Raw genomic sequence first — 115343 nt, forward strand, 5'->3', positions numbered from 1 at the left:
CTGCCGTTCGACTTGCATGTGTAAGGCATGCCGCCAGCGTTCAATCTGAGCCAGGATCAAACTCTTCAGTTCAAACCTGTTACTGTTTTTCGGTTGTCGCAGTTACCTGCTCGCAACCGGTCGCTCACTCAACGTACTGACGAATGATCTTTCCATCTTTCAATGAAAAAACCTTCCTTTCATTACTGTGTGAGACTTGATACTTTCGCTTCTCCGGCAGGCCCCCGAAGGACCCCACCGGCGCGTCGCGCATCAAGCGCCCACACTTATCGGCTGTTAATTTTTAAAGATCGATTCCGCATTCACTACCAAACCGGCACCGCGCTGTTGACATTCCAACTACCCGGCACCGCTTCGTTCTGCGTCGCTGCATCAGCAGCAGAGAAACGAGATTATGGAGAGCGAGCGACAGGTCGTCAACCCCCTTCGCGCAATATTTTTCAGAAAGTTGAGAGACACGAAAACAGACACCACCACAACGCCGTCAAATTAGTTAGCCATCCGATTTAATTGTGCGCTCACGAGGCAATCGTACTCGTGACGGCCAACCAGGCGATCAGCGGCCGCACCTCCTCGCTATCAAATCAGCCAAGGAGCCGCCTTACTATATAGAGCCACGACACACATCCCGCGCATCCCCGGAAGCGGCATCGAAAGAACTGGAAAACCGGCGCCGCCGCGAAAAACTCAAGTTTCCCTCACGTCAGCCGTCAACCAAGATATCCCGCAACTTAAATCGCCGCCGACCATGGACAATCCAGTCGAGGAACACGTCGAGGACGCCTCATCAGCAGCCCAAACACCAAGCCTGAATCCGGAAACAGTACCGGTAGGCACGCCTCTCGAATGGCCGATCGTCGACGCCGACGGCACGCTGCTGTTCGCCGGCGGCACCATCCTGGCGACCACGGACGAGCGCAAATTCCTGTTCGCGCACTTCCGTCCGCAGCGCGGCGACTTACTGGACGCGGCCACGCAATCGCCGCTGCAGACAGAGCCGCAAGCGGAACCCAACGGCGAACTGACGCTCAAGGACATGCATCTGGAAATCGGTGCATTGATCGGTGTACGCTCGCAGCCCGGCAGCGGCACGCCCATGCATCCGTGCCGCATCATCGGTTTCGCGCCGAATCATGCGCTCTTCGTCACTCCGCCGATGCACGAAGGCCGCATCTTCCCGCTCGGCATCGGTGAAAACATCGAAATCGTCGCGATCGCGAGCCACGCGGTGTTCCGTTTCGTCTGCACGATCGAAGCGATCTGCCGCACGCCGTTCGATTACGTCGTGCTGTCGAAGCCCGGCGTGATCCGCCGCCTGCGCGAACGCAAATCGATCCGCGTCCGCGCGCACCTCGCGGTGCGTTTCGGCATCGGCGAAACCGGCGAATCCTATGAAGGCCTCGGACTCGCGAAAGGCATCAGCGCGCTCGGCATGTCGCTGACTGCCTCATGGAGTCTCGGCGCCGTCGGCGACCGGTTGCGCGTTGCGTTTCGCCTGAAGTCGAAGGATCTCGACACGGAGATCGAAACCACGGCGGTGATCCGCAACGTGCAGAAAGGCAGCGGCCCCGGCGAGCCTGCGACGCACGGGCTCGAACTCGATCAACTCGATGCAGCCCAGCAGATGGCGATGAAAGTCTTCGTGTTCGACCGTCAGGACGATGTGGTGTATTGGTCGAACGGCCTGAAATAAGCGCTCGTCCGTGAGCGGCACCGCCCGCGCGCCGCTCAGCCCATCAGCATCAGTTCTTCCGGCGTCAGACGCCGCGCGCCCCAAGCATCGGCGAGCATTTCGCAGCGGCCCAGCCGGATCGCCTCGCGCTCGAAATCGACCAACACCACCTCGTCCGCATGCGGCGGCCGCGCCGGCATGTCACGCGTGCGGCCATCGGTCAGAATCCACAACCAGCGTTGCTGCCCGGGCTTGCGGCGCGCGCTGCGATCCAGCAGTTCGGATGCACGCTGAACGCCTGCCGTCAGCGGCGTGCCGCCTCCGCCGCCCACTGGGCTCAGCCACCGCTCGTTCCACCAGCGCGGCACGGCGGGGCCGAAACGCACGTCCGCAGCGGCGCCGCCGAAACAGACCAGCGCCGCCTCGGCACGCGCCGCGCTCGCGCGGTCGAACAGGGCGATCAGCAATCCCTTGGCGAGCGCGAGGCGCTGCCCGGCCAGCATGGAACCGGAGCAATCGAGTACGAAGCAGTGCAACACGCCGCCGCGCGGAGCCTCATGCGCGAAACGCAGATGCCCGGCGCGCAACGCGTCCTGGCGCTTCGCAGCGAATGTGTGCAGCCAGTCGATGCGTTTGCCCGGTTCGCCGCGCAAGCGCCCGCGCGTACCGGCTCCAGCGCCCGCGCCTTGCAACCATCGGAAACCGCTGCGCGAGTCAGCGGCGGCGCCCTTCCGATGGCTCAGCGTTTTTTTACGTTAAGTGGAATGACGCCCTTGACGTGCGTGGTCGCGGCCGGCTGGGGCGCGAGATAGCCCCAATCCGAATCGGCGGCAGCGGCGGCCGGCGGCGGCCCATTGCCTTCCGCGGATGCGGACCGGCTTTCGGAAGAAGCCGCACGTTCGGCGTCGCCCTCATGCAGGCCGCCTTCGGCCGGCGACTCGCGAACATGCCGCCGATGAGCCAACACCGCCTCAGCCACCCGATCGACATGCTCCGCCGTCACCGCGGCCGCCTGTTCGAGCGCCGCCAATGCACGCGCCGCGCGCAGCATCACGAGATCGGCGCGCAAACCATCCACGGCGGCCGCAATGCACAGCATGCTCACATGTGCATGCACGGCGTCATCGAATGCGAGTTGCGGCAGCGCTTCGCGCGCCACTCGAATCCGCTCGACATAAGCCGCCTGCTGCTGCGCATAGCCCGCACGAAAACCCTGCGGATCGAGATCGAACGCGAGCCGCGCCTTCACGATCGCCTGACGCACGCGCGGCTCGAAACAGTTCTGCAACTCGACCATCAAGCCGAAACGGTCGATCAATTGCGGCCGCAGTTCGCCCTCTTCAGGATTCATCGTGCCGATCAGCACGAAGCTCGCGTCGTGGCTGTGCGATACGCCATCGCGTTCAACGGTATTCACGCCGCTCGCGGCCGCGTCGAGCAAGGCATCGACGAGCGCGTCGGGCAACAGATTGACTTCATCCACATACAGCACACCGCGGTGCGCCTTCGCGAGCAGACCGGGCGAGAAGCGCACCGATCCGTCGCGTAACACGGTTTCGAGATCGAGCGTGCCGATCAGGCGATCTTCGCTCGCGCCGAGCGGCAGGTTCACCAGATGCCCTTCCGGCAACAACTCGGCCAGCGCGCGCGCCGCGGTCGACTTCGCGGTGCCACGCGGCCCGGTGACCAGCACGCCGCCCAATCCCGGATCGATGGCGGCCAGCAGCAGCGCCTGCTGCAACGGCGCCTGGCCGATCAGCGCGGCAAAAGGAAAAACAGGCCGCGCGGCGGTCGCACTCATCGTTGAATTCATGTTTGCATTCCTTCGATCTGCTGCTCGCTCGCAAGCAGATGCTGTTCGACTTGCGCGCGATAGTCGCCGGGCGCCTGCCACAAACCGCGCTGCATGGCTTCGAGCAGGCGCTCGCAGATCGAATGCAACGCGTGCGGGTTATGCCGCTGCAAGAACTCGCGGGTGTCCGCATCATTCAGATAGGCGTCGGTCACGAGCGCATATTGATGATCCGCGATCACGCGCGCCGTCGCATCGTAGCCGTACAGATAATCGACGGTCGCGGCGATTTCAGCCGCGCCCTTGTATCCATGACGCTTCACGCCATCGAGCCATTTCGGATTGACCACGCGCGAGCGGATCACGCGCGCGATCTCCTCGTGCAGCGTACGCACGCGCGGCGCGGCCGGATTGCTGTGGTCGGCGTGATACACGCTAGGCTGATCACCGGCCAGATGCCGCACCGCGGCGACCATGCCGCCCTGGAACTGGTAGTAATCGTTTGAATCGAGCAGGTCGTGCTCGCGGTTGTCCTGGTTCTGCAGCACCACGTCCATTGCGGCGAGACGCGCGCCGAACGCGTGGCGCGCTTCTTCGCCCGCGCTCTTTTGCGTGTACGCGTAGCCGCCCCACGCCTGATATGCGTTCGCGAGATCGGCGTCGGTCTGCCACTGCTGCGAGTCGATCATGTCCTGCAGGCCCGCGCCGTAGGCGCCGGGCCGCGCGCTGAACACGCGCCAGCCGGCGCGCTTGCGCGCTTCGGCGGCGTCCATGCCGCGCGCGATCAGCGCATCGCGTTCGCGCAACACGCGCGCGCGAATCGGATTCAGGTCCTCGGGTTCGTCGAGTTCGGCGACGGCTTGCACGGCGGCGTCGAATAAATGCATGACGTTGGCGAAGGCGTCGCGGAAGAATCCGGACACCCGCAAGGTGACGTCGATTCGCGGCCGGTCGAACGCCTCGATCGGCATGATTTCAAAATCGGTCACGCGATGGCTGCCCGGCGCCCACTTCGGCCGCACGCCGAGCAACGCGAGCGCCTGGGCGATATCGTCGCCACCGGTGCGCATGGTCGCGGTGCCCCAAACGGACAGACCGATAGCGCGCGGATAGTCGCCCTTCTCCTGCAAATGCCGTTCGATCAGTTGCTGGGCGGATTTCAAGCCGAGCGACCAGGCGGCTTGCGTGGGAACCGCGCGCGTGTCGACCGAATAGAAGTTGCGGCCGGTGGGCAGCACGTCGGGCCGGCCACGCGACGGCGAACCGCTCGGCCCGGGCGGCACGAAACGGCCTGCGAGGCCACGCTTTAGCTGAAGCATTTCCTGCGGACCGCAGGCGTCGAGCCGCGGCAGCACGTCGTTACGCAGACGCTCGATCACTTGCTCCGCTTGCGGCAAGCTCACTGCGAGCGGCAACGCCGTTGCTGATGCGTCCGTTCGATCGCCGCACACGCCACGCAATAACTCAGCCGCCAGCAATTCCAGCCGTTCACGCGTATCGCCGCAGTGCCGCCATGGCGCATCGCTCACGCATTGCAGCACCTCGGGACGCGGACCGTCCCACGCCGCCGACCAATCCACCGACAACGGGTCGAACAGATGATCCATCTGCAGATCACGCGCCAGCGCATCGATCAGTCCGGCCTTGCCGCCTTGCCCATCGCCGATCGGAAAACGCCCTAGCGCCAGCAACGTATCGCGCCGCTGCACGCCAGCAGGCGATTGCCCGAACGTATGCAAGCCATCGCGAATCTGCGCTTCCTTCAACTCGCACAGCCACGCGTCGACGCGCGTGAGCAGCGCGTCTTCATCGTCCTGTCCGTTCGGCGCCGCGAGACTCAGTTCCTCATGCAGCTTATGTTCGACGATGGTCGCCAGAATCGTGCGCCGCAATAGTTTCGAGCGGCGCGGGTCGACCATCAGCGCTTCATAGTATTCGTCGACCTGACGCTCCAGATCCTGCAAAGGTCCGTAACTTTCGGCACGCGTGAGCGGCGGCATCAGATGATCGATGATGACAGCCTGCGCGCGCCGCTTGGCCTGGCTGCCCTCGCCCGGATCGTTGACGATGAACGGATACAGATGCGGCATCGGCCCGAGAATCAGATCGGGCCAGCACGTATCGCTCAACGCGACGCTCTTGCCGGGCAGCCATTCCAGATTACCGTGCTTGCCGACATGCACGATTGCGTCGATGCCGAACTGGTGACGCAACCAGAAATAGAACGCCAGATACGCATGCGGCGGCACGAGTTCGGCGTCGTGATAGCTCGCGTAGTCGCCCTGCTCGCGCGAGCGCGACGGTTGAATGCCGACGAACACCTGTCCGCAACGCCAGCCCGCGATCATGAAGCGGCCGCGCCGCAGCGTCGGGTCCTGGTCTGGCGTGCCCCAGCGTGCGTTCAACGCGTTGCGTGCTTCAAGAGGTAATGCGTTGAAATACAGCAGATAGTCGTCGAGCGCGAGGCTTTGCAGCGCGGGGCGCAGATCGCGCACGACCGGATCGTTGGTCACGCCTTCGGTGAGCTTTTTCAGCAGCGCGTCGCCGTCCGTGGGCAAATCCGCGAGACGATAGCCTTCGTCGCGCAGCATCGACAGAATGCCGACTACCGAAGCCGGCGTATCGAGCCCCACGCCATTGCCGATGCGCCCTTCGCTCATCGGATAGTTGGCGAGGATCAGCGCGAGTTTCTTGTCCGCGTTGTCGAGTGAACGCAGACGGCACCAGCGCCGGCTCAATTCGGCGAGAAAACCTACCCGCTCGGCATCCGGCTGATAACGCACCACGTCGACCTGCGTGTGCGGACAACGGTACGCGAGTCCCTTGAAACTGATCGCACGCGTGATGATGCGGCCGTCCACTTCCGGCAGCGCGATATGCATGGCGATATCGCGCGAATTGAGACCGTGATTGTCCTTGACCCAATCCTCGCGATTGCCGCCGCTCAGGATCACCTGGAGCACCGGCGCGTCGCCGGCGAGCGCGAGCGGCTCGGGGTCGTCGATCGCGGACGCGGCGAACGCGGTCGTATTCAGCACCAGCGCCACCTCGTGCTGCGCGCACAGCGATTGCACGACATCGCGGCTCATCGCATCTTTCAGCGAGGTAATCGCGATCGGCAGCGGATTCAGACCTTGCGATTCGAGTGCGTCGATCAGCGCGTCGAACACCGCCGTGTTGGCGGCCTGCAGATGCGCCTTGTAGAACAGGATCGCCGCGACCGGCGCTCCCTGTTTCCAGCGCGACTGCCAGTCGGCCATGGTCGGCATATCGCGCTCGGGATGGTAGAGCGTTGCGGCGGGCAACGCGCGCGGCGGCGCAGGTTCGCGCCCCCAGCCGAAGGCGCGATGCGCAATACAACGCAGAAACGCCTCGGCATTTTGCGGGCCGCCTTCACGCAGATAGCGCCACAGTTGATGGCACAGATCCGCACTCGCGGTGCTGCGCGCGAGCAGGTTCGGATCTTCCTGCAGATCGCCGGAGAACATGGCGAGCGTCTGCTGCTTGCGCTCGGCGAGCGCCACTACCTGCTCGATGCCGTAAGGCCAATACGCCTCGCCGCCGAGGTGATCGACCACCACCACGCGTGCGTGCTGCAAGACGTCTTCGAGATAAAAATCCACCGACGCCGGTTGCCGCAAGTACGTGACGTTCGCGAGCCGCACGCTCGGGAAGCCTTCACCCAGGCGCGGAAACACACTCGCGAGCAGCGAAAGCGTGGTGTCGGCGGAGCTGAGCACCACGATATCCGCGGGCTGCTGATCGATCCGGATCACGCCTTGCGTGTCGTCGACGAAACCGCCCGGCGTGGTGCGCAGCAGATGCATATGCGCTTACGCCTGTTGCGTTTCGGCGCTCGACCGCACGCCGAGCGCCGCGTCGAACGCACGCTGCAACGCGGGCTGATCGAGGTCTTCACCGATCAGCACGAAGCGGCTCGGGCCGCTTTCGCCGGGTTGCCAGCGTCGATCGAAATAGCTGTCGAAGCGGCGCCCAACGCCTTGAATCACCAGACGCATCGCCGCGCCCGGCAGCGCCGCAAAACCTTTGACGCGATAGATCGTGTTGGTTTCGACCAGCTGTTGCAACGCGGCGATCACCGCCTCCCGCGACGACGCGTTCGCCTGCACGACCACCGAGTCGAATTCGTCGTGATGGTGGTCGGCGTCGTCGGCCGAACCGTGGTGATCGTGGCGCAAGTGGATCGTGTCTTCCGACGCCGCTTCGAGGCCGAGCAACGTATGCAGATCGAGCTGGCCCATGTGCGCGCGAACGATTTTCACTTGCGGCGGAATTTCTTCGCGGATCGAAACTTCAACCGCGCTTTGCTGCGCGTCGTCGAGCAAATCCGTTTTGTTCAGAATCACCAGATCGGCCGCCGACAACTGATCTTCGAACAATTCGTGCAACGGCGACTCGTGATCGAGATTCGGATCGGCCTTGCGTTGCGCATCCACGGCGACCGGATTGTCCGCAAACTGACCGCTTGCCGCGGCCGGGCCGTCCACCACGGTGACCACGGCATCCACGGTGAAACTGTTCTTGATCTGCGGCCAGTTGAACGCCTGCACCAGCGGCTTCGGCAACGCGAGGCCCGAGGTCTCGATCAACACGTGATCGATCTGCTCGCGGCGCTCCACGAGCTTTTCCATCACCGGGAAAAACTCTTCCTGCACGGTGCAGCACAGGCAGCCGTTCGCGAGTTCATACAGTTGGCCTTCGGTCTCGACACCGTTTTCATCGCAACCGATGCCGCAACCCTTGAGAATTTCCCCGTCAATGCCGAGCTCGCCGAATTCGTTGACGATCACCGCGATGCGCTTGCCGCCCGCATGCTGAAGAATATGCCGCAGCAGCGTGGTCTTGCCGCTGCCGAGAAAGCCCGTAACGATGGTGACGGGGATCTTGCGCATTTGAGTTTGCATCGTGAGTCCATCCGTAGGAGTTGCACGTTGCACGCCGGCGTGTTTTTCAGCTTATGCCGGGGCAAACGGAGCGCACGCCCGGTCAGCCACGACAATATCGAAACACGGGGACGAACGACGGCGTTGCCGCGACAACAGAAAACAGAAAGCGGGAGTGAGGTCATGAACGCAGCGCCGCATCCCCGCGGCGTTCGTCCTTCGTTATCTGGCCGGTATCCGGGCTGGCGAAAGCGCCGCTTCCCCTTCCCGGGCGAGTGATTTCTCGCCCAGTGGTGATATGCCGACGCGGCCTTGCGCGTGGACATCGAAGCCGGCTCCGCGGTGCCGATCGACTGCGTTTAATGCTGCAGTCAGCACCACATTTCGCTTACCGTTGCGGGGGCAGCACAGGTTGACCCGATCCATGGCAGGTGGGCACCCTGTTTCCCGTTTAACTGCGTGCGCACGAGCGCGCACACGAGCACCAAAGTGCGTGCGAGTGTAGGCCCGCAGCCGGGTGCCGTCAAGGAAACGCAAGCCGCAAGCGCTTATCGGGCGGGGCGCCATGTGCTATCGTATGCGCGCGTTTGGTGCCCGCACATGCATTCGCGTGTGCAGTTAAACGGGAAACAGGCAGCGCTCAGAGCGCCCAACCTGTGCTGTCCCCGCAACGGTAAGCGACCTGCGGCGCGATGTTGAATCGACTTGCGCCGCGCATGCGTTTTTTAAGCCACTGTCCGGCAATTCCAGCGAATGCGGACGGGAAGGCAAAGCGCGTGAGGCCGCCAGCCCGGATACCGGCCAGACGCGGAGGCGGCGAACCTCAGGGCATCATCGCGCCGCCGGCCGCCGGAATCCGCGAGGGACGGATGTGAAGGCGCTGAAGCACGACGCAGTGTGTCCGTGTAGGCGAGTTTCGTGTGAAATTCGCTACGAGCCACACATTGCGCCGTGCCTGAATCCGTAGCATTGCATGACCCCAAAGTCCGCCGCCTGGCGACCCTTCGCGTTTTACCCCTTCCCGCTTGTCACGACATGGCGCCCGCCATGCACGCCGCGATGACCCGCGCCTGGCTGATCGGCGCCGGCCCCGGCGACGTCGAACTCATGACCATCAAGGCCACCCGCGCATTGGCGCAAGCCGATGTCGTGCTGGTCGACGATCTAGTGAATCCCGAGGTGCTGCAATTCGCGCGCGCCGACGCGCTGGTCGTCTACGTGGGCAAACGCGGCGGTCATCCGTCCACACCGCAGGAAGGCATCGTCGCGCAGATGCTCGAACATGTGCGGGCCGGGCGTAGCGTCGCGCGTTTGAAAGGCGGCGATCCGTTCGTATTCGGCCGTGGCGGCGAAGAACAGCAGGCGCTGCACGCGGCGGGTATCGAGGTGGAAGTCATCAACGGCATCACGGCCGGGATTGCGGCGCCCGCGGCGATCGGGATTCCGGTCACGCATCGCGATCACGCGCAGGGTGTGGTGTTCGTCACAGGGCACGGCGCGGGCAGCGGCGAGCCGGACTGGGCCGCGCTCGTGGCCACGCGCATGACGCTCGTGATCTATATGGGCATGCGGCGGCTCAACGATATCGTCGGCGCGCTGCTCGCGGCCGGCATGAGCGCCGACACGCCGTGCGCGGCGATCGAATCGGCCACGCGCCCCGAGCAACGCCATGCGCTCGCGCGGCTCGGTGAATTCGCCGACACCGTCGCGCGTGCCGGACTCGGCTCGCCGGCGATCGTGGTGATCGGCGGGGTGGCGTCGCTCGCATTGGCGCGTGAGGCGGCGCATGCGGAACTCGCCGCGACACCGCGCACGGACGGAACGGATACGCGATGAAAACGCTGAGCGTCGGCATCGGCTGCCGTTTGCACAGCCGGGCTGAGCAGATCGAAGCCGCTGTGCGCGCCGCGCTCGGCGCGCATTCGTTCGACGAAATCCGTACCGTCGCCTCGCTCGATACCAAAGCCCGCGAAGCGGGCCTGCTCGAATTCTGCGCGCGGCATGCGCTGCCGCTGACATTCTTCAGCCTTGAACAGATCGCGGCGATGCCCGTCGCGGTGCCTTCGGCGGCAGCGCGCGAGCACCTCGGCGTGGACGGCGTCTGCGAGCCGTGCGCGCTGCTTGGCGCGGCGGCCGACGCCGGGGCCGGGCTCGGTGAATCTGTCATAGGCAATGCGCCGCGCGCCACCCTCCTCGTGCGCAAAACCGCTTATGCAGGCGTGACCGTGGCGATCGCCTCGACCACGGCTCACGCCGCTCATGCCGCTCACGCCAAACACTCAGACGACGACACACAGAAACAGGACCTGCCATGAAGACCGACCCCGAATCGCATCAACGCATGACCGAGCGCCGCCGCGAGGGCCACGAGAAAAAACAGGCCAACGCCACCGTCGAAAAAGGCCTGCTGATCGTCAACACCGGCACGGGCAAAGGCAAAACCACCGCTGCGTTCGGCATGGCCGTGCGTGTGCTCGGCCACGGCATGCGTCTCGGCGTCGTGCAGTTCATCAAAGGCGCGCTGCACACTTCTGAGCGCGACTTTCTCGGTGCGATCGCCAACTGCGATTTCGTCACGATGGGCGACGGCTACACCTGGAACACGCAGAACCGCGACGCCGACATCGCGACCGCGCGCAAAGGCTGGGACGAAGCGCGCCGCATGATCGAAAGCGGCGAGTACCAGATGGTGATCCTCGACGAGTTGAACACGGTGCTCAAGTACGAATACCTGCCGCTCGACGAAGTGCTGTCGGTAATCAACGCGCGCGCGCCGATGTTGCACGTGGTGGTGACCGGCCGTCACGCGCCGGATGCATTGATCGAAGCCGCCGACCTCGTCACCGAAATGCGCATCGTCAAGCATCCGTATCGCGAGCAAGGCGTGAAAGCGCAGCGCGGCGTGGAGTTCTGAGCGATGGCCGCGTGCCCCGCCCTGTTCATCAGCGCGCCCGCCTCGGGTCAAGGCAAGACCACGATCACGGCGGGTCTCGCGCGCTACCATCGGCGGCTGGGGCGACGCGTGCGCGTCTTCAAGACCGGACCAGACTTTCTCGACCCGATGATTCTGGCGCGCGCCAGCGGCGCGCCGGTCCTCTCGCTCGATCTATGGATGGTGGGCGAAGCCGCCTGCCGCACGCTGCTCGCGCAAGCGGCCGCCGAGGCCGACCTGATCCTGATCGAAGGCGTGATGGGTCTGTTCGACGGCACGCCGAGCAGCGCCGATCTCGCCACCACGTTCGGCGTGCCGGTGCTCGCGGTGATTTCGGCGAAGGCGATGGCGCAGACCTTCGGCGCGGTTGCTTTCGGTCTCGCGCGATTCCGGCCGCAGGTGCCGTTTTACGGCGTGCTCGCCAATCGCGTCGGCTCCGCGCGGCATGCGCAGATGCTCGAAGAAGCGTTGCCGCCGGAATTGCGCTGGTGCGGACACATCGCCGCCAGCGATGAAATGACGCTGCCCGATCGTCACCTCGGCTTGCATCAGGCAGACGAAATCGACGACCTCGACGCGCGCCTCGATCACGCCGCTGACACTTTAGGCCGCACCGCGCTCGGCGAATTACCACTGCCTGTCGAGTTCGGCGCGCCCACACCCGAGGTCCTGCCGCGCCTGCTGGACGGCAAGACGATTGCCATTGCGCGCGACGCCGCGTTCTCGTTCATCTATCCGGCCAACCTCGCGCTGTTGGAAGCACTCGGCGCGCAGCTCGCCTTCTTCTCGCCGCTCGCGGGCGAGGCACTGCCCGAACACGCCGACGCTTTGTATCTTCCAGGCGGCTATCCAGAACTGCACGCCGCCGTGCTTGCGAACAACACCCGCAGCGCCGCAAGCGTTCACGCGCACGCGGCTGCCGGCAAACCGCTCGTCGCCGAATGCGGCGGCATGCTCTATCTGCTAGACCAACTCACCGACACGCGCGGCGTGACCACGCCGATGCTCGGCCTGCTGCCCGGCCACGCGACCATGCAAACGCGCTTCACCGCGCTCGGCATGCAACAGATCGACAGCCTGCACGGGCCGATGACCGGCCACACGTTTCACTACTCGAAGCTGAACACTTCGCTCACGCCGCTGCGCTCGGCCACAAGGCCGCAGGGCGACGCACCCGGCGAGGCCATTTATCGCGCCGGCTCGATCGTGGCGACTTACATGCACGCTTATTGGCCCTCCAACCCGGCCTTCACGGCCGCCCTGTTCCATGGCGAAGCCTTTTAACGATTCCGAGCGCGACGCCGTCTACCGCGCGATTTACGAACGCCGCGACATGCGCCATTTCTTGCGCGATCCAGTCGATCCGGCCGTGTTGCAGCGCCTGCTCGACGCGGCGCATCACGCGCCGAGCGTCGGCTTCATGCAGCCGTGGCGGATCGCGCGGATCACCGATCCCGCGCTGCGCACGGCCTTGCACGACGCGGTGGAAAGCGAACGGCTCGCCACCGCCGATGCGCTCGGCAAACGCCGCGAAGAGTTCATGAAGCTGAAAGTGGAAGGCATGCTGGATTGCGGCGAACTGCTGGTGATGGCGCTGATGGACGGCCGCGAGCGCCACATCTTCGGCCGCCGCACCTTGCCGGAGATGGACCTCGCGTCGGTGGCGTGCGCGATCCAGAACATGTGGCTCGCCGCGCGCGCCGAAGGTCTCGGCATGGGCTGGGTGTCGCTGTTCGACGTCAATGCGGTTCGCCAACTGCTGCGCATGCCCGAGGGCTCGCGTCCCGTGGCGATTCTGTGTCTCGGCCACGTCGACCGGTTTTATAGCGAGCCGATGCTGGAAACCGAACGCTGGGCGAGCCGTGTGCCGCTCGCCGATTGCGTGTTCGAAAACCGCTGGCCGGAAGACAACGATGCGCCGGATTGATCTCGACGCGCGTTACGGCTGAAGCGGCTTCACCGACGTCACCGTCGGCACGCCGCCAGTTTCATCGGCGCGCAATTTCACGTGCCAATCTGGCGGCGCATCGAAGGGAAATCTGGCGAGCGCGCTTTTGACGAGCGCCGGCATGGCGTGCAGTGGGTCCGCGTCGCGATCGCTGCTCACCGCGCTGACTTTGTAGACTTCCTGTCCGCTCGCGCGCTCGAAAAACCGCAGCGTCAGCGCGTGCTGGTACGCGGGGCCGCCGAACAGCGAGAACGGCGCAGCGGGCCCGCGTCGGCAGTTGCCCGACGCGCAGCCGTTTTCATTGACGCCGATCGTCGCCGGCCGCGTGTCGTAGGCGACTGAGAGCAGATAACGCGCGCTTTCAGCCGTCGCCGCGACGAAGCCCTGCTTCGCCAACTCGTCCACCAACAGGCTCTCGAATTGCGGATGATCCGCGCCGGCTTCCTGCGACGGCATGCGCGCGATCGCGTAAGTCCGCTCGCCTTGCAGCGCGGCGGCCGCGTTCGTGGCGTCGGCGGTATGCACATCGGCGCTCAGGCCCGCGCAGCCGGTGAGACTCGCCGCGGCCAGGACGGCACAGATCAGGATCGCTTTCACCATCTTCTCGCTTGGATAAGGTGCTTAGTCATACATCATGGGAGCGGTGTGAAGGACGCGCCCGATTGTGCGTCTTCGAGCACCGGCAGGCAGATCGTGAATGCCGTGCCCTGGCCGGGTTCGCTGGCCACCTCGACATCGCCGCCATGGCGCGTGACGACCGTCTTGACGAAGGCCATGCCGAGCCCCGCGCCGCCCACTTCCGGCCGCTCGGTTTCGTGAAACCGCCGGAAGCGCTCGAACAGCCCCGCCTGCTGCTCTTTCGGAATGCCGTAGCCCTGATCGCGAATCGTGCACGACACACGCATCGCAGCGCCCGGCACGCCCTTCGGCGTGAGGCTCGCGAGGCTGCACACGATCCGCGTATCGGGCGGACTGTACTTGACCGCGTTGTTCAGAATGTTGACGAGCGCGCGCGTCATCAGCGAACGGTCGGCGCAGATCCAGTGGCCGTCGTCGGCAGCGCCTGTCTCCGTGTGCAGCGTGATGCGCTTGGCGTGTGCCTGCGGCCAGACTTCGTCGCTCGCGTCGATCAGCAACTCGGCGAGACTCACCGGTTCGAGCACGTAGGTTTGCGATTCGGCGCGCGCCAGTTGCACGAAGTCGTCGGCCAGCGTCAGCGCGCGCTGCGCGTAGCGTTCGATGCGCTCGAGCAAACCGCGCGCAAGCACCGGCTCGCGGCGGGCACGCTCGATCTCCACCAGCGCGAGAATCGACGCCTGCGGCGAACGCATGTCGTGCGAGAGGAGCCGCAGCGCGTCTTCGCGCTGACGCTCGGCCGCATGCAAGGCCGACACGTCGACGAGGCCCGCGATCCAGCCGGTGGTCTCGCCCTGCTCGTTGGTGCAGTTCGCGTAGCGCAGCAAATGGTCGCGCTCATGGGCGTCGCGCACTTCGACGCCGTGCGCCATCAGCGCGGCGAATTCGTGGCGCGTGGGATCGAGCGGCGCCGGCCAGTGCGTGCGGGCGAGCAGATTGTTTTCGGCATCCGACGCGGCATCGGTGTCGATCGTCTTCACGAGCGTCAGGCCGCCCAACACGGCCTGCATCGGACGGCCTTCAGGCAGCGGCGCGCCGAGACGCGCGAAATGCGCCTTGGCGGCATGGTTCGCGATCAGCACGACGCCGCGCACGTCGCTCACGAGGATCGGCTCGGGCATGCTGTCGAGGCTGTCCCACACGAAACGCTTCATGTCCTGCACGCGCTGCGCGGCCTGCGCCATCAGCGCCATGTGCTGCTCCAGCACGTCGCCCCCAAACTCGCGGCGGCGCTGCGGCGTTTCGGGCAGCAGATGAGGTTCGTCGGCAAGACGCTGCAGTTCTTCGCGCAGATAGGCCATCGTCATTTCGAGGCGCCGCCAGTTCCAGATCGGATAGACGGCCACGAGACCCACGATCGCCGGCACCGGCGACATCCAGAGCCGCGCGCCGTAGAGCAAGGCGGCGCTGCCGGCCGCCGCGAGCAGACACAATGCGCCGGTCAGCAGCAACGAACGGCGCGGCGACAACACCAGAAATCCGGCCAGCAACGCGGCAAGCGGCGCGAGCGACACCGCGAACAGAATCCACGGATAGACCGGCTCGATCTCACGGCCGGTGAGCAGCGTGTCGAGCACGTTCGCGTGAATGTACACGCCGGGCAGCGGGCCGAGTTTGCCGGCCACCGGCGTCGCGAAACGGTCGTACAAGCCGGACGCGGTCACGCCGATCAGCACGATGCGGCCGCGCAACTGGTCCGGCGCCACATCGCCGGCGAGCACGCGCGCGAAACTCAGCTTCGTGTAGTTCTGCGCGTTCGGACCGAATGGGATCAGGAAACGGCGTTCGCCGCCGTCGTCGGCTGCGGGGTCGGTTTCGGCTGCGGGCAAAGCGTGGCCGCGCTGTGAGCCGTTCAGATGGAGCGAGCCATGCTCCGCCGCCTGGGCAACCGGCACCATCAATTGCGGCCAGCGTGAATCGGCGTCGCCCTCGTAGCGCGCGACGCTGCGCACGATGCCGTCGCGGTCGACTTCGAGATTGATATGGCCGAGCCCCGCCGCCGCATGCGCGAGCGGCGCCACCGGCTCGACCACGACGCGGCGGCCGCTGTCATCGGGCGTGGTGAGCAAGATCGGCAGATAGGTCGGACTCAGCGCAATGGCGCGGGCGAGTTCGGCGTCTTGCGGATTGGCTTCGGTGAACAGCACGTCGTAGATGACCGCGGCGGGTTGCGCGCCGGCGATCTGTTCCAGCAGCTTCGCGTGAACACTGCGCGGCCATGGCCAGCGGCCGAGTTGCGCGATGCTCGCATTGTCGATTTCGATCACCACGATATCGCGCAGCAGAGGTTGCGCACGCAGGCTCAGCAAGCGGTCGTAGACCAGATGATCGACGCTCGCGCTCAGACGCCCGAGCGAACTGAGCAGAATCACCACGATGCCGAGACAGCCGATGCCCACCCATTCGATCAGGAAGCGGCGGCCGGCGCGCCGTCCGAGACGGGCGCGCGGATCGAGGCTCAGGCGCGTAGGTGTGGTCGGCAAAGGGTTGCTTGGTTCGAAACCAGGAAGCGGACTGACGCATGGCTCAGCCCCGTGAATCTACCAGCGTCAGCGCGCAAGCGTAAACGAGCGCACCGCACTGCTCTTTTCGTAGAAGCGGCCGTTCTCGAACTGCTCGGCGACGATCGTCCAGTAATAGACGCCGGCCGGCAGATCGCTCACGATCAGTTGACCGCCCGACAGATCGGTGCGGTCCACGAGCGGATGGCGCAGATCGGCCGTGCTCGCCAGCACGAAACGGAAGCGTGTCTCGACCGTGCCACGGCTGACGAACCAGCGGAATTCATAGTCGCGGCTGCCGGCCCGCTGCTGCGCCGACGCGGCCAAGCCGAACTGGCGGCGTTCGAACGCGTACACCTGCGGCAAGCCTTCGAGACCGTGGGCGTCGACCGCGGCGATGCGTACGAAATAGGTGCCGTCGGCCAGGTCGCCGAAATCCGCGTGCGGCTCGCTCACGCGCTGGTCGCGGATCAGGTCGAGCTGGTCGGCGTCGCGCGCGATCTGCACGCGGTAGGCCACCGCGCGGTCGGCCGGCACGAGGTCGAACGCAACCGTTTTGCCGTCCTGCAGCTTGGCCGGCTGCGTGAGCGCCGGCGCGGGCAGCAATTCGACCGGATCGCCGATTGTGCCGCCCGCCTGCGTCACACTGCCGAAGCGCGCCTTCACGAGTTGCGAGGAGGCCTGCAGCGGCGCGCCGGGTGGCGGCGCAAAAGCGCGACCGCCGAGCGCGGCAGGGTCGACGCCAACCGCGCCGTCCAGCACTTCCACCGCGGTGGTTCGGGCGTCGCCGTCGTAGGCGACCTTGAAGCGCGTGCCGCGCACGCCCGCCACAACGGACGGCGAGCGGATCTGGAAGCGGTCGTCCTTTTTGGTCGCGTGCGTGACCTGGCTTTCGACTTCGCCGCTGCGCAGTTCGAGCATGCGATCGCCGGCGCCGGTCAGTGTGGTGCGCCTCAACGTGCCGATATCCAGCAGGCCGTTCTGCCCTACCGTGACGTGCGAGCCGTCCGGCAATTCCAGCGTCACAAAACCGTCGTCGCCGGTGCGCACGCGGTCGCCTTCGCCGAGCGTCGTGCCTTCGGCGAGCGGCACGTAGGGGTTCTTGCCGAACGCGTGCTCGGCGGGCCCGCTGGTCGCGATCACGCGAGCGGATTCCTGTTCCTGTTTGAGCTTGTCGGCGGGCAGAAGCAACGCGATGCCGGCCGGCATGCGGCGCGGCGCCGGCACATGATTCAGGCGGCTCAGCACGGCCCAATCGCTCGGGTCGCGCATATAGCGGCCGGCGATCTCGTAGAGCGTATCGCCATCGTGGGTCAGATACGAGACATAGGCCGGGGCGGCGGCTTTCGCACGCGGCTTCGGCGAGCGCGGCGCTTGCGCGGACGCCGACACCGGCCCAAAACAGGTCATCGCGAGCAGGCCGGCGGCCGCGAGCCATGCGCCGCTGCGGCGGCCGCGCGAGACCAGGCTGCCGCGCGCCGCCCCAGCGACGGAAAGCGTCACGCCTCCCCCGCTTCAGGGCGTTCGCCGGCCGCCGCTGGCGGCGTGGCGGAATCGATTCGCTCCAGCCGGTAGCCATAGCCGTAAATCGGCGTCAGCCGATAGCCCTGCTCCGGGCGCAGGCCGAGCTTGCTGCGCAACATCGACACGTGGGTGTCCATGGTGCGCGACGGAATGTCGGTCGCCTGCTTCCAGATCACGTCCAGAATATGCGCGCGCGACAGCGGCCGGCTCAGATGCTGAAACAGCAGAAGCGCGAGTTCGAATTCCTTCTGCGTGACGGCGACCGTCGTGCCGCGCGCCACCACGTGCTTGGCGCCCAGATCGAATTCGAATTCGCCGAAGACTTCCTTCGCGGCGGCCGGCTTGAGATGGTATGCGCGGCGCAGCAGTGAACCGACGCGCGCCAGCAAGACCGCTGCGGACACCGGTTTGACGACGTAGTCGTCCGCGCCCGTGTTGAGAATCGACGTGATGTCGGTTTCGCGGCCGCGGCTCGTCATGAACAGAACCGGCAGACGCTCGGAGAGGCTTTCGCGCACCCAGCGCAGCACCTCTTCGCCCGACATGTCGGGCACGTTCCAGTCGAGCACCAGCAGATCGAACGTCTGGCGCCGCAACTGCCGCACCAGTTCGCGGCCCGCACCGTATGCGTGACAAATATGGCCCGCCGCCGACAGCGTTTGGCAAACCAGGTCGGCCTGAGCCGAATCGTCATCCAGGACAGCAATTCTCATAACACCCCGCAACGCGACATCATTCGTAACTGGTGGCCGGCTAGCCGGCAGATGACCGGGATGACGGCGTAAGCACCGACGATCCGGCTTCCAATTTCATCTTCCGCTGCACATTTTCGACTAGTGGTCCTTTGCCTTGCGCCCTGTTCAGGCCTTCCGCTGCCATCTCGATATTAGGACGCGTGATTCGCTTTATCGCGCGAGGTACGAGGGGAAGGCCATCATAATCGAAAAACGGCCGCTGTTTTCCGGATGCGATTAAGCCGCTATCCGGTCCGGCTATGCGACGTCATTTATTGGTATCGACCACTCGGGTGGTGGTTCGGGTCGGCTGGTCTCGCCTGCGCGGTGATTGGCCCCGTCCGCCGTTGTCTTTTCAGGCCGCGTTCTGCATTCAGCTCGCGGCGATTTGACAATTTGCGAGTCAGTATAGGAACAGTCTCAAAATAAATCGTTTAAAGATTGTCAAACCAAGGGGCTCGCGATCCGGACAAAAAAATGCGGCGTGGCCTCATTCAAAGGCCGGCGCCGCTCAAAACATCACACGCTCGCAAGGGGTCTAGCCGCACGAGTAAAGTGAAATTAGCCGGTCATAAAATCTAGCTCAAGATGAAAAAACTGCCTTTGTAACCGGCAGCGAGGTAGTTATTACGTCGGACGTAATTCGTGCGTAAGGGAGAGCTTGCGCCATATGCGCTGAAAATCGTATGAGTTGAAGCGTCGGCATTGGGAAATTTACATACGCAGCGATTTGTTACAGTCGATGCCGGTCGTCTGACGCTTACGGCAGCCTTCAATCAATTGGCCATCTGGCCGGCTTTGACTTTTCCGTAATCACGATCGGCATCAGGCGCCGCCATCCAGGCAGTGGCGTGCGGTCGCGACGCGTTCCAGCGTGACCTGCGCATTGCCCGTCGAAGCAAGGCCGAGCGCCTGCGCGGCGGCATACGATAAATCGATGATCCGGCCACGCACGAACGGTCCGCGATCGTTGATACGAACGATCACCGAGCGCGCGCCGTTGAGCACCGTTACCCGTACGCAGGTGCCGAGCGGAAAGGTGCGATGCGCCGCCGTGAGCGCGTGCATGTCGTAGCGCTCGCCGCTCGCGGTGCGGCGTCCTTGGAACGGCTTGCCGTACCACGTAGCCCTACCCGTTTGCCGGAAAGTGTTGCCGCAGGCGCAGGCGGGTATGGACGATGCGGCATCGTCGTTCCGCGATGGATCGGGCGGCGGCTCGTCGCTCGCGCTGTCCGCTGCGTGCGATATGCGCGATGCGCCGCGGTCACCGCGGTCGCCGGAGTTGCCGGCTTGCCCCGCGTGCTGTGCAGCACTGCGACCGAAGCGGTCGACGGCAACACTGCCGCTCAGCGAATCGCGACCGGCGTCCGGCTGCGCGCATCCGGCGAGCGCGAGCAGCGCGCCGAGCACCAGGACTGCCGACGCGCGCCGGCACGCCGCAAAGCAATGTGGAGAGGAAGTCATAGGCATCACGTCGCGCGGCGCACTGCCTGCCGCAGGCTGCGCGTCGCGTTCGAGTTCAAGGTCACTGCGGATGAGCGGCGAGGCCGCGAGCGCGCCGCGTTACTGGCGTTTCGGGAGGTATTTGAGCGGATCGACCGGTTTGCCGTCCGCGCGCACTTCGAAGCGCAACGACGCCTGGCCTTTGGCGTCCGCGCCCATTTCGGCGATCACCTCGCCTGCCTTGACGTCCGCGCCTTCCTTGACGAGCAGCGTGCGGTTGCTGCCGTACGCCGTCAGCAGGTGGGCGTCGTGCTTGATGATGATCAGCTTGCCGTACGCCGCGATGCGCCCGCCCGCGTAAACCACCCGGCCGCCCGCCGACGCCCGCACGGATTCGCCGACGCGCCCGCCTATCAAGATCCCCTTCGTCTTGCCCGACACGAACGGCGCGCTCACCTGACCGCTCACCGGCCATGCGAGTCGTGCCTTTGCGGACGCCGGCTCGCTCGGGCTATCCGCGAAGATGGCGCGCGCCTGTTCAAGCGAATTTGAAGGAGCGCCGGTTGCGGCCGGTGCGCCGGCCACCAGCGGCGGCGCGACGCGCAGCATCTGGTCGACGCGCAGGCCGTCGGTGGGTGCCAAGTGGTTCCACTGCGCGAGCGCCGAAGGCTCGCGACCGAACGCCTTGGCGACGCCGATCTGCGTATCGCCGGGATTGACGCGGTAGAAGCCCGCCGGGACTTGCGAAGCGGGCACCGGTGTCGGCGCATTCGAGAATGCGGTCGCGGGCGGCGGCGCCTGGTCGACATGGGTCGGACCTGCCCACGGCGCGGGCAACGCACAACTTGTCAACGACGCGGCCAGCAATAACGCGAACAGCACGGAAGAGCCCGATTTGGCAAAACGGGACGAACAGGTTTTCATCGGGGAGATCCGGGTCAATCGAACCGGGCCGGCGACCTGCGCCGGCCCGCATCGTCACATCGTCGGGCGATGCTTACGGCTTAGCGGGCGCTGCGTCGTCGTTCGACGGCGCGTCCTGCGCGCCGCTGGCAGCCGACGCCGCCTTATGGCGATGCGCGTGCTTGTGATGCTTCTTCTTATGGTGATGTTCCGCGGCCGGCGCCGAGGCTTCCTGCGTAGCCACGCCTGCTTGCGAAGATGCGGCGACCGGCGTGGATGCCTGGGCGAATGCGCCGATCGAGAACAGACCCGCGACGGTAACGGCGAAAATGTGCTTCTTCATGGACGGTTTTTCCTTAACGAACTGCGTTGACTGACCGCTTCACGGTCGCGTGTTCAACGAGTGTCAGGACAAAGCGTTGACGGCATCGCCGGGAACAGACCCTCCTTTGACGATTTGTCACGTTTGCGCTCATGGCGGCGTCAAATGTGGAGATATTTGAGCGCCCACGAACGGGCGCAACGTCGCGCGGCACGATGAGTGCGCCGGACGTTTCGAGATGGTTTGCTGGATTGCCGGTTCCTACCGGCCGCTTTCGATTTCCGGCATCGGCGCGAACAGCGCGTCGAGATCGTCGTCCGAGAACTTGGCGGCGCCGGCGGCGTCTTCGGAAAGAATGCTGTCGGCGAGCCCGGCCTTCTGCTCCTGCAACTCGACGATCTTTTCCTCGATGCTGCCCGCCGCGATCAGCTTGTAGACGAACACCGGTTTGTCCTGCCCCAGCCGATGCGCGCGATCGGTCGCCTGATTCTCGGCGGCCGGGTTCCACCACGGGTCGTAGTGGATCACCGTGTCGGCGGCGGTCAGGTTCAGTCCGACGCCGCCCGCCTTCAGGCTGATCAGGAACAGCGGCACCTCGCCCTTCTGAAAACGCTCGACCGGCGTGACGCGATCCGTCGTGTCGCCGGTGAGCATCACGTAGGGGATCCCGACCTCTTCGAGCGCTTGCGCGATCAGCGACAACATGCCGGTGAACTGCGAGAACAGCAGCACGCGGCGGCCTTCCTCAATCAGTTCCGGCAGCATCGACAGAAGCAGGTCGAGCTTGGCCGAGCGCATGGCGCGCGCGCCCTTCTCGATCTTGCCCGTCCTGTCGGATTTTTCGGGAACGTCACCCGCCTCGCCGGCCGCCTTGAGCGTTCTGACGAGTCGCGGATCGCAGCACACCTGGCGCAGCTTCAGCAAAGCATCGAGCACGATGATGTGACTGCGCGCAAGACCCTGCGCGCTGACAGCGGCGCGCACTTTCTCCTGCATCGCCGTGCGCACGGTTTCGTAGAGATCGCGCTGCGCGCCTTCCAGGTCCACCGAGCACAGGATCGTGGTCTTGGCCGGCAACTCCTTGGCGACCTCGTCCTTGCGACGGCGCAGCATGAACGGCCGGATGCGCCGGGCCAGCAAAGCGCGGCGCACGCCGTCGCCGTTCTTCTCGATGGGATTGCGCCAGCGCCTGGTGAAGTCTTTCTGGCTGCCGAGAAACCCGGGCAACAGAAAGTCGAACTGCGACCACAGCTCGCCGAGATGATTCTCCAGCGGCGTGCCCGTCAAACACAGCCGATGCCGCGCGCGCAGCCCGCGAATCGCCTGCGCGGCTTTGGTGGTGGCGTTCTTCACGTACTGCGCTTCGTCGAGAATCAGCAAGTGATACTCATGCTCGGCGAGCACCTTCTGATCACGCCACAGCAGCGCGTACGTGGTCAGAATCAGTTCGTGTTCGCCGATCTGCTCGAAGCGCTCCTTGCGCTGCGGACCGTTGAGAAGCAGCACTTTCAATTCGGGCGCGAAGCGGCGCGCTTCCTCGCGCCAGTTGTGCACGAGCGTGGTCGGCACGACGATCAGCGCCGGCCGTGTCAGACGCCCCGCTTCTTTTTCCGCAAGGATATGCGCGAGCGTCTGCACGGTCTTGCCCAGACCCATGTCGTCGGCGAGCACGCCGGCGAGGTTCTGCTCGCGCAGAAACTGCATCCAGTTCAGGCCCTGGTGCTGATAAGTCCGCAGTTCGGCCTTCAGGCCGCGCGGCACCCGGACTTCGCGCAGACCAGGCCCGGCTTGCAGGCGCTGCGCGAGTTGGCGGATCGAATCGTCGCCACGGAATTGCCAGCGGCCCGTGCCGTTCAGCGCTTCCAGGCGGCCGGCGTCGACGGATGCCACGCGCAGCGGCGCACCGTCCGCGAGCGAGCCGCCGAGTGCGTCGAACAGATCGACCAGCACGCGCACCACCGGCTTCAGTCGATCGGCGCGCAACCGCAGACGTTTGTTCTCCTCGGTCTTCAGCTCGATCGGTTCGCTGTCGGCGATGGCTTCGAGCGCGCCGCCCAGCCAGCGCCGGTCGCGCCGGAACAGGTCGGCGAGCAGCGGTTCGAGCCGCACGTTGCGCTCGCCGATGCGGATGCCCATCTCCAGATCGAACCAGCCGTCGCCGGCCTGATGCGCGGTGCCTTCGATCGCGTCGATCTCGATCACGTTGTAGCGGAACTCGGGCGCCATCGTCACACGCCAGCCTTTGCTCACCAGCTCCGGCACGGCGTCGTTGACGAACGCGGACCACGCCTCCGCATCGGGCAAGCCGAGCATGGTGTCGGGCAGCAGACGCGACGCGTAGACGCGGCTGGTCGGCACCTTCTGCAAACCGGTCTTGCGCAGTTCGAGCAGACGTTTTTTCTCGGCCTCGTAACGGCGGCGGATATGAATGACATCACCGCCCGGCATCGGCACGAGCGTCACGCTGCTGTCCACGTTGATGCTCACGCCGTCGTAATCGAAACTCACGCCGGCCAGTTCGACCGCTCCGGATTGACGCAGCCCGGCCTTGCTCGTCGAAGACGGCAGCGCGTGACTATTGAGCGAAAGCACCGGCACCGGCTCGACGTCGATCACGCGAATCGCGGACGCGTCTTGCGTGGGCGGCAGCGGCAACTCGGGCGCGATCTCGCGCAGCACCGAGGCGACGAGCGGTGCTTCGGCGAGCGAAATGGGCGGCATGGCCAGGTAATCTGGCAACTGCTGGAACGGCAGCGACGACTGGACGATGCCCGCTTCATTCGCGACGCCGTCCACATACCAGACCGGCTCGGTCGGCAGCACCATGCTGGCGCGCGGCTCGGTGCACAGCACGGGCCGGAGACGCTCGTCGGCGAGCGGCTCCCATTCGATCCGGCCGGGCCGCTCGGCGCCGCGCGACAGCGCGGCCGGTCCGGCCTCGCCGGGCGCGGGCTTGAAGTCGAAGAACAGCCGCCCCGTCGCGATCAGTTTCTGCAGCATCTCCGCGCCGCTCGTGCCGCGCAGAATGAACTGGCCGAAGTCTTCACGCGAGCGGCCGAGCCAGAGACCGCGCAGGATCGACAGGTCTTCGTCGGAGACGAACTTTGGCTGCTTGAGCAGCGCCGCTTCGACATTGCCCCAGGCTTCGTCGACCGCGACGACCGCCCCGGCGGCATCGCAGCGCGCGCGATACAGCACCACTTCGTGGCGCTTGTGAAAGCTGGACCAGTTCAGTTGATACGCGAGCGTTTGCGTGCGCGGGGCGCTCGCCTTCTGCGCGTCGGCATCCGCGGCCTCGGCACGGGCGCGAAAACGTTCGAGCCAGCTGACCAGTTCGGGCCGCACGCCTGACGGCTGCCCCATGTGCGCCATGTGTGCAATCCGCTTTGGCGGCAGATCGCCCGTGGTCTCACTGTCGTCCAGTTCGACCTGGGTGATGTGGTCCATCTCGTCGTGGTACTCGAGCTCGGCGAACAGCAGCGCGGCGACGTGCTTGCAGTTGCGGCCGACCGGACACGTGCAGTCGCCTTGCGCCCAAGGCGAACCGCCATCGGTACGGAACCGCACCCGCGTTTTGTAGGGTGTCGGCTGGGTGCCCTGCACGTCGCCGCTGAGCGTGGCGCCGTGCCATTTCACGTTGGCGACGGGCCCGACCGAGCGCGCCTTGGCGACGGTGTGGTCCCCGAGCCATTCTGCAATCCGTTCCCGATCAAAGAAAACTGACGACATCAGCGTCCAATCCTATTCAAGCCGGCTCGGGCAAGCGCGCGGACAGAATCAGCCCGACAGCGCGCGGATGGCGCCGGCCGGTGAAATCTGTGCAGCATCGGTTGCCTGTGGTAACCGGCCATTTTACGCGTTGGACGAAATTGGCTGTGTGCCCACCTCCACATCCACGCCCGCCGCCGCGAACACCTGAGCCAGTGCGGGCGCCGGTGCTTCATCCGTTACCAGCAGATCGACGGCGTCCGCGCCGAACGCGTGCACCAGCGCGCTGTGGCCGAATTTCGCGTGATCCGCCGCGACTACGCACCGTTCCGCCTGGGCGAAAGCCGCCTGCGAAAACGTCGCATCGGCGGGCAGCGCATCCATGAAACGGCCCTGCATGTCGATCGCGGTGACCGAGACGATCGCGTAGCGCACGTGAAACTGCCGCAGAAAAGCCAGCGCGCTGTCGCCGACCGCCGCGCAATCGTCCGGCCGCAACTCGCCGCCCGCGATGAAGACCCGGTTGCCATTGCGCGGTGCCAGCAAGCGCGCGACTTCGATGGAAGGGGTCACGACCGTCAGCCGCGAGCGGGCGGCGAGCGCCTGCGCAATATGCAGACAGGTCGTGCCGCCCTCCAGGATCAGCGAATCGCCGTCCCGCACCAGTTCGCCGATGCGCGCGCCGATTGCCCGCTTGCCCTCCTGGCTTGCCGTCATGCGTCGCTGGAACGGCGGCTCGTCGAGTCGCTCGGGCAGCATGATGCCGCCGTGAACCTTGATCAGCAGGCCGTCCGCGATGAGTGGTTTGATGTTGCGGCGGATGGTCTCGTCGGAGACGTCGAAACGGCCGGCGAGATCCGTGATCGTGCATGTGCGCTGCTCGCGGACGAGTCGCAGGATTTCGGCTTGGCGCTGGTTGGAAAACATGGCGATTGGGCGGTGATGGTTCAGTGGAGTCTAGCAAAAGACACAGTCAGGCGGGTTGGATAGCCACACGCTTCCAACCAAAACCACATATCCACGGCGATGCCGGCGCGGTCTGTTCTGCTGAAACGGGGCGTTGGTGAGATGGCTTGTTTCCAAAAGCACGAGCGCGTGACCGCTGCATGACGCCGCCGAAATCGCAACAGGGCTGCGTGTTCGTTGCGTTCCGTGTTTTTTTACGGCACTCTACACGCACTTTGTCCACGCATTTCAACACATGTCCACACTACCTCCCACTCACACGCGCGTCGTCATCGTCGGCGGCGGGATCATCGGCTGCTCGGTCGCCTACCATCTGACGAAGCTGGGCTGGACCGATGTGGTGCTGCTCGAACAGGGCCAATTGTCATGCGGCACGACCTGGCACGCGGCCGGGCTCGTCGGCCAGTTGCGCGCGCAGGAAAGCATGACGAAGCTGATCCGCTATTCGACCGCGCTCTATGCCGAACTCGAAGCCGATACCGGCCTCGCCACCGGCTGGAAGCAATGTGGCTCGCTCTCGGTGGCGCGCACGGCAGAGCGGATGACGCAACTCAAACGCACCGCCGCCGTCGCGCGCGCCTACGGCGTGGCCTGCGACGTGATCAGCCCGCGCGAAGCCGGCGAGCTGTGGCCGCTCATGCGCACCGACGACCTGCTCGGCGCGGTCTGGCTGCCCGGCGACGGCAAGGCGAATCCCACCGACCTGACCCAGGCTCTCGCCCGCGGCGCTCGCCAGCGCGGCGCGCGCATTGTCGAAAATACCCGCGTCACGGCGATCCACACCCGCACCGCGCACGACGGCAACGCGAACGGCGCGCGTGAAGTCAGCGGCCTCGCGTGGCGCAACAAGGACGGCGAGGAAGGCACGCTCGGCGCGGACATCGTCGTGAATTGCGCGGGCCAGTGGGCCAAGGCCGTCGGACGCTTGTGCGGCGTGACCGTGCCGCTGCATTCGGCCGAGCACTACTACATCGTCACGGAACGGATTGCCGGCGTGCATCCGGATCTGCCGGTGATGCGCGACCCGGACGGCTTCATCTATTTCAAGGAAGAAGTGGGCGGCCTCGTGATGGGCGGCTTCGAGCCGGATGCGAAACCGTGGGGCATGAACGGCATCCCCGAGAATTTCGAGTTTCAACTGCTGCCGGACGATTGGGATCAGTTCGAAATCCTGATGGAAAACGCGCTGCAGCGCGTGCCCGCTCTCGAAACCGCTCAGGTGAAGCAGTTCTATAACGGCCCCGAATCGTTCACGCCGGACAACAACTTCATGCTGGGCGAAGCGCCCGAACTGCGGCGCTTTTTCGTCGGCGCGGGTTTCAATTCGATGGGCATCGCGTCGGCGGGCGGCGCCGGGATGGCGCTCGCGGAATGGATCGTCGCAGGCGAGCCGACCATGGATCTGTGGCCGGTCGATATTCGCCGCTTCGCGCGTTTCAACGGCAACGACACGTGGCTGCACGATCGCGTGAAGGAAACGCTCGGCCTGCATTACGCGATGCCATGGCCGAATCGCGAACTCGACAGCGCGCGGCCGTTCCGCCGCTCGCCGCTGTATTCGCTGCTGCGTGACGGGGGCGCATGTTTCGGCAGCAAGATGGGCTGGGAGCGCGCCAACTTTTTCGCGCCCTCGCCTGACGAGGCCAGGATCGAGTACGCGTTCGGCCAGCAGAACTGGCTGCCCTGGAGCGGCGCCGAACACCGCGCGTGCCGCGAAGGCGTCGCGCTGTTCGACATGACGTCATTCTCCAAATTTCTCGTCAAGGGACGCGACGCGCAAAGCGTGCTGCAAGGCCTCGTCGCCAACGACGTGGACGTGCCGAACGGCACCACCGTCTACACCGCCATGCTCAACGAGCGCGGCGGCTATGAATCGGACTTCACGCTCACGCGCCTCGCCGACGATCAATACCTGCTCGTCACCGGCACCGCGCAAACCACGCGCGACTTCGACACCATCGAAAAAGCCATTCCGCACGACAGGCACTGCACGCTCGTCGACGTGACCGGCCAATATGCGGTGCTCGCCGTGATGGGCCCGCGTTCGCGCGAACTGCTGCAAAGCGTGTCAAAAGCGGATTGGAGCAACGAGGCGTTCGCATTCGGCCAGAGCCGTGAGGTCGATCTCGGCTACGCGACGGTGCGGGCCACGCGTCTTACCTATGTTGGCGAACTTGGCTGGGAACTGTACGTGCCGGTGGAATTCGCGGTCGGCGTGTACGAGACGCTGCACGCAGCCGGTAAAACGTTGGGCCTCGTCAACGCAGGCTACTACGCGATCGACTCCTTGCGCATCGAGAAAGGTTATCGCGCTTGGGGCCGCGAACTCACGCCGGATACGAACCCCTTCGAAGCAGGCCTCTCATTCGCCTGCAAGCTCGACAAGGACATTGCATTTCGCGGCCGCGACGCTCTGCTGAAATTGCGCGCCGAACCGCTGCGCAGACGCATGGTCGTGCTGACCGCCGACGGCGCAACGGAGCGCATGCTATGGGGCGGCGAAGCGATTCTGCGCGACGGCAAACCGGTGGGCTTCGTGAGTTCGGCGGCGTTCGGCCACACGCTGGGCTGTCCGGTGGCAATGGGCTATGTGAACAATCCCGACGGCGCAGCGGACGCCGCGTATCTGAACAGCGGCAGCTATGCGATCGACGTCGCCGGCGAACTGCTGCCGGCAACGCTGCATCTCAAGGCGCCTTATGATCCGCGCTCGGAACGCGTGAAGTGTTAAAGAAGCACTAACGCTCGCCGCGCGTCATGCTGGAAAACACGCCGTCGCGCCGGATCAGCCCATGAAACAACGCGGCCGCGAGATGCAGCAGCACGGTGGCGAACAACGCGAATGCGAACCACGTGTGCAACGCGCGCAGCAACGCGAACAACTCGACGTTATGCGGTGCGATCGGCGGCAGATGCAACGGACCGTAGAGCGTGACCGGATAACCCGCGGCGGACAGCATCGCCCAGCCGATCAACGGCATCGCCGCCATCAACGCATACAGCACCAGATGCGAGGCCTTCGCCGCGAACCGCTGTACTGTCGGCATATCGTCGGGCAACGGCGGGCTGCCGCGTGTGATGCGCACGCCCATGCGCAGCACCACCAGCAGCAGCAACGCAATGCCGAGCGGCCGATGAATCGCGATCAGCGTGTCGTGCGCGCGCGAGACGGTGGCGACCATGCCCACGCCGATGAACAGCATCGCGATGATCAAAGGCGCCATCGTCCAGTGCAACAGGCGCGCGAGCGGACTGAAATGGGTGCGCGTCGGCCTCATGAGTGATCTCCGTTTGTCTGGGTTTGATGAAGCGCGGGGTGCAGGGCTTCCTCGCGCGTGCGGCGCTTGTACGACAGCGCATAGGCCGCCGAACGCGCGGCGAGCAAGGGATCGTCCGATGGCGCGATGCCCGCGGGCAGGATCGTCGGATCGAAGTTGACGTCGCGGCACACGCCGTTTGCCTGCGACGTCGTGTGATCGATCACGAGCGTGCCCGCGTCGATATGCTGACGATCGTCGGGCCATTGCAGCGTGGCGTCGTTCGTCGGGTCGCCGGGCTTCGCGACCGTCAGGATCAGATGCCAACGCAGAGGTCCGTTCTGCAGGCGCTGATCGAGGTCGGCTTCGAGGAAATTCTTCTCGGCTTTTTCAGCATCCGTAATCGGCGCATACAGCGTTTCGGGCACCATCGCCCAGCGCACGGCGCGCGTGTTGCCGGCGCCGTCGGTGAATCGGAACGCGTTGATGCTGTAGTACGCGGCATTCGCCAGACTCGACGAAGGCGGATGTGCCTTCACCCAAGCCTGAAATGGCTGGGTTTCGGGATTCGCGGCGTAGAACGCCTTGAGTTTGGCCGGGTCCGGTTTGCCGGTCGCCGGGTCGGGCTTCGCTGCATTCAGTTGCTGATAGAACTGCTCGGGCGTGTGCACCGCGAACACTGGCGTCGAATTCATTCCGGTGCGCCACTGCTCGCCGTTTTGCAACTGGAACAGCAACGCGAGACTGCGTACGGGCGAACTCGTATCCGGCGCGGAAGGATTGCCGCCGGGCACCGCGAAGCGTCCCGTGACCGGCGTGCGGCCGGCCGCGAACACCGCCGCGCTTGAGAGCGCCGCGCCCTCGCCGTTGCTGTCGAAATAACCTTCGATGCACAGACCCTTCGCATGATTGCGCCGATAACCGGGATGCTGACCAGCCACGGCTTCGAATGTGTTGATGATGCGCGGTGCGGTGAGACGCGCCGGCGTCAACCAGCCTGCCGTGTAAGCGAAGCCGCCGGCGAGCACCAGCACGGCCGCGCCGATCACGGCAAGTCGGCAAGGCACGCAGACAGGCGCTGGATTGGGAACGGATGGGTTTGCCACGAAAGACTCCTCTGTCGGATAGATGCGCTTACCGGGCAAACACACGATGCAGCGATCTATTCCATTCGATATCCGGCGCGCCCGTTCCGGTTGCGCGCCGGGTATCGGCACTTCAATTGACGCCGCCTGCCTGCGCGTCGTGGCTCGCGACGCGGTTGGTGGCCGCCGCTTCTTTGGCGAGTGCTTCCTTGTGTTGCGCGACCTGCTGCGCGAACACCGGGCTCACGTCGGGATACGACGCATCGGTGACGTAATTCAGGCCGTTCTGCTGGGCCTGGATCAATTCCTGGTACACCTCAGCACGCGTCTTGCCTTGCGCAAAAGCGCTCGACGAAGCGGCGAGAACAACAACGGACAATGCAGCGCAAGCGATCTTCTTCATGATGAACTCCAATGAGTTTTGTGCGGGTTTGCATGAGGGAGAACCACGGGTCCGCGGCTTTTATTCCTGCGTCGAAGCGAGAGAAAAAACATATTCGAAAGCGGGAATAAACGGACGCGCAACCGGGTTAGCTCGCGCTTCCGCGGCGCGGTGAGGGCTGCATGAAAGTTCGCTCGCGCGAGCCCGGCAGCGTAGAAATTGGCGTGCGAACATATGGAATAAACTGGGGTGTGTGCGTGTTCGCCCCTCGACAGCCGAACTTCGACGCACGCCGACACCATGACCACTGACGCCCCATCCGATTCGCCGCTTTCCGAAGCGGACATTCAGGCCTATGCCGACGGCACGCTGACGCCGGAGCGCGCCGCGTTTTTGCGGGAATATCTGGGCAAGGATCCGGCGGAGGCGCGCCGCGTGGCGTTTTACGGCAGGCTGAACGCGCAGATCCAGCAGGCTTTTCAAACAACTGACGAACCCGTGCCGGGCCGCGTCACCGGGTGGCGCCGCGCAATCGGGCGCATCGACATGTCAAAACGCACGCGAAAGTGGCTCAACGCGCTGGCGGCGCTCGCGCTGACGTTGGCAGCGGCAAGCGGCTGGCTCGCCGCTACCCAGGTGTCCGCCCAGGCGCTGAACAACGCCGCGGTGATGGCGCTCGCGGAAAGTGCCGCCGGCCAGGTGTCGGCTGCTTCGCCCACGCGCGTCGATGCGTCCGCGCCGAATCTCTCGGCGATCGGCTTGCGTCTCGTGGACCGGCGAGTGGTGGCGCTGGGGCCGTTGCAGCGGGTCAGCGAATTCATCTATCTGAACGGCGACAATCAACCGGTCGTGCTGCTGTCGGCTTTGGCGCTGTTCGCGCCGGCGCAGCCGCAGTGGACCGCGAGACGCATCGGCGAGATTCGCCTGTTGCTGTGGACCGCGCAGCGGCAGCGATTCGTGGTCGCCGGCGACGCCCGCACCCACGGCCTGATGCGCGCCGCCGACGCAATGACCATGCGATGACCATGCAATGGATACAGCACGAGATTCACGATCTCAGACACTGCGGCGGAATAAAGAGCTTGCAACCGTGTTCGCATCTCAAATGCGTCTTTTCGCGCGACAGGAGCATGCCTCCTTGCCTGCGGAAAACCCCACGATTGGGATAAAAAATGGATGTCCGTGACGAGTTGATGGAACATGTGCCGCGATTGCGGCGCTATGCACGAGCACTGATCAACAATCGCGATCTCGCCGACGACCTGGTGCAGGACACGCTCGAGCGAGCGCTCGGCCGCACCGGCATGTTCCAGCCGGGCACCGACCTGCGCGCGTGGCTGTTTACGATCATGCACAACGTGTTCGCCAATCAGGCACGCAAGGCTTCCGCGCGCGCCGTCCACGTGGCGGTCGACGACGAAAGCGTGTCCGAGAGCGAATTCGCCGTGCCCTCCGAGCAGACCCGCTCGCTGGAAATGCGCGACCTCGATTACGCGTTGCAGCGTCTGCCCATGGAGCAACGCGAAGTCGTGCTGCTGGTGGGCCTCGAGGAAATGAGCTATGCCGACGTGGCGCTCGCGCTGAACATTCCGCTCGGCACGGTGATGTCGCGACTGTCGCGCGGACGCGAACGCTTGCGGGCGTTGATGGCGGGCACGCAGCCCGGTGCAAAATTACAGGTGGTGCGATGAGCGACCAGACTATGCCGATCGGCGAAGAAGACCTGCACGCGTACGTGGACGGCACGCTGTCCGACGAACGCCGTGCCGACGTGGAGCGCGCGCTCGAACAGAATCCCGACCTGGCCGCGCGCGTCAGCGATTATTTTTCGCTTAACAGCATGTTCCATGAACGCTACGACCGCGTGCTGAACGAGCCCGTGCCGAAGCGACTGCAAGCGCCCGCCCCGCGCCGCTGGCGGATTGCCGCCAACTGGCCGCAATTCGCCGGGATGGCGGCGGCGCTGGTGATGGGCGTGGGCATCGGCGTGGGCACGCATATGGGACAGGACGTGATCGCGCCGGTCGCGGGCGGCCACTCGGACACGCGCCCTGTCAGCGCGGACAGCTCGGAAATGTTCGCACGGCAGGCGGCGGTGGCGCATGTGGTCTACATGCCCGCCGTCGACCGGCCGACCGAGCTGAGCACCGACGACCACGAGCAGGATTTTGTGCAGTGGCTCGCCAACCGGCTCGGCACCAACGTGCATCCGCCGATGCTCTCCAAGAGCGGCTTCAACCTCTCGGGCGGGCGCCTGCTGCCGGGCGCCGATGGGCCGACCGCGCAGTTCATGTATCGCGGGCCGAACGGCGAGCGGGTCACGCTGTGCATTTCGCGTCGCCGGCAGAATTCGAACACGACGGCGTTCAAGCTGTATCAGGACGGCCCGGTGAACGTGTTCTACTGGATCGACGGCGACTTCGGCTATGCGGTGTCGGGAGGGATCGAGCGCAAGGAGTTGCTGCAACTTTCACATGACGTGTATTCGCAGTTGACCGGCGCGGCGCCGGGTTGACCGCTCGCCGAGCTGCTGCATTGCGGATTGCGTTTCAGCTTCCGGGCACGTGGCCTCGAACGTGTGAGGCCGCACGCATCGCGTCGTTTCGAGGCTCTATCGTGGCATGGCAATGCCGCGGACCTGGTTCGAATCGAACTCGACAATATTGCCCGCATTCGCACCTGATCTGATCAGCTCGCGCGGCGTCACGCCCAACAGGCGGCCCATCCAATGCGCCATGTGACTCTGATGCGCGAAGCCCGTATCGAGCGCAATCTGACTCGCGTTGAGCTTGCCCTGCAGCAGCAGCGTTCGCGCGCGCTCCACGCGCCGCTGCACCACGTATTGATGCACCGGCATGCCGAGTGTCTCGCGGAACAGCACTTTGAAATGCGGCACGCTCAACTCGACGAGCGCGGCCAGTTCGCTTAGCGTGAGACGCTGATCCAGATGCGCCTCAATGAACTCGATCACGCGCGCGGCCGTTTTCGGCGCGAGCGTGCGCCGCTTGTTCTCGAGCGTCGGCGCACCGCCGATCAGGCGCAGCACCATCGCCGTACACAGGCTTTCGGCGTAAAGCGGATCGGATGTCTCGTCCGCTTCGAGCTCGGCGCGCAAGGCCCAGGCGAGATGCTGGAAGCGCGGATCGCGCATCTGGAATTGCGGACGCAATTGCGCATCGCCCGATTTCAACGACAGTTGCTCGACGGTCCGCTGCGCGAACGCCTCGCTGATCCACACGCTGAAAATCGTGCAGGCGGCCTCGTCGCTCCACTGCCCGTCGAGTCCCGCGGGAATCACGTCGGCGTCGCCATGCGCCTGGATTCGCGAGTGGCGCCGCTCGTTGCACAGGCAGCGCGCCCGGACCGGCGCGCCGACATGCACGCCCACCCGGTGATACTTGAACGCGGGAATACGGTGCAGCCCGGCCGACACGTTGACCAGTTCCGCGCCGAAGCCCTGCCAGCCGAGCAATCCGCTCGAGCGCAACGTGAGGCGGGAACCGCTATGCGGCAACGGTTGCGGTTTCGGTAGCCCGGCCGGTATGGGTGTTACTGCATTCATTGCTTCCCTCGTGGATGACGGCGAGTGAGTCTGCATTGTGCGGCGTTTTGCGCGGCTTCGCTCGACTCTACGTGATTCAACGTTTCTGCTGCGACTCGGCAAGTGAAACCGTCATCCGAATCTGCGCGGCGCGATCCTTGCCCGCGCGTTTTCGCGCCGCTGCGTCCCTATGATGAGGTCGTACCAAGTCAACCAGGGAGCGCAACGTGTTCGTGATTTTTGGAGCTGCCGGCAATGTCGGCAAAGTAAGCGCGGCGGCATTGCGCCGGGCGGGCCGCAATGTGCGCGCGGTCGTGCGTGAGAAGCAACAGGGCGAATACCTCGCCGGGCTCGGCTGCGAGATCGTCGTCGCCGATCTGCTCGACGCCGCGGCGGTGGCGCGCGCCATCGAAGGCGCGCATGCGGTGCAACTGCTGTGTCCGTTGCCGAATGGGCACGCCGATCCCGCGCAGCCAATGCGCCGTATGATCGACGTGAGCGTCGCCGCGCTGCGTGCCGATCCGCCGCCGCGCATCCTCGCGCTCTCCGACTACGGCGCGGAACATGCGGCCGGCACGGGCATCACGACGCTGTTTCACGAGCTTGAAACGCGACTGCGAACAGTCGATTCGCAGTTGACGTTTCTGCGCGCCGCCGAACATATGCACAACTGGGCGCGCGTGCTGCCGGTCGCGCTCGCGAGCGGCGCGTTGCCGAGTTTGCATCATCCGTTGAGCAAGCGCTTTCCGACTGTCGCCGCGCACGACGTGGGCGTGCTCGCCGCCGAGTTGCTGCTCGACGATGGCGCGCAGCCGGCCTCGCCGCGTGTGGTGAGCATAGAAAGCGACGAGCGTGTCAGCGCATTGGACGTGGCGCGCACGATCAGCGAACTGGCGGGCCGTGCCGTCGTGGCACACGAGGTGCCACGCGGCGAATGGGCTGCGGTGCTGCAAGGCGCGGGGCTCGGCGAGCACCATGCGCGTTTGATCACCGATCTCTACGACGCACACAACGCGGGCCGTATCGATGTCGAAGCGGACATTAGCGAACGGCGTTTCGGCGCGACGACGCTAGCGGAAGTATTCGCGGCGATTGTGCCCCGCGTGGCCGCGGCTGCGGCGACTGCCACCGGCACCGCTCGATAGACAGGAGAGACCGGATGCATACCTGCCCTTTGCTGCGCGCATCGGTCGACGCTGGCAAGGTCGAATCCCAACATCGGAAGCAGTCGACGCGCGCGAGCACGAGCACGCGCGCGTACCGCTGGCTGGCGATATCGGCGAGTCTTGCGGGATGGCTAGGCTGGCGCGCGCTGCGGGACGTGCTCAACGCCATCCCCGACAGCAACGACGACTTCAGCCTGTTCTGACCGGCCGCGCTTGGATCCACCGAAGGCACAAAGCAAAACGCCCGGCATGCCGGGCGCAAGATATCGACGAATCCGCCGCTACAGCACCGGCCGCCATGCACACACGGCGGCCGGTGCGTGCGCGTGGCTCATTCGTTCTCGTCGAAGTAGTGGCCGAACTTCACCTGCTTGGTGCGGATATAGCGCTCGTTTTCCTCGCGCATCGGAATCGCCAGCGCGACCCGCTCGCACACCGGAATGCCGTGCTTGGACAGCGTGTCGAACTTCTCCGGATTGTTGCTCATCAGACGCACCGACGTGACCTTCAGCGTGCGCAGAATGCCGGCGGCCGAATCGTATTCGCGCGAGTCGTCCGGCAAGCCGAGATCGAGATTGGCCTCGACGGTGTCGCGCCCCTGCTCCTGCAGCGCATACGCGCGAATCTTGTTCGACAGGCCGATGCCGCGCCCTTCGTGGCCACGCAGATACAGCAGAACGCCGCAGCCTTCCGCCGCGATATAGCGCAGCGCGAGGTCGAGTTGCTCGCCGCAGTCGCAGCGGTACGAGCCGAGCACGTCGCCGGTGAGGCATTCGGAATGCAGGCGCGTCAGCACGGACGACTGGTTGGCGACGTCGCCCATCACGAGCGCCAGATGTTCGGCGCCGCTTTCGCATACGCGGAACACGTAGGAAGTGAACGTGCCGTAGCGCGTGGGAAGCGTGGCGGTGGCGTCGAGAATGACGCATTCGCCGTTGGTTGCGCCGTCTACTGCGGGCGACGGATCGTGAGACGTGAGCATGGCGTTAGACAATGGTGCTGACATGAACCCGATCAAACCGGGAATAAGGTACGGACTGGGAGTTTACCGCTAATCGGCGTCCCGCACCCGTATGCCCTTGCATGCGGCACGGAACCGCTGTCGCGGCGCCGCACTACCCGAGTCAAACGTCCGGCGCGCCACAGGTATTCCCGAAGTACCTCAGTGCCGCGTCACGCCTATACTGGAATCGCCTGTCCCTCACGACAGCGCGCCGCGCCGGCGTGCTGCACTGCGAAACGGAGCCGCTCCATGACAAGCGTTGCACAGCTTCTTAAAACGAAACCGAACAACACCACCGTTTTTACTGTCGGGGCCGACGACTCAGTCTATGAGGCGATCAAGCTGATGGCCGAAAAAGGCATCGGCGCGCTGGTCGTGACAGACGGCGACAGCATCGCCGGTATCGTCACGGAGCGCGACTACGCGCGCAAGGTCGTGCTGATGGACCGTTCGTCGAAGGCCACGCCGGTGCGCGACATCATGAGCAAGGCGGTGCGCTTCGTGCGTCCCGACCAGACCACCGACGACTGCATGGCCCTCATGACGGAGCGGCGCATGCGCCACTTGCCGGTGATCGAGAATGACCGGCTGGTCGGCATGGTATCGATCGGCGATCTGGTGAAGAACATCATCGCCGAACAGCAGTTCACCATTCAGCAACTCGAGTTTTATATTCACGGCGAGCGGCCCTGACGCGCGGCGCACGCCGCGTAACCGGGCACGCAAAAAAAGCCCAATCGGTCAAACGGTTGGGCGAAGCTACCTTGCGGCAGCGGAGGTTCCTTGATTGGTGCGCGCCGCTCGCGCGGCACGGCGGTCTTGTGGCGCTCGCAGCGCTGCTGGCGCGTGGCGTGCTTAACCCATTCAACGTTTGCAACCCGTGCGCGTCATGACGGGACGCGCACGGTGTTCTCAACTTCAGACTGCGTGCTGCGGTTTCAATTTCGATTTCCGGGCAGCGAAACGCACCTTAAGGGCAGTTCGATCAATCCGCGCGGTTCCGTGTCGTTCGGCGCCCGACCGGGCTAGCCGGCCGCTGAGCGCCGAATCCGCTTGCCCGGCTACCTCACTTAATTACCGAAGTAGACCGACTTCGAGCCCGACGTCGGCTGAACCACGCCGCCGGCTTGCGACGAACCACTCACCGCGCCACCGTAACCGCTGGTATCGGCAACCGGCTCCTGCGTCTGCGCGACGGCCGGGTTTTGCGCCTGGACGCGCCGTTCAGCAGCCTGGATGTCCGATGGATAAGTCGGATCGTTCGACGCGCCCGGGTTGTAGCCCGCCTGTTCAACCCGGATCAGATCGGCGCGAACATCCGCGCGGGTCACGGGTTGCTGGCTCGACTGAGCGAACGAAGCGATCGGAGCGGCGAGAACGGCTGCAATGGCAACTGCCTTGATGAGCGATTTCATGATGATTTACCTCCAGACCTGGTTTTATTTGCGACGCTTGCCACACCATGTGAGAAGCGAGTGAATTCAGTCTAGTCATCACATCGCCAAGGGAAAACCCTTGATTAAGAGATAGATAATTGTTGGAATCGCAAGAATGGGCTGAAAATTACCGCACGGTCGCATTCAAATAGCATCTTTGGCGTAATAATTGTCGGGAACGTAACCCTTTGTGTCTGAAGTTTCAGAAATACGTCTGATCTGAGCGTGTTCTACCGTCAGACGCACGATGCCGGGCAAATTTACACCCGCTTGGGCGCACTGGGCTGGGGCGTTACCAGGAGCTTGCGCGGTCCGCTGACAAACGCGCTGCCGGGCTCGAAGAACCTCAGCGGCTGATGCATTTCGCGCGACAAGCCAATGCGCGTTGTCACACCAACCGGCACCTCGCCCCGCTCGATGACGCCGATCCACAAGCCCTGCCCCGAGCACAGATCCCAGCCGTCGAACGACGGTCCGACGCCGAACGCCATCGTGAGCCGGCCAGGCCCGCGCGCGAGGTCGCGCAACGGCACGCCGGGGCGCCGCGCTTCGATCAACGGCAGGCCTTCGAGCGGTTCGATCGCGCGCAACAGAATGCCGGCGCCGACTTCCTCGGCTTCGGCGGACATATTGAGCATGTACGACAGCCCATAGGTCAGGCGCACATACGCGTGACCCGGCGCGAGAAACATCGAACCGTTATACGGCCGGCGGCCCATGAATGCATGGCTGGTCGAATCGCCGAGCGGATACGCCTCGGTCTCGACGATGCGTCCGCTCATGCGGCCTTCGGGCAAATCGTGCACGAGGTATTTGCCGATCATGAAGCGCGCGAGTTCGACAGTATCGAGAGGCAAATCGTCACGAAGCAATGGCAGGATAGGGAGTTGATGTTTCCGCATGCGTCAGGCCTTATTTTTAAAGCGCATGGTGTAGGGCTTAAGAGAAAATGCGAACGGCATGAAAAGGCGTGCAAGCGTGCCGTCGCGCGAGCCGTGAACGGTGTGATGCGCGTATCGGTTCCAGCGATTGAACGCCATCGGCCAGTTTTCATCGGCCCATTCGTTGTACCAAAACCTCACTTCTGCGCTGCGCGGCCGTCACCATGGCACTAATTGGAGTATCGTGTGTTTCCGGCCTGCAGCACAGCCTTTGCCGGCTAGCGTGTGTTTCGGCCCGCCCGAATCAACATACAGACTGAAAGCATTCGCACGATCCGCAGCACCGTTCCATTCAGTTTTGATCCCGATGTACCCGCTGGTGTAGCGCACTGCCTCATTCGGGGGCGGTTGTACCCATGACAATAGGAGAGAGTTGAATGAAAGCATTCCCGGCAATCAAGATGATCGGCGGCGCGCTGATCGTTCTCGCGTCCCTCAACGCATATGCACAGAGCAGCGATGCAGCCCCGGCAGCGTCAGCGCCGACGGCCAAGCAGACCAAGGCGACCGACCGCGCTTTGGGACGCAAGGTCCGCTCGGCCCTGTCGAAGACGAAAGGCCTGAGCGTGGCGAACATCACCGTGCGCGCACGTGGCGGCGCAGTGACGCTGGCCGGCTCCGTGCCCGAACAACCGCAAGTCGATCTGGCCACCCAGGCGGCACAAGGCGTGGCAGGCGTGACGTCGGTCAAGAACGCGCTGACGATTCGTCCGGTCGGCCAGTAATCGAGTGAACCCTGCTGTAGCAATATAGCCGGACGCCAATGCCTCCTCGCAGGGCATTGGCGTTACCGGAGCGGTTTCGAGCAGTTTCGCCGGGCGCCGCGCACCCGTAGTATGCTCGGCACACCAAGATTCGCCTGCATCCCGCATTCAGTCAGCGGAATTCAATGCATACCGGTCGCCATCGCCGCCGCGCATTAACGACGAACCAGCCACGCACCAGCCACGCCCGCCACGCGTGATCCGCGCAATTCTGCGTGACCCGAGCCCTTTCTCCAGCAGTCGCCGTTTGCGCTACAGCATGCCGGACGCCCGCCGTCGTCATGTGTCCCCTGAGAATCGACATAGCCTCGCACACGAACACTATCCTTTATAATTTAAAGCGTTAGAACGCGTTGTTTAGAAAATACATGAACATGCGCGCTCGCTTCGAGCCAAGGCGGAAGCCATCCGCGTCCCGCCGGGCCATTCACGACAAGCATTAAAGGGAAGCCCGAATGACCACGCCCGCGATCGTTCTGCCCCGCTGGACCATTGCCGTGCCGTTCGTTGCGTGGATCGTGCTCGGTATCGGGTATGCCATGCCGGACAGCGGGCTGCTCCTCGTGCTGGTCGGCGTCGCGCTGTGCGCGGCGGTCTTCACCGCCGTGCATCATGCGGAAGTGGTCGCGCATCGCGTGGGTGAACCGTTCGGCACGTTGGTGCTGGCGGTCGCCGTCACCGTGATCGAGGTCGCGCTAATCGTCTCGGTCATGCTTACGTCCGGTCCGGAAAAAGCCGGCCTCGCGCGCGACACGGTTTTCGCCGCGGTGATGATCGTTTGCAACGGCATTGTCGGCATTTGCCTGCTGGTGGGCGGCATTCGCCATCGCGAGCAGGATTTCCAGAGCCGCGGCGCCGCTGCCGCGCTGGCCGTGCTCGCGTCGCTCTCCGTGCTGACGCTGGTCATGCCGAACTACACGACCACCAGCGTCGGACCGATCCTGTCGTCTTCACAACTAGCGTTTGCGGGGGTGTCGTCGCTGGTGCTGTACGGCGTGTTCGTGTTCGTGCAAACCGTTCGCCATCGCGATTACTTCCTGGCCGGCACGCCGGACGAGGACGTCCACGCCGCGCCGCCGAGCGCCGGCCAGGCGCTGGCGGCCGGCGGTTTGCTGCTGGTGTGCCTCGTCGCGGTGGTGTTGCTTGCGAAGGTGCTCTCGCCGGTGGTCGAGACCGCGGTCAAGAATGCGGGTGCGCCGCCGGCGGTGGTCGGCATTGTCATTGCCGCGCTCGTGCTGTTGCCTGAAGGGCTGGCCGCGGTGCGCGCGGCGCGCGCCGACCGCTTGCAGAACAGCCTGAATCTCGCGCTCGGCTCGGCGCTGGCCAGTATCGGGCTGACCATTCCGACCGTCGCCGCGGTGTTTTTGTATACGCATCAGCCGCTGGTGTTGGGCATCGACGGCAAGGAAACGGTGCTGCTCGTCCTTACGCTGATCGTCGGCACGCTCACGCTCAGCTCCGGCCGCACGACGATTCTTCAGGGCGCCGTGCATCTGTCGCTGTTCGCGGCGTATCTGTTTCTGTCGTTCGCGCCTTGAGCCAGCGGGCCTGACCGTTAAAGAGGGGCCGCGGGCTGGCGGCCCCACGCCGCCCAGACGGCGCGCCTACTCTTCCCAATGCGCCGCGATCCAGTCGCGGAACAGATTCAGCTTCTGCTGATGCGCGACTGAGTCCGGATAAACGAAGTAATAGCGCCAACCGGTCTTGAGCACCGTATCGAACGGCCGCACGAGACGTTTGGCCGCCACGTCCTCGTCGATCAGCGCGAGGTCGCTGATCGCGACACCGAAGCCCTGTAGCGCGGCATTGGTCGCCATATCCAGCGTATCGAAACTCGGCCCGTGCTCGGCGTCGATCGCCGCAGCGTTCGCGGCATCGATCTCGGTCACCTTGGCGAGCCACATCTTCCAGTCGCGATGATCGCGCGTGGGGTGCAGCAGCGTATGACGCGCGAGGTCGGCCACTTCGGCAAGCGGCTTGTCCTTCAAAAGGTCGGGCGCGCACACGGGCGTCAGACGCTCCTCGAACAACGGCACCGCCTGCACGCCCGCCCCCGGCGACGAACCGTAGATGATCGCCGCGTCGAACGGTTCGAGCTGGAAATCGACGTCGTGCTGCCACGTGGTCGTGATCTGCACGTGCAGTTCGGGATACTCGGCCTGAAAGCGCATGATCTTCGGCAACATCCAGCGCATCACGCAGGTCGGTACTTTCAACGCGAGATCGGTGCGCTGCCGTGTGAGGCGCAGCGAAATTTCCTCGATGCGCGCGAAGCTCTCCTTCACGGCAGGCAGCAACAATTCCCCTTCGGCGGTGAGCGTCAGGCCTTTCGCATGGCGCTTGAAGAGCGGAAACTTGTAGTAATCCTCGAGCGCGATGATTTGCCGGCTGACCGCGCCCTGCGTCAGGCATAAATGATCGGCGGCACGCGTGAAACTGCGATGCCGCGCCACGGTTTCGAAAATCTGCAGCGCGTTGAGCGGCGGTAGGCGTCGCATCGTGAGTGTCCAGTACGATCAGGAAAAGTCATTGCGTGGGCGTGGCAGCGCGGCTCGTCGCAGGCCGCCGGAATGCCACTCCGGGCCTACAGGATACGCGATCACAAATTTCCGCACGACAGGCGTGCAGCGTGGCCTCATGCATTCGGCTCATGCCGCCGCCAAACCTCGCGGCCCGGCAAGCCGCAATGCACCGGCACAGGGCAAAGCGCGGCCACAATCGCACCAGAACCGAGCTTTCCTCATACCTCCGCGAGGGCGCACAGCGTCGGCGAAACATGGACGTTAACCCGCATTCGCCACTGCCTCGGCGCTCCAGCCGTCTGACGGGCATGCGCCAGCGCAATCGCGCGACGGCCGCCGCATGAGCTTATGTCATGCCGCCCATGCGCATATTTCGTTTGTTGAGGGATTTTGGCAAACCTAGAGTGCTTCCACACGCAGCGCAGGCAGAAAACGCCAATTAGCGAGGCGACGGCGGCAATCACAGCGACATCATCAGGCAACAAGGCGTTCAACACAGGAGACCGCCATGCAAGAGATCAAACGGGGTAGAAGGCAGGCCATCAAGACACTCGGCGCCGCACTCGCGGCATCCACCTTGCCGATGCCGTTCATCAATTTGCGCGCGCAGGAACACAACTTCAGCGGCAAGACCTTGCGCCTGTTGACCTGGTCGGACGACACTGGCGCGGCCGCGCTGCGCAATATCGCCGCCACCTTCACCGCGAAAACCGGCGCAAAGTCATCGCCGACCGCGCCGACGGCACCTCCGGCATGGTCGCGAAGGTCAAGGCCGCGGGCGATCGCCCGACCTACGACGTCATCACCCTGGCTGGCGTCGGCGCCGCCGGTCTCGGCGACGCAGGTCTACTGATGAAGCCCGATCTGGACAAACTGCCGAATCTGAAAGACGTCGCGCCGCAGTACCGCACGGGCGCGAACGGCTTCGGCGTCGGCTATCTGCTGTGGTCGGACGGCTTGATCTACAACACGTCGACGGTCAAGACCGCGCCCGCATCATACGAAGCCTTGTGGGATCCCAAATACGCCGGACGCCTGTTCCTGCCGCCGCCCGAGTGGGCAGAAGCGGTCGACCTCGCGATCATCGCCGCGAAGATGAACGGCGGCTCGCAGCAGAACATCGAGCCGGGCTTCAAGAAACTGATGCAGCTGAAAGATCGCGTGATGACGCTCGGCGAGAACCCGAACCAGGTGGCGGATCTGTTCCGTACCGGCTCGCTGGATATCGGCGGCATCTATTCGCCGGCGTTCTTCCCCGACCAGATCCGCAAGCCCGAGTACAAGATGGGCGTGACCTACGGCATGAAAGAAGGCTTCGCCACTCAGCTGATGTTCACCGTGATCCCGAAATCGCATCCGGGCGACAGCGATCTGATCCACGCCTTCATCAACCATTCGCTCGACGCCGGCGTGCAGGGCCGCATGGCCGCCGACGTGCTGAACGGCCCGGTGAATTCGAAAGCGGTGATTCCCGCCGAAAGCCGCGCGTTCGTGCCGAGCCCGCAGCAGATCGCCGAGAAAGCCGTGCTGCATGACGACAAGGCGCTTGCCGTGGTGCAGCCGGCGTGGATCAAGCGTTACACCGAAATCTTCGCGGCATGACGACGATGCTCGCGCGCTTCTCGCGACGTGTTGCTTCGTCCGGGCCGGCGCCGGACGCGGCGTCCGGTGCGTCCGGTCTCGGACCGGACACGCCTGCCGCCACCGCGATGGCAAAGGCGCGGCCGTGGCTGCTGCTCGCGCCGATCCTGCTGTTTCTCGCCATCCTCGGCGCGGCGGCGCTGGTCGTGCTGCGCATGAGCTTCGGCACGCAAGGCAACGAGTGGCACGGCTTCACGCTGCAAAACTACGCGGACCTGCTCGACGGCTACTTCATGAAGTCGTTGTGGCTCACCTTGAAGCTCGCGTTCCAAAGCATGATCTGCGCTGTGCTGCTGGCGATTCCGGTCGCACTGGCGATGGCGCGCACGAAGTCGCGGATCGCGCGGCGGCTTCTGCTGGCCGGCGTGCTGCTGCCGCTGCTCGTCAATCTGCTGCTGCAAGGCTATGGCTGGCTGATCATTCTCGGGCCGGCCGGTCTGCTCAATCACGCGCTGCTTGGCAGCGGCCTCGTGCAACGTCCGTTGATGTGGCTGTACCGCGAAAACGGCGTGCTGCTGGGGCTGATCCAGACGGCGTTTCCGCTCGCCGTGCTGCCTCTTTCGAGCGCGATGCGCGCGGTCTCGAGTTCCTACGAAGAAGCCGCCGCCACGCTCGGTGCGACACGCTGGCAAACGCTGCGTCACGTGCTGTTGCCTTTGGCGATGCCCGGCCTCGTGTCCGGCGCGCTGCTCGTGTTCGCGTACAACGCGAGCGCGTTTGCCGTGCCGCTGCTGCTCGGCGGACGCCGTGTGCCGATGCTCGCCGTGCTGGTCCACGATCAGGTCGCGCCTTTGCTGAACTGGCCGGCGGCCTCCGCGTCGGGTGTCGTTTTGATGATCGCCACGTTGACGGTGATGGCGCTGTCGCAGCGCCTCGTGCGCCGCACGCAAAAACTTGCCGAGGAGCCGCACGCATGAGCACGCCCGTTCAAACCGCTCCCTCGCGCATGCCGGGCTCGCCGCGCTCACCACGGCTCGCGGCCGTCATGCCCGGCCAGCTCGGCAAGGCCACCGCCCTGCTCGCGGCGATCGTTCTGTTCCTCGCCGCGCTGCCGATCCTCACGATGATCACCATGTCGTTCAGCGCGGCCGACACGCTCGAATTCCCGCCGCACGCCTATGGCCTGCACTGGTATCACGCCGCGTGGCACAGCTTCGTGTCGCCGGACGCGAGCGACACGCTCTCGATGGGCGACGCATTGCGCACGAGCCTGATCGTCGCGCTATCGACCATGGTGATCGCCACGCTGGTCTCGGTGCCCGCCGCTTACGCGCTGAGCCGCTACCGCTTTCGCGGCAAGCCCGCGGTCGAGCAACTGGTCGCGTTGCCGCTCGTCTATCCGCTCGTGATGCTCGGCCTGTCGCTGCTGCTGGTGTTCAACGTGCTGCCGGTCGAACTCGGCGTGTTCCGCCTGATCATCGCGCACGTGATTCTGGCGCTGCCGTTCACCGTGAAGAATTGCGCGGCCTCGGTCGCCTCGATCGGCCCGGAATTCGAAGAGGCCGCCTGCGTGATGGGGGCGAGTCCCGGCCGTGCGCTCGTCGACGTGATCCTGCCGCTGATGCGCCCCGGCATTCTCGCCGGCATGCTGTTCGCGTTCATCATCTCGTTCAACGAATTCACGGTCACGTTCTTCCTCTACGGCATCGATACGATGACGCTGCCGGTGTGGCTCTACAGCCGCACGGTGTCGTCGCTCGATCCGACCGTGTTCTGTTTCGCCGTGTTCATCGTCGCGATCGATTTCGCGCTGATCTGGCTGCTCGAAAAGCTGATCGGCGACGAAGGCGTCGCCTTGTGATCCCGCGCTCATGACGCCCAATTGCTGGAGCATCCGATGACCCATTTAACGTTGCAGGCCGTGACCCGGCGTTTCGGCGCGGCGCATGCCGTGGACAACGTCGATCTGAGCGTGCCCGACGGCAAGCTGGTGTGCTTCCTCGGCCCGTCCGGCTGCGGCAAGACCACGCTGCTGCGCATGATCGCCGGGCTGGAAACGCCGACCTCGGGCAGCATCCATTTTGCCGGGCGCGACATCACGCGTCTGCCGGCCAATCAGCGCGACTTCGGCATGGTGTTTCAGTCGCTCGCGCTGTTTCCGCACATGACGGTCGCGCAGAACATCGCGTATCCGCTGAAGTTGCGCAACACCGCGAAGGACCAGCAGACGCACCGCGTGGCCGAATTGCTCGAACTGATCCAGTTGCCGCACATGGCGAACCGCCCGGTCACGCAACTCTCCGGCGGCCAGCGCCAGCGCGTGGCGATTGCGCGCGCGATCGCGTCGCAACCGAAACTGCTGCTGCTCGACGAACCGCTCTCCGCGCTCGACGCCAAGCTGCGCGAGGCAATGCAAGTGGAAATCCGCCTGCTGCAGCAGCGCCTCGGCATCACGACGATCATGGTCACGCACGACCAGCGCGAAGCGATGACGATGGCCGACGAAATCGTCGTGATGGAGAAAGGCCGCATCGCGCAGGTCGGCAAGCCGCTCGATATCTATCGCGATCCGGTCAGCGAGTTCGTCGCCGACTTTATCGGCCTCGGCAATATCCTGCCGGTCACCTACGACGGCGCGGGCGGCGTGAGCCTGCCGGGCGGCCGGCGCATCAGCGTCGTGCAGCCGGCACGCGTGCCGGAGTCGAGCAGCGATATCCGCCTGCTGATCCGGCCGGAAGACGTGTGCGTGAAAGCGGCGTCCGACGCGGCGGGCCCGAACCGGCTGCTAGGCACCGTGACGTTTATCCGCGACGTGGGCGCGTCGCTCGAAGCGACCATCGATTGCGCCGGCTTCACGTTGACCGCCGCCACCACGCCGCGCGAAACGCCGGGGCTTGCGCTCGGCATGCCGGTGCTCGCGGAATTGCCGCCGCACGCTTGCAAACTGATTGCCGCGCGCGCCGCGCATTGAGCCGCTCGCCACTAGAACCCATTCCAACACCGACATTTTCGACAGAGGACAGACCATGAACCACCGCTCCGCTACCCCAACCCGCACCCGCCGCGTGTTCGCCACGCTCGCCGCGACGCTGGCCTTCACCGCTCTCGGCGCGCTGTGCGCGTTGCCGTCGGCCGCGCATGCGGACGCGCTCGACAATATCGCCAAGTCCGGCACGGTGCGCATCGGCGTGTTCGAGGACTATCCGCCGTTCGGCTCGATCGGTCCGGACATGAAGCCGATGGGCTACGACATCGACGTCGCCAACCTGATCGGCAAGGCGCTCAACGCCAAGGTCGAACTCGTGCAGGTGACGGGCGACAACCGCATGGCCTATCTCGCCGACCACAAGACGGACATGCTGCTGTCAGTCGGCCAGACGCCGGAACGCGAAAAGGTGATCGACTTCTCGCAGCCGTACGCGCCGTACTATCTCGCCGTGTTCGGCCCGAAGGCCCTGCCCGTGAAGAACGCCGCCGATCTCGCCGGCAAGTCGATTTCAGTCGCGCGCGGCACGCTGGAAGACCTGAGCGTGACCAAGATCGCACCGCCCACGGCGAACATCAAAAGATTCGACGATCCTAACGGCGCAATTTCGGCGTTTCTTTCTGGTCAGGTACAGTTGATGGTAGTCGGCAACGACGTCGGCGCCACGATTCTCGCGCGTCATCCCGCTAACGATCCCGAGCAGAAATTCTCGCTGTTCAGCTCGCCCGATCACGTCGGTTTGAACAAGAACGAGCCGCGTCTGAAGCAGAAGGTCGACGAAACGATTGCCAAGGCCCGCAAGGACGGCACCATGAACGCGATTTCGCAGAAGTGGCTGCGTGCGCCGCTGCCGGCCGACCTCTGAACCTTTTTTGCGCGGACCGCGAAGCGTGATCCGCGCCGGAGTTTGACCTCACGATGAGCGCCACGCCATGACCTATGCGTTCGACTTCAGCGGCTTCGGCCTTTATGCGGGGATGCTCGCGCGCGGCGTCGCCGTGACCTTGGGGCTGACGGCGGTCTCCACGGTGCTCGGTGGGATCGTCGGCATTGCCGGTGCGAGCGTGGCGGTGGCCGGGCCGAAATGGGCGCGCTGGGCGGTGGCGAGTTACGTGGAGCTGATCCGCAACACGCCGTTCATCGTGCAGTTGTTCTTCGTGTTCTTCGGCTTGCCGAGCCTCGGCATTCATATCGATGAAGTGCAGGCCGCGATTCTCGCCATGACCGTCAATCTCGGCGCTTACGCCATCGAGATCGTGCGCGCCGGCATCGACTCGATTTCGCGTGGCCAGGTGCAGGCGGCGCAGGCGCTCGGTCTGCACGGGCGGCAAGTGTTTCGCTTCATCGTGCTGCCGCAGGCTATCGCCAATGTGTTTCCCGCGCTGCTGAGCCAGGTGCTGATCGTCATGCTCGGCTCAGCGGTGGTCTCGCAGATCTCCGTGCCCGATCTTACCTACGCGGCCAACTTCATCCAGTCGCGCAACTTCCGCTCGTTCGAGAGCTACCTGATCATCACCGCGACGTATCTGGTGCTGTCGATCGCGCTGCGGCAAATCCTCAACCGGCTCGGCCGCGGTCTGTTCGCGGGCCGTGTGGCGCGCGGCAACGAGAGCGCGCCGCGTAACTGGCGCAACCGCCTGATGTGGCGCGGCGCCCGCACTCTGCCCACGGAGCGTTGATCATGGTCGAATTCACGCTGTGGGACATTGCCCGCAATCTGTTGCTCGCCGCGCGCTGGACGGTGCTGCTGTCGTTGATCGCGTTTATCGGCGGCGGTATCGTCGGGCTGATTCTGCTCGCGATGCGCGTGTCGCCGATCGCCTGGCTGCGGCGTATCGTCGTGGTCTATGTGGAGGTGTTTCAGGGCACGCCACTGCTGATGCAACTATTTCTGGCGTTTTTCGGCTTGCCGCTGCTCGGCGTCGATGTGTCGCCGTGGGTCGCCGCCACCGTCACGTTGACGCTCTACACGAGTGCGTACCTGGTCGATATCTGGCGCGGCTGTGTGGAAGCCGTGCCGCGCGGCCAGTGGTCTGCGGGCGCGAGCCTCGGCATGACGTTCGGCCAGCAGTTGCGTTACATCGTGTGGCCGCAGGCGCGCAAAATCGCGGTGGCGCCGACGGTCGGTTTTCTCGTGCAGGTGGTGAAAAGCACGGCGCTCGCGTCGATCATCGGCTTCACCGAATTGACCAAGACCGGCACCATGATCACCAACGCCGCCTTCCGCCCGTTCCCGATCTACGGCATGGTCGCGATGATTTACTTCGCGATGTGCTTCCCGCTGACGTGGTATGCGCGGGTGCTGGAGAAACGGCAGAAGGTAGGGCAACATCGTTGATGCCGCGCGCTCCAGCGCATGAATGAAAAAACGGCAACCGTGTGAAGCGGTTGCCGTTTTTTATTGCCAGCCTCGCAGAACTAGCGGGCCGCGTGCGTCGACTTGCGCAACTTCGCCACGTCGTCCGCCGTCACCGCCGGCGCGCCGTTGTTCCATCCGGCCCGCACGAAGGTGAGCACATCGGCAATCTGCTGGTCGTTTAGCACCGGCGCGTACTTCGGCATCGGATACGGCGCGGGAATGCCGCCGATCACCAGGTCCTCGGTGCCGTTCAGCGTCACGTTGATCAGCGACGACGGATCCTTCTCCAGCACGTTTGGATTGCCGGACAAGGGCGCGAGCATCGGCGCGAAGCCGCGTCCATCGACACCGTGGCAGTGCATGCAATACGCCGTATAAACGCGCGCGCCGGCATCGTTGGCGGGACGGTTCAGCGACACTTTCGTCGCCTGCGGATCGTACTTGTAAGGCGGCGCGCCGCTGCCCCCTGCCGGCGGCAGTGACTTCAGATACGTCGACATAGCGGCGATGTCCGTATCGTTCATGCCCTGCGTGCTGTTGTTGATCACGCTGGTCATCGAACCGAATGCCGACGCATGGCGATTCGCGCCGGTCTTCAGAAACGCCTGCAAGTCCTGATCGTTCCAGCGGCCCAGACCGACGTTCTGCTCGCCGGTGAGGTTCGCCGCGAACCAGCCGTCGAGCACGCCGCCGGTCAGGAACGCGCTGCCGTTTTCATCGAGCGCTTTTTCCTGGAACGCGATGCCACGCGGCGTATGGCACGATCCGCAGTGCCCGAGCCCCTGAATCAGATACGCGCCGCGATTCCACGCCACGTCCTTGCCCGGCTTGTCCTGATAGACGCCTTTATCGAGGAACACCATGTTCCAGAACTTCAACGGCCAGCGCATGTTCAACGGCCACTTGATGTCCGGCTCGCGATTCGCCTGCTGCACCGGCGCCACGCCGCTCATGAAATACGCGTACAGCGCTTTCATGTCGTCGTCGTTGACCTTGGCGTACGACGGATACGGCATCGCCGGATAGAGGTTGTGGCCGTCTTTCGCGACGCCTTCACGCATCGCCCGCGCAAAGTCCTCTTCTGTATAGCCGCCAATGCCGGTCTGCGGGTCCGGCGTGATGTTGGTGGTGTAGATCTGGCCCATCGGCGTAGTCATCGGCAGGCCGCCCGCGAACGGCTTGCCCTTGGGCGCCGTATGACAGGCGACGCAATCGCCGACCTTCGCCAGATAAGCGCCGCGTTGCACCAACGCCTGATCCGCCGCTCGCGCCGGAGTCTGCGCGAACAACGGCAGCGTCACGCACAACGCCGCGCCGAAACCCTTCAGAGTGTTTTTCATGTCGGGCTCCGCTCAGACGGTTTGCAGTTGGCTGCCGACCGGCAATTGCCGCAGCCGCTTGCCGGTGGCCGCGTAAATCGCGTTGGTCAGCGCGGGCGCGAGTGCCGCGGTCCCGGGTTCGCCGATGCCGCCGGGCGCCTCGCTGCTCTTCACGATATGCACCTCGATAGGCGGTGTCTGATCGATCCGCAGCATCCGGTAATCGGTGAAGTTGTTCTGCTCGACGCGGCCATCCTTGATCGTGATCTCGCTGTAGAGCGCCGCCGTGATGCCGAAGATGATGCCGCCCTGCACCTGCGCTTCGATCGTGTTCGGGTTGACCACCATGCCGCAATCGTCCGCGCAGACCACGTGCTTGACCGCCACCTCGCCCTGCTCCACCGCGACATCGACGACGATCGCGAAGAAGCTGCCGAACGCATGCATGACCGACACGCCGCGCCCCTGGCCCTTCGGCAGCGCGCTGCCCCAGTTCGCCGCTTGCGTGGCGACGTTGAGCACGTTCAGCGCGCGCGGCGTCTTGCCGAGCAGGTCCTGACGGTATTTGACGGGATCGACCTTGGCCTGCGCCGCGAGTTCGTCGATGAAACTCTCCACCACGAAGGTGCCGCGCGTCGGTCCCACGCCGCGCCAGAATGCGGTGGGCACCGCGTGCGGCTCCTGGCGAACGTAGTCGATCAACTGGTTGGGCAAGTCGTACGGCAAGTCCGACGCGACCTCGACCGCGTCCGGATCGATGCCGTTCTTGAACGCGGGCGGCGCGAACCGCGCCAGTATCGAGGAGCCGACAATCCGGTGCTGCCACGCGACCGGTTTGCCATTCGCATCGAGGCCGGCCGAAATCTTGTCGTAGTAATACGGGCGGTACATGTCGTGCTGAATGTCTTCTTCGCGCGTCCAGACCACTTTCACCGGCGTCGACACTTGCTTCGCGACCTTCACCGCTTGCGTGACCATGTCGAACTCGAGCCGCCGGCCGAAGCCGCCGCCGATCAGATGGTTGTGCACGACGATCTTGTCGGCGGGCAAACCCGTGACCGCCGCGGCGGCATCCACCACGCGCGTCGGCACCTGCGAGCCGAGCCAGACATCGCAACCGTCGGGGCGCACGTGCACGGTGCAGTTGATCGGCTCCATGGTGGCGTGCGCGAGGAACGGCTGCTGATACACGGCGTCGACGCGCGTCTTCGCATTGGAGAACGCATTGCCGACGTCGCCGTCCTTGCGCGCCACCGCGCCGTTGCGCTGCGAGGCATTGGCGAGATCGTCGACGATCTGCTTCATCGACAGGTTCGCGCCCGCCCCTTCGTTCCACTTGATGACGAGCGCCTGCACGCCGCGTTTGGCGGCCCAGGTGTGGTCGCCGATCACCGCGACCGCGTTGTCGATCTTGATGACCTGACGCACGCCGGGGATTTTCTTCGCGTTGGTGTCGTCGACGCTCGCGAGCGTGCCGCCGAACACCGGGCAGTTCGCAATCGCCGCGTAGACCATGTCGGGCACGCGCACGTCCAGCCCGAACATTGCGGTGCCGTCCACTTTCTCCGGCGAATCGAGGCGTTTGGCTGCCGTGCCGATCAGCTTGAAGTCCTTCGGGTCCTTCAATTTGACGTTCTGCGGCGCGGGCAGACCGGCGGCAGCGGTCACCAGTTCACCATAGCCGACACTGCGCTTGCTGGCCTCGTGAATCACCTGTCCGGCCTGCGCATGGCAGCTTGCCGGATCGACCTGCCATTGCTGCGCCGCCGCGCTGATCAGCATGGTGCGCGCGGTGGCGCCCGCTTTGCGCATCGGCTCCCACGCATAGCGGATCGAGGTCGAGCCGCCCGTGAGCTGGCCGCCGAGCAGCGGGTCCATGAAGAGCTTTTCGTTCGGCGGCGCGTGATCGATGGTGACCGCGTCGAGCGGCACTTCGAGTTCTTCGGCGATCAGCATCGGAATCGACGTATAGACGCCTTGGCCCATCTCGACCTTCGGAATCACGAGCGTGACCTTGCCCGCGGTGTCGATCTGAATGAACGCGTTCGGCGCGAACACGCCGCTTTGCGGCGCTTCGACACCGTCGCCGCCGATCACCGATTTGCCGGCCTTCTGATCCTGACTGGCAGCCGGCATGCTGAAGCCGAGCAACAGACCGCCGCCCGCTGCCGCGCCGACCGTCACGCCGAGTTTCAGAAAGCTGCGGCGTGACAAGCCACCTGCGGCGCGCGCACCAGCCTTCAACGCTTGCGCGCCGTTCTGTGAATCAAGCAAACCTTGGGACATATCAAGCCCCCTTGGCGGCTTGCTTGATTGCCGCGCGGATGCGGTTGTAGGTTCCGCAGCGGCAGATATTGCCGGCCATGGCCGCGTCGATGTCCGCATCGGTAGGATTGGGGTTGCCAGCCAGCAGCGACGCCGCCGACATGACCTGCCCCGACTGACAGTAGCCGCATTGCACCACGTCCAGTTGACGCCAGGCCTGCTGCACCTTTTGACCGGCCGGCGTGCTGCCCACCGCTTCGATCGTCGTAATCTTTTTATCGCCGACGGCCGCTGCCGGCAACACGCAGGAGCGCACTGCCACGCCGTCGAGGTGCACGGTGCACGCGCCGCATTGCGCGATGCCGCAACCGAACTTCGTGCCGGTCAGACCGACGATATCGCGCAGGACCCACAGAAGAGGCATGTCGGGCGGCGCGTCGACGGTGTGCGTCTGGCCATTGATATTCAGCGTTGTCATTGAGCGGCTCCGAGTGGGGATTATTGTTTAATCAGGCTGTTTAGACAGAGACGTCGAACCAAAACATAAGGACTCGTCGCGTTTATTCGACTGACTGGACTAATACGTGCAACGTTTTTCCGGTCGTCGAAAACGGCGATAAATGCACGGGCGCGACCGCGCCGATTCTGACCGGCGAATTGTAGACGCGACTTAAAAAGTTCGCTTCGTGGCTGCACACCGGTGGCCGGCTCAAAGCATTTTCGCGGATGGTGATCGCGCGCCTGAAAGCTGTTGTTAATCGTCGGGAGACGATCCGTACATCGGCCTGAACCGCCGGCCTTTATGCGACCAGTGAATCTTGTTGAATCAATAGCGGGCGATTTTGTTAGCATGGTCCGGTCTGACTGACTATCCGAAGGAGCAGCACACATGAACGACTCGCAATGCACTCAATTCCTCTCGGACATTCGCCGACCACTGTTGGCGCTACACAAAGCCATTCTCGACCACGAGCGTGCCGTGTATGAAAAGGAATTCGGCCCGGTCACGCCGGCGGCTTTTCTGCAGGTGCTCATCAACGGATCAGGATTCCGCTGGCTCGCGCCGCTCTCGACGGTCATTGCGAACGTCGACGAAATTCTCGACGATAAGGAAGCCGACGCCACTGACCGCACCGCTGCGGCCGAAGCGGTAACGGGACTCTTCTCGCCCGACCAGCCGAACAATGCTTTTCTGCCGCGTTATCTTCCGCTGTTGCAGGCCGATCCGGCAATCCTGCATCAGCATGGGCAGGTGTCGCAGCTGTTGCGCGGGATCGAATCGAAGTAGTCGGTTGTGCGCGGCTTCGTGTGCTCGCGCGGTGCGAGTTCGGGCCGCGCTTCGTTTGCGCGTTGGTTGCGCTTCGTTTGCGCGTTGGTGGCGATTTGTTGTCCGCATGATCGCGGGTGTGGCGCCTGGCGTTAAGCCCGCCTCGGCTCCCGAATTTCCTCACCGTGGAAAGCAAGCGTTTCGATCGATCGCGACTTGTCCGCTCGATCGCGGCATGCGTGCGTCGCCGAGCGATTACCAGGCTTTTCGAACACGCCCAACACAACGAGGCCTTATTTCAGGCCAATTCGTGCACGATTCGTAAGAGTGCGTGTTGCCGGCCCCACCCGTTTTCGATTGAAACGACTGCGCGACCGAGTCCTGGCTGAATTTGCCTGGTTTTGCTGAATAAAACAAAGGTGAGCTTCTGCGGGAGATGTTCAACGCGAGCTACGGAAAGCCGGTCAGCATGCTTCACGAAGCTTTGCTAAGGTAGGCAGACCTCCTCGCCACGCTCATCGCTATGCAAACCTGGCCGCTCCCCGAAAGCTATACCTTCCGCGATCAAGCCGTGCGTTTCAACGTGAGCGGCAATGGTCCGCCGCTGGTGCTGGTTCACGGCACACCGTTTTCTTCGTATGTGTGGCATCGCATTGCTCCGCACCTCGCCCAGACGCGCACGGTCTATTACTACGACCTGCTCGGCTACGGGCAATCCGAACAGCGCGATGACCAGGACGTCTCGCTCGGCGTGCAGAATGCTTTGCTGGCGGAATTGCTCGCGCATTGGCAACTGACAAGCCCGGACGTCATCGCACATGATTTTGGCGGCGCAACTTCATTGCGGGCGCATCTGATCGATGGCTGCGACTATCGAAGCCTCACGCTGATCGATCCGGTGGCGGTCGCGCCATGGGGATCGCCGTTCGTGCGGCATGTGCGCGAACACGGCGACGCGTTCGCCGGACTGCCGCCGTATATCCACGAAGCGGTGGTGAAAGCGTACGTGCGCGGCGCGATAGCGCGCGAGATTCCGGACGACGAACTCGCCCCCTATGTAAAGCCATGGCTCGGCGCAACCGGCCAGGCCGCGTTCTACCGGCAGATCGCGCAAATGGATCAGCGCTACACCGATGAGGTCGAAGCGCGCTATCCGCAGTTGCGCTGTCCGGTGCAGATCCTGTGGGGCGAAGAAGACCAGTGGATTCCACTGGCGCGCGGCCGGCAACTGGCCGCGGCCATACCGGAAGCGCGCTTTCAGGCAGTGCCGGAAGCCGGCCACCTGATGCAGGAAGATGCGCCGGAAGCGATCGTCGCCGCGGCGCTGCTGTGGCTGGATTGAAGCCGCGCGCCTAGCCGCGTCCTTGCGGCAGGTACGGCATCGGATCGATCGGTTTGCCGTCGCGGCGCAACTCGAAGCCCACGGAAACGCGCGAGTTGTTTTCGTCGCCCATCTCCGCGATCTGCTGTCCCTGCGCGACGATATCGCCGGTTTTGACCAGCAACTTGCGGTTGTGCGAATAGGCGGTCAGAAAGTCCTTGTTGTGCTGGACGATGATCAGACTGCCGTAGCTGTTCAGACCCGTGCCGGCATACATCACCTTGCCGTCGGCCGCGGCGCGTACCGGATCGCCCGGCTTGCCACCGATTTCGATGCCGCGTGTTTCGCCCGGCTGGAATCCTTCGACCACACGTCCGCCCGCCGGCCACGCCAGCGCCACGCCGTTCGCGTGCCGCGCCGTTTGGTGCGCCACTTCGCGTGCTTCGGCAGCACTAAGCGCTGGCGACTGCGCGGACTGCACCGATTGCACCGATTGCGCGGCCTGCACGGATTGCGACGGTGACTGCGTAGTACCCGACGCGGTTGCCGGCGCCGCCGCCTGCCGCGCCGCGACCGACGCGGATGCCGCCGCGGCTTTCGCTGCCGCATTGGCCGCGTTCACCGCCCGCACCGTTTCCGGCGACGCGACGTGCAAGACCTGGCCCAACTTCAAGCGCGAGGACGCCTTCAATCCATTCCAGGTTTGCAACTGCTTTACGCTGCAATGATGATGCTGCGCGATGCGCGCCAGGCTGTCGCCACGTTTGACGCGATACACCAGCGGCGGCGATTTCTTGAGCAGCGCGCTCTGGTCGGCGCTGATGCCGGGCGGTACAGCCGCCGTCGCATCGGATGCAGGCGCGCTAGCCGCCGGCACACCGGACGCAGGCGCCGCGCCCGCTGCCGCGCCTGTCTGGGCGCCCTGCTGTCCCACGTTCGCACAACCGCCGACCGCCAGCGCGACCCATACGCCAGCCAGACTGGCCATCATTGTTCTGTCGAAGCGCTTTCCCATCTTGTTCGACTCCTGCCTCGTTCATTGGCGAGCCGGATGCCGCCTTGCCGCAAGCGACGCGCACGCCCGCACGGCGCGCTGCTTTCCCTGCGACACGGCAAAGCCGCTCTGCGGCGCTCACCCATGCCTTTGCCGACCAACCCAACCCCTCGCCTTCACAAGCTGCCGGATGCCGCCAGAACAGCCGATCTTCCGCGAAAAGGGCCAGATTGCCGATTAAAATTCAAGCGGAATTGTAAAGTGCGTTTTAACAAAACGCGTCAACCCACATACTTTGATACAAACCTTACGCAGCGTATTGCGGTCATCGTTGCGCACGCAACGTGTACGGCAACGGCGCGTGCCCGTCAGGCATCCGCGTGACCGCCGCAAGTCCGGGTGTTGTCGGACCGCTTTTCGTGCGCCGCTGGCGAATCGGGTGCGGGTTTGCAAGTCATGTAACAGCGCACCTATGGCGACGTCTCGGCAAGCGCACGATAACGTTTGCATTAACGGCAGAGTGGCATGGAAACTTGAGACGCCAGCGGTGGCCGCGGTGAGCGGCGAGCAGGAATCGTGTCAGCGCGCGGAAGGAGCGGAGTCCGTCCGACTCGATGGGATGCGGCTAGCTATAGTACTTCCGGTGGTATTTCACGTAGCCCACCGCTGTAAGCCGGCAGCGGCGCGATACCATTTGAGAAGACCACGGCGCGCGAGTTCATCGTGCGACATCAGGAGGAAACACGATGACCGAGGCGGCACAAGCCCAGGTAATCAGCGTTCACATCGCGCGCGACTGGCGCGAGGTTTACGCTTTCACTTCGGATCCGGCGGCATTTCCCGAGTGGGCATCGGGACTCGGCCGCCCATTGGGCCATGACGGTGCTGTATGGCGCTTCGAAGGCAGCGAAGGCGCGACGACCGTGCGCTTCTCCGCGCCGAACGAGTACGGCGTGCTCGATCACTTCGTGCTTTTGCCCGACGGCAACGAGATCTATATACCGCTGCGGGTGATCGCGAACGGCAGTGGCTGCGATGTCCAATTCACGCTGTTTCGCTTGCACGGCATGACTGACGAGAAATTCGCCGCCGACGCGCAATGGGTCGAGCGGGATCTGCGTAAGCTGAAGACGTTGGTCGAAGAGCGGGATTGACGTGCATGCGTGGCCTCGACGGTTTTGTCCACGCTTCCTGCGCATGACCACCGTGCATTAAAAAACCGACGCCCTTAACCGGAGAGCGTCGGTTTCTTCAAACGCCTGCACCTGGCGTCTGCTACGAAGCGCCAGAAATACAGCAACGGTTCAACGCAGCGCTTTCACCGCATCCGCCGTGACATGGGCAGGCTGACCGCCCCACGTCGCGCGCAGATAATTGGCGAGTTGTGCGAGTTCCGCATCGCTGAGCTGCGTGGCGAAGCCGGACATCTCCTGCATCCGTTCGAGGCCCGGAATATCCTGCGCGCCGTTGCCGTCGAGCATCGCCGCGATCAGATTGTGAGCATCGCTTTGACGCAGCGTCGAATTGCCGTGCATCGGCACCGCGGCATGCGGCTTGCCTTCGCCGTGCAGACCATGACAGCCCGCGCACACGGCGAGATACACGTTGCGCCCTGCTTCGAGCTGAGCGGCATCCGCGGAAAGCGACTGCGGCGACTGCAGCTGTTGCGGCGCGGGCGCCCGGTCGCCGAGCAGATAGGTCGACACGGCGCGCAAGTCGTCGTGCGTCAGGTATTGGCTGCTCAGATGCACCACCGGGTACATTTCGCCGAATGCCGAGCCCTGCGGCGCGATGCCGGTGGCGAAGAAGGTTTGCAGATCGGCGGCGGTCCAGCCGCGCGCCGCGAGGCCGTGCGGCGTGATATCCGGCGCCGCGACCCGACCGGGCGCCGCGCCGGTCAGCGGCTTCGCGCCGTCGAGCTGGCCGAACGTGCCGCGCGGCGTATGACACTCGGCGCAATGGCCGAGCGCGCTCGCCAGATAGCGGCCGCGATTCCACTCCGCGGTCTGTCCCGTCGACGCATCCGGCAACGCGTCTTCCAGGAACACCCAGTTCCAGAAACGCACGCCGAAACGCAGGTTGAACGGGAACGACAGGTCGGGCTCGTGGTTCGCCACCGCAGCCGGCTTCTGCGCCATCAGGCACGCGTAGATCGCATCGCTGTCCGCGCGCGACAACTGACGGTACGACGTGTACGGCATAGCCGGATAGCGTTGCTTGTCCGGCGTGACGCCGTCGTGCAGCGCCTTGTACAGATCGTCCGCGCTCCAGTTGCCGATGCCGTGGTCCTTGTCCGGCGTGATGTTGGTGCCGTAGAAGGTGCCGAACGGCGAAGCCAGCTTCACGCCGCCCGCAAACGGCGCGCCGTCGGCCGTAGTGTGACAGGCGGCGCAGTCGGCGGCTTTGACGAGGTAGCGACCGCGCGCGAGCGGATCGGCGGCGGTGGATTGCGGTCCCTATGCGGCGGCCGGGGCCAGCGCGCCGGTGTCGTCGTGCTTGCCGTCGCACGCGCTCAGCGTGAGCATCGTACCGAGCAGCAATAGCGGTTTTCGGCGTTTTTTTGACCTTTAATCAGCATGCCGAACTAAGCGCGCACAATGCTAATGCCCAAGGCTTCGAACGGCGAGGTCAACGCCTCATCCGTGTTCCGTTCGACGACGATCGTACTGGCCGCTGTGACGTCCGCGATCTTGTACGCCGAGGCCGCATTGAGTTTTTCCGCCGACGCCAGCACCACCGTCTCCGCCGCGTGTTCGGCAAACGCGCGTTTCACGTAGGCCTCTTCCCTGTCGCCGGTACTCAGACCCGCTTGCGGATGCACGCCGGTCACGCCCATGAAATACAGGTCCGCGCGAATGTGGCTGAGCGTTTCGATGGCCGCGGCGCCGACGTTGACCATCGAGTGCCGAAACAGGCGGCCACCGATCATGACGACCTCGAGCTCGGCATGCTCCGCGAGTTCGACGGCGACGCTCGGGCTATGCGTGACGATCGTCGCGCGCAAGTCACGCGGCAGATGACGCGCCAACTGCACGGCCGTCGTGCCACCGTCGACGAACGCAATCTGGCCGTGCGCGATCATGCCCGCCGCCGCCCGCCCGATCGCCGCCTTCGACGCTGATTCGATCCGCTCGCGCCCGGCAAAATCCGCCGCTGCCGGCGATGCCGGCAGTGCGCCGCCATGGACGCGCTGAAGCTGGCCTTCGGCGGCGAGTTCGCGCAGATCGCGGCGAATCGTGTCCTCGGAGACTTCGAATTCAGCGCTCAAGCTTTTGGCGATCACTTGCCCGTTGCGCTTGAGCGCGTCGAGTATCAGCTGCTTTCTTTGCGATGTGAGCACGGCGACGGTCCTGGGCGAGTTTCACGGGAATGCACGAAATTACTTGTTTTTGCACGATATCGCACGATACCATGATTCGCATGCGGAGCGAACCGCGTTTCTACGAGACAGGATGCGAGCCATGAACGAAATCGCCGAAAGGGTCAGGATTGTCGACGTCGAGGTGCTGTCAGACGACTGGTACGTGTTGAAAAAAACCACCTTCGACTACCGGCGCGCCGACGGCAGTTGGCAGCGGCAGAGCCGCGAAACCTACGACCGCGGCAACGGCGCGACGCTGCTGCTTTACGAACCGCACCGGCGCACGGTCGTGCTGACGCGACAGTTCCGGCTGCCGGCGTTCGTCAACGGTCATCACGGCATGCTGATCGAAACGCCGGCCGGGCTGCTGGAGACCGCGTCGCCGGAACAGCGGATTCGCGCCGAAGTCGAGGAAGAAACCGGCTACCGCGTGCACGACGTCCGCAAGGTCTTCGAGGCCTTCATGAGTCCGGGTTCGGTCACGGAGAAACTGCACTTTTTCGTCGCCGAATACGATGCGGTGGCGAAAGTCGGCGCGGGCGGCGGCCTCGCCGACGAAGGCGAAGACATCGAGGTGCTGGAACTGCCGGTGGACGAAGCGCTGGCGATGATCGAGCGCGGTGAAATCGTCGACGGAAAAACCATCATGCTGTTGCAGTACGCCAGGCTGAATCTGTTCCGCACATAGCTGGAACGTGGCGACTTTCCGCGCTTTTCGGATTCATCCTACCGGGCATTAGGAAAAGGACGATAGGTTGGACCCGGCAATGAAAATATTCTTACGCATCCCATTGAGGTCGAGCGGCGCCGCAGTCACGGCAGCGCCGGTTTACCGAATGGAAACCCTTCCCGTCAGAATATTTTTGATTCGCCGCTTTTATCAAGGCGGCGCATAAAGCCGAGGTCGAATGGATTCTCTCAGTTCAGCAAGCCGATTCATGAGCGGTTTTTTCTTCGGCACTCTGATTGCCGCCGTCATCATGGTGTTCTTGTGCAATGCCGGCGAGTTTTCGCCGTTTATGGCCAAACTGCATGCGCTGGAACAGGTTATCGTGACCGCGCTGATTTCCATAGTGATCGTCGACGCTAAGCCGCTGGCCTATAAGACCGTGTGGCGCGAGCGCCGCTGCAGTTTCGTCCTCGATGAAGATATCAACGCCACCCTTCGCGGCCGGACCTTCGGCATTCCGTTCGGCGTGATCGTCGGCATTCTGTTTCAGAACTACGTGATGAATTGAGCGTTAATCCGGTTTAATACGTTGCTCGATATTCATCATCTTCAAGTCGCGCGCCTTGTGATAATCCGTTATCCGAGGCGCGCGGTTCGTTTACCTCTTCCCTTTTCCCGACGCGGAATAATCCGCTGCCGATCAATGCCCGCTGCGTTCGCTGTCCAGATGCGCCATCTGCACTTCGTTGTAGCGTGAGCCGGCCACGGCTTCAGGCGGAATCGCCGCTTCGATGCGCGCCAGTTCATCGGCGCCCAGTTTCAACCCGGCGGCGGCGAGCGCATCCGTCAACTGGCCGCGGCGCCGTGCGCCGACCAGCGGCACGATGTCGTCGCCGCGTGACAGTGCCCAGGCGATTGCCAGTTGCGCCGGATTGGTGCCGCGCGCCTCGGCGATCCCGCGCAACGTTTCGACCAGCGCCAGGTTGCGCTCGAGGTTCTCACCCTGAAAGCGCGGACTCACGCTGCGAAAATCGTTTTGCGCGCCACGCTCTTTCGACCACGCGCCGCTCAGCAAACCACGCGACAACACGCCGTACGCCGTGATGCCGATGCCGAGTTCACGGCACACCGGCAGGATTTCGGCCTCGATCCCACGCGACATCAGCGAGTATTCGATCTGCAGATCGGCAATCGGCGCGACGGCCCGCGCCCGGCGCAGCGTGTGCGCACCGACTTCCGACAAACCGATCTGGCGCACGTAGCCTTCCTTCACCAGATCCGCGATGGCGCCGACGGTCTCCTCGACCGGCACCGCCGGGTCGAGTCGCGCGGGACGGTAAATGTCGATATAGTCGGTGCCGAGCCGCCGCAGCGTGTACGCGAGGAAATTGCGCACCGCCACCGGCCGCGCGTCGAAGCCAATCCAGCCGCCGGCCGGATCACGCATTCCGCCGAATTTCACGCTGACCACCACGTTCTCGCGCTGACGCCCTTGCAGCGCATCGCGGATCAGCATTTCGTTGTGGCCCATGCCGTAGAAGTCGCCGGTGTCGAGCAGCGTGATGCCGGCGTCGAGCGCGGCGTGAATCGTGGCGATGCCTTCGTCGCGGTCGGCCGGACCGTACAGATCGGACATACCCATGCAGCCGAGGCCGATGGCGGAAACTCGCGGGCCTTGCTGGCCCAGTTGACGTGTGTTCATTGCGTGCGTTCCTGAAGTCGTTTGATCGCATTGAGGATGACGGCGAACCGGCCTGCCTGAAGCCGCGCTTGAAGCCGGTTTGCCCAAGTCTGAACGGCATTCTGCGCTTGACCGGTGTAGCGATAAAGGCGCGGCGCTCGATCAGATTGGTCGAAAACGGTTAACAATCCGCACAATGGAAACCCCACCGAAACCAGCCCGAGCGGGCTCAGACGGAGAGCATCGTCGATGGATCACTTGCAGGCCATGAAAGTCTTCGCGCGCGTCGCGCAACTCGGCAGCTTCACCAAAGCCGCCGAGCAGATGCAACTGCCGCGCCCCACCGTCAGTAACGCGATCCAATACCTGGAAGGCCATCTGCGCGTGCGGCTGCTTCAGCGCACCACGCGGCGCGTCGCACTCACGCCTGAAGGCGCCGCCTATCACGAGCGGTGCGTCCAGGTGCTGGCCGATATCGACGACGCCGAGGCGCTCTTCGCCGATGTCGCCGCCGGCCCGCGCGGCGTGGTCCGCGTCGACTTGCCGGAGCGGCTGGCGCTGCACGCGGTGATTCCCGCACTGCCGGACTTCTTCGCGCGCTATCCGGACATTCGCGTCGTGCTGAGCGCGACCGACCGCATGATCGATCTGATCGAGGACGGCGTCGATTGCGCGGTGCGGGTCGGCAGCATGGGCGACACGACGCTGGTCGCGCGGCGCATCGGCGAGTTCGAGCAGATCAATTGCGCGTCGCGCGGCTACATCGAGAAACATGGCCTGCCGCGCACGCCCGCCGATCTGGACGACCATGTCGCCGTCGGCTTTTTCTCGAGCCGCAGCGGACGCGATCTCGACTGGGAATATCTGGAGCAAGGCGAACTGAAGACCGTGGCGATGCGCAGCGCCGTCTCCGTCAACAGCGCGCATGCCTACATCGGCTGTTGCCTCGCCGGTCTCGGCATGATTCAGGGGCCGGTCGGCAGCGTGGATGCGCAGCTGTTCGAGAGCGGGGAACTCGTCGAAGTGCTGACGGACTGGAAAGCGCCGCCGCTGCCGGTGTCGGTGGTGTTTCCGCACGGCCGGCATCTGGCGCCGCGCGTGCGGATTTTCGTCGACTGGGTGGCGGAGTTGATCGGCAAGCGAGCGCATGCCGCGGCAGCGCCCAAAAACAGACGGCCGCGCGGCACGGCTAAGTAAGGTGGAGTCAGAACTTATGCCGGATCGCCGCGCGCACCACGACCTGCTTCGAGGTCGATGACGGCGACTGCGTGCCGACGTTGAAGGCATCGTCCAGAATCGAATAGGTCGAGTCGCCGGTCACCTGCTGATACTCGCCCTGAATGTAGACGTCGGTGCGTTTGGACAGGTTGTAATCCGCCATCAGGCCGAACGAGTGAATTTTCGGCTTCACGCCGCCGCTCGAGGCGTCGTAGGTTTCCATCGTGTACACGTACTGTGCGCCGACGAACAGCATCGGCGAAATCTGATACTTGCCGTTCACCTCGAAGTTCTGATACTTCAGCGAGTTCAGCAATACGCCCGGCGGCACGAGCGGCGTCACGCCGAGATAGCCGTTGCCGGTCGGGTCCAGATAATTCGAATTGGTATAGACGAAGCCGGCCGTCGCCGGACCGAACGTGTACATGATGCCGCCGCCGAACACGCGCATGCGGGCGGCGATGAAGCTCGCGTCGTTCGCCGTGATCGCACCGTTCGCCCCATTACCGGGATTGTCGGCCTGCAGATACGCCGCGGCCACCAGCAGTCCGCCATAGGAATACTGGCCGCCGAAACTGTACGCGCGATTGTTGGCGAAGTTGGTGTCGTTGCTGAAGCTATAAACGCCGCCGAACTGGAAGCCGGACAGCGACGGACTCGTGTACTTGACCGAGTTGTCGAGCCTGAACGAGTTGTCGGTATTGTCGTTGTCGTACGGGTGCGAGAAGAGAGAGCCGGCCCAGTTGCCGTTCGCCGTGGTCTGGGCCAGATAGTCCACCACAGAATCGTACTGGCGGCCGAACGTCAACGTTCCGAACTGATTCGCGCTCAAGCCGACGAAGGCCTGACGGCCGAACATGCGGCCGCCCTGATTGAGCCGCCCTGAACTCAGGTCGAAACCATTTTCCAACTGGAAGATCGCCTTCAGGCCGCCGCCCAGTTCCTCGGCGCCTTTCAGCCCCCAGCGGCTGCCTTGCGCATAGCCGCTCGCCAGCTCATAGACATGGCCGCGGCCGACATTGTTGGTGTAGTTGATGCCTTCGTCGAGCACGCCATACAGCGTGACGCTCGTCTGCGCCAGGGCGGGCGCGGCGAAAGCGGCGGACATAGCGGTGGAGACAGCTAGCGCGAACACTTGCTTGTTCATGACGATCTCCCTGCACTCGAGCAATGGGACAACTCGATCCGGCCGCTTTGTTCTTTGCGCCTCACAAGGTGCTGCACCCGCCTTGGCGCGCTTTACAGAAATCCTCACACGCCGTTAGGCCGTCGTCCATTGGGTGTCGTGTCGATATCCGAAAACGTTGCGAAATCTCCACTTGGTGCGATGGGCCCTTTTGTCGCGGCGCTCATTCAGGTAAGCGGCGCAGCACCACGCGGACTTGACAGCGGCGGCGCGTCCGCGCGCTGCCTTGCCCTGCCTCAAGCCGATTTGTCACGAAAAGAAATATAATCGCGAGCTTCTTGCGGCGGCGCAGCGGAACTCCGCGCCGCCACGCAGGTCACTTTTACTGCCTCCTGCAACCGTGCCACGTCCGGCCGGTTGGAAACGGCGACGCGGGTCGCGTATCCGCCGCAGCATCCCAATCCAATTTCTAAAAACCTTGTGAGACGCCTGCCGCGCTGAATCAGCGCGCCGTCGCACGGGGTTTGCTTTTGGCGAACACAATGCAAAAGTCGCAATCGCGCCTTATCGAACTCGATTTTTTTCGGGGGCTGGTCCTTTTGATCATCGTCGTCGACCACATCGGCGGCAGCATTCTGTCGCGCGTCACGCTGCACGCCTACGCGCTGTGCGATGCCGCCGAGGTGTTCGTGTTCCTCGGCGGCTTTGCCACCGCCACGGCGTACGCCGCGCTGGCCGAACGGCGCAACGAAACGATCGCACGCAGCCGCTTCCTGCGGCGCTCGCTGGAAATCTATCGCGCGTTCCTCGTCACCGCCGCGCTGATGCTGCTGGTCAGCGCCATGCTCAGCGCGTTCAGCATCGACGGGCCGAATCTCCCTACCACCGATCTCGACGATCTGATGGACACCCCGCTCGCGGCGCTCGGCGACATCCTGCTGTTCCGCCGCCAGCCGTATCTGGCTTCGGTGCTGCCCATGTACGCGTTCTTCGCGCTGCTGGTGCCGATGATCCTGCCGCTCGCGCGCAGCAAGCCGTGGCTGCTTCTGGCCGGCAGCGTGGCGCTGTGGGCCGGCGCGCCGGCCATCGTCGCCTACCTGCCCGCCGCGCCGGACATGCATTGGGATTTCAATCCGTTCGCGTGGCAACTGCTGTTCGTGCTCGGCGTGCTGGCCCGTTGCCAGCCGGTTTATCAGCGCGCGAGCGCGCACCGCCTGAGCTGGCTCGTTAGCCTGCTGGCGCTTGCGGTGGTCGCGGCCGCCGCTTACTACAAGCTGTTTATCGAGCACGAACCGCTTGATGCCAGCCTCAAGCAAAACCTCTCTTACCTGCGGGCTGTCAATTTTCTCGCCATCGCGTGGCTGGTCGCGAATCTGATTCAGCTCGGCTGGGCACGAAAGCTCGCGCAGCGGGTTCCGTGGGTCGGCGTGATCGGCCGCAAAGGGTTGCTGTGCTTTATCGCCGGCGCGGTGATCTCGCTTGTGGTCGACTCCGTGCTGTACGCGGCGACGGACGGTTACCTGAACTATCCGCTCGGACTGCTCGCGGATGCAATCGCAATCGGCGCGCTGTTCGCGGTGGCGCTGGGCGTGGAGCCGCTCAAGCGTCTGGCCGGCCGCTTGTATGGCGGGTGGCTGCGCACGTCGCCCTGAGCGGCGTCCATAAATAAGGACGTGGGCTTACCGCTTGACGGCGGCCACAGCTATTTCTCTGCCACTCGGTCACGTTCCATGCCGCCGTCCGCTGAACTTGCTAGCGGTCAAAACGTTCTGCCGATCCTGATAGCATGACGGCCGCGCGCAAGCTGCGCGGCGGCCTCCTACTCTGACATGCGTCTATTCCTACGTTCAGCCCTCGTTGCGCTCTGCGCGGCCTCGATCAGCGCGCCGGCGCTCGCCAGCACCGTGATCAGCCGCAGCTTCCATTCCGACGCCCTCGGCCGCGACTGGGCCTACACGATCTATCTGCCGAGCGGCTATCGCCATGACGGCAGCCGCCTGCCCGTGCTCTATCTCCTGCACGGCAATAACGGCGACGCCAACGACTGGATCACACACGGCCATCTGCAGAGCGCGGCCGACGCGTTGATCGAGCATAAGGACGTGCCGCCCGTCGTGATCGTGATGCCGCAAGGCGGCACGGACTGGTACGTCGATCGCAAGGAAAAGATGGAGAGCGCGTTCTTCGACGATCTGCTGCCCGAGATCGAAACGCGCTATGCGGTCTCGACGCAACGCGGCGCACGCATGATCGGCGGCGTCTCGATGGGCGGCTTCGGCGCGCTGCGCTATGCGATGACGCAACCCGAGCGCTTCTGCGGCGCGCTGCTGCTGAGCCCCGCGATCTATCCGAACGAGCCGCCGCGCGCGTCGGCTGCGCGCCGCGTCGGTGTGTTCGGCGAGCGTGAATTCGACGCGCGTGTCTGGCACGAACTCAACTACCCGGCGCAGTGGGATCGCTACATGAGTCGGCCGTACCGTCTGCCGATGTTCATCGCCGCCGGCGACGACGACCTCGCGATCCAGGCCGACGCATCGTCGCTCTATACACACCTGCGGCTGGCGGGTAATCCGGCGGCGCTGCGCATAATCGACGGCGGCCATACGTGGGATGTCTGGAGCGTGCTGCTGCCCGCCGCGCTCAAATTCACGCTCGGTTGCGTGAAGTCGCAACCGCAGCAGCAGGACCATCCGTCAAACCAGCGGCCCTGAGCGGTTCAGCAGTATTGCCTGATGCCGGTTTGAAAACCCGTGCAACTATCGCACGAGGTCGGTCCACAACACCATCAGCACGGTCATCAGCGCGGGACCGATGAAGATGCCAAGCAGGCCGAACGTTTCCGCGCCGCCAAGAATACCGAACAGCACGAGCAGGAACGGCAAACGCGTCGAGTTGCCGATCAGCACCGGTCGCACGAAATGCTCGGCGATGAACACCACGACGGAGCCGAACACGGCGAGGCCGACGCCCGCCGCCACCGAGCCTTGCGAGACCAGCCACAAGGCCGCGAGACCGAAGGTGAGCGGCGCGCAGAACGGCAGCATCGCGGCGATGGCGGTAACGAGCGCAAGCAGCGCGACATGCGGCAGGCCCGTCACGAAATAGGCGACGCCCAGCAACGCGCCCTCGCCGAGCCCGACCACGACCAGTCCCGAGACCGTGCCGCGCACCGCCGTGGCCATGCGTAGCAGAAGCTGCGCGCCGTCTTCGCCGAAGCCGCGCCGCATGCCTTTGAGCAGCGAGCCCGACAGGCGCGGCCCCGCCTGAAAAATCACGAACAGCGTGATCAGCATGAAACCGAACACCGCCACGGCATGCGCCGCGCGTGCGCCGAAGTGCCGGCCAAGCGTCATCACCGTGGTGCTGTGCAGTCCTTTCATGGCCGCCGATCCGCGCAGCGGCTGAGCAAGATTGGCCTGCCACCACGCGGAAGCCTGCTGCGCGCCGAACGGCAGGTGCTGGACGAAATCCGGCAATGGGATGCCGTTTTCCTGCGCGTCTTTGAACCAGTCGCTCATGTCGTGCGCTTCGCGAAGCGCCTGGGCAATGCCGACTCCCACCGGCAGCACGACCAGCAAAGCGATCGCCAGCGTCAGCACGGCCGCGATCAGCGTCGTGCGCCCGCTGAACCAGCGGTTGCCCTCGACCCTGCGCAACAGCGGCCATAGTGCAATCGCGAGCACGGCGGCCCATGCCACCACCGCGATGAAGTCGCGCACGACCCACAACGCCAGCAACACCAAGCCGATGTACAGCACGAGCGAGGCCGCCTTCTGCTTCTTCAGGCAGTCCAGCGCGTCAGGCGGTTCGGGCGGTGGGACAGGGGGGCGTGAATTCATATGAGCTCTTATGGTTTGTGAAGGCACCCTTCAAGGGACTTCCCTCGATACGTGTGCGCGAGCCGACCGGAAAAATGCAAAACCGCTACACTGGCGCGGCATGGTCGCTCATCAATAACCACATCTTAAAGGAAGCACCGGCGCCCCCTTGCAGGCAGTACGCTTGTCTCACTACGTACAACACTGCGTTGCAAAAATCCGTCCTATCGTGAATTCAGCATAACAATGGCCCGCGAAGGCCCGTCTTTTCGGGATAGCGCGAATGTCAAGTTTCATTGTTGCTGTTTGAAGAACAGTGTTTCAACTGCGACACAATGGCTATCCGGCGCGCGCGGGACTACATTCGCCACACCACACAATTCGGAGCCGACGACGATGACCTTAGAGTCCATCCCCCTTGACGGTACCAATGGCGTCCGCATCGAAATTCTCGAACGCTCGGACACGACGCTCGTGATTCGCTGGGTCGAGCCGGGAAAGTGTCATTACGGCGAGCAGCGCTGGCGGCGCAGGTCGGCACATACGTCAGGCACGTGTGCAGTGTCGCGCCGCAAGATCCGCCGCGGCGACGCGGTGTTCAAACCGGCCGAGCGGCCGGCGCCTTTGAATGCTTCCGCCATGATCTGCGCTGAACTGCTGGAGTGCGTCGAGGCCTGAGCCTCAAGCTTCTCGCCGGCGTCGCGCGCACGTCCTGGCCAACACACCTGACGCGCCCGCTCTGCCCGGCGCACCAACCCACATAGCGGCACGCGCAGCGCGCGCGACCCGCTTCCCGGCGTGGGTAAAACACCCTCTGATTGCGGCCCCTCGCCGCGTGCGTTAAGGTGGACGACGTTGCGTCAAGTCACCCTGCCTGCTCCCCGCACGGCGCTATTGTGACCCGCACTCCACCCACCGCGCCGTGCCTCTTGCGGCGCCGATTGAGGGCATACCATGGCCGAAGACACGCCGGAAACCCGCACGCCGATAGCCCCCCCGGCGCCCCCCGCGCCCCCCGCGCCTCCCGCACCACTGGTCGCACCGCAACAATTTTCCCTGGACGTCCTGCTCGAAAAGTACGCGAAAGGCGACGAGCAATCCGCCGACGACGTGTTCAAGCGCGTCGCGCGCGGCGTCGCCGAGGCTGAACCGCAAGCGCTGCGCGAATCGGTCGAGGCGCTCTTCGTCGACAACCTGCGGCACGGCGCGCTCGGCGCCGGCCGCATCATGAGCGCGGCGGGCACCGGCATCGCCGCCACACTGATCAACTGCTTCGTGCAGCCCGTGGGCGACGCGATTCAGGGCGTCGACGAACAAGGCCTGCCCGGCATCTACGTCGCCTTGCTGCAAGCAGCCGAAACCATGCGCCGCGGCGGCGGAGTCGGCTACAACTTCTCGGCGATCCGTCCCAAAGGCGCACGCGTTCATACCACCAGTTCGTCGGCGTCCGGTCCGTGCAGTTATATGGACGTGTTCGACGCGTCCTGCCGCACGGTTGAAAGCGCCGGTTCGCGGCGCGGCGCGCAGATGGCCGTGCTCGACTGCGATCATCCCGATTTGCTGGAGTTCATCGAGGCCAAGCATTCGAAAGGGCGCTGGAACAACTTCAACGTATCGGTCGGCGTGACCGATGAATTCATGCGCGCCGTCGAAGAAGATCAACCGTGGCAACTCGTGCATCGCGCCGAGCCCTCACCTGCCCAACGCGCCGCCGACGACGTGCGGCAACGCGAAGACGGCCTGTGGGTGTACAGCGAACGTCCCGCGCGCGCGATCTGGGATCGCATCATGCGCTCCACTTACGACGTCGCGGAACCCGGCATCGTGTTCATCTCGCGCATGAACGAGGACAACAATCTGCGCGCCGTGGAAACCATCCGCGCCACCAATCCGTGCGGCGAGCAACCGCTGCCGGCGTATGGCTGCTGCAACCTCGGACCGCTGAACCTCACGCGTTTCGTGATCGACCCGTTCGCGCAGATGAAAGGCCGCAAGCCTTCATTCGATTGGGACGGCCTTGCCAAACGCACGCGCACCCAGGTGCGCTTTCTCGACAACGTGCTCGACGTCACGCTGTGGCCGCTGCAGCAGCAATACGACGAGTCGCGCGCCAAGCGGCGCATCGGCGTGGGCTTCACCGGCCTCGGCGACGCGCTCGTCATGCTCGGCTTGCGCTACAACTCGCAGGAAGGCCGCGACTTCGCCGTGCGCATCGCCCAACTGATGCGCGACGAAGCGTATCGCGCATCCGTGGAACTGGCGCGCGAGCGCGGGGCATTTCCGCTTTTCGATGCCGCGCGTTATCTGGAAGCCGGTACGTTCGCTTCGCGTCTGCCCGAAGACATCAAAGAGGCTATCCGTCGCGACGGCATTCGCAACAGCCATCTGCTCTCCATCGCGCCGACCGGCACCGTGAGCCTCGCCTTCGCGGACAACGCGTCGAACGGCATCGAGCCCGCCTTCTCGTGGACCTACACGCGTATGAAGGTGATGGCCGACGGCGGGCGCGAATCCTTCGATGTCGAAGACTACGCGTATCGACTCTATCGCGAGCTTGGCGGCGACACGAACAAGCTGCCGGACTATTTCGTCAGCGCACTGGAAATGTCGGCACGCGACCATCTCGACATGATGGCGGCCGTGCAGCCGTACGTGGACACGTCGATCTCGAAGACGGTGAACGTGCCCGCCGACTACCCGTTCGAGGCGTTCGAAAGCCTTTACTTCGATGCGTGGAAAAACGGCCTCAAGGGTCTCGCCACCTATCGCCCGAACGAAACGCTCGGCGCGGTGCTCAGCGTGAGCCCACCGCAAGCCGACGACACGCTGACCGAGAGCGATCTCGATCCACTGCGTATCGCGATCGATCATCGGCCCAGGGGCGAGTTGCCCGCGATCATCGAAAAGGTCGAATATCTGACGCAGTTGGGCAAGAAATCGCTTTACGTAGCGGTGTCGTTCATCGAGGTCACCGGGCGGCTCGGTGGTGAAGACGTCACCATCGAACGGCCTATCGAGTTCTTCATTCCGACGGGTCAGCGCGACGAATCGCAGCAATGGATCACGGCGACCATGCGTTCGCTGTCGCTGGCGGCGCGCGGCGGTTTTGTCGCGCGCAATCTGCAGGACATGCGCAAGGTCTCGTGGGATCGCGGGCAAGTGCGGCTCGGTGAGGTGCAGCGTCTCGACGGACATCGCGCGCCACGCTGGCACGATTCGGAAGTGGCCGCCCTCGCCTTCGCGATTCAGCAGATTCTGCATCGGCGCGGCTTTCTCGATGCCGAGGGCAATCAAGTGCCCTCGCGCATGCTGGCACGTTTGCCGCGCGGACAGATGCGGGCCGAGACGGCACTGCCGGCGGATTTCGGCATTCGTCCGCATCCCGTTGAGACCGACGCCGACGCGCTCGCGTTGACGCAGCCCGGCGGCCCGCAAGGCTTGCATACGATGCTCGGGCGCAAGTGCGGGTCGTGCGGGGCGAATGCGGTGATTCGCAAGGACGGGTGTGACTTTTGCACCGCGTGTGGTGAGGTGGGTGCGTGCGGGTAGATTGTTCTGCGTGAAAAGCGTCGCGGCCGCTATTCTTCGCGGCCGCTTTTTTTTGCGCCGACTGAGATCGCCAGGCGCGCCGTCATCAACCGACTCGCGTCCCGCGCACGCTGCCGATCGAGTCGATCGCATGCGCGGCACGACCGCGAACCAGCGCCCTATCCCACCCTCGCGTAGTAAAGATTCTGCGGATGCTTCGCTTCGGCAAAGAAAAACCAGCGCTCCGCCACCAACCCCGCGTACTGCACAAGACACGCCGCAGCCAGCAGAGCGAGCGAAACGCCGATCGAATGCAGGCCTGCCCCTAACGCCATCAACAAAACCGGCGCGACAAACGCCGTCGCGAGAAAACCCCATTTGACATTGCGCAGCGTCCCCGCCGATTTGCCATGAAAGAACTCGCGCAGATTGAACGCACCGGCGGTAAAACCGCGCGACACCTGCACCAGTTTCGGATTGTGAATGCCGGTGGCGCTCTGCACCGTCGACTTCGGCCGCAAGCGCGCGTTGCGCATGAGCGACGCCGAGCGGCTCGCACAGCCGGCGAGCGTCAGCACGCATGCGCTGACAGCGAGTCCAACGGTCCACTCGGGCGCGAACCATGCGCTCAGAGCCGTCGCCAGTGTGAAGCCCGACGCGCAGCCGAGCAGCGTGAAGTTCACCAGTGTGAGCGGCGTGGCCCACTCCTGCAGAAAGCGCAGGCACGCGTAGATCATCGCCGTGCAGACGAACAACATGGCGCTCGCCAGCACGCCGAGCCAGCCGATCGCGAGCGACCACGGCGAGCCGAACCAATGCGCGACACCATAGAAAAACGCGCAGGCGAGAAACGCCGGCAGGCACAAACATTCACGCGACAACCACGAGGTCCGCCACATCGCGATCGCACGCCATGCGCGTTCGGGATGGCCGAGATGGAAGAACGATGCGATCAGTCCGAGTCCACCCAATACGACCGACACGCCCGCGCCGGTGATATAGAACGCACCGGAGGGCGAAGCGAGCAGGCCCAGATGCGCGGCAGTTTCCACGCCGACGAGCGCGATCAGCAGGCCCTGGGCCGCGCCGCTCAAAGTGGTCAGAAAAACCACGGAGAATGCGGGATTCATCGTGAGGTCCTATCAGTCGTTAGATGCGCGTCGCCATCGACGCAAGATGCAACTCGCCGCGCTCGAATTGCGCATCGAGCGATTCCGGCGACGCGCTCGGCTCCTGCAGCGAGCCGGCCGATTTGCACGAGCACGAACCGCTGCCGCAACCCGCGGCCTCGGTCGGCACGCGCGGCAAATAGTGATTCGCCGGCCGTGTATTCCACTCGGGCATCAACTGATAGCCGCCGCGCTCCTCGATCGCTTTCGATACCACCGACTCGGGATCGTGAATATCGCCGAACAGCCGCGCCGAAGTCGGGCAAGCGAGCACGCAGGCCGGCTGCCGATCGCGCTCGGACAGATTTTCATCGTGGATCCGATCGACGCACAGCGTGCACTTGGTCATCTCCTTGCGGCTTTCGTCGAGTTCGCGCGCGCCATATGGACACGCCCACGCGCAATACTTGCAGCCGATACAGCGGTCGAAGTCCACCAGCACAAGCCCGTCCTCCTTGCGCTTATAGCTCGCGCCGGTCGGACAGACCGGCACGCACGGCGGGTCCTCGCAGTGCAGACACGACTTGGGAAAATGGATCGTCTCGGCGTTGGGAAAACTGCCGGCTTCAAAGCTCTGTACCCGGTTGAAGAAGGTGCCGGACGGATCCGCGTCGTACGGATTCATATCGGCGAGACTGCCCGATTCGCCCGACGTGTTCCACTCCTTGCAACTCGTCACGCAAGCATGGCACCCCACGCACACGTTCAGGTCGATCACCAGTGCCATCTGTGTCATCAAAGGCTCCTTGCGGCTGTCCCGATGTTATTTGCGCCCCGTCGCGCCGCGCAGCCGCGCCGCGAACTCCCCTCGTCCCGCGAAGTAGGTTTGCACGATCCGCGAGATCACGCCGTTCTCGCCCGGCACCGCGGGCATCGCCGCGAATTGCGGCAGCGTGTGCCGCGCGTCCGCCTCTGCCGGATAGATGCGCACGCGCACGTCGTACCACGCGGCCTGGCCCGTCACCGGATCGGAGTTCGACATGCTTCGCGCTACGTCGTCGGCGCGGTTGGGCAACTCGTCGGTGATGAGGTGATTGAGCAGGAAGCCGCGTTGCGATTCGTTCGCGCCCGGGCCGAGGCTCCATGCGCCCGACGCCTTGCCGATCGCGTTCCAAGTCCATACGGTGCCCGGCTCCACGGTCTCGCTGAAGCGCGCCATACAGCGCACGCGGCCCCATTGCGATTCGGCGTAGATCCACGCGCCGTCGGCGATACCGTTTTCGGCCGCCATCAACGGATTCATGTACAGATAGTTCTCGCCGTGAATCTGCCGCAGCCATGCGTTCTGCGAGTCCCACGAGTGGTACATCGCCATCGGCCGCTGGGTCACCGCGGCGAGCGGAAACCTGTCGAGGTCGGTCGCCGCGCTTTCGAGCGGCGCATACCAGAACGGCAGCGGATCGAAGTACTTTTCCACCCGCGCGCGCAAATGAGCCGGCGGCTGCCTGCCGCTCGTGCGACCCTGCGCGGCGAGCCTGAACTTCTGCATCACGTCGGAGTAAAGCTGGATCAGAATCGGCTCGCCGAACTTGCGGAAACCGTGCTCGACCGCCCACTCGAGATACGGCCCGTTGCAATTGCGCATGTACTGCAGCGTCTCGGGCAACGGGTAATGGAACACGCAATTGTTCTTCGAGTATTGCTCCCACTGACGCGGATTCGGTTCGCCCACCAGCGCCTTGTCGCCATCCTTGCCGCGCCAGCCGATCAGAAAGCCCACACCGGAATCGGGCGACGTCGTGAAATTGACGACGAAGTCGGGATAGTCGCGATAACGCCTTGCGCCCTCGGCGGTCGTGAACGCCGGGAATTTCAGCCGCGACGCAAGCTCGATCAGCACTTCCTGGAAGGGCTTGCATTCACCCGTAGGCGGCACGACCGGTACGCGTACCGAATCCACCGGACCGTCGAATTCGGAGATCGGCCGGTCGAGCATGGACATCGCATCGTGCCGTTCCAGATACGTCGTGTCGGGCAGGATCAGATCGGCAAACGCGGTCATCTCCGACTGGAACGCGTCGCACACCACCAGAAACGGAATCTTGTACTCGCCGCCGGCGTGCTTGTCGACCAGCATCTCACGCACTTTCATCGTATTCATCGACGAATTCCACGCCATGTTGGCCATGAAAATCATCAGCGTGTCGATGGGATACGGATCGCCGCGCCACGCGTTGGTAATCACGCTGTGCATCAGGCCATGAACGGCCAGCGGATATTCCCACGAGAAGGCCTTGTCGATCCGCACCGGTCCGCCCTGATCGTCGATGAACAGGTCCTCGGGCGCGGCGGGCCAGCCGAGCGGCCCGGTGGCGAGCGGCGTGTTCGGCTTGACGGCGTCGGGACTGTTAGGCGGTTTCGCCGACGGCGGCACGGCACGCGGAAACGGCGACTTGTGACGAAAGCCGCCGGGCGTGTCGATCGTGCCGAGCAGCGACATCAGCACGGCTAGCGCGCGGATCGACTGGAAGCCGTTGGAGTGCGCCGCGAGGCCGCGCATGGCGTGGAAAGCAACCGGGTTGCCGGTGACCGTTTCGTGCGTCTCGCCCCACGCGTCGGTCCAGCGGATCGGCAAGGTGATGCGGTGCTCGCGGCTCGTCTGGATCATTTCACCAGCGAGGCGGCGAATCGTATCGGCCGCAATGCCGGTGATGCCGGCGGCCCACTCCGGCGTGCAATCGGCCACGCGTTCGCGCAGCAAGGCGAACGACGGCGTGACCTGCGTGCCGTCGTCGAGCGTATAGCGGCCGTCGAGCGCGGGACTAACGCCGGCCGCGTGATGCGGCACGGCGCGCGCAGCGTCCGCATCCCACCAGAGATGATTCTGCGGAAACAGCGGATTGCCGACCGGCCGCTCGGGATCGCGCACGAACAGGCCGAAGTTTTCGCTGGCTTCGTCGAGCGAGACGAGTTCCGCCGCGTTGGTGTAGCGGCGCACGAATTCGTGATCCCACGCGTCGGCGGCAATCAGTTCGTGCAGGAACGCCATGAACAGCGCGCCGTCGGTGCCGGGTTTGATTGGCACCCATTCGTCGGCAATCGCCGCGTAGCCAGTGCGAATCGGATTGATTGCGATGAAGCGGCCGCCCGCGCGCTTGAACTTCGAAATGGCGATCTTGAGCGGGTTCGAATGATGATCTTCCGCTGTGCCGATCATGAAGAAGAGCTTGGCGCTGTCGAGGTCCGGCCCACCGAATTCCCAGAACGAGCCGCCGATCGTATAGATCATGCCCGCCGCCATGTTCGACGAACAGAAGCCGCCGTGCGCGGCGTAATTAGGCGTACCGAACTGTTTGGCAAAGAGGCCGGTCAGCGCCTGCATCTGGTCGCGTCCGGTGAAGAGCGCGAATTTTTTCGGGTCGGTGGCGCGAATGTGGCCGAGGCGCTTTTCGAGCACCTCGAACGCGTGTTCCCACGACACCGGCTCGAACTGCGCGCTGCCGCGCTCCGCGCCGGGCTTGCGCATCAACGGTTGAGTCAGGCGTGCGGGCGAGTACTGCTTCATGATGCCCGACGCGCCCTTCGCGCAAATCACGCCCTGATTGAGCGGATGCTCCGGATTGCCGTCGATGTAACGCACCTCGCCTTCGCGCAGATGCACACGAATGCCGCAGCGGCAGGCGCACATGTAGCAGGTGGTCGTTTTGATGTCGAGCCGTTCGTTCTGCGTGCGGGCGTGGTGTTCCATGCGGGATCTCCCTCGCTGCTCCGGCTGCGCCGAAGCGGTGGTGATGCGATACCGCCCATCCTATGCGCCGTCGCCCCACAAGGGAAATCGCCATTTTCGAGAGAAACTATCCGCCGCGCCGATAGTTTGTGTTTGGCTTTCAGTGGCTAGTCGGGCGCGGGTAAGCATGCGCGGCCGCATCCCGACATGCGGCGGCTCGCCAGACAACCGGCTTGTCCGGTGGCCGTGCGGCGGCCAGTAGACCTTGCCTGAGCGCGGCCTTCGAGTTGCGGGTCTCGCGGCTCAACACCGAAGAGACATCGGCAACCGGCCGGGCAGCAGCAAAGAAAAGTAGTCGCGGACCGCGCTGGTTCTGAACGTCAGATCGGCGTCAGTACCGCTTCCCCCGCAAAATGCCGGCGGGCGTTGCTCAGGAAGTTGTCCACCGAGGCCGTGATCGCTTCCGGCGAGCGGCCGCCCACGTGCGGCGTCAACACCACGTTCCGCAGCGTTAGCAAGGCTTCGGGCGGATGGGGCTCGCTCTCGTAGACGTCGAGCGCGGCGCCGGCAATCGTCCCTGTCGTAAGCGCCTGCGCGAGCGCCGCCGTGTCGAGCACACTGCCGCGCGACACGTTGACCACGAAGCCCTGCGGACCGAGCGCCTTGAACACCGCCTCGCCGATCAGATGACGCGTGCCCGCACCGCCCGGCGTCGCGACGATCAAAAAGTCGCTCCAGCGCGCGAGGCCTTCCACGCTATCGAAGTACCGATGCGGCGAACCTTCACGCGGCTTACGGTTGTGATAGCCGATTTCCATCTCGAACCCCGCGCCGCGCCGCGCGACCTTCTCGCCGATATTGCCGAACCCGACAATGCCGAGGCGCTTGCCTGAGACGTTCGGCTGCATCGGCAAGGTGTCGCGCCAGGCGCCTTTGCGGGTGGCCTGATCGAGTTGCGGCACGTCGCGCACCACCGCGAGCAGCAGCGCGAAGGCATGATCGGCCACGCAATGATCATTGGTGCCCGCGCCGTTGACGAGCACGATATCGCGCGAGCGGGCGTGGTCGACGGCGAGGTTTTCATAGCCCGCGCCCAGCGCGCTGATCAGTTCGAGTTGCGGCATGCGGTCGATATCCGCAGCGGCTAGCCCGGTCGTGCCGTTGGTGAGCACGGCGCGAATGGTCTCGCCGTGTGCGTCGAGCGCGGCGGCTCGTTGGGCGGCGTCGGGCGCGTAGACGACGTCGAACGCGGCCTCGATCTTCGCGCGGCTTGCATCGTTGAGGGGAATCAGAACCAATAAGGATGGCTTCATGGCGGCGCTTTTTTTGTTGGCGACGTGGATGGGCAGGACGATTTTCAAGTCAGTGTAACCAGGCTCCGGAAGACTTGCCGGCAAGCCCGCTCGCCGGCCTGATGCCGCGCCGAGGGCGCCCGGCGCGACTCAAGTCCAACGGAACGCCGCCGTTATCTCGTTGGATGGCCTGACGCAAAATGATACGTAACCGGTCTTTCTTTTCAGCCTCAGCCCAACCCGTCTTAAAATAGCGGCACTTCCGATTTTGAGAACCTCATGCTGGATATCCTCTCGCTCGGCCCCGCGCCCGCCAATGACGATTCCGAGATGTTCGAACTCGCGCCCGTCTCGCTCTGGCTTGAAGACTTCAGCGGCGTGCGCATCTTGTTCGATGCATGGCGGGCAGACGGCGTAACCGATCTGCGCGCGCATTTCGCCGCCAATCCGGGTTGCGTCGCGCAATGCGCGCACAGCATCCGCGTCATCAAGGTCAATCAGAAGACGCTGACGCAATTCGAGGCCGCCGATTTCGACGCGCTCACCAGCAATCTCGCCTCGGTGTTCCGCGACGACATGCTCAAGACGCACCTGGAAGAGTTATGCCAGTTGTGGGCCGGCCAGTCGCAGTTCACCAGCCAGACGGTCAACTACACGCTCGGCGGACGCCGCCTCGACGTGCTGCTCAAGGGCGCCGTGCTGCCCGGCCACGAGGCGCGCTGGGACCGCGTGCTGGTGTCGGTCGAAGACATTACGGAACTGGAAGGCGCGCGGCATCGCGTGACGCTTGCCGAGCAGTATGTGCGCGGCCTGTTCGAATATTCGCCGGTGTCGCTCTGGGTGGAGGATTTCAGCGCGGTCAAGCGTCTGCTCGACGAAGCGCGGGCGGCCGGCATCAACGATTTCCGGGTGTTCACCGACGTGCATCCGGAGTTCGTCGAACGCTGCATGCAGGAAATCCACGTGCTCGACGTGAACCAGCACACGCTCGACATGTTCGCCGCGAAAGACAAGAAAATGCTCCTGTCGCATCTAGCCGACGTGTTCCGCGACGACATGCGTCCGCATTTCCGCGAGCAGCTGGTCGATCTGTGGGACGGCAAGCTGTTCCAGCAACGCGAAGTGCTCAACTATTCGCTCGACGGCAACGAGGTGCATGTGCACCTGCAGTTTTCCGTACTGCCGGGGCATGAAAAGACCTGGGATCTGGTGCTGGTGGCGCTCACGGACATCACGGCGCGCAAGAAGGCCGAAGCCTACCTCGAGTTCCTCGGCAAGCACGACGTGCTGACCAAACTGCGCAACCGCTCGTTCTACGTGGACGAACTCAACCGGCTCGAACGCAAGGGCCCGTGGCCCGTGACGATCATCATGGCCGATCTGAACGGTTTGAAACGCGTCAACGATCAGCTCGGCCACGCCGCGGGCGACGCGCTTTTGCGGCGCGCCGGCGAGGTGCTCGCCAAGGCGACCGAGACGCCGTTTCACGCGGCGCGCATTGGCGGCGACGAGTTCGCGATCCTGATGCCGGACACCGACGAGCGCGGCGGCGCCGCGATGGTAGATGCGATCCGGCAACTGGTGGAACTGAACAATCAGTTTTACCCTGGCTCGCCACTCAGCTTCTCGATGGGGGCGGCCACCTGCCAGCGGGGCGACCGGCTCGAAGCGGGCGTGCAGCGCGCCGATCTGCTGATGTACGAGGAAAAACGCGCGACCTACGCGAGCCAGCCGGCGGGCGACTCGGCCGGCCGCTGAACACTGCATTGGCCGCACCGGATCACGGCGTGGCATCGGGATGATCGGCGCGCTTTTTGGCGTTGCGGCGTGGGTGAACCGGACGACGGAGCGACCCGCCCCGCCTTGAGTAGTGAGTTCAGCCCGGCAATTTGGCCGCCAGCACGTCGACCTTTTCGATCGTCGGCGGCGAGGCGAACAGATCGCCGGCCTTCGCCATCAACGCGGCCGCCACTTTGCCGTTCAGGTGCGCGTCACGGCCGGCTTCATCCGGAAAGGCGTCGAAGATACCGAAGGTGGCCGGCCCCAGCTTCAAACCGAACCACGCGACGGTGCCCGGCTCCTCCTCGACGAGCGGCAAGCCGCCGAGCAGAAATTCTTCGACCTCTTTTTCCTTGCCGGGCTTGGCTTCGAGACGAACGTACAGTGCGAGCTTGACCATGACAGAACTCCTGCTGTGAGATTCGAGCAATGGTGTGCCTTGCAACGCTTCGCCAGGCGTGACGAAACTTGCGGGGCCGCGAGACTATCGCAAAGTATAGTCCGCTATCCGTGTAGCGCCGTCACGCGCGCCTCGCGTCAGGATCCGCGCAGGCCGATTTGCGCTAGCGCAGCATCGCGCGTTGCGGATGCCGGCCGCCCGGCGCGCGTCGGCTATACTCGCCGCCCCTGAAGTTTTCCGCGGCCCGGCGCCGCGGTCTGGAAAAAAACATGTCGACAATTCCCGCCTGCCCGCAGTGCGCGATGGAAAACACCTACCCGGACGGCGACAACTACGTCTGCCCCGACTGCGCGCATGAGTGGCCGATGAACGCCGCCGCGTCCGTCGACGAAACCGACGAACGCGTGGTCAAGGACGCCAACGGCAACCCGCTGGCCGACGGCGATGCCGTCGTGCTGATCAAGGACCTGAAAGTGAAAGGCTCGTCGATCACGCTGAAAATGGGCACCAAGGTGAAGAGCATTCGCCTTGCCGGCGGCGATCACGAAGTGGACTGCAAGATGGACGCCGGTAACTTCATGCTGAAGGCCGCGTATCTGAAGAAGGTTTGAGTCTGAACGAACGGCGCCGGCCGGCACAGCCAGTAGTCACGAGGAGCCACAGCGATGCTTTCCCACGTTTTCATCGGTATCGGCGATTTCGAGCGTGCTTGCAGCTTTTACGACTCACTGATGGGCACGCTCGATCTGCGCCTCAAGTTCCGCGATGCGCAAGCATGCTGGTCCGGTTGGATGACGGCGGATGCGCCGCGCCCGCTGTTCGTGATCGGTAAACCCTACGACGGCCAACCTGCCTCGGCCGGCAACGGTCAGATGATCGCCCTGCTCGCCGCCGACCGCGTCATGGTCGATCGCGCGCACGCCGCAGCGCTCGCTCACGGCGGCGTGTGCGAGGGGCCGCCCGGTTTGCGTCCGCAATATCACGCGAACTATTACGGCGCCTACTTTCGCGATCCGGACGGCAACAAGCTCTGCGTGTGCTGCCACGAACCGGAAACCCCGGCCAGCGCGACCAGCACTTAAGCGCCCGGAAAGCGCAACTCGAAGCGCACCACGCCCGGCGCCGGACACACCACGCGCGCCGTGCCGCCATGCAGATGCATGATTGCCTTGACGATCGCAAGACCCAGACCGCTCGATTCGGTGAACGCGCTACGCGCCGCGTCCGCGCGATAGAAGCGATCGAACAGGCGGGCTAGCTGTTCCTCGCGAATCGGCGCGCCGTCGTTTTCGACCACCACGGTGGCGCCCGCCTCGTCCTGCGTGCCACGCAGACGCACCACCGTATCGCTCGCCCCGTAACGTACGGCATTGACGACCAGGTTGTTGATCGCGCGGCGGCACAGCATCGGATTGGCCGACGCCACACCCGTGGCCTCGACCACGAAGCGCATGCCGCGTTCGTCGGCGGGACCTTCGAAATAATCTGCGATCCTGACGAGTTCCTCGCGCAGATCGACCGGCTCGCGTTCCACTGAAAGCGCCGCATGGTCCGCATGCGCGAGAAACAGAATGTTCTCCGCGATATGGCTGAGGCGGCTTAGTTCTTCGAGATTCGATTCGAGCACCTGCTGATACTCGTCGGGCTCGCGGGTCCGCGCGAGCGTCACCTGCGTCTGCCCGATCAATGCGCCGACCGGCGTGCGAATCTCGTGCGCCAGATCGGCGGAAAACTGCGAGAGCCGCTGATAACCATCGGCGAGACGGTCGAGCATGGCGTTGAACGCATGCGTGAGTTGGCGCAATTCGAGCGGCGCCGCCTCGCTGTCGAGCCGCACCGACAGGCTCGTGGGACTGATCTGCGCGGCGCGCGTGGCAATCTCCCGAACCGGCCGCAGCGCGCGCCGCAGCACGTACCAGGCGAGCAGCGTCGCGGCCAGCATGCCGATCAGCGTGGCCAGCACAATGCGGTTGCGGTACGCGGCCAGCATGCGCACTTCCTCCGTCATCGGATGGCCCGCGATCACTTCGACCTCGGTGCCGTCCTCGCGCGCTTTGGCGGTGGCGATCGCCCAATGTACCGGCACACCGTTGGCCAACTGCGTCTGGTGGACGTCAGCGAAGGTCGGCAAGCGGCCCCCCACGCCGGCTTGCAGCGCGGGCACTGCCACGCCTGCCGGGTTCACGTCGATGAACGGCGCTTCGCCCGGACGGCGAAACAGCAGCACGTCCTGTTCCGCGCCGAGCATGGTCTCGAACAGCAATGGCCGGCTCTTCAGTTCGCCGACCGAATAGAGATCGCGCACGATGCGGCTGAAATGCTCGACGCGGGCGGTCAGCACCACGTCGGCGCGGCGTTGCAACGACACTTCCGCGGAGTGATAGAAGTAAGCGCCGAGCGTGCCGATCACCACGCACGCAATCGACGCGAACAGCACCGTGGTGCGAGCCGTGAGCGAGCGCCCGGTCCAGAATTTCATGAGCCGTCGCCGAATGTGTAGCCGATGCTGCGCACGGTATGGATCAGCTTCTTTTCAAACGGATGATCGACCTTGGCGCGCAGCCGTTTGATGGCCACGTCGACCACGTTGGTGTCGCTGTCGAAGTTCATGTCCCACACTTCGGAGGCGATCTGCGTGCGCGACAGCGCTTCGCCCTGGCGGCGCACGAGAAGATGCAGCAGCATGAATTCCTTGTTGGTGAGTGGAATCTCCACGCCTTCGCGCGTTACCTTGCGGCGCAGTACGTCGAGCTTGAGGTCGGCGATTTCGAATACGTCGCTCTCGCGGATCACGCCGCGGCGCAGCAGCGTTCGGATCCTCAGCACCAGCTCCGTAAATGAAAACGGCTTGACGAGATAATCGTCCGCACCGAGTTCGAGGCCGCGAATACGATCGCTGACGTGGTCGCGCGCGGTCAGGAAAATCACCGGCAGATCGCGCCGCGTGCGCAGAGCACGCATGATTTCCCAGCCGTCGATGCCGGGCAGCATCACGTCCAGCACCACGAGGTCGTACGCATTCTCAAGCGCCATATGCAGGCCGTCCGTGCCGGTGCGCGCGAGGTCGACCGCATAGCCGCTCTCGCGCAAACCCTTCTTCAGGTAGTCGCCGGTTTTCGGATCGTCTTCGATGACGAGGATGCTCATGGTGCTCGGTGCTCCGATTCGGCTTTGGCGCAGAGCCTCGCCCTGCCGCTCACCGAATCCTGGACGTGGATATGCCGGTCATTCTACGTGTCCGTTGCGCGCCATTCATGACGTTTTTGTCATCCGTCTGTCACTCGCCGGAGCCGGTCCAAAGACTAATCTGCCCCCATCCTTCACCACCTGGAGCAGATTCATGAAGATCGTTTCCGCGCGTGCTTTGCGCGCTTTCGCCGCCCCCGCGCTCGTCGCCGCTGCTTTGCTCGCCGCCGGACCGGCTGCACAGGCCCAGAGCGCCGCGCCCACCGGCGTGCGCGGCACGGTGACATCGCTGTCGGGCGATCAGCTCAAGATCCACACGCGCGACGGCAAAGACGTCGACGTGAAGCTCGCCAAGGACACGCCGATTCGCGGCGTAGTGCTCGCCAACATCAGCGACATCAAGCCGGACAGCTATGTCGGCACCGCCGCGATTCCGCAGGCCGATGGCACGCTGAAGGCGCTCGAAGTGCACGTGTTCCCGGCCAGCATGCGCGGCTCCGGCGAAGGCCATCGCCCGTGGGATCTCGGCGGCAATAGCTCCATGACCAACGGCACCGTCGGTTCGCTGGTGGTCAGCAATGGCCGCACGATCACCGTGAAGTACAAGGACGGCGAAAAGAAAGTCGTGATTCCGCAAGACGTCCCTATCGTCGCGCTGGAACCGGGCGACCGTTCGCTGCTCGTGCCGGGCGCGAAAGTCGTGCTGTTCGCGCACAAGGAAGCCGACGGCTCGATGGCCGCCAACTTTATCTCCGCAGGCGAGCATGGCGTGACGCCGCCGATGTAAGACGGTGTTGCTGTTTTCTCTTAGAGTCGGACAGCCGCGTTCTTGCATGACGCGGCTTTTCGATTTCCTGTTTGTCTCGTGACCTTCACACCATGCGCGAATCACATACACGGCTGCTCGTTCACCCGCTCGTCGTGCGAATCACGCATTGGATCAACGCATTCGCGATGGTCTGCATGGTGACGAGCGGCTGGGCGATTTATAACGCGTCGCCGTTTTTCCCGTTCCGGTTTCCGGTTTGGGCGACCGTCGGCGGATGGCTGGGCGGTTCGATCGCGTGGCATTTCGCGGCGATGTGGCTGCTGTGCGCGAACGGGCTGCTGTACATCGCGTACGGCGTCGGACGCGGGCATTTCAGGCGCAAGCTGTTGCCGGTTCGTCCGCGCGACGTGGTGCATGACGCAAGCCTCGCACTGCGCTTCAAGCTGCCGCACGATTCCGGCAAATATAACGCGGTGCAACGTGCACTGTATCTGCTCGTGCTGTGTCTTGGCGTGTTGCTGGTGGCGTCGGGGCTGTCGATCTGGAAGCCCGTGCAATTCTCGTGGCTCACGGCGCTATTCGGCGGCTTCGACTTTGCGCGGCGCGTGCATTTCATCGCAATGGCAGGCGTGGTCGGTTTCGTGGTCGTGCATCTGGCGCTGGTGCTGCTCGTGCCGCGCACGTTGCTGCCGATGTTGACAGGACGGTCACGGCCACATTCGGCGCATGAAAGGAGCCAGGCATGAGCGCATCCAAACCCAATCGCAACCCGCAGCGATCCCCCATCGTGCTTGCCGATCATCAGCCGCAAATCGAGCGGCTGCAACGGCGGCTGTTCCTGCGTTCGTCGCTCTCCATCGGCGCACTGGCGATGCTCTCGGGCTGCAACATGCAGGACGGCGATTCGGTCGACAAGGTACTCTGGGCCATGTCGCGCTGGAACGACCGCGTGCAGGGCTGGCTATTCGATCGCAACAAGCTCGCGCCGACCTATTCGGCGCGCGAAATCACCGACCCGTTCCCCTTCAACGCGTTCTATCCTGAGTTCGACGCGCCGGACATCGACGGTTCGACGTATCAACTGGAAGTGTCGGGGCTCGTCTCGGACAAGCGCACGTGGAATCTCGATCAGTTACGCGCATTGCCGCAGGCTTCGCAGATCACGCGCCACATCTGCATTGAAGGATGGAGCGCAATCGGACAATGGCGCGGCGTACCGTTTCGGACGTTTCTGGAGCGCGTCGGCGCCGATCTGAATGCGCGCTATGTCGGCTTCAAATGTGCGGACCGTTATTACTCCAGTCTCGACATGGCGACAGCTCTGCATCCGCAGACGCAACTCACGCTCGATTTCCGCAATGAACCGCTTCCGGCCAAATACGGCTACCCGCTGAAGCTACGCGTGCCGACTAAACTCGGCTTCAAGAATCCGAAGCACATTGCGGCGATCTTCGTGACCAATACGAATCCCGGCGGTTACTGGGAAGACCAGGGGTACAACTGGTTCAGCGGTTTGTAATGTATGGCGCAGCGGGCTCGCCCAATCACACCGCGGTGACGTAACGCGCCACCGGTTTGACCACACGTGGCGCAGGCGCATCGTAGAGGGCACGCATGCGCTTCACTTCGTCGACGGGGCTCAGGCCGAAAAGCCGCTTGAACTCGCGGCTGAACTGCGACGCGCTTTCGTAACCGACGCGCGCCGCGGCTGCGCCCGCATTCAATCCATCCTGAACCATCAGCAAACGCGCGTGATGCAAGCGCGTGGTCTTCACGTATTGCATCGGCGAAGTGGCGGTGACGGCTTTGAACTGCGCATGAAACACGGCGAGGCTCATGCCCGCTTCGGACGCGAGCGTATCGACGTCGAGCACGCCATGGTAATCCGCATGAATTCGCCGCAACGCTTTGGCAATGCGGCCGAAATGATTCTGATGCGTGAGCGCCGCGCGAATCGCGTCGCCCTGCTCGCCGGTCAGCACGCGATAACAGATTTCGCGCACCACGCCGGGCGCGAGAATGCGCGCGTCGAGCGGAGAAGCCAGCGCGTCCATCAAACGTTGCACCGCGTTGCTCAGCGCCGGGTCGAGCGGTGTTGAATAAATGCCGACGGGTTCGTGCTGCGCGGTGCCGTGCGTTTCGTTCAACGCCATCAGCAATTCAGCGACCATGGTCAGATCGACGCGCACCGAGATGGCGAGAAACGGCTCTTCCGCGCTCGCCTCGGTCTCGCATTCGAACGGCAAGGGCACCGAGAGCACGAGATACTGCTGCGCGTCGTACTGAAACACCTGATCGCCGAGAAAGCCGCGCTTGCGGCCCTGGCAGACGATCACGATGCTCGGTTCGTACATGACTGGCATGCGCGGCATCGGACTATTCGCGCGCATCAGATTGACGCCTTCGAGACTCGTGCGCGTGAAGCCCGGGGTGGGCGCGAGCACATCGAATAATTCGACCACGCGCTGCTGGGCGGGAACGACCGATACGGGTTCAGCGGAACGGAGAGACATGACGATATAGTGACGTGCGAGAGAATAATGCTTGAAATTTAGCACCAAACGACCTATCGCGCTCCCCGCCAGGAGTTTTAGGCAAATCTTCAAGACATTCAGGTATTCCCGGGCTGCCTGCCCGCTCCTATCATGGGAACCCTGCCGGATCATCCTTTTCCGCGCTGCGCCGGGCTCGGTCGGCAATTGCCAGTTTGGCGAATTTGCCGGCCACCGCCCGCGCCGTGATCCCGGTTCATGACGAGGTTGGCCACATCGGCGACACGCGTCGCCCATCGCCGGCGCCTTGCGACTTCACCCTCTTTGCTGGAGCTACCCATGAGCACGACTTACGCCTATGCAGCGACCGACGCGACCGCGCCGCTCGCCCCGTTCGAAATCCAGCGCCGCGAACTGCGCGCCAATGACGTGCAGATGGAAGTACTGTTTTGCGGTGTGTGCCATTCCGATTTGCATCAGGCGCGCAACGAATGGAAGAACACGGTGTTTCCGGTTGTGCCGGGCCATGAGATTGTCGGCCGCGTGACCGCGGTCGGTCCGGACGTAACGAAGTACAAGGCTGGCGATCTGGTCGGCGTTGGCTGTCTGGTGGATTCGTGCCGCACGTGTGCGAGTTGCAAGGAAGATCTCGAGCAGTATTGCGAGAGCGGTTTTGTCGGCACGTATAACGGCGTTGATCGAGTTGATGGGCAGATCACTTACGGTGGTTATTCCACACAGCTCGTCGTGGATGAAGCGTTCACGCTGCGTGTGCCGGAGAATCTCGATCCTGCGGGTGTCGCGCCGTTGCTGTGCGCGGGTATCACGACGTATTCGCCGCTGCGCACCTGGGGCGCTGGTCCTGGCAAGAAGGTGGGCATTGTCGGGCTAGGCGGTTTGGGGCATATGGGTGTGAAGCTCGCTCGTGCGATGGGTGCGCATGTTGTGCTGTTCACTACCTCGCCTTCCAAGATCGAAGATGCGAAGCGGTTGGGTGCGCATGAAGTTGTGATTTCGAAGAATGCCGCGGAAATGGAAGCGCATTTGAATAGCTTCGATCTGATCGTGAATACGGTTGCTGCTCAGCATGATTTGAATCCGTTTTTGAATCTGCTTAAGCGTGATGGGACTATGACGCTGGTTGGTGCACCGGAGCATGATCATCCGTCGCCGCAAGTGTTCAATCTCATCTTCAAGCGTCGCCGCCTGGCTGGGTCGTTGATTGGTGGGATCGCTGAGACGCAGGAAATGTTGGACTTCTGCGGGGAGCATGGGATTACTTCTGATGTTGAGGTGATTCCTATGCAGGGGATTAATGAGGCTTTCGAACGGATGCTGAAGAGTGATGTTAAGTATCGGTTTGTGATTGATCTGGATTCCTTGCGGAAGTGATTTTGGTTTTTTTGGCTCGCGCCGCGGATCTTTTTTGGGCTGTGGTGTGGGTTTTTTCGTAGGTGTTTTTGGGGTTTTGGCCTTTCCTTGATTTGTTAGTGGTCTATTGGTGTTGCCCCTGTGCGGGGCGGCACCTACTTCTCTTTGCCGCCGCAAAGAGAAGTAGGCAAGAGAAAGCGGCTCAAACCGCCAATTCTTAAGCGGCCCCCCCCGCACAGCCACGGTAGTGGCACATCTGGAATCAGTGCCCCCGCGCATTCCGCATGAGTGACAAGGCAGTCATTCTTCCGGCGGCGCTGCGCGCGCCCCCCGGTACTTCATTAACCCCACCGGTTTCTTCGGCGCATCGCCGAGGCGAAGCCGATGGCCCCCACCACACACAAACAAATCCACTGGTTTTTCGCCGACCGCTCCGACGAGCGCGCAGCGCGAGGCGGGAAGCATGACTGCTGTGTCACCTGCGCGGAATGTGCGAGGGCACTGATTCCAGATGCACCACTACCGCGACTGCGCGGGGGACCCGCTTAAGAGTTAGCGGTGTGAGCCGCTTTCTCTTGCCTACTTCTCTTTGCGGCGGCAAAGAGAAGTAGGTGCCGCCCCGCACAGGGGCAACGCCAATAGACCACTAACAAATCAAGGAAAGGCCAAAACCCAAAACATCCCAAACAAAAAAACCCGCCAAAACAGGCAAAAAAGAAACCACAAGCAACCCTCGACTGGAGCATGAACCGTGATTGACAGAATAACTGCAATGCGCACCTTCATCCGAATCGTGGACACCAACAGCTTCACCCGCGCAGCGGAATCACTAAACATTCCGCGCGCCACGGCGACCACCATCGTCCAGAATCTGGAAGCCCTGCTAGGCACAGTCCTTCTAGCCCGCACAACGCGGCGCCTAAGCGTCACCCCAGAAGGCGCCGCCTACTACGAACGCTGCGCGCAAATTCTCGCCGACATCGACGAAATGGAAGCCAGCATCCGTCACGCGACAGATAATCTGACCGGCCGTCTGCGCATCGAAATGCCTGGCGCCGTAGCCAACGCCATCGTGCTGCCAGCTCTCGACGATTTCCACACCCGTTACCCGAACCTCGATCTCGCGATCAGCATCAGCAACCGCACAGTCGATCTGATCACCGAAGCCATCGACTGCAGCATCCAGCTCGGCGAATTGCCGGACTCGAATCTGGTCGCGCGCCAACTCGGCACGCTCGAACACGTGACCTGCGCCAGCCCGGCCTATCTGGCCCGCTACGGCACGCCCACGGATCTCGACGATTTGCGTGGACATGCAGCCGTCAATTGCATGTCGCCGCATAACGGCCGCGAAGTGGACTTCGATTTCGAAGTGAACGGCGAAGCGCAAAACGTGAAGGTGAAAGGCTTCGTCAAGGTCAGCGACGAACAGGCCTATCTCACCTGCGGCCTGCAAGGCCTCGGCTTGATCCAGCCCGCGCGGATCGCCGCGCAACCGTATCTCGACTCAGGACTATTGCGCGAAGTCATGCCGCAATGGAAACCCGTGCCGATGCCGGTCTCGGTCGCCTATGTGAAGAATCGCCGCGTGTCGCCACGCGTGCGCGCGTTCGTGGACTGGCTGGCGGAGTTGTTCGAGAAAGCGGAGCACGTCGATCAGGATCTCTCGCGTGTCCGTCAATTGCTGCGCGGCCTGCATCCCGCCTGAGGCGGGTTGAATGCAGGCACACAGCACAGTAGCAAACCGCGTCAGTTTGCTAACTTGACCGGCACCGGCCGCGTCAGCAGGTCGACATAGAAGTTAAAGAAATTCGGATTGTCGAAGCGTTTCACCACCGTCATTTTCTGCAACCCCGCCGGCGGCGAACCCGTATAGCCGGTCGCCTTGCCATCGTTCGCACCGAAACTCATATCCACGTCCACCCACTCATCCACGGTCTGCGTGGCGAACGAAGGGTGCATCAGATACGCCAGCGTCAGCGTGTCCCAGATGTTCGTCGTGTAGTTCGGGTTGGTCTCGAAACCGTTCTTGCCGTCGAACCCATAACCGTTGAGCGTCTTGAACAATTGCGTGATGATGGTCTGCTTCGTCGGGTCGTGCGCGACACGGTCGTAAAGCGCTTTGTCCATCTTCACGGTGTCGGTTACGTCGAGCGGAATCACCACCTGTTTGATCGGCAGGCGCAACACGGTCTTCGCCGCCTCCGGATCGAACCACCAGTTGAACTCGGCAGTCGGCGTGGTGTTGCCCGGCACGTCGATCGCTCCGCCCATGTAAATGATCTGCTTGATCAACGGCACGATCTCGGGATGCTGCCGCGTGGCCAGCGCAATGTTGGTCAGCGGGCCGATCGCGAGAATGGTCACCTCGCCGGGATTCTGCTTCACCGAATCGACGATGAAATCCACCGCGCTTTTGCTCTGCACCTTGGTGTGCGTGGCGAAGCCGTCAGGCGGCGCGACCAGGTCGCTGTCGGATTTCGGCTCGGGGGTATTCCACGCGCCGAGATAGCCGTCACCGCCAGGGAATTGCTTCTGCTCGGCCTGAATAGTGGTGAGGTCGTGCGACAAGGCGTAATTGGCGCCGGCATACACGCCGATCTGATTTTCAACACCCAGACGTTCGACCGATTTCAACGCATCCGCCACGCCCTGCTTCAACCATTGATTGCCGGAGACCACCGTAATACCCAGCACTTTCAATGAGCCTTGCGCCTGCAATTGCGCGGCCATGACGCCGAGTTGGCCATCGTCGCTCAGTGTGTTGTAGTCGCTGTCGATAATCACCTTCGGCGGGGTCTGCGCGTTGATTTCACTACCGCCGCAGGCCGAGAGCGCCGTGATAACCATCACGCTTGTTACACACGTCATTGCCACGAGAAGTCGCTTCACTCATGTCTCCTTTTTTTAGCGCTGTGTCGCGCGAAGGAGGCTCATCATAGACGTAATCCAGATGAAATCAAATCGTCATGTCGAATGGATAATTCACGGAGAGTGTGTGCTCGCGAAAGACGCGCATACGAAGGCGCAACAGAGCAAAATCTGTTGCGGCCGACAACGCTCATACAGAGCGTCAGACTGATTGAACGACGAAGCGCGATTAAGGCTGACGAGCCTGCTGCGCCGAACCGGGGCACGCCGGATCCTTGCCCCAATGACCGTCACATACGCGCCAGCGGCACAACTGGTCTTCAAAGAAGCCACGCTGTCCGCACTCCTTCACGCGCTCAGCCAGCCTGGCGTTGCCAGGCGTTGCGGATGCGCTAACCTTGGTCGCGGTGTTGCCGCTCGCTGTTTTCGCATCCGCTGGTTTGGTCCGCGCGACGAGCGCGGCCAATAGATCGGCATCCGAATCATCTTTCGATGCATTGCCGCTCGTGCGCGTTTTCTTCGTCTGAGCGACCGCGGTCGGTGCGCTCTCATGACGGTTGCTGGCAGTCGCGCTTTCCTTCTTGCCGTGGACGCCGCTCTCGTGCTTCTCCTTGCTGGCCACCGCCGTGGCACTTTTGCCATGCTTCGACGCCGGCACCGTGACCGCGGAAGCGGCCGTTGCGGATGCCACCGGCGCGGGCGCGCTACTCGGCTCCGCGCCGTCGGCAAGAGCGCGCGACAGACGGCTGCCGTCGCTGGCGGGTGCCGTAGCGGACGCCGCAACGGCTTTGCTGTCGCTATCGTCGGCAACGATCGTGGCCGCTTGCGAGGATGCCGGAGCCGGCGCCTCCGCTTTGGCGACAACCTGCGGCGCGGCGCTCGCGGCCGCCGACGGCGCAGCACTCTTCTGCACGCTCGCAGGCGCCGCCGCTGCCAGCGACTCGCTCTGCACACGCTGCTGCATATGCCACGCACCCCAGCCACCGGCTGCGATCACGAGCAACGCGACCAATAGAAATGGCGCCCTGGACCGGCGTGGTTTTTCCGTAGGCGGCGCAACGCGGCCTTCGAGGTTCGCAAGAATTCGCGAACCATTGCCATCAGCGCCTTTAGCCTTATCGGATAACAGGCTAGGCGGGGCTTTGGAATTCGAACTTTCCGGCGCACTCATTCACTGTCTCATTGAATCCTGGATTATTTCGCCGTGATAATACGTTCTGGCTCGTCTCCGAGCAGGCCTGATTCTAAGAGCAAGCATTACAAAATACAATTGTTTCCAATTTCCGGGGGCGCCTTTGATTGCCGTAGTACTTCTCGCCTATTTCGCCATCGCCGTTGTGATCGCCGCAATGCTGCTATTGCCGGCGGTACGCGCCTCTTTATTAGGCGCGGCGCTCGCTATTCACGGCCGTGTTATGCGCGGAGCATCGCTTGGTGCATCGCGCGCTCGCGGTCAATTAGCACGCTCGGCAAGAATTTCGCAATCGACCGCAGTCGATATGCAAAAGTTACTGGTAAAGCGGCGCTTGCTGATTTTTACCACCACAGGTATTCTTGCGACGCCTCCATTGGTGGCACTGGCTTTACGCGGCCGGCAATTATTCCAATTCGATGACACTGCACGGGTTCCGGACGAGAAAATTGCCGCGTTATTGAATGGCGAACAGCTCGTGCCCCCGCCGCCGTTGCCGCCGGAGGTATTCGCAACGCAGGAAGTCGAGCAGATCCGGCCCGCGCTTAAAGACGCGAGCCGCGACTGGAATTTGCTCGACGCCGATTTCAGAACGCGTTTATTGCTCGTGTACAAAATCATGCGCGAGCAATATGGGTATGAAATGGCTTTGCTGGAAGGTTATCGCAGTCCGGAGCGGCAAAACCGGCTGGCGCAAATGGGGGGCAACGTCACCAATGCCGCAGCGTTTCAAAGCTATCACCAATACGGTCTTGCCTCGGACAATGCGTTTTTGCGCGACGGCAAGCTCGTCATTTCAGAAAAAGATCCCTGGGCCATGCGCGGTTATCAGTTATACGGGCAGACAGCCGAACAGGTCGGTCTGACCTGGGGTGGCCGCTGGAAAATGATGGATCTCGGGCACGTCGAATATCACAAACCCGGCTTCGTCCTCGGGCGCGGTCATTAAGGCGCAATGAGCGAAACCGGGTAATAAAGAGGTTGACATGGGGCGTTCAATCAATTTTTCTGGCGAAAAGCGGCAATGCCGCCCGCATAACGGCATTGCTCCGATCAGCGTCGTCGCGGGCAAATCCCGCCGATTTAACAATTCCGCCGTATTCGCTTTCGCCTGAATATGCTTTCGTTTTATTTCAAACGCCGTACGCGCGCCATGCTGTCTGCCACAGCACGCGCCACAACACTCATCACCAAGACCTGAACGGCTTATGCGACGCATTCTCAACGTGTTGACCCACCCACGCACGCTCTCGATCATCGGCTTGCTCGCGCTCGCTGCTGTTTTATTCATCGGCGCCGATACCTTGCAGATCGATCTGATGTGGCCGGCCATCGTGCTCGGCGCCGTGGTCGCGCTGTGGCTGCTGGTGTGGATCGTGCGCCGCCTGCGCGCGCGCCGTGCGAACCGCAAGCTCGGCGAAATGCTCGAGCAGCAGGCGGAGAAGCAGGCCGAGGCCGGTCCCGCGCCCACGCCCGCGCGCCAGGCCGAACTCGACGTGCTGCGCACGCGTCTCGTCGATGCGGTGAAAACCATCAAGACGTCGAAGATCGGTCAGGTCTCAGGCGGCTCAGCGCTCTATGAGTTGCCCTGGTACATCGTGATCGGCAACCCCGCCGCGGGCAAGAGCAGCGCGGTGTTGAACTCGGGCTTGCAATTCCCCTTCGCCGACAAGAACAACGCAGTGATTCACGGCATAGGCGGCACGCGTAACTGCGACTGGTTCTTTACGACCGAAGGCATTCTGCTCGACACCGCCGGCCGCTATTCCGTGCACGAGGAAGACCGCACCGAATGGCTCGGCTTTCTCGGGCTGCTCAAACGTTTCCGGCCGAAGGCGCCGATCAACGGCATCATCGTTACGGCAAGCATTGCGGAACTGACCAGCAGCAAGCCTGAATTCGCGATCAATCTCGCGAAGAACCTGCGCCAGCGCGTGCAGGAATTGACCGAGAAGCTCGAAGTGTTCGCGCCGGTGTATGTGATGTTCACCAAGGCCGACCTGATTACCGGCTTCACCGAATTCTTCAGCGGCAGCGAGCGCCATGAATACGACCGCGTGTGGGGCGCCACCCTGCCCTACGAGCCAGACGAGAAGCGCGACGTGGTTGGTCTGTTCGACGAGCACTTTGAAGAGTTGTACGACGGCCTGAAAGAGATCAGCGTTGCGCAGATGTCGATCAATCGCGGCAACAAGCTCTCGCCGGGTCAATTGAGCTTTCCGCTCGAGTTCTCGACAATTAAGCCCGCGTTGCGCGCCTTTCTCGCCACGCTGTTCGAGACCAATCCGTTCCAGTACAAGCCGATTTTCCGCGGCTTCTACTTCACGAGTGCATTGCAGGAAGGTGAAACGAATAGCGCGGCGGCCACGCGCATCGCCAACCGTTTCGGCCTGAGTTCGGACGGCCTGCCCAAGCCGCATAGCGCGTTCTCGAAGAACGGTTTCTTCCTGCGCGATCTGTTCTCGAAGGTGATCTTTGCCGACCGGCAAACGGTCAAGCAATTCGCCAGTCCTGCCAAGACGCGCATGCGCTATGCGACCTTCTTCGGCTTCGTCGCGGTGCTCGCATTGGCGCTCGGCGGCTGGACCTGGTCGACGGTCAATAACCAGCAGCTCACGGCGAACGTGCAGGCCGACCTCGACAATGTCGTGCGCCTGCAGCAGAACCGCAACGATCTGCAATCGCGCCTGCAAGCGATGGACGTGCTCGAGGACCGCATCGACCAACTCGAGCAGTTCCGCCGCGACCGGCCGCTCGCGGTATCGCTCGGTCTTTATCAGGGCGATCGCCTGGAACAGCGCCTGCTCACCGAGTACTACAACGGCGTGCGGCAGATCCTGCTCGATCCGGTTTCGCAGAATCTCGCGTCCTTCCTGAAGGACGTCAACGCGCATCCCGACCAACTCGCGCCGTTGAACCGCGCGCCGGACGCCGCCGCGATGCCGGTCTCCACACACTCGGCCATGAGCGCGAACAGCCAGGGCGGCTTGTATAGCGACGCCTCGCCGACCAACGTCGAAGATGCGTACAACGCGCTCAAGACCTACCTGATGCTGAGCGACAAGCGTCACGTGGAAACGGCTCACCTCACCGATCAGGTCGCGCGCTTCTGGCGCGGCTGGCTCGAAACGAATCGCGGCAACATGCCGCGTGACGAGATGATCCGCAGCGCCGAACGCATGATCACGTTCTACCTCGCGCGCGTCTCCGACGACGATTGGCCGATGATCGACCAGAACCTCGGCCTCGTCGATCAAACGCGAGAGAACCTGCGTCGCGTGGTGCGCGGCATGCCGGCCCGTCAGCGCGTCTACGAGGAAATCAAGGCGCGCGCATCGACCCGCTTCGCGCCAATGACGATCGCGCGCATTGTCGGCGAAAACAATACCGCGCTGGTGGCGGGCAGCTATGCGATCCCCGGCACCTTCACGCGTGAAGCCTGGTTCCAGTACGTGCAGCCCGCCATTCGCGATGCCGCGACGAAAGAGTTGCAGGCGAAGGACTGGGTGCTCAACACATCGGCTCACGACGATCTGACGCTGGAAGGCAGCCCCGAACAGATCCAGAAAGCGCTCGTCGCGATGTACAAGACCGAGTACGCGATGCACTGGCAGAAGTTCATGCAAGGCATTGCGGTGCAGAGCTTCGGCAGCTTCGGCCAGGCTGTGGATGCGATGAACCGGCTGGGCGATCCGCAGGATTCGCCGATCCGCAAGGTGCTCGAAACCGCATACGACCAGACTTCGTGGGACAACCCGTCGCTCTTCAACGCGAACCTGAAGCGCGCGCAAACCGGCGTGACGAGCTGGGTCAAGAATCTGTTCTCGCGTGCGCCGACTGGCCAGATCAACGCGAACATCGACATCAACGGCAATCCGGTTGAAGTGCCTATGGGTCCGATCGGCCAGGAGTTCTCGGCATTGGGCCGCATCGTCGTGAGCGGCGACAACGGTTCGATGCTCAAGGGCTATATGGACACGCTGTCGAAAGTTCGCACGCGCTTTAACGTGATCAAGAATCAGGGCGATCCGGGACCGGGCGCGCGTCAACTGATGCAGCAGACGCTCGACGGCAGCGGCTCCGAACTCGCCGATTCGCTGAAGTATGTCGACGAACAGATGCTCACGGGCCTCACCGACTCCCAGCGCAAAGCGCTGCGTCCGCTGCTCGTGCGTCCGTTGATGGCGGCGTATGCGGTGGTGATCCAGCCGGCCAGCGTCGAAGTCAACAAGGTGTGGAACGCGCAGGTGTATCAGAGCTTCCAGAACTCGCTCGCGAACAAGTACCCGTTTGCCAGCGACGCGAAGGTCGAAGCCGGCGCCGGAGAAATCGCCCAGGTGTTCGGCCCGGACGGCGCAATCGCCAAGTTCGTCGGCACCACGCTAGGGCCGCTCGCGGTGCGCCGTGGCGACACATTGACGGCCCGCACATGGGGCGACATGGGCCTCGCCCTCACGCCTGATTTCACCAGCGGCTTCGCGCGCTGGGTGGCGCCGCTCGCCGGTGGCGCGGCGGGCGCAACGGCGGGCCAAGGTTCGGCCGAACCGCAGACCGTATTCCAGATCCTGCCGCAGCCGAGCAGCGGCACGACGGAATACACGCTGGCGATCGACGGCCAGCAGATGCGCTACCGCAACACGCCGCCGCAGTGGACCAACTTCGTGTGGCCGAATCCGTCGGGCTCGCCTGGCGCGACATTGAGCGCCACGACCTTCGACGGCCGCACGCTGCAACTGGTCAACGAGCCGGGCCGCTACGGTCTGGAGAAGCTGATCAACTCGGCGCAGCGCAAGCGTCGTCCGGACGGCACGTTCGATCTGTCGTGGACGCAAGGCAGCGTGACGGTGGCGGTCAGCATGCGCATCATCAGCACGTCGCAGGCGTCGAGCGGCAGCAGCGATGCGCCGCAACAGCAAAGCCTGCGCGGCTTGCGGCTGCCGTCGTCGGTGGCGGATGTGAGCGCGGCGGCGAATTCGGTCAATGCGACGGCTGCGGGCGCGCCCGCGCCGGCCACGCCCGCGACACGGCCGGCTGCGGTCGCCACCGCGGTTTCGAATACAGGGGGTGCGCAATGACGCAGACCGTGCAGGCGCAAATCGCCTACTTCGGCAAGATCCCGTCGCGCGGCGACTTCGTGAAGAGCGCGCATAACCCGCAATTGCTGGCCACGCTCGACCGCTGGATCGCCGAAGCCATGGAGCTGCTCACCGACGATCCGCGCTGGAAGATCGTCTACGAAAACGCCAAGCCGATGCACTTCGCGTTCCTCGGTTCGCGCAGCAAGCTGGCGATTGCCGGGCATATGGTGGCGAGCCACGATCAGTCGTCGCGGCGCTTTCCATTTCTTGCCGCAACCGCGCTCGAAGTCGAAAAGCCGCTGACGTTTCTGGCCCACAGCCCGCTCGCCTTCGCGCGCTTGTGGTCACGCGTCGCGGCGCAAATGAAGCCGCTGCTCGGCGCCAGCGAGCCGCCCGGCGCGCTGCAGGCGCTGGGCGAAACGCAAGTGCCGATCGAGATCGGCGGCGGTCCGGGCAATCCGCACGACGGTACGTTCAATGACTTCGTCGAACACCAGACACTCGCCGGGCTCGAACAAATGCTGCTGGCGAGCGGCCATCCGGTGCGCTTGCGCGGCGCGATGCTGGCGCTCGGCTCTCTGCTGCGTCCGGTGATGCAAAGCGGCTCGTCGCATCTCGAGCGCGGCCTGACTTTGCCGCTGCCGAACGATCCGTTCTATCGCAGTCTCGTTGCCGCATTCTGGCTCGAACTGATTGCGCCGTTCGTCGCGCAGGCGGATTTCGAACTGGCGATTTTCATCGGCACGATTGCCGAGCGCGAGCGGCTCATCATCGGCTTTAACGGCGCCTCGGCCAAAACGCTGCATAGCGTGGTCGATCCGCAGTCGTACGCGGCGCACAACATCGATATCGACGATCCCGAGTGGATCGACGAACACGCACAAAACGATCATGGCATCAGCAAGCTCGTCAGTTACCTCGACCAACCGCAACTGTCGCTGCGTGTCAGCATCGACACGTTCCGCGAAGCATTCACGGGAGCGTGACACGATGCTGAACCACACATCCAGCGCGCGCATGACGGTGCTGCTCGCGGGTCTTCTGCTCAGCGCGTTCGCGCATGCCGACAATGATGGCCCCGCTCGCGTCACGCCAGTCGACAACAGCGGCGTTTCGATTCACACCACGGTGCTGCCGCCGGCTGCTTCGGCCTCCGTTGGCAATGCGGGGCCCGCGGTGAATACGGCCGGACTCGCAAGCGGCACGACCGGCGCCGGCACCGGCGCGATCACGGCGGCGCCGCCGCCCGCCAACGCGACGCCGGGCCAGGTCGTGGTCGGCGGCAAGGTGCCGGACGAAGCGACCAAGGCGGCCGTGCTCGCGCGCCTGCGCGAAACCTACGGCGCGGCCAACGTGGTCGATCAGATCGAAGTCGCCGATGTGGCCACACCGCCGAACTGGTCCGCGAATGTGCAGAAGCTGATCGGCCCGCAGTTGAAGCAGATCAGCAAAGGCCAGTTGAAAATCGACGGCACGCAGATCGACGTGAAAGGCGAAGTGCATAACGAGTCGCAGCGGCAGCAACTCGCGAGCGATATGGCGAATGCCTTGAACCCGACTTACACGATCAAGAATGGGCTACGTGTGAGTGCGTCCGAACAAGGCCTGCTCGATCAGACGCTCGCGAATCGTACGATTGAATTCGAAACCGGCAGCGCGACGCTCACGCCGCAAGGCCGCGCGATTCTCGATCAGATGGCCGCCGCGATGGGGAAGATGACGACGAAGACCGTTGCGATCATCGGCCACACCGACAACTCGGGTAATCGCACGTCGAATATCGCGCTGAGCCAGGCGCGCGCGGATGCGGTGAAGGGCTATCTGGTCGCCAAGGGCATCCCGCCGCAACAGATGTCGACCACCGGCGTTGGCCCGGATCAGCCGATTGCATCGAACGACACGACAGATGGACGCGCGCGGAATCGGCGAATAGAGTTTCGCGCGGGGTCTTGAGCCGTTGTTGTTCGCGCAGCGTGCATGAAAAAAGCCTGGCTTCGAAGCCAGGCTTTTCTCTTTCTTTAGACGACCTTATTAGCTGTTCTCTTCCGGCTTCACGCCCAGCAGCTCGCGAATATGCGCGAGCGATCCATCGTCTTTCACCACCATCGAAAGCCATTGATGCAATGGCATATCCGCGGCCTCCGCAGCCTTGTCGGCGAAATACGCGGCTGGGTTATGCGGCTCCGTCGCGCGAAAGAACTTGGCCACCGCGCGCAACTGCGCGACGGCCTGCGCGCGGCTCTGGATTCCTGCAATTGGACTCGTCGGCATGGTCGTCAACACAGGTTCCTCGCGTTGCGGTGCGGTCTTGAAGGTGGGCTCGGCGCGATCGTGCTCGTTCGCCGCAGGCGCCTTAGCGGGCGGCGGCGCTTCGGCGCTCACGCCGACTTCACGCGCAAAGCGCTCGGCCAACCGGTACACGTTTTCGTACGCGTCCTTCGCCTGCCGGAAACTCGGCGCGGAATCCGCCGCGCGCCGGTCCAGTTCCCTTTCGAGCGCGAGCATGGCCGCTTCGAACGCTTTCAGATCGACCAGTAGCGCCGAATAGAACGCAGGCGGCGTAGCGCGCTTCGACGCCTCGATCTGATCGATCGACGGCTTGCCGCGCGCGATATCGTCGGCGTGATCCGGATCGCGTTTGACGGCTTGCGCGACGTGCGTGGCCACGTCCCAATCGATCGTGCTGTACGCATTACCTTGCGACGACGTGAGCGGCATGGCGCGCAGCAGATCACCCGTGCGCCCGACCAGCCACGCAACGTTGCCGAGGCGATATTCGGTGTCGTCGCCTTCCGGCAGCGGATGCACGTGATCCCAGTAGCGCTCGCAAAGCCCCGTCAAAAGCGCGTAACCCTGTGAAAGACCGTTGATGCCTTCATCGATCGCGAGCGCTTCAGTGAGCCAGACCGCGAGACGCAAATCTTTGGTCTGCGTTTGCAGCAAGCTGCCCGAACGCTCGACCACGAACGCCCAATCCGCCTCCTTGATCTCCGTGACCCATTCGCCCTGATCCAGCGACGGGTCTTCGAAACGGCGCGCGTGCTGGATCGCATCGAAATCGGCTGAGAACAGCAGATCTTCGCCACAGGGCGAGGTTTCGCTGAGCGGAGCCAGCAAGGTGTCTAGATTAATCGGCATGAGAGAAAGCAATAAGTATCGGGTACGGCATTAAATCAGATTGGCGCGTCCGCTCACACCACCGTGTAGTCGAATTCGCCCGCCTCGCTCGCGCGCACGGCAATGCGTTCGATCGCGGCGCCGTTCGCCACACGTTCCAGCACCTGCTGCGCGACTTCGGGCAACAGCGTGCCGTTCAGAATGTGATCGACATTGCGTGCGCCGGAATCCACCTCGGTGCAACGCGCGAGCACTGCATCGACCAGCGACTCGTCCCATTCGAACACTGCCTTGTGATTCGACTCGATACGGCGGCGAATGCGGTCGAGTTTCAACTCGATGATTTCAGCCAGTACATCGTCGGAAATCGGATAGTACGGCACCACTTTCATGCGGCCGAGAAATGCCGGTTTGAACGCTTTGTATAACTGCGGGCGCAAGGTTTCCGCGAGTTCATCGGCGTCGGGCAGTTCTTCCGCGTTCTTGTTCAGGCAGGCCTGCATCACCGCCTGCGAGCCGACGTTCGACGTCAGAATGATCAGCGTGTTGCGGAAATCGATCTCGCGGCCTTCGGCGTCGTCCATCGTGCCTTTGTCGAACACCTGGAAGAACATTTCGAGCACGTCGGGGTGCGCCTTTTCGACTTCGTCGAGCAGCACCACCGAATACGGATTGCGGCGCACTGCTTCGGTCAGCACGCCGCCCTCGCCATAACCGACATAGCCCGGCGGCGAACCTTTCAGGCCGGACACGCTGTGTGCTTCCTGATACTCGCTCATGTTGATCGTGACCATCTTGCGCTCGCCGCCGTACAGCACGTCGGCCAGCGCAAGCGCGGTTTCGGTCTTGCCGACGCCGGACGGTCCGACGAACATGAACACGCCGCGCGGTTTGTTCGGGTCTTCGAGATTCGCACTCGCGGTGCGCACGCGCTGCGCGATCGCTTCGAGCGCATGGTCCTGACCGATCACGCGCGCGGCCAGCAACGGCTGCAGGTTCAGCACGGTCTGAATTTCGTCCTTGACCATGCGGCCGAGCGGAATGCCGGTCCACGAGGCGACGATTTCGGCGACCACATGACCGTCGACCTGCAGCGGCACCATCGGTTGGCCGCCTTGCAAGGCGTGCAATTCGGCGACGCGCGCGGCGAGCTTTTCGCGCGCCTGCTGCGCCTTATCCGCTTGCTCCGGGTCTGCACTGCTCACGCGCGCCGAGTCGATGTCAGCGCGCAAGCCGACGATCTCCGTCACCAATGCGCGCTCCTTGTCGTAGCGCGCTTCGTCTTCGGCGAGGTCCTTGAGGTCCTCTTCACGCAGGCCGCGCAACTCAGCGAGGCGTTCGTCGTGCAGCGCGCCGCTCGCCACTTCGCGTTCCAGCGCGGCGATTTCAGCGTCGATACGTTCGAGGCGTTTTTTCGTGTCGTCGATGGCCGCCGGTGTCGAACTGTGCGCTAGCGCGACTTTCGCGCAAGCGGTGTCGAGCACGCTGATCGCCTTATCCGGCAGCTGCCGGCCGCTAATGTAGCGATGCGACAGACGCACCGCCTCGGTGATAGCATCATCGAGCACGCGTACGTTGAAATGCTTTTCCATCAACGCGGCCATGCCACGCAACATGGCTGCGGCGAGCATCTCGCTCGGCTCCTCGATCTTCACGACCTGGAAACGCCGCGCGAGCGCCGCGTCTTTTTCGAAGTACTTCTTGTACTCGCTCCACGTGGTGGCCGCGATGGTGCGCAATTCGCCGCGCGCCAAGGCCGGCTTCAGCAGATTGGCCGCGTCGTTCTGCCCGGCCTGGCCGCCGGCGCCGATGATGGTGTGCGCTTCGTCGATGAAGAGAATGATCGGATGCGGACTCTTCTTCACCTCATCGATCACATTCTTCAGGCGGTTTTCGAACTCGCCCTTCACGCTCGCGCCGGCTTGCAGCAATCCCATGTCGAGCACATGCAGCGCCACGCCCTTGAGCGGCGTGGGCACGTCTTCGGCGGCGATACGCAGCGCGAGACCTTCGACCACGGCCGTTTTACCGACGCCCGCTTCGCCCGTCATGATCGGATTGTTCTGGCGGCGCCGCATCAGAATATCGATGGTCTGGCGAATCTCGCCTTCGCGGCCGATCACCGGATCGATCTTGCCTTCACGCGCGCGTTGCGTGAGGTTGCTGGTATAGGTATCGAGCGCGGGCGTTTTAGACGGCGCGCCCGGCGCGACAGCGCTCGTCACCGGATCACTCGCGTTATCTCCCGCGCTTTGCGTGTCATTGCTGTGCTCGACTTCGCACGAACCCGCGGTCAGCTCATCGAATTTGTGCTTCAGGTCGGTCACACGCACGTCGCGCAGCAGCGGCGACATGCGCTCGGCGAATTGCGCGAGATCCGGTGCGCTCAGCAGCGCGAGCAGCAGATGCCCTGAGCGAATCCGCCCGATCTGCGAATCCAGCGACGCAATCAGCCATGCCTGTTCAAGCAGTTCGATCAGATGCTTCGAAAACACCGGCGTGCGCGTATTGCCGGTTTTCAAACGCTGCAACTCGCGCTCGAGATCCGCGCGCAACGCGTGCACGTCGATCCTGCTCGCGCGCAGCACCAACGCCACGTCGCTGGCCGGTTCGTCCAGTAGCGCCAGCAGCAGATGCTCGAGGTCGACCTCGTAGTGACCGCGCGCGAGACAATTGTTCGCCGCCAGCAAAGCCGCCTGCCGGCAGGTCGGATTCAGTTTGGCGATCAGGGTATTGAGGGACGTGCTCATGTCGTGCGATCCGGGTCCGGGTTCTGTCGTTATGGTCAGTGAATCACGTGCAATTCGTAGCGGGCATCCGCGCGGTCACGGTCGGCATCTTTCGTGCACAGGAACGCGTCCCAACCGAGGCGCGCGCCCTTGCTCAATAAGCTCGGCCCGACGGCTTCGCGGCGCAGCACCAGCGACACCTCGTATTCGAGCGTGACGCCAGCCAGCAGCGTGAGCATGCGTTCGAGCGCCACCGCGCGATCGGCGCCGGGCAAAAACGCTTCGTAATCGGCCTTGTCGAGCGGTCCGATCACGAGGCGCGCGCGCATGTCGCGCTGCCAGACGCGCTCGCCCGCTAATGCGGTCGCGCCGAGCGTCGCATTGACGCTGCCGAGCACGGTCAATTGATCGCGCGGCACGTCGTACCATTTGCCGACGAATTGCTCGACGCGCACCCGCACCTTGAAGTACTCCGAGAGCGTGCGTTGCAAATACGCCGCCGATACCGGCCGATGCCGCGCAGCCAATGCGTAGCCGGCAATCGCCTCGTCGAATAGCGCGCCCTCGCCGCTTTGCAGGCTGTTGCGCGTGTCGTCGTCGGCGACGCCGGCGAGCGCGAGCAAAAGCGGCAGGTAACGCTCGTCGCGATCCAGTTCGTAGTGGAACGGCAGGCGATACTTCTTCCACGCCGCGTAGAACAGCGCTGTCGCGCGATTCGAAAACACATCGAAGAACTCGCGCGCTGCGCGATCGCGCTTGATCTGTTCACGCGCGATGATCTGCTCGGTGTAGTGCAGCGGCAATGCGCCCTGCCCGCCGAGCAAACCGAAAAAGGCCGGCGTGATATCCACCTTATCGAGCGAACCGCCTTCGAGCGCTGCGGTGCGTTGCGACTTTTCTTTCAGCGCGGCGCCTGCGTTGTCATAAGACTGCGCGCCGTGAATCTCGCTCGGCGGGAACGACATCGACAGTGAATTGCGAAAAGCAATCCGCTGCGCGACGATTTCGCCGGGACGTCCGGGCTGGGATGGCGATTGCTGCGCGAACCACTTCTCGAGAATCCGCACCGCCTGAAAAAATTCGAAGCGATGCGGCTCGTCGAGAAGCTGCTCGACTACGCCAGGATCGATTCGCCGCTGCGCGGTTTGCATCGCAGGATCTCCTCGCCAGTGCGCTTCGACACGACGACCAGTTGCACAAAGCTGTTCAGATGCACGTACAGCCCAAAAAACGTATCGATCACGCGCACGAACGACGCGAGACTCGTGCCGACGAAATGTTCTTCGTCGATCGTCAAACGAATCTCGATACCGCGCACGAAAGTGGCGAACGGTTTGCCCGGCAGCCATTGCACGGCGGCGTGCTGTTCGATGCCGACCAGTCCGTCGATATGCCGCGCGGACACCGCCGTGCGCCGCAAGTCGTAGAGCACGAGCATTTCCTTGAGCGCCGACAGGCCGCTATTGGCAAGCGACACATGATTCAACGCCAGATGGGAAATCAATCGCCAATGCGAGGCGCGACCGCGCTCGAAACGCACGCTTGGCGTAGGCCGGCGCAGCATCGAAATGCTGCCGGTCAGCGAGCCGCCTTCGAGAAACAGATCGCCCCCTTCGAGTCCTACCGCGAGACCGGCCGGCAAATCGCGATTCGTACAGGTGAGATCGAGACTCAAGGTATCCGTTTGCGGCGCGGCCGGTTCGAAGTCGATATCGACGATAGAGATTTCAGTTTCGTAGCCGGGGCTTTTCTGTGCGACCCAGTCGTTGCGCCGCGCAAACCAGTAATGTCCCGCGCGCGCCGCTTCGCCATGATGCAATGAATAGAACGGCCGGAACTCGATCACCGATTCTTCATGCGCCTGCTGCCTGACGAGTTTTACCGAATCGATCGAGTAGACCTCGTAGGCAAACGCGCGGCGCGCCTCGGCGATCACCGGATACGAAATCGCCTGATGGCTGATACGGATCGGCTCGCCGTGCTGTTCGAACAGATTCACCACCGGCGTGCAGAACAGGCGGAAATGATGCGCGGCCAATGAATCCAGCAGACGCGCCATGTGCGAATCGCTGCGCACTTCCTTGAGCACGACATGCAGCGTCAAACGCTGACAGCGGCCGCTGGCGCGCGTCATCGCCGTCAGATCGAAATCGGCGAAGTTGAATTTTTCGGGGAACGCGAAGTATTCGGTCAGCAACCGGTATGCCGGATGCGATTTGGCCGGATAGTCGATCAGCGCGTCGTCTTCGTCGAAACCGGCTTGCACGACCGGAGATTCGCGCAGTTGTTTCCACACGCCGCGACGGTCGGCTTCCACGTAAGTGGCCATGCCGTTGACGAACAGACAGTCCGCCAGGGCTGCGATAAATGATTGCTCGCCGTGCAAGTGCGTGCGCAGCTTGCCGACTTTCAGCGCCGATAGATCGAGTTGCACCGCCGTCGATTCGAAGGTGATCGATACGATCGCCGTGGCATTGCCGGGCAGCACGGTCGCACTCGGCGCCATCGCCACGGAGGTGTACTTCGCCTCGGAAATGCGGATCGGCGCCAACGTCACATCGTAAGCGGTACGAAAACGGCATTGCACGCCGCGAATGGGCCGCGACTTGAGTTCGGTGCCGCGCTCGACAAGAACCGGTTCGGTCAGATGACTCAGCGCGGCGGACGTGCCCAACTGCGCGATCGAGCACGACGGGAACGGCCGCAGGTAGTGGGGGTAAAGCACTTCTAGCAGCGCTTCGGTAAATTCGGGGTAATCGTCGTCGAGCTTTTTGTTGATGCGCGCGCCGAGCAGCGCGAACGATTCGATCATCCGCTCGACGTGCGGGTCCTCGCAATGCTCGCCGGACATGGCCAGACGCGCCGCGATCTTCGGATAGCGCTCGGCGAAGTCGCGCGAATAGCGCCGCAAAAATGACAACTCGCGCTCGTAGTACGGCAGCAATTCTTCCATCGATCTATCCCCGGACCTGAAACTTCTCCGCATGGTTCAACGCCACCGTTGCGCGTAACGGCTGCGGTAAAGCGGTACTCGATACCACTACTCAAACAACACCGACTGAAAATCGCAAACTACAACTTCGCGCGTGCGCGCGTCACTGAATACTGCAACGTGGACGGCTGCAACATCGCATCGAAACTCACCGGTTCTTCCGCCGGATGCACCACGAGCAGCGCCTGAATCGCGAAGTTCAGCGCATTGGTGGATTGTTCGTTCAATTCGAGCGTGACCGCCACCTGCTGCAAGCGCGGCTCGTGCCGCGCAATGGCCTGTTGAATCGATTTGCAGATGAACGTGCGGTCGTAATGGCTCGCAAGGCTCAAACCCGCGAAATCGTTCAGGCCATACGTGAGCACCGAGCGCTGACATTCCGGCAGCGCCGACAGCTCGTGCTCAGTCAGCGCGATGCGCGTATTCAGGATCGCCTCGACGTCGCGCGCGACCGTGCTCTTCAATTCATCCAACGACAATTGCCGCATCGCCGGGGATGCCGGCAGATGCGGTTCGTCGTCGAACAGCTTGTCGAGAAAGCTGGGTTCGAAGCGTTTCATCAGCGTCCGAAGAAGCGGATCGATGCGAGGCGCACCCGGCGCGCGGCAACTCTTTCGAGCCGCGCACGCCGAGTGCGCCCGTGCATCAGACCGCGTACGTCTTGTCGTTCTTCGTCAGGCTCCACGCGCCTTGCGCGTTGCCGCCCTGGTTGCCGCCGATCTTCTGCTGCGTGTATTTCCACTGCACGGCAGCGTACTTCAGCGAGAACTGTTCGGTCGGCAGGCCTTCGCCCACCACGCTCGGCGTCACGCTAGAAATGATCACGTACTTGAGCTTCACTTCCAGGTACTTGATGCGATTGCCTTCGCCGTCCGAACGCATGAAGTCGATCGTGACTTCGTCGAACGTCGTGCCGCCCGACGCGTGTTGATAGATCAACGGGCTGACCACGTCGATGTCTTTCGTGAACTGCATGTCGGCATGTTCGCAGCGCTCGGAGGTGTGACCACCTGCCGTGGAAGCGGTGGCGGAACGCGGTTGCGTGATCGCGTGACTCCACGAATCGATTTCGATCCAACCAGCGTGATCCTTATCGGCAGACTCGCCTTTGATCGCCGGATTGCCGAATTTTAAATAGATATCCTTCATAACTCATCGACTCCCCAAAGAGGTGGTTTCAACAGCTAACCCGGGCGGCCAGCCCGGGTTAGCTGACTTGCTTTGCTTTATGAATTAGCCGGTTTCGGCAGGTCAGCGACAAGCCGCAAAGAGATCGACAGCTCGTCCAGTTGAAAGTGCGGACGCAGGAATGCGACCGAACGATACGCACCAGGCTTGCCCGGAATCTCCGAGACCTGAATCGATGCCTCGCGCAGCGGGAACTGCGCCTTCTGCTCCTGAGTCGCGTTGTCGTCCAGCAGCACGTACTGCGAGATCCAACGGTTCAGGAATACTTCGACGTTCTGGGCCGATGCAAAGCTGCCGATCTTGTCGCGCATCATCGCCTTCAGGTAGTGCGCGACGCGCGATACCGAGAAGATGTACTGCAATTGCGCGGACAGGACCGCATTGGCATTCGCGCTGTCGGTGCTGTATTTCTTGGGTTTCTGCACCGATTGCGCGGCGAAGAACGCGGCGTAGTCGGAGTTCTTGCAATGCACGAGCGGAATGAAACCGAGGTCGCTCAGTTCCTTTTCGCGGCGGTCGGTAATCGCGATTTCGGTCGGGCATTTCAGCGCGACTTCGCCGTCGTCGGTCTTGAAGGTGTGGGTGGGCAGATCTTCCACCAGCCCGCCGCCTTCCACGCCGCGAATCGCCGCGCACCAGCCGAAGTCGTCGAATGCGGCCGTCAGGCGTGCGGCGAACGCCCACGCCGCGTTACACCACAGGTATTTGCTGTGATCCGTGCCGTCCACGTCTTCGACGAAGTTGAAACCCTCCGCCGTGGCGCCGTCTTTCGGATTGAACGGCAGGCGGCCGAGAAAACGCGGCAGCGTGAGACCGACATAGCGCGAATCTTCGGCGTCGCGAAACGACTTCCACTTGGCGTATTCGACCGTGTCGAACACCTTGCCGAGATCACGCGGCTTGCCGAGGTCGGCAAAGGTATCGAGACCCATCAATTCCGGCGACGCCGACGCGATGAACGGCGCATGCGCGGCCGCGGCAACGTGCGACATCTGTTCGATGAAGTACATGTCTTCCGGCTGGCGCGTCACTTCGAAGTCGCCGACGATCGTGCCGAACGGCGAACCGCCGAAGGTGCCGAATTCTTCTTCGTAGATCTTCTTGAACAATGCGCTCTGATCGAATTCGATCGCGGTCTTGAAGTCGCGCACCAGGTCGCGCTTGGGCGCATGCAGCGCCTTGATCTTGACGGTTGCGCCGGTATTGCTTTCTTTGCACAGATAGTCCAGACCGCGCCACGTGCTTTCCATGCGCTGGAATTCGGGCGCGTGCATCACCGCGCTCAATTGCGCGGAGATCAGGCGGTCGAGTTCGGCGACGCGTGCGTCGATGGTGGCCGACAGGTTGTCGGACACCACCACCGTGCCGTCGAGCACCTGATGCACGAGTTCGCCGATCAGGTCTTTCGCGCGCGCGTGCTCGGAATCGGACTTCGCCACGCGGCTTTTTTCGACGATTTCGTCGAGCAGCGTGGATTCCGTACCGCTTTGCGCGGTCGCGAGTTGAGCTGCTGCCGTTTGCTGATTCATCTCACACCCCGTGCTTATTCGCCCTGCTTGTCGTGGTCCGGCGCGCCGCCGTGCTGGTCCGCCGCGTTGCTCTGGTCTTTCGCCAGGGTTTGCAACTGCTGCGTGTTGTTGAGTACTTCGCTCAGCAGGTCTTCGAGTTTGTCGTTGCCGGCCAGCTTGTTGCGCAAATCGGCGAGCTTCGAACGGGCGTCGAGCAGGCGCCGCAGCGGTTCGATTTGCGCGACCACTTCGTCCGGATTGAAATCGGCCATGGACTTGAAGCGCAGGTCGACCGCGAATTTGCCGCCGGCTTCGCTCAGGCGGTTTTCCACCTGAAACGCGGCGCGCGGCTCGATTGCCTTCATCACGTCGTCGAAGTTATCGCGGTCGATATTGACGAACTTGCGATCGCGCAGCTTCGGCTGCTCGACTTCGGACTGCCCCGCCAGATCGGCCACCACGCCGACGACGAACGGCAATTCCTTCACCTCGATCGCATCGCCGCGCTCGACCTCATAGGTCAATTGAACGCGGGGCGGCCGCACTTTTTGCAAGCGTTTCTGAATGCTTTCTTTCTTCGCCATCGTCGGCTCCCGGTGCTGATGGATCAGGCGTGTGAATCAGCGCAGCGCGCTGAACGGATCGGACGCGCCGCCGCTTTGCGCGGCTTTGGCGGGTGCTGCAGGCGCTGCCGGCGCAGCGGGAGCTGCCGGCGTGGCGGCGGGCGCCGCGGCGCCGGTCGTAGCGTCCGGCGTATCCGCTGCGGGCTTGCCCTTGGCGACGTGACGTACCACGCGCTTCTTCTTCGCCGCCGGCTTGTCGCTCGGGTCGGGCGGGAACAGCGTGGCTTCGCCGAGCGTGTCGCGCAGTTGCTTGGCGAGCGCTTGCGCGTCCGACTTCGCATCGCCCGCGAGCGACGCGTCCTGACGCAATTCGCCGAGCGATTGCGTGGCGACGCGCAGGCCGGCCACCGCCAGCACGCTCTTGGCCTGACGATCGGTCTGGTCGCGTTGCAGCGCTTCTTGCGCGGCAACGATTGCCTGGCCGTAGTGACCTTGTGTGAACTGGATTTGCGCAATACGCGACCACGGTTCTTCACGCGTCGGATCGGATTTGGAAAGCTGCTGATAAAGCGCGATAGCGCGATCCTGATCACCGCCCTTTGCGACGGTATCGGCATCCGCGAGTTGCTTATTAAAAGCCTCCGGTGTGGTCGCCACGTTGTTGCCCTGTGTTGCGCAACCGGCCATCACGCCGCATGCCAACACAACCCCAGATAGTTTTACTAACAGACGCTCATTCATCGTTTTTCACCGACGTGCGAATTTTTTAATTCAAGGAGAAACCGGAGTTTTGCTTTGCTTCAAGTGCGCGGGTATAGTACAGGCCAATTTTCGATAATTCAACTTTCGTGTGAAGAAGGATTGCACAAAAAAAATGCATGTGGATCATTTAAACGAAGCATGCAGAAATTGTTTCCTGATGCAATAGCAGTAATGGGGGTACCGGAAAAAATTTCCACTCGCCGGCCGCAACCCTGCAACATCGGTAGTTACATGCGCTTTGCATAAAGCGGCATTACGCGGCATAGCGTGGCTGAAAATTTGCCGGATTGATTTCGTTATTGGTGTTTTGACGGGGGACGGCGCCGAGCCGGTCGATGTATATGAATTCGCATGTTATTCGCTATGCATCGCTATTGATTGCCAATGCGGCCGCCTGCCTGCTGCTGGGCGGCTGCGCGGCGGGCGTGACGGTGCTCGGAGCCGCTGCCAACGCGGCTTTGCAGGCCAGCGGCCTTGGCAAACCGGACCTGCCGGATGCCCAGAAACCGCCGCGCAATGTCGGTCTCACCTTATATGCCGCACCGAATCTGAATGCCGCGAATGACAAACGGCCATTGGCGCTGGTAGTACGGCTTTACGTGCTGAAAGACCCGACTTCATTCCAGCAGGCGCCATTCGACGCATTTACCGATCCGGCAAAGGAAAAAACCACACTGGGCGGCGATTTGCTGGGCGTGCGCGAAGTAACGCTGATCCCGGGCCAGCGCTACGTTGTTACCGAAAAAGTCTCGCGTGAAGCGCAGGCATTCGGTATCGTCGCGCTATTCCGCGATCCGGCAATGCAGCGCTGGAAATTTGCCTTCGACCCGGCGAAGTCGGAGAAATCCGGCATAATGATCGGCCTGCATAACTGTGCAATGACGGTGACCAATGGCACTGTGATCCCGCCAGACCAGGGATTGCCGGCGCAAGCGCTGAATATGCTTTCTTCGGTAAGTTGCGGATAAAGATGCCGGTCAAATGCGATTTAACATTTTCTAAACAATTAACAATGCGGCGCTCGAATCGGTTATCTCCGGGTGCGCCACACGCTGAACGCATATAACAGGTTTGAGATGAGTTATTCCGCAAAAGTGCTCTGGGGGGAAGGCCTGTTTCTGAGGCCGCAGCATTTTCAGCGTCAGGACGCTTATCATGAGGCGCGCCTGTTTGAATCGATCCAGGCGATCCAGCCGTATAACTGGGGCGTGCGCTCGGCGCGCTTCGACCGCGACGCGCTCGGCAGCAATGTGCTGCGCGTGAGCGAACTCTCACTGGTGTTTCCCGACGGCGCGCTCTACTCCGCGCCGCAGGCCGACGACCTGCCGCCGCCCATCGCGCTGGATACGCTGCCCGACGGCATCAACGAATTCACGTTTTATCTTGCGCTGCATCCGCTGCGCGAAACCGGTGCGAACTATGCGCAGGACAGCAACGCCGGGTTCGTGTCGCGTTACGTGAGCGAGCAGACGCCGGTGGCCGATCATTTCACCGACGCCGCCGAAGCCGACATCACCTTCCTGAAGACCAGCGTCAAACTGATCGCGCATAGCGAGCCGCGCGATCAACTGCTCTCGGTGCCGCTCGTGCGTGTGCGCCGCACCGCTACCAGCGGTTTCGAAATCGACGACACGTTCGTACCGCCCTGCCTCGCTATCGACGCCTCGCCCATTCTGCATCAGCGCCTGCGTCAACTGATCGACGCATTGCAGGCCAAGGTCAACGCGTTATACGGCTTTCACCGCGAGCCGACCAAGAACATCATCGAGTTCCGTTCCGGCGACATCGCGTCGTTCTGGCTGCTGCATACCGCGAGTGCGGCATTCGCTTCGCTCGCGCATCTGTACCAGCATTCGGCGCTGCATCCGGAACGCCTGTTTCAGGAACTGCTGCGCCTCGCCGGCCAGTTGATGACGTTTTCGAAGGGCTATGCGCTGTCCGACTTGCCGGCTTACCGGCACGACGATCCAGGCCCCGGCTTCGCGCGTCTCGACACGATCCTGCGCGATCTGCTCGAAACCGTGATCTCCACGCGCTACTTCGCGATCGCGCTCGAAGAAGTGCGTCCGTCGTTCCACGCGGGCCGGCTCGACTCGGGCAAGATCGACGACAAAACCATGTTCTACATCGCGGTGTCGGCTGATATGCCGACCGCCGAGCTCGTGGAAGCCGTGCCCGCGCGCTTCAAGGTCGGCGCGCCGGACGACGTCGACAAGCTGGTGCTCTCGGCCATGCCGGGCGTGCGGCTCGTCTATACGCCGCAGGTGCCGCCCGCCATTCCGGTCCGTCCGGGCGCATGCTACTTCTCGTTCGAATCGCGCGGCGCGCTGTATGACCGTATGTTGCAGGCCCAATCGGCAATGATCTATGCGCCGTCGGGCATCAACGATCTTCAACTCGAACTGATCGCCGTCACATCATGAGCTACGCGCCATCCCTCTTTGGCGGCAGCAGCACGCCTACCGCCACGCCCGCACCGATCACCGAGCCGAGCTATCAGGTTCGTTCGCTGCTCGACCTGCTGTACGACGGTTTCTTCATGCTGTTCCTGTTGAAGAACGGCCGCGAACCCGGCGACGCGCTGGAGTTCAGCCAGCGCATCCAGCAGTTCCTCGGCGACTTCGAACGCGGCGCGAAGAAGCTCAATGCATCGGCGGACGATGTCTATGCGTCGAAATTTGCGTTCTGCGCGGCCATCGACGAATCGGTGCTGTCGTCCACCTTCAGGATCCGCACGGAATGGGAGCGCCGGCCGCTGCAACTGGTGCTGTTCGGCGAGCAACTGGCGGGCGAGAAGTTTTTTCAGTATCTCGAGGAATGCCGCGCACAAGGCGCGGCGCGTTTGCAATCGCTCGAGGTGTTTCACATGTGCCTGCTGCTCGGCTTCCAGGGCAAGTATCTGCTCGAAGGACCGGAGAAGCTCGCGTATCTGACCGCGCGCATCGGCGATGAAATCGCGCATATGAAAGGCAAGCGCGCGCCGTTCGCGCCGCATTGGCCGCTGCCCGATCAGGTCGCGCACCGTCTGAAACGCGAGGTGCCGCTGTGGTCGATCGGCGCGGTGTTCGCACTCGTCGGATTGCTGGCTTATCTCGGCCTGAACACTTATCTGCGCGATCAGACCTTGCGCTCGCTCGCGCCATATTCGCAGGTGGTCAAACTCGGGCCGCAATCGGCTACGTTGACGATTTCGTTGCCCTAAGCCTGCGCGAATCGATAAGTGAAAATGGCCCGCATGTGCGGGCCATTTCCGTTTGGCACTGGTGAAGTAACGCTTATTGTGACTCTTCCGCCCACACTGCATTTTCGCGCGCCATCAGCGCCGTGGACGCAGCCGGTCCAAACGTGCCCGCCGTATAACCGCGCGGCTTCTCGCCCGATTTGGCCCAGCCTTCCAGAATCGGTTCAGCCCACGCCCATGCCGCTTCGAGTTCGTCGCGCCGCATGAAGTGCGTGAGGCGTCCGCGAATCACGTCGATCAGCAAGCGTTCATACGCTTCCGCGCGACGCTCGGTGAAGGCCTGCTGCAAATCCAGGTTCAGATTCACCGGCAGCATATGCATGCCGCTGCCCGGCTCTTTCGCCAGCACCTGCAACTGGATCGATTCTTCCGGCTGCAACTGGATCACCAGCCGATTGCCGTAATTGCGTCCACCCTTCGGAAAGATCGAGAACGGCAGTTCGGCGAATTCGATGACGATCTCCGACACCTTCTTCTGCATCCGCTTGCCGGTGCGCAGGAAAAACGGCACGTGCGCCCAGCGCCAGTTGTTGATATGCGCGCGCAACGCGACGAAGGTTTCGGCGCGGCTGCCGGCCGGCACATTGTCTTCTTCCTGGTAACCCTTCACCGCCTCGCCGTCCACGGCGCCCGCGGTGTACTGGCCGCGCACGGTATCGCGCGCGATGTCCTCGGGCGTCATGGGCCGCAGCGACCGCAGCACCTTGAGCTTTTCGTCGCGGACCGCATCCGGGTCGAGCGATACCGGCGGCTCCATTGCGACGATGCACAGCAGTTGCAGCAAGTGGTTCTGCACCATGTCGCGCAGCGCGCCGGTCTTATCGTAGAAGCCCGCGCGAGTGCCCACGCCGACCGTTTCCGCCACCGTGATCTGCACGCTCTTGATATACGGGGCCTGCCACAGCGGGCCGAAAATCGGATTGCCGAAGCGCAGCACCATCAGGTTCTGCACGGTTTCCTTGCCGAGGTAGTGGTCGATCCGGTAGATCTGCGCTTCGCTGAAATGCTTGCCGACCGCCGTGTTGATTTCCTGCGCGGAGGCCAGATCGTGACCCAGCGGCTTTTCGAGCACGACGCGCGAGTTGGCGTCGATCAAGCCCGCAGCGGAGAGGTTGTCGCAGATGTTCGTGAACAGATCCGGCGACGTCGCGAGATAGAACACGCGGCGCACGCCTTCGCGCGACACTTCTTTCAGGCGCTGATAATCTTCGACCGAGTCGACGTCCATGCGCACGTATTCGAACAGCGCGAGAAATTTGTCCCAGGCGCTGGCATCGAACGCTTTCTTTTCAATGAAGGGCTTCGCCTTCAGCTCCATGAATTCGTTGATGTACTCCTCACGCGACCAGGGCTTGCGGCCGATCGTGAGAATGCGGGTGTTCGGCGGCAGATTGCAGTGCAGATGCGCCATGTAGAGCGCGGGCAGCAGCTTGCGAAACGACAGGTCGCCGGTGCCGCCGAAGATGATCATGTCGAGCGGCAGGTCGGAAGTGGCAGAAGCGTGTTGGGTCGTCATAGCGCGGTCGCAGCGTCGTGAGGGATAAGGCGTCGGTGAAGGGCAGAAAACAAGCGGGCAGAAAAAAGCAGCGGCGCGGTGCCGGCGGACCGGCACTTTTTCTGGCAAACGCCTATGGTGCAACGTTTTGAGATTGTTTGCACGGCAACATGCGCCGCAGGTTCGCGCAATATGCCAACCTGAGGTGCTAAAGGCCTGTTTTCAGGACCTTTTTCGGCGTTGGCGGGCACCCCTTATCCTGTTGCAACGCACGCCCCGCAGGCCGCGCACCCGGCCCTTTCACCCCGCTTTTCTCTTCAAGCCTTCAACCTCCTGACAACGACTCGCGCGCCACGCGGCACGCCGCCAGATCCCATGCCGCGCAGCCGACGGTTTTAAATACGATCGGTTTTTTTTGCGGCAGTAGCGCTGCATTGTCGAGCACCGAAGCGATGCCGCCGACCTTAGGCCAGTCGACGCCCGCCTGAATGAAGTCGCCGGCTTCATGGCGCGCTCCGGCTTCGTCGTCGACGAAAAGCGCGCTTTCACCGAGGGTGCGCGCACCTATCTCGACCATGGCGGGTGTGAATGCGCCGACGCCGATCACGAGGCGCTCCACGCGCGCCGCTTCGTCGTAGACCGGCTGTCTGCTCGTGGTCAGCGCGATCACTACATCGATCGAGTCGGGGATCGTGGCGCCGGCCTGAGTCAGCGGCCGCAGATCATGCGCCTTGCCCTGATGCGCGGCGCAAAACGCCTCGGCGCGCGCGGGCGCGCTGCCCTTCACCCATACGCGCGCGCCGGGAAACAGTTCGCCGATCGCCTCCAGATGGTTCAGCGCCTGCGTGCCGGTGCCGATCAGCAGGAATTCGCGCGGCGTTGCGGTGGCGAAGGTGTCGACGCCGA

The 115343-nt window shown here is 63.5% G+C and carries 96 protein-coding genes, 1 rRNA gene, 2 pseudogenes and 2 riboswitches (1 of these 101 running past the window's edge); of the genes and pseudogenes, 47 read left to right on the forward strand and 52 right to left on the reverse strand.

Going from position 1 to position 115343, the window contains the following annotated elements:
* Positions 1–72: ribosomal RNA gene (locus B0G75_RS24160) — 16S ribosomal RNA — on the reverse strand; the annotation flags it as partial.
* A gap of 676 nt (positions 73–748) precedes the next feature.
* Here B0G75_RS24160 and B0G75_RS24165 point away from each other — a divergent pair.
* A complete protein-coding gene (locus B0G75_RS24165) occupies positions 749–1693 on the forward strand; it encodes a flagellar brake protein (protein WP_106311408.1) in 945 nt (314 codons plus the stop codon).
* Between the two features lie 35 nt (positions 1694–1728).
* On the opposite strand, the gene B0G75_RS24170 is transcribed toward B0G75_RS24165, so the two are convergent.
* From B0G75_RS24170 to cobW, 4 genes are all read right to left on the reverse strand, one after another.
* Positions 1729–2325 (reverse strand): VWA domain-containing protein, encoded by a 597-nt coding sequence (locus B0G75_RS24170; RefSeq protein WP_106311410.1) that lies wholly within the window; start codon positions 2323–2325, stop codon positions 1729–1731.
* Between the two features lie 86 nt (positions 2326–2411).
* The gene (locus B0G75_RS24175; protein WP_106311413.1) at positions 2412–3485 is read right to left on the reverse strand and encodes an ATP-binding protein; all 1074 of its coding nucleotides are present in this window, start codon (positions 3483–3485) and stop codon (positions 2412–2414) included.
* Complete coding sequence (cobN, locus tag B0G75_RS24180; protein ID WP_106311416.1) at positions 3482–7291, reverse strand: cobaltochelatase subunit CobN; 3810 nt, start codon at positions 7289–7291, stop codon at positions 3482–3484. Before cobN ends, B0G75_RS24175 begins: the two co-directional genes overlap by 4 nt.
* Before the next feature lie 6 nt (positions 7292–7297).
* Positions 7298–8389: a cobalamin biosynthesis protein CobW gene (gene cobW / locus B0G75_RS24185; RefSeq protein ID WP_106311419.1), complete on the reverse strand. Its 1092-nt coding sequence runs from the start codon at positions 8387–8389 to the stop codon at positions 7298–7300.
* Between the two features lie 189 nt (positions 8390–8578).
* Positions 8579–8872: riboswitch (cobalamin riboswitch) on the reverse strand.
* 67 nt (positions 8873–8939) lie between these two features.
* Positions 8940–9189: riboswitch (cobalamin riboswitch) on the forward strand.
* Positions 9190–9427: 238 nt separating this feature from the next.
* Here cobW and cobA point away from each other — a divergent pair.
* From cobA to bluB, 5 genes are read left to right on the forward strand one after another with little or no spacing between them, the layout of a single operon-like run.
* Entirely contained in the window at positions 9428–10204 is a 777-nt protein-coding gene (gene cobA / locus B0G75_RS24190) for a uroporphyrinogen-III C-methyltransferase (protein ID WP_106311920.1), read from the forward strand.
* Complete coding sequence (locus B0G75_RS24195; RefSeq protein WP_106311422.1) at positions 10201–10683, forward strand: cobalamin biosynthesis protein; 483 nt, start codon at positions 10201–10203, stop codon at positions 10681–10683. The genes cobA and B0G75_RS24195 overlap by 4 nt, the downstream gene beginning before the upstream one ends.
* Positions 10680–11282 carry a cob(I)yrinic acid a,c-diamide adenosyltransferase gene (gene cobO / locus B0G75_RS24200; protein ID WP_012426872.1) on the forward strand — a complete coding sequence of 201 codons (603 nt, stop codon included), beginning with the start codon at positions 10680–10682 and terminating at the stop codon, positions 11280–11282. Before B0G75_RS24195 ends, cobO begins: the two co-directional genes overlap by 4 nt.
* 3 nt (positions 11283–11285) lie before the next feature.
* Positions 11286–12584 carry a cobyrinate a,c-diamide synthase gene (locus tag B0G75_RS24205; protein ID WP_106311425.1) on the forward strand — a complete coding sequence of 433 codons (1299 nt, stop codon included), beginning with the start codon at positions 11286–11288 and terminating at the stop codon, positions 12582–12584.
* On the forward strand, positions 12568–13227 hold the full coding sequence (gene bluB / locus B0G75_RS24210) for a 5,6-dimethylbenzimidazole synthase (protein ID WP_106311428.1): 660 nt from the start codon (positions 12568–12570) through the stop codon (positions 13225–13227). Before B0G75_RS24205 ends, bluB begins: the two co-directional genes overlap by 17 nt.
* A gap of 12 nt (positions 13228–13239) precedes the next feature.
* On the opposite strand, the gene B0G75_RS24215 is transcribed toward bluB, so the two are convergent.
* The 9 genes from B0G75_RS24215 to B0G75_RS24255 all read right to left on the reverse strand — a co-directional run bounded on the left by B0G75_RS24215 (position 13240) and on the right by B0G75_RS24255 (position 25946).
* Entirely contained in the window at positions 13240–13848 is a 609-nt protein-coding gene (locus B0G75_RS24215; protein WP_106311431.1) for a DUF4136 domain-containing protein, read from the reverse strand.
* Between the two features lie 32 nt (positions 13849–13880).
* Positions 13881–16367 (reverse strand): CHASE2 domain-containing protein, encoded by a 2487-nt coding sequence (locus B0G75_RS24220; RefSeq protein ID WP_106311434.1) that lies wholly within the window; start codon positions 16365–16367, stop codon positions 13881–13883.
* 66 nt (positions 16368–16433) lie between these two features.
* Entirely contained in the window at positions 16434–17888 is a 1455-nt protein-coding gene (locus B0G75_RS24225) for a FecR domain-containing protein (protein ID WP_106311437.1), read from the reverse strand.
* Positions 17885–18622, reverse strand: coding sequence for a response regulator transcription factor (locus B0G75_RS24230; RefSeq protein WP_106311440.1), 738 nt, complete (start codon positions 18620–18622; stop codon positions 17885–17887). The genes B0G75_RS24225 and B0G75_RS24230 overlap by 4 nt, the downstream gene beginning before the upstream one ends.
* Before the next feature lie 846 nt (positions 18623–19468).
* A complete protein-coding gene (locus B0G75_RS24235) occupies positions 19469–20107 on the reverse strand; it encodes a septal ring lytic transglycosylase RlpA family protein (protein ID WP_106311443.1) in 639 nt (212 codons plus the stop codon).
* Between the two features lie 99 nt (positions 20108–20206).
* Positions 20207–21010 (reverse strand): peptidoglycan DD-metalloendopeptidase family protein, encoded by an 804-nt coding sequence (locus B0G75_RS24240; protein ID WP_106311446.1) that lies wholly within the window; start codon positions 21008–21010, stop codon positions 20207–20209.
* A 73-nt stretch (positions 21011–21083) separates the two neighbouring features.
* Complete coding sequence (locus B0G75_RS24245) at positions 21084–21332, reverse strand: hypothetical protein (RefSeq protein WP_106311449.1); 249 nt, start codon at positions 21330–21332, stop codon at positions 21084–21086.
* Between the two features lie 240 nt (positions 21333–21572).
* Entirely contained in the window at positions 21573–25040 is a 3468-nt protein-coding gene (locus B0G75_RS24250; protein ID WP_106311452.1) for a DEAD/DEAH box helicase, read from the reverse strand.
* A gap of 123 nt (positions 25041–25163) precedes the next feature.
* Positions 25164–25946 (reverse strand): DeoR/GlpR family DNA-binding transcription regulator, encoded by a 783-nt coding sequence (locus B0G75_RS24255; RefSeq protein ID WP_106311455.1) that lies wholly within the window; start codon positions 25944–25946, stop codon positions 25164–25166.
* 274 nt (positions 25947–26220) lie between these two features.
* On the opposite strand from B0G75_RS24255, the gene B0G75_RS24260 reads away from it, so the two are divergent.
* Complete coding sequence (locus B0G75_RS24260; protein ID WP_106311458.1) at positions 26221–28716, forward strand: FAD-dependent oxidoreductase; 2496 nt, start codon at positions 26221–26223, stop codon at positions 28714–28716.
* A 7-nt stretch (positions 28717–28723) separates the two neighbouring features.
* Here the strand turns inward: B0G75_RS24260 and B0G75_RS24265 are convergent, their stop codons facing one another.
* From B0G75_RS24265 to B0G75_RS24275, 3 genes are all read right to left on the reverse strand, one after another.
* On the reverse strand, positions 28724–29263 hold the full coding sequence (locus B0G75_RS24265) for a cytochrome b (RefSeq protein ID WP_106311461.1): 540 nt from the start codon (positions 29261–29263) through the stop codon (positions 28724–28726).
* Entirely contained in the window at positions 29260–30348 is a 1089-nt protein-coding gene (locus B0G75_RS24270) for a catalase family peroxidase (protein ID WP_106311464.1), read from the reverse strand. Before B0G75_RS24270 ends, B0G75_RS24265 begins: the two co-directional genes overlap by 4 nt.
* A 112-nt stretch (positions 30349–30460) precedes the next feature.
* On the reverse strand, positions 30461–30730 hold the full coding sequence (locus B0G75_RS24275; RefSeq protein WP_106311467.1) for a DUF4148 domain-containing protein: 270 nt from the start codon (positions 30728–30730) through the stop codon (positions 30461–30463).
* A gap of 279 nt (positions 30731–31009) precedes the next feature.
* On the opposite strand from B0G75_RS24275, the gene B0G75_RS24280 reads away from it, so the two are divergent.
* From B0G75_RS24280 to B0G75_RS24290, 3 genes are all read left to right on the forward strand, one after another.
* A complete protein-coding gene (locus B0G75_RS24280; protein WP_106311470.1) occupies positions 31010–31732 on the forward strand; it encodes an anti-sigma factor in 723 nt (240 codons plus the stop codon).
* 149 nt (positions 31733–31881) lie between these two features.
* Positions 31882–32400 carry a sigma-70 family RNA polymerase sigma factor gene (locus B0G75_RS24285; RefSeq protein WP_012426855.1) on the forward strand — a complete coding sequence of 173 codons (519 nt, stop codon included), beginning with the start codon at positions 31882–31884 and terminating at the stop codon, positions 32398–32400.
* Complete coding sequence (locus tag B0G75_RS24290) at positions 32397–33224, forward strand: anti-sigma factor (protein WP_106311473.1); 828 nt, start codon at positions 32397–32399, stop codon at positions 33222–33224. Before B0G75_RS24285 ends, B0G75_RS24290 begins: the two co-directional genes overlap by 4 nt.
* A 96-nt stretch (positions 33225–33320) precedes the next feature.
* Here B0G75_RS24290 and B0G75_RS24295 read toward each other — a convergent pair whose 3' ends face one another.
* A complete protein-coding gene (locus B0G75_RS24295; protein ID WP_106311476.1) occupies positions 33321–34271 on the reverse strand; it encodes a helix-turn-helix domain-containing protein in 951 nt (316 codons plus the stop codon).
* Between the two features lie 206 nt (positions 34272–34477).
* Between B0G75_RS24295 and B0G75_RS24300 the strand changes: the two genes are divergently transcribed.
* The gene (locus tag B0G75_RS24300; RefSeq protein ID WP_106311479.1) at positions 34478–35395 is read left to right on the forward strand and encodes an NAD(P)H-binding protein; all 918 of its coding nucleotides are present in this window, start codon (positions 34478–34480) and stop codon (positions 35393–35395) included.
* Between the two features lie 14 nt (positions 35396–35409).
* Positions 35410–35619: a hypothetical protein gene (locus B0G75_RS24305; RefSeq protein ID WP_106311482.1), complete on the forward strand. Its 210-nt coding sequence runs from the start codon at positions 35410–35412 to the stop codon at positions 35617–35619.
* 128 nt (positions 35620–35747) lie between these two features.
* On the opposite strand, the gene ribA is transcribed toward B0G75_RS24305, so the two are convergent.
* Positions 35748–36398, reverse strand: a complete 651-nt coding sequence (ribA, locus tag B0G75_RS24310) for a GTP cyclohydrolase II (RefSeq protein ID WP_012426850.1) — start codon at positions 36396–36398, stop codon at positions 35748–35750.
* Positions 36399–36668: 270 nt separating this feature from the next.
* Between ribA and B0G75_RS24315 the strand changes: the two genes are divergently transcribed.
* Positions 36669–37112: a CBS domain-containing protein gene (locus B0G75_RS24315; RefSeq protein WP_012426849.1), complete on the forward strand. Its 444-nt coding sequence runs from the start codon at positions 36669–36671 to the stop codon at positions 37110–37112.
* Between the two features lie 377 nt (positions 37113–37489).
* On the opposite strand, the gene B0G75_RS24325 is transcribed toward B0G75_RS24315, so the two are convergent.
* Positions 37490–37834, reverse strand: a complete 345-nt coding sequence (locus B0G75_RS24325) for a DUF4148 domain-containing protein (RefSeq protein ID WP_106311488.1) — start codon at positions 37832–37834, stop codon at positions 37490–37492.
* 281 nt (positions 37835–38115) lie between these two features.
* Entirely contained in the window at positions 38116–38757 is a 642-nt protein-coding gene (locus B0G75_RS24330) for a DNA-3-methyladenine glycosylase (RefSeq protein WP_106311491.1), read from the reverse strand.
* A gap of 416 nt (positions 38758–39173) precedes the next feature.
* On the opposite strand from B0G75_RS24330, the gene B0G75_RS24335 reads away from it, so the two are divergent.
* Both B0G75_RS24335 and B0G75_RS24340 read left to right on the forward strand, forming a co-directional pair.
* Positions 39174–39521 carry a BON domain-containing protein gene (locus tag B0G75_RS24335; protein WP_106311494.1) on the forward strand — a complete coding sequence of 116 codons (348 nt, stop codon included), beginning with the start codon at positions 39174–39176 and terminating at the stop codon, positions 39519–39521.
* 494 nt (positions 39522–40015) lie between these two features.
* The gene (locus tag B0G75_RS24340) at positions 40016–41098 is read left to right on the forward strand and encodes a calcium:proton antiporter (RefSeq protein ID WP_106311497.1); all 1083 of its coding nucleotides are present in this window, start codon (positions 40016–40018) and stop codon (positions 41096–41098) included.
* Between the two features lie 66 nt (positions 41099–41164).
* Here the strand turns inward: B0G75_RS24340 and B0G75_RS24345 are convergent, their stop codons facing one another.
* Positions 41165–42058, reverse strand: coding sequence for a LysR substrate-binding domain-containing protein (locus B0G75_RS24345; protein ID WP_012426844.1), 894 nt, complete (start codon positions 42056–42058; stop codon positions 41165–41167).
* Between the two features lie 532 nt (positions 42059–42590).
* On the opposite strand from B0G75_RS24345, the pseudogene B0G75_RS24350 reads away from it, so the two are divergent.
* The 7 genes and pseudogenes from B0G75_RS24350 to B0G75_RS24380 all read left to right on the forward strand — a co-directional run bounded on the left by B0G75_RS24350 (position 42591) and on the right by B0G75_RS24380 (position 48987).
* Positions 42591–43684 (forward strand): annotated as a pseudogene (locus B0G75_RS24350) (PotD/PotF family extracellular solute-binding protein).
* A 5-nt stretch (positions 43685–43689) separates the two neighbouring features.
* Positions 43690–44640 carry an ABC transporter permease gene (locus B0G75_RS24355; RefSeq protein WP_374956916.1) on the forward strand — a complete coding sequence of 317 codons (951 nt, stop codon included), beginning with the start codon at positions 43690–43692 and terminating at the stop codon, positions 44638–44640.
* Entirely contained in the window at positions 44637–45524 is an 888-nt protein-coding gene (locus B0G75_RS24360) for an ABC transporter permease (RefSeq protein WP_106311503.1), read from the forward strand. Before B0G75_RS24355 ends, B0G75_RS24360 begins: the two co-directional genes overlap by 4 nt.
* A 36-nt stretch (positions 45525–45560) precedes the next feature.
* The gene (locus B0G75_RS24365; RefSeq protein ID WP_106311506.1) at positions 45561–46634 is read left to right on the forward strand and encodes an ABC transporter ATP-binding protein; all 1074 of its coding nucleotides are present in this window, start codon (positions 45561–45563) and stop codon (positions 46632–46634) included.
* 55 nt (positions 46635–46689) lie between these two features.
* Positions 46690–47514: a transporter substrate-binding domain-containing protein gene (locus tag B0G75_RS24370; RefSeq protein ID WP_106311923.1), complete on the forward strand. Its 825-nt coding sequence runs from the start codon at positions 46690–46692 to the stop codon at positions 47512–47514.
* Between the two features lie 67 nt (positions 47515–47581).
* Positions 47582–48328 carry an amino acid ABC transporter permease gene (locus B0G75_RS24375; RefSeq protein WP_106311509.1) on the forward strand — a complete coding sequence of 249 codons (747 nt, stop codon included), beginning with the start codon at positions 47582–47584 and terminating at the stop codon, positions 48326–48328.
* 2 nt (positions 48329–48330) lie between these two features.
* Positions 48331–48987 carry an amino acid ABC transporter permease gene (locus B0G75_RS24380; RefSeq protein WP_106311512.1) on the forward strand — a complete coding sequence of 219 codons (657 nt, stop codon included), beginning with the start codon at positions 48331–48333 and terminating at the stop codon, positions 48985–48987.
* A gap of 80 nt (positions 48988–49067) precedes the next feature.
* On the opposite strand, the gene B0G75_RS24385 is transcribed toward B0G75_RS24380, so the two are convergent.
* The 3 genes from B0G75_RS24385 to B0G75_RS24395 are packed head-to-tail and all read right to left on the reverse strand — an operon-like array spanning position 49068 to position 53070.
* Positions 49068–50348, reverse strand: a complete 1281-nt coding sequence (locus B0G75_RS24385; protein WP_106311515.1) for a cytochrome c — start codon at positions 50346–50348, stop codon at positions 49068–49070.
* A gap of 12 nt (positions 50349–50360) precedes the next feature.
* Positions 50361–52613 carry a xanthine dehydrogenase family protein molybdopterin-binding subunit gene (locus B0G75_RS24390; RefSeq protein ID WP_106311518.1) on the reverse strand — a complete coding sequence of 751 codons (2253 nt, stop codon included), beginning with the start codon at positions 52611–52613 and terminating at the stop codon, positions 50361–50363.
* Between the two features lies 1 nt (position 52614).
* Positions 52615–53070 carry a (2Fe-2S)-binding protein gene (locus tag B0G75_RS24395; RefSeq protein ID WP_106280786.1) on the reverse strand — a complete coding sequence of 152 codons (456 nt, stop codon included), beginning with the start codon at positions 53068–53070 and terminating at the stop codon, positions 52615–52617.
* 411 nt (positions 53071–53481) lie between these two features.
* On the opposite strand from B0G75_RS24395, the gene B0G75_RS24400 reads away from it, so the two are divergent.
* Both B0G75_RS24400 and B0G75_RS24405 read left to right on the forward strand, forming a co-directional pair.
* Complete coding sequence (locus tag B0G75_RS24400; protein WP_106311521.1) at positions 53482–53880, forward strand: hypothetical protein; 399 nt, start codon at positions 53482–53484, stop codon at positions 53878–53880.
* 502 nt (positions 53881–54382) lie between these two features.
* Positions 54383–55201, forward strand: coding sequence for an alpha/beta fold hydrolase (locus tag B0G75_RS24405; protein ID WP_106311524.1), 819 nt, complete (start codon positions 54383–54385; stop codon positions 55199–55201).
* A gap of 10 nt (positions 55202–55211) precedes the next feature.
* Here B0G75_RS24405 and B0G75_RS24410 read toward each other — a convergent pair whose 3' ends face one another.
* The gene (locus B0G75_RS24410) at positions 55212–56195 is read right to left on the reverse strand and encodes a M23 family metallopeptidase (protein ID WP_106311527.1); all 984 of its coding nucleotides are present in this window, start codon (positions 56193–56195) and stop codon (positions 55212–55214) included.
* Between the two features lie 725 nt (positions 56196–56920).
* Between B0G75_RS24410 and B0G75_RS24415 the strand changes: the two genes are divergently transcribed.
* Positions 56921–57328, forward strand: a complete 408-nt coding sequence (locus B0G75_RS24415) for a polyketide cyclase (protein WP_106311530.1) — start codon at positions 56921–56923, stop codon at positions 57326–57328.
* Between the two features lie 150 nt (positions 57329–57478).
* Here B0G75_RS24415 and B0G75_RS24420 read toward each other — a convergent pair.
* Positions 57479–58699: pseudogene (locus B0G75_RS24420) on the reverse strand (c-type cytochrome).
* 59 nt (positions 58700–58758) lie between these two features.
* Positions 58759–59514, reverse strand: a complete 756-nt coding sequence (locus tag B0G75_RS24425) for a DeoR/GlpR family DNA-binding transcription regulator (protein ID WP_106311533.1) — start codon at positions 59512–59514, stop codon at positions 58759–58761.
* A gap of 121 nt (positions 59515–59635) precedes the next feature.
* On the opposite strand from B0G75_RS24425, the gene B0G75_RS24430 reads away from it, so the two are divergent.
* Together B0G75_RS24430 and B0G75_RS24435 are read left to right on the forward strand one after the other, a co-directional pair.
* Positions 59636–60223, forward strand: coding sequence for an NUDIX domain-containing protein (locus B0G75_RS24430; protein WP_106311536.1), 588 nt, complete (start codon positions 59636–59638; stop codon positions 60221–60223).
* A gap of 220 nt (positions 60224–60443) precedes the next feature.
* Positions 60444–60773, forward strand: coding sequence for a hypothetical protein (locus B0G75_RS24435; RefSeq protein ID WP_106311539.1), 330 nt, complete (start codon positions 60444–60446; stop codon positions 60771–60773).
* Positions 60774–60905: 132 nt separating this feature from the next.
* Here the strand turns inward: B0G75_RS24435 and B0G75_RS24440 are convergent, their stop codons facing one another.
* Positions 60906–61907 (reverse strand): aldo/keto reductase, encoded by a 1002-nt coding sequence (locus tag B0G75_RS24440; protein WP_106311543.1) that lies wholly within the window; start codon positions 61905–61907, stop codon positions 60906–60908.
* 228 nt (positions 61908–62135) lie between these two features.
* Between B0G75_RS24440 and B0G75_RS24445 the strand changes: the two genes are divergently transcribed.
* The gene (locus B0G75_RS24445) at positions 62136–63083 is read left to right on the forward strand and encodes a LysR family transcriptional regulator (RefSeq protein WP_106311546.1); all 948 of its coding nucleotides are present in this window, start codon (positions 62136–62138) and stop codon (positions 63081–63083) included.
* A gap of 7 nt (positions 63084–63090) precedes the next feature.
* Here B0G75_RS24445 and B0G75_RS24450 read toward each other — a convergent pair whose 3' ends face one another.
* Positions 63091–64251 (reverse strand): porin, encoded by a 1161-nt coding sequence (locus B0G75_RS24450; RefSeq protein ID WP_106311549.1) that lies wholly within the window; start codon positions 64249–64251, stop codon positions 63091–63093.
* 521 nt (positions 64252–64772) lie between these two features.
* Between B0G75_RS24450 and B0G75_RS24455 the strand changes: the two genes are divergently transcribed.
* Entirely contained in the window at positions 64773–65882 is a 1110-nt protein-coding gene (locus B0G75_RS24455) for an OpgC domain-containing protein (protein WP_106311552.1), read from the forward strand.
* Between the two features lie 177 nt (positions 65883–66059).
* A complete protein-coding gene (locus tag B0G75_RS24460; protein ID WP_106311555.1) occupies positions 66060–66941 on the forward strand; it encodes an alpha/beta hydrolase family protein in 882 nt (293 codons plus the stop codon).
* A 45-nt stretch (positions 66942–66986) separates the two neighbouring features.
* On the opposite strand, the gene B0G75_RS24465 is transcribed toward B0G75_RS24460, so the two are convergent.
* Positions 66987–68069: an AI-2E family transporter gene (locus tag B0G75_RS24465; protein WP_106311558.1), complete on the reverse strand. Its 1083-nt coding sequence runs from the start codon at positions 68067–68069 to the stop codon at positions 66987–66989.
* Between the two features lie 375 nt (positions 68070–68444).
* Between B0G75_RS24465 and B0G75_RS24470 the strand changes: the two genes are divergently transcribed.
* A complete protein-coding gene (locus tag B0G75_RS24470; protein WP_106311561.1) occupies positions 68445–68726 on the forward strand; it encodes a DUF3331 domain-containing protein in 282 nt (93 codons plus the stop codon).
* Positions 68727–69002: 276 nt separating this feature from the next.
* Positions 69003–71597: an adenosylcobalamin-dependent ribonucleoside-diphosphate reductase gene (locus B0G75_RS24475; RefSeq protein WP_106311564.1), complete on the forward strand. Its 2595-nt coding sequence runs from the start codon at positions 69003–69005 to the stop codon at positions 71595–71597.
* Between the two features lie 158 nt (positions 71598–71755).
* Here the strand turns inward: B0G75_RS24475 and B0G75_RS24480 are convergent, their stop codons facing one another.
* The 4 genes from B0G75_RS24480 to B0G75_RS24495 form a co-directional block, all read right to left on the reverse strand.
* On the reverse strand, positions 71756–72706 hold the full coding sequence (locus tag B0G75_RS24480) for a DmsC/YnfH family molybdoenzyme membrane anchor subunit (RefSeq protein ID WP_106311566.1): 951 nt from the start codon (positions 72704–72706) through the stop codon (positions 71756–71758).
* A 19-nt stretch (positions 72707–72725) separates the two neighbouring features.
* Positions 72726–73481 carry a 4Fe-4S dicluster domain-containing protein gene (locus B0G75_RS24485; RefSeq protein WP_106311569.1) on the reverse strand — a complete coding sequence of 252 codons (756 nt, stop codon included), beginning with the start codon at positions 73479–73481 and terminating at the stop codon, positions 72726–72728.
* A 27-nt stretch (positions 73482–73508) separates the two neighbouring features.
* A complete protein-coding gene (locus B0G75_RS24490) occupies positions 73509–76433 on the reverse strand; it encodes a molybdopterin-dependent oxidoreductase (RefSeq protein ID WP_106311572.1) in 2925 nt (974 codons plus the stop codon).
* A 359-nt stretch (positions 76434–76792) separates the two neighbouring features.
* On the reverse strand, positions 76793–77725 hold the full coding sequence (locus B0G75_RS24495; protein WP_106311926.1) for a 2-hydroxyacid dehydrogenase: 933 nt from the start codon (positions 77723–77725) through the stop codon (positions 76793–76795).
* Between the two features lie 258 nt (positions 77726–77983).
* Between B0G75_RS24495 and B0G75_RS24500 the strand changes: the two genes are divergently transcribed.
* A complete protein-coding gene (locus tag B0G75_RS24500) occupies positions 77984–79462 on the forward strand; it encodes a diguanylate cyclase domain-containing protein (RefSeq protein ID WP_106311575.1) in 1479 nt (492 codons plus the stop codon).
* 118 nt (positions 79463–79580) lie between these two features.
* Here the strand turns inward: B0G75_RS24500 and B0G75_RS24505 are convergent, their stop codons facing one another.
* The gene (locus B0G75_RS24505; protein ID WP_106311578.1) at positions 79581–79883 is read right to left on the reverse strand and encodes a putative quinol monooxygenase; all 303 of its coding nucleotides are present in this window, start codon (positions 79881–79883) and stop codon (positions 79581–79583) included.
* A 269-nt stretch (positions 79884–80152) separates the two neighbouring features.
* Between B0G75_RS24505 and B0G75_RS24510 the strand changes: the two genes are divergently transcribed.
* On the forward strand, positions 80153–80494 hold the full coding sequence (locus B0G75_RS24510; protein ID WP_106311581.1) for a zinc ribbon domain-containing protein YjdM: 342 nt from the start codon (positions 80153–80155) through the stop codon (positions 80492–80494).
* Between the two features lie 54 nt (positions 80495–80548).
* The gene (locus B0G75_RS24515; RefSeq protein WP_106311584.1) at positions 80549–80965 is read left to right on the forward strand and encodes a VOC family protein; all 417 of its coding nucleotides are present in this window, start codon (positions 80549–80551) and stop codon (positions 80963–80965) included.
* Here the strand turns inward: B0G75_RS24515 and B0G75_RS24520 are convergent.
* Positions 80962–82362, reverse strand: a complete 1401-nt coding sequence (locus B0G75_RS24520) for a heavy metal sensor histidine kinase (RefSeq protein ID WP_106311587.1) — start codon at positions 82360–82362, stop codon at positions 80962–80964. The genes B0G75_RS24515 and B0G75_RS24520 overlap by 4 nt on opposite strands.
* Positions 82359–83030 carry a heavy metal response regulator transcription factor gene (locus tag B0G75_RS24525; protein WP_106311590.1) on the reverse strand — a complete coding sequence of 224 codons (672 nt, stop codon included), beginning with the start codon at positions 83028–83030 and terminating at the stop codon, positions 82359–82361. Before B0G75_RS24525 ends, B0G75_RS24520 begins: the two co-directional genes overlap by 4 nt.
* A 193-nt stretch (positions 83031–83223) precedes the next feature.
* Between B0G75_RS24525 and B0G75_RS24530 the strand changes: the two genes are divergently transcribed.
* The 3 genes from B0G75_RS24530 (at position 83224) to B0G75_RS24540 (ending at position 85357) form a co-directional block, all read left to right on the forward strand.
* Positions 83224–83856, forward strand: a complete 633-nt coding sequence (locus tag B0G75_RS24530) for a hypothetical protein (protein WP_106311593.1) — start codon at positions 83224–83226, stop codon at positions 83854–83856.
* A 92-nt stretch (positions 83857–83948) separates the two neighbouring features.
* The gene (locus tag B0G75_RS24535) at positions 83949–84584 is read left to right on the forward strand and encodes a cytochrome b/b6 domain-containing protein (RefSeq protein WP_106311596.1); all 636 of its coding nucleotides are present in this window, start codon (positions 83949–83951) and stop codon (positions 84582–84584) included.
* The gene (locus tag B0G75_RS24540) at positions 84581–85357 is read left to right on the forward strand and encodes a molybdopterin-dependent oxidoreductase (protein ID WP_106311599.1); all 777 of its coding nucleotides are present in this window, start codon (positions 84581–84583) and stop codon (positions 85355–85357) included. Before B0G75_RS24535 ends, B0G75_RS24540 begins: the two co-directional genes overlap by 4 nt.
* Positions 85358–85382: 25 nt before the next feature.
* On the opposite strand, the gene B0G75_RS24545 is transcribed toward B0G75_RS24540, so the two are convergent.
* Positions 85383–86351, reverse strand: a complete 969-nt coding sequence (locus tag B0G75_RS24545) for an AraC family transcriptional regulator (protein ID WP_106311929.1) — start codon at positions 86349–86351, stop codon at positions 85383–85385.
* 318 nt (positions 86352–86669) lie between these two features.
* Here B0G75_RS24545 and B0G75_RS24550 point away from each other — a divergent pair, with 318 nt between their 5' ends.
* Together B0G75_RS24550 and B0G75_RS24555 are read left to right on the forward strand one after the other, a co-directional pair.
* The gene (locus B0G75_RS24550; protein WP_106311602.1) at positions 86670–87722 is read left to right on the forward strand and encodes an NAD(P)-dependent alcohol dehydrogenase; all 1053 of its coding nucleotides are present in this window, start codon (positions 86670–86672) and stop codon (positions 87720–87722) included.
* A 730-nt stretch (positions 87723–88452) separates the two neighbouring features.
* Complete coding sequence (locus tag B0G75_RS24555; RefSeq protein WP_146142534.1) at positions 88453–89409, forward strand: LysR family transcriptional regulator; 957 nt, start codon at positions 88453–88455, stop codon at positions 89407–89409.
* 41 nt (positions 89410–89450) lie between these two features.
* Here B0G75_RS24555 and B0G75_RS24560 read toward each other — a convergent pair whose 3' ends face one another.
* Both B0G75_RS24560 and B0G75_RS24565 read right to left on the reverse strand, forming a co-directional pair.
* A complete protein-coding gene (locus B0G75_RS24560; protein WP_374956917.1) occupies positions 89451–90551 on the reverse strand; it encodes a nucleoside hydrolase in 1101 nt (366 codons plus the stop codon).
* Between the two features lie 250 nt (positions 90552–90801).
* Complete coding sequence (locus B0G75_RS24565) at positions 90802–91743, reverse strand: hypothetical protein (RefSeq protein ID WP_106311611.1); 942 nt, start codon at positions 91741–91743, stop codon at positions 90802–90804.
* Positions 91744–91867: 124 nt separating this feature from the next.
* On the opposite strand from B0G75_RS24565, the gene B0G75_RS24570 reads away from it, so the two are divergent.
* The 4 genes from B0G75_RS24570 (at position 91868) to B0G75_RS24585 (ending at position 98795) form a co-directional block, all read left to right on the forward strand.
* Positions 91868–92713 carry a M15 family metallopeptidase gene (locus tag B0G75_RS24570; protein ID WP_106311614.1) on the forward strand — a complete coding sequence of 282 codons (846 nt, stop codon included), beginning with the start codon at positions 91868–91870 and terminating at the stop codon, positions 92711–92713.
* A gap of 259 nt (positions 92714–92972) precedes the next feature.
* Entirely contained in the window at positions 92973–96839 is a 3867-nt protein-coding gene (tssM, locus tag B0G75_RS24575; RefSeq protein ID WP_106311617.1) for a type VI secretion system membrane subunit TssM, read from the forward strand.
* Entirely contained in the window at positions 96836–97828 is a 993-nt protein-coding gene (gene tagF, locus B0G75_RS24580; protein WP_106311620.1) for a type VI secretion system-associated protein TagF, read from the forward strand. The genes tssM and tagF overlap by 4 nt, the downstream gene beginning before the upstream one ends.
* Positions 97829–97832: 4 nt before the next feature.
* Positions 97833–98795 carry an OmpA family protein gene (locus B0G75_RS24585; protein WP_106311623.1) on the forward strand — a complete coding sequence of 321 codons (963 nt, stop codon included), beginning with the start codon at positions 97833–97835 and terminating at the stop codon, positions 98793–98795.
* A 78-nt stretch (positions 98796–98873) separates the two neighbouring features.
* On the opposite strand, the gene tssA is transcribed toward B0G75_RS24585, so the two are convergent.
* The 9 genes from tssA to B0G75_RS24630 all read right to left on the reverse strand — a co-directional run bounded on the left by tssA (position 98874) and on the right by B0G75_RS24630 (position 109680).
* Positions 98874–99980 carry a type VI secretion system protein TssA gene (tssA, locus tag B0G75_RS24590; protein ID WP_106311626.1) on the reverse strand — a complete coding sequence of 369 codons (1107 nt, stop codon included), beginning with the start codon at positions 99978–99980 and terminating at the stop codon, positions 98874–98876.
* Positions 99981–100033: 53 nt separating this feature from the next.
* A complete protein-coding gene (tssH, locus tag B0G75_RS24595) occupies positions 100034–102709 on the reverse strand; it encodes a type VI secretion system ATPase TssH (RefSeq protein WP_106311629.1) in 2676 nt (891 codons plus the stop codon).
* 35 nt (positions 102710–102744) lie between these two features.
* Positions 102745–103839, reverse strand: coding sequence for a type VI secretion system baseplate subunit TssG (tssG, locus tag B0G75_RS24600; protein ID WP_106311632.1), 1095 nt, complete (start codon positions 103837–103839; stop codon positions 102745–102747).
* Positions 103803–105641, reverse strand: a complete 1839-nt coding sequence (gene tssF / locus B0G75_RS24605) for a type VI secretion system baseplate subunit TssF (RefSeq protein WP_106311635.1) — start codon at positions 105639–105641, stop codon at positions 103803–103805. The genes tssG and tssF overlap by 37 nt, the downstream gene beginning before the upstream one ends.
* 119 nt (positions 105642–105760) lie before the next feature.
* On the reverse strand, positions 105761–106240 hold the full coding sequence (gene tssE / locus B0G75_RS24610) for a type VI secretion system baseplate subunit TssE (protein ID WP_106311638.1): 480 nt from the start codon (positions 106238–106240) through the stop codon (positions 105761–105763).
* 85 nt (positions 106241–106325) lie between these two features.
* Positions 106326–106829: a type VI secretion system tube protein Hcp gene (locus tag B0G75_RS24615; protein ID WP_012426791.1), complete on the reverse strand. Its 504-nt coding sequence runs from the start codon at positions 106827–106829 to the stop codon at positions 106326–106328.
* Positions 106830–106906: 77 nt separating this feature from the next.
* Positions 106907–108397, reverse strand: coding sequence for a type VI secretion system contractile sheath large subunit (tssC, locus tag B0G75_RS24620; RefSeq protein WP_012426790.1), 1491 nt, complete (start codon positions 108395–108397; stop codon positions 106907–106909).
* 14 nt (positions 108398–108411) lie between these two features.
* Positions 108412–108960, reverse strand: coding sequence for a type VI secretion system contractile sheath small subunit (gene tssB, locus B0G75_RS24625; RefSeq protein ID WP_106311641.1), 549 nt, complete (start codon positions 108958–108960; stop codon positions 108412–108414).
* Between the two features lie 36 nt (positions 108961–108996).
* Complete coding sequence (locus tag B0G75_RS24630) at positions 108997–109680, reverse strand: M48 family metallopeptidase (RefSeq protein ID WP_106311644.1); 684 nt, start codon at positions 109678–109680, stop codon at positions 108997–108999.
* A 362-nt stretch (positions 109681–110042) separates the two neighbouring features.
* On the opposite strand from B0G75_RS24630, the gene tssJ reads away from it, so the two are divergent.
* The 3 genes from tssJ to B0G75_RS24645 all read left to right on the forward strand — a co-directional run bounded on the left by tssJ (position 110043) and on the right by B0G75_RS24645 (position 112903).
* Positions 110043–110669 carry a type VI secretion system lipoprotein TssJ gene (gene tssJ, locus B0G75_RS24635; RefSeq protein WP_106311932.1) on the forward strand — a complete coding sequence of 209 codons (627 nt, stop codon included), beginning with the start codon at positions 110043–110045 and terminating at the stop codon, positions 110667–110669.
* A 108-nt stretch (positions 110670–110777) separates the two neighbouring features.
* Positions 110778–112124: a type VI secretion system baseplate subunit TssK gene (gene tssK / locus B0G75_RS24640; protein WP_106311647.1), complete on the forward strand. Its 1347-nt coding sequence runs from the start codon at positions 110778–110780 to the stop codon at positions 112122–112124.
* Positions 112121–112903, forward strand: coding sequence for a DotU family type IV/VI secretion system protein (locus B0G75_RS24645; RefSeq protein WP_106311650.1), 783 nt, complete (start codon positions 112121–112123; stop codon positions 112901–112903). The genes tssK and B0G75_RS24645 overlap by 4 nt, the downstream gene beginning before the upstream one ends.
* A gap of 73 nt (positions 112904–112976) precedes the next feature.
* On the opposite strand, the gene zwf is transcribed toward B0G75_RS24645, so the two are convergent.
* A complete protein-coding gene (gene zwf, locus B0G75_RS24650) occupies positions 112977–114458 on the reverse strand; it encodes a glucose-6-phosphate dehydrogenase (RefSeq protein ID WP_106311652.1) in 1482 nt (493 codons plus the stop codon).
* Between the two features lie 304 nt (positions 114459–114762).
* Positions 114763–115343: the 3' portion of a bifunctional Delta(1)-pyrroline-2-carboxylate/Delta(1)-piperideine-2-carboxylate reductase gene (gene lhpI, locus B0G75_RS24655; protein ID WP_106311655.1), read on the reverse strand. It continues 355 nt past the right edge of the window; only the last 581 of its 936 coding nucleotides appear in the window; its start codon lies beyond the right edge, outside the window; the stop codon is at positions 114763–114765.

The organism is Paraburkholderia sp. BL18I3N2 (assembly GCF_003001875.1).
Taxonomy (GTDB): domain Bacteria; phylum Pseudomonadota; class Gammaproteobacteria; order Burkholderiales; family Burkholderiaceae; genus Paraburkholderia; species Paraburkholderia phytofirmans.

Excerpts from the sequence above, each read along its gene's own strand:
- B0G75_RS24165 (WP_106311408.1), top strand. The coding sequence starts at position 749 with ATGGACAATCCAGTCGAGGAACACGTCGAGGACGCCTCATCAGCAGCC.
- B0G75_RS24175 (WP_106311413.1), bottom strand. The coding sequence starts at position 3,485 with ATGAATTCAACGATGAGTGCGACCGCCGCGCGGCCTGTTTTTCCTTTT.
- cobN (WP_106311416.1), bottom strand. The coding sequence starts at position 7,291 with ATGCATCTGCTGCGCACCACGCCGGGCGGTTTCGTCGACGACACGCAA.
- cobW (WP_106311419.1), bottom strand. The coding sequence starts at position 8,389 with ATGCAAACTCAAATGCGCAAGATCCCCGTCACCATCGTTACGGGCTTT.
- cobA (WP_106311920.1), top strand. The coding sequence starts at position 9,428 with ATGACCCGCGCCTGGCTGATCGGCGCCGGCCCCGGCGACGTCGAACTC.
- B0G75_RS24195 (WP_106311422.1), top strand. The coding sequence starts at position 10,201 with ATGAAAACGCTGAGCGTCGGCATCGGCTGCCGTTTGCACAGCCGGGCT.
- cobO (WP_012426872.1), top strand. The coding sequence starts at position 10,680 with ATGAAGACCGACCCCGAATCGCATCAACGCATGACCGAGCGCCGCCGC.
- B0G75_RS24205 (WP_106311425.1), top strand. The coding sequence starts at position 11,286 with ATGGCCGCGTGCCCCGCCCTGTTCATCAGCGCGCCCGCCTCGGGTCAA.
- bluB (WP_106311428.1), top strand. The coding sequence starts at position 12,568 with ATGGCGAAGCCTTTTAACGATTCCGAGCGCGACGCCGTCTACCGCGCG.
- B0G75_RS24215 (WP_106311431.1), bottom strand. The coding sequence starts at position 13,848 with ATGGTGAAAGCGATCCTGATCTGTGCCGTCCTGGCCGCGGCGAGTCTC.
- B0G75_RS24230 (WP_106311440.1), bottom strand. The coding sequence starts at position 18,622 with ATGAGAATTGCTGTCCTGGATGACGATTCGGCTCAGGCCGACCTGGTT.
- B0G75_RS24235 (WP_106311443.1), bottom strand. The coding sequence starts at position 20,107 with ATGACTTCCTCTCCACATTGCTTTGCGGCGTGCCGGCGCGCGTCGGCA.
- B0G75_RS24240 (WP_106311446.1), bottom strand. The coding sequence starts at position 21,010 with ATGAAAACCTGTTCGTCCCGTTTTGCCAAATCGGGCTCTTCCGTGCTG.
- B0G75_RS24245 (WP_106311449.1), bottom strand. The coding sequence starts at position 21,332 with ATGAAGAAGCACATTTTCGCCGTTACCGTCGCGGGTCTGTTCTCGATC.
- B0G75_RS24250 (WP_106311452.1), bottom strand. The coding sequence starts at position 25,040 with ATGTCGTCAGTTTTCTTTGATCGGGAACGGATTGCAGAATGGCTCGGG.
- B0G75_RS24255 (WP_106311455.1), bottom strand. The coding sequence starts at position 25,946 with ATGTTTTCCAACCAGCGCCAAGCCGAAATCCTGCGACTCGTCCGCGAG.
- B0G75_RS24260 (WP_106311458.1), top strand. The coding sequence starts at position 26,221 with ATGTCCACACTACCTCCCACTCACACGCGCGTCGTCATCGTCGGCGGC.
- B0G75_RS24265 (WP_106311461.1), bottom strand. The coding sequence starts at position 29,263 with ATGAGGCCGACGCGCACCCATTTCAGTCCGCTCGCGCGCCTGTTGCAC.
- B0G75_RS24275 (WP_106311467.1), bottom strand. The coding sequence starts at position 30,730 with ATGAAGAAGATCGCTTGCGCTGCATTGTCCGTTGTTGTTCTCGCCGCT.
- B0G75_RS24280 (WP_106311470.1), top strand. The coding sequence starts at position 31,010 with ATGACCACTGACGCCCCATCCGATTCGCCGCTTTCCGAAGCGGACATT.
- B0G75_RS24285 (WP_012426855.1), top strand. The coding sequence starts at position 31,882 with ATGGATGTCCGTGACGAGTTGATGGAACATGTGCCGCGATTGCGGCGC.
- B0G75_RS24290 (WP_106311473.1), top strand. The coding sequence starts at position 32,397 with ATGAGCGACCAGACTATGCCGATCGGCGAAGAAGACCTGCACGCGTAC.
- B0G75_RS24295 (WP_106311476.1), bottom strand. The coding sequence starts at position 34,271 with ATGAATGCAGTAACACCCATACCGGCCGGGCTACCGAAACCGCAACCG.
- B0G75_RS24305 (WP_106311482.1), top strand. The coding sequence starts at position 35,410 with ATGCATACCTGCCCTTTGCTGCGCGCATCGGTCGACGCTGGCAAGGTC.
- ribA (WP_012426850.1), bottom strand. The coding sequence starts at position 36,398 with ATGCTCACGTCTCACGATCCGTCGCCCGCAGTAGACGGCGCAACCAAC.
- B0G75_RS24315 (WP_012426849.1), top strand. The coding sequence starts at position 36,669 with ATGACAAGCGTTGCACAGCTTCTTAAAACGAAACCGAACAACACCACC.
- B0G75_RS24325 (WP_106311488.1), bottom strand. The coding sequence starts at position 37,834 with ATGAAATCGCTCATCAAGGCAGTTGCCATTGCAGCCGTTCTCGCCGCT.
- B0G75_RS24330 (WP_106311491.1), bottom strand. The coding sequence starts at position 38,757 with ATGCGGAAACATCAACTCCCTATCCTGCCATTGCTTCGTGACGATTTG.
- B0G75_RS24335 (WP_106311494.1), top strand. The coding sequence starts at position 39,174 with ATGAAAGCATTCCCGGCAATCAAGATGATCGGCGGCGCGCTGATCGTT.
- B0G75_RS24340 (WP_106311497.1), top strand. The coding sequence starts at position 40,016 with ATGACCACGCCCGCGATCGTTCTGCCCCGCTGGACCATTGCCGTGCCG.
- B0G75_RS24345 (WP_012426844.1), bottom strand. The coding sequence starts at position 42,058 with ATGCGACGCCTACCGCCGCTCAACGCGCTGCAGATTTTCGAAACCGTG.
- B0G75_RS24355 (WP_374956916.1), top strand. The coding sequence starts at position 43,690 with ATGCTCGCGCGCTTCTCGCGACGTGTTGCTTCGTCCGGGCCGGCGCCG.
- B0G75_RS24360 (WP_106311503.1), top strand. The coding sequence starts at position 44,637 with ATGAGCACGCCCGTTCAAACCGCTCCCTCGCGCATGCCGGGCTCGCCG.
- B0G75_RS24365 (WP_106311506.1), top strand. The coding sequence starts at position 45,561 with ATGACCCATTTAACGTTGCAGGCCGTGACCCGGCGTTTCGGCGCGGCG.
- B0G75_RS24370 (WP_106311923.1), top strand. The coding sequence starts at position 46,690 with ATGAACCACCGCTCCGCTACCCCAACCCGCACCCGCCGCGTGTTCGCC.
- B0G75_RS24375 (WP_106311509.1), top strand. The coding sequence starts at position 47,582 with ATGACCTATGCGTTCGACTTCAGCGGCTTCGGCCTTTATGCGGGGATG.
- B0G75_RS24380 (WP_106311512.1), top strand. The coding sequence starts at position 48,331 with ATGGTCGAATTCACGCTGTGGGACATTGCCCGCAATCTGTTGCTCGCC.
- B0G75_RS24385 (WP_106311515.1), bottom strand. The coding sequence starts at position 50,348 with ATGAAAAACACTCTGAAGGGTTTCGGCGCGGCGTTGTGCGTGACGCTG.
- B0G75_RS24390 (WP_106311518.1), bottom strand. The coding sequence starts at position 52,613 with ATGTCCCAAGGTTTGCTTGATTCACAGAACGGCGCGCAAGCGTTGAAG.
- B0G75_RS24395 (WP_106280786.1), bottom strand. The coding sequence starts at position 53,070 with ATGACAACGCTGAATATCAATGGCCAGACGCACACCGTCGACGCGCCG.
- B0G75_RS24400 (WP_106311521.1), top strand. The coding sequence starts at position 53,482 with ATGAACGACTCGCAATGCACTCAATTCCTCTCGGACATTCGCCGACCA.
- B0G75_RS24405 (WP_106311524.1), top strand. The coding sequence starts at position 54,383 with ATGCAAACCTGGCCGCTCCCCGAAAGCTATACCTTCCGCGATCAAGCC.
- B0G75_RS24410 (WP_106311527.1), bottom strand. The coding sequence starts at position 56,195 with ATGGGAAAGCGCTTCGACAGAACAATGATGGCCAGTCTGGCTGGCGTA.
- B0G75_RS24415 (WP_106311530.1), top strand. The coding sequence starts at position 56,921 with ATGACCGAGGCGGCACAAGCCCAGGTAATCAGCGTTCACATCGCGCGC.
- B0G75_RS24430 (WP_106311536.1), top strand. The coding sequence starts at position 59,636 with ATGAACGAAATCGCCGAAAGGGTCAGGATTGTCGACGTCGAGGTGCTG.
- B0G75_RS24435 (WP_106311539.1), top strand. The coding sequence starts at position 60,444 with ATGGATTCTCTCAGTTCAGCAAGCCGATTCATGAGCGGTTTTTTCTTC.
- B0G75_RS24440 (WP_106311543.1), bottom strand. The coding sequence starts at position 61,907 with ATGAACACACGTCAACTGGGCCAGCAAGGCCCGCGAGTTTCCGCCATC.
- B0G75_RS24445 (WP_106311546.1), top strand. The coding sequence starts at position 62,136 with ATGGATCACTTGCAGGCCATGAAAGTCTTCGCGCGCGTCGCGCAACTC.
- B0G75_RS24450 (WP_106311549.1), bottom strand. The coding sequence starts at position 64,251 with ATGAACAAGCAAGTGTTCGCGCTAGCTGTCTCCACCGCTATGTCCGCC.
- B0G75_RS24455 (WP_106311552.1), top strand. The coding sequence starts at position 64,773 with ATGCAAAAGTCGCAATCGCGCCTTATCGAACTCGATTTTTTTCGGGGG.
- B0G75_RS24460 (WP_106311555.1), top strand. The coding sequence starts at position 66,060 with ATGCGTCTATTCCTACGTTCAGCCCTCGTTGCGCTCTGCGCGGCCTCG.
- B0G75_RS24465 (WP_106311558.1), bottom strand. The coding sequence starts at position 68,069 with ATGAATTCACGCCCCCCTGTCCCACCGCCCGAACCGCCTGACGCGCTG.
- B0G75_RS24470 (WP_106311561.1), top strand. The coding sequence starts at position 68,445 with ATGACCTTAGAGTCCATCCCCCTTGACGGTACCAATGGCGTCCGCATC.
- B0G75_RS24475 (WP_106311564.1), top strand. The coding sequence starts at position 69,003 with ATGGCCGAAGACACGCCGGAAACCCGCACGCCGATAGCCCCCCCGGCG.
- B0G75_RS24480 (WP_106311566.1), bottom strand. The coding sequence starts at position 72,706 with ATGAATCCCGCATTCTCCGTGGTTTTTCTGACCACTTTGAGCGGCGCG.
- B0G75_RS24485 (WP_106311569.1), bottom strand. The coding sequence starts at position 73,481 with ATGACACAGATGGCACTGGTGATCGACCTGAACGTGTGCGTGGGGTGC.
- B0G75_RS24490 (WP_106311572.1), bottom strand. The coding sequence starts at position 76,433 with ATGGAACACCACGCCCGCACGCAGAACGAACGGCTCGACATCAAAACG.
- B0G75_RS24495 (WP_106311926.1), bottom strand. The coding sequence starts at position 77,725 with ATGAAGCCATCCTTATTGGTTCTGATTCCCCTCAACGATGCAAGCCGC.
- B0G75_RS24500 (WP_106311575.1), top strand. The coding sequence starts at position 77,984 with ATGCTGGATATCCTCTCGCTCGGCCCCGCGCCCGCCAATGACGATTCC.
- B0G75_RS24505 (WP_106311578.1), bottom strand. The coding sequence starts at position 79,883 with ATGGTCAAGCTCGCACTGTACGTTCGTCTCGAAGCCAAGCCCGGCAAG.
- B0G75_RS24510 (WP_106311581.1), top strand. The coding sequence starts at position 80,153 with ATGTCGACAATTCCCGCCTGCCCGCAGTGCGCGATGGAAAACACCTAC.
- B0G75_RS24515 (WP_106311584.1), top strand. The coding sequence starts at position 80,549 with ATGCTTTCCCACGTTTTCATCGGTATCGGCGATTTCGAGCGTGCTTGC.
- B0G75_RS24520 (WP_106311587.1), bottom strand. The coding sequence starts at position 82,362 with ATGAAATTCTGGACCGGGCGCTCGCTCACGGCTCGCACCACGGTGCTG.
- B0G75_RS24525 (WP_106311590.1), bottom strand. The coding sequence starts at position 83,030 with ATGAGCATCCTCGTCATCGAAGACGATCCGAAAACCGGCGACTACCTG.
- B0G75_RS24530 (WP_106311593.1), top strand. The coding sequence starts at position 83,224 with ATGAAGATCGTTTCCGCGCGTGCTTTGCGCGCTTTCGCCGCCCCCGCG.
- B0G75_RS24535 (WP_106311596.1), top strand. The coding sequence starts at position 83,949 with ATGCGCGAATCACATACACGGCTGCTCGTTCACCCGCTCGTCGTGCGA.
- B0G75_RS24540 (WP_106311599.1), top strand. The coding sequence starts at position 84,581 with ATGAGCGCATCCAAACCCAATCGCAACCCGCAGCGATCCCCCATCGTG.
- B0G75_RS24545 (WP_106311929.1), bottom strand. The coding sequence starts at position 86,351 with ATGTCTCTCCGTTCCGCTGAACCCGTATCGGTCGTTCCCGCCCAGCAG.
- B0G75_RS24550 (WP_106311602.1), top strand. The coding sequence starts at position 86,670 with ATGAGCACGACTTACGCCTATGCAGCGACCGACGCGACCGCGCCGCTC.
- B0G75_RS24560 (WP_374956917.1), bottom strand. The coding sequence starts at position 90,551 with ATGGTTATCACGGCGCTCTCGGCCTGCGGCGGTAGTGAAATCAACGCG.
- B0G75_RS24565 (WP_106311611.1), bottom strand. The coding sequence starts at position 91,743 with ATGAGTGCGCCGGAAAGTTCGAATTCCAAAGCCCCGCCTAGCCTGTTA.
- tssM (WP_106311617.1), top strand. The coding sequence starts at position 92,973 with ATGCGACGCATTCTCAACGTGTTGACCCACCCACGCACGCTCTCGATC.
- tagF (WP_106311620.1), top strand. The coding sequence starts at position 96,836 with ATGACGCAGACCGTGCAGGCGCAAATCGCCTACTTCGGCAAGATCCCG.
- B0G75_RS24585 (WP_106311623.1), top strand. The coding sequence starts at position 97,833 with ATGCTGAACCACACATCCAGCGCGCGCATGACGGTGCTGCTCGCGGGT.
- tssA (WP_106311626.1), bottom strand. The coding sequence starts at position 99,980 with ATGCCGATTAATCTAGACACCTTGCTGGCTCCGCTCAGCGAAACCTCG.
- tssH (WP_106311629.1), bottom strand. The coding sequence starts at position 102,709 with ATGAGCACGTCCCTCAATACCCTGATCGCCAAACTGAATCCGACCTGC.
- tssG (WP_106311632.1), bottom strand. The coding sequence starts at position 103,839 with ATGCAAACCGCGCAGCGGCGAATCGATCCTGGCGTAGTCGAGCAGCTT.
- tssF (WP_106311635.1), bottom strand. The coding sequence starts at position 105,641 with ATGGAAGAATTGCTGCCGTACTACGAGCGCGAGTTGTCATTTTTGCGG.
- tssE (WP_106311638.1), bottom strand. The coding sequence starts at position 106,240 with ATGAAACGCTTCGAACCCAGCTTTCTCGACAAGCTGTTCGACGACGAA.
- B0G75_RS24615 (WP_012426791.1), bottom strand. The coding sequence starts at position 106,829 with ATGAAGGATATCTATTTAAAATTCGGCAATCCGGCGATCAAAGGCGAG.
- tssC (WP_012426790.1), bottom strand. The coding sequence starts at position 108,397 with ATGAATCAGCAAACGGCAGCAGCTCAACTCGCGACCGCGCAAAGCGGT.
- tssB (WP_106311641.1), bottom strand. The coding sequence starts at position 108,960 with ATGGCGAAGAAAGAAAGCATTCAGAAACGCTTGCAAAAAGTGCGGCCG.
- B0G75_RS24630 (WP_106311644.1), bottom strand. The coding sequence starts at position 109,680 with ATGAATGAGCGTCTGTTAGTAAAACTATCTGGGGTTGTGTTGGCATGC.
- tssJ (WP_106311932.1), top strand. The coding sequence starts at position 110,043 with ATGAATTCGCATGTTATTCGCTATGCATCGCTATTGATTGCCAATGCG.
- tssK (WP_106311647.1), top strand. The coding sequence starts at position 110,778 with ATGAGTTATTCCGCAAAAGTGCTCTGGGGGGAAGGCCTGTTTCTGAGG.
- B0G75_RS24645 (WP_106311650.1), top strand. The coding sequence starts at position 112,121 with ATGAGCTACGCGCCATCCCTCTTTGGCGGCAGCAGCACGCCTACCGCC.
- zwf (WP_106311652.1), bottom strand. The coding sequence starts at position 114,458 with ATGACGACCCAACACGCTTCTGCCACTTCCGACCTGCCGCTCGACATG.